Source organism: Pseudomonas sp. Z4-7 (assembly GCF_051131965.1).
In the GTDB taxonomy this organism is placed as follows: Bacteria; Pseudomonadota; Gammaproteobacteria; order Pseudomonadales; family Pseudomonadaceae; genus Aquipseudomonas.
Window position 1 is genome coordinate 1,212,278 of the sequence record NZ_CP071642.1, and the last position, 114,552, is coordinate 1,326,829.

Genomic DNA, 114,552 nt, shown 5'->3' on the forward strand with positions numbered 1-114,552 from the left:
CGCCTTGACTCATCTTTATTTCGATCATCCGCACCTGCGGGTTCTGCGCCTGGATTGCGAAGCGCTCCGGGTCGAAGCGCCCGTCGGAGGTGCGGCAACCGAAGTAACCGCTGCCCAATTCCCAGGTCAGGTCGCCGCCGTGTTCGCGGTGATAAGGACTGATGCTGCCTTCGCCGGTGTCATGGGCGAAATTGCCGAGCTTCGCGCCCTGGTTCAACGCCCGGATGGCGTTGGCACTCAGGGAGCCGAAGCTCATGGCCGAGATGTTGAACACCGACGCCGAGTACGGCTGGGTGCATTGCGGGCCGCCGACCGTGACGCGAAAGCCGCTGGGGTCGCTCAACGGGGCCGGGCGCATGGAGTGGCCGATGAATTCGAAGCCGGTCTGGTAAACGTCGATCAAGGTGCCGAACGGTTTGTCGGCGCTTTCGTTCTTGGCCCGCGAGTACACCAGCGAGCGCTGGGCGCGGGAAAAGGGCAGGGCGTCGCTGTCGGACTCGAGCAGGTATTGGCGGATCTCCGGGCGTATGCCTTCGACCAGGTAGCGGATGTTGCCCAGGATCGGATAGTTGCGCCGTACCGCGTGACGGCTTTGCAGCAGGTCGAACACCCCCAGCAGGCTCAACAGCCCGGTCAACAACGCAATCGGCCAGAGCCAGTCGTGTTGCAGGAACGGCAGGCTGGCGAGGGTGAAGATCACACAGCCGGCGAAGAAGGCGTAGCGGCTCAGCAGCGATAGGCTCATGCGGGTTCCTTGGGGGAGAGCGATTGGCGAGACATTAGCGTGGAATGCAACCCCGTGACGAGGGAGCAAGCTCCCTCGCCACAGGACTTGTTCGTGCTCACCCCGCCAATTTCATCTGCCGTACCGGCAGCTCCACCCGGAAGGTGGTCCCGACGCCGACTTCGCTGCGCACGGTAATCTCGCCGTGGTGTTTTTTCACGATGCCGTAGGACAGTGACAGCCCGAGCCCCGTGCCCTGGCCGATGGGTTTGGTGGTGAAGAACGGGTCGAAGATTTTCTGCAGGGTTTCCGGCGGGATGCCCGAGCCATTGTCGGCGACTTCGATCCAGACGTTGTCGCCCTCGACCCCGTTGCGCAGGGTGATGGTGCCGCGCTCGGGGCCGATGGCTTGGGCGGCGTTGACGATCAGGTTCATGATCACCTGGTTGATCTGCGACGGCAGGCATTCGACTTCCGGCAACGGGCTGTATTGCTTGACCACGTCGGCCTTGTACTTGATCTCGTTGGCGACGATGTTCAACGTCGAATCCATGCCCTGCTGCAAATTGGCCATCTGCCATTCCTGGCTGGAGTCGACGCGGGAGAAGTCCTTGAGGTCCTTGACGATCTGCCCGACGCGAGCGATGCCGTCCTTGGATTCCTTGATCAGTACTGGAATGTCCTCCACCAGGAAGTCGAGTTCTACCTGTTCGCGCAGGCGCTTGAGTTCCGTCAGCAGCTCCGGCGAGGCGATGGCCTGTTCGGCGCTGCCGTAGGCCTGGAGCATTTCCTCGAGTTTGCTGAAGTAACCGCCCAAGGCGCCGAGGTTGGAAGAAATGAAGCCGATCGGGTTGTTGATTTCGTGGGCCACACCAGCCGCCAACTGACCCAGCGAAGCGAGCTTTTCCGACTGCACGAGCTGGCTTTCAAGCATCTTGCGTTCGTCGATTTCCATCTGCAGCAATTCGCTGGCCTGCTTGAACGCCAGGGTGCGTTGCTCCACCAGGTCTTCGAGCTTGTTCATTTTCAAACGGGCACGGGAAGTCATTTCCCATTTGGTGGTCAGGGTATTGGCCATCTGCTGGACTTCGATGTTGTCGAAGGGCTTTTTCAATATGAGCAGGCGGTCGTGGCCGTTCAGGCGATCGAGCAATTCGTCCCAGGAATAATCCGAATACGCGGTGCAGACCACCACTTGCAATTGCGGGTCGACTTTCCACAGCTCTTCGATGGTCTTGGCGCCGTCCCAGCCTTCGGGCATGCGCATGTCGACGAAGGCCAGGGCATAGGGAAGCTCCTTGGCCAACGCCCGTTGCAATTTGGCCAGGCCTTCCTGGCCACCGTAGGCCGAGTCGAGTTCGAACACGGTGGCGGCGGGTTTCGGGGCCTCGCCGAACAGCGCGCTTTCCATGTCCTGCAGGTCGCTGTCGCTTTCGTCCTCCGGGGTCAGGATCTTGCGGAAATCGTCGTGGATGGCGGGCGTGTCATCAATCAAGAGGATGCGCCGGTTGCTCAGGCTGTTCATGGCTCACCTTCTGCGAGTTTCAGGGGCAGCTGCAATACAAACGTCGCCCCGGTACCTGGCCCCTCGCTGTGTGCGGTGAGGCGGCCGTTCATTTCAATCGCCGCCAGTGCGCAACTGTGCAGGCCGAACCCGTGGCCGTCCTTACGGGTGGTAAAACCGTGAGCGAAGATGCGTGTCATGTTCTCTTCCGGGATGCCTTCGCCTTCGTCCTTCACGCTGATCTGCAGGGTCTCATCGTCTACGACGGTGGCCTTGAGCGTCATGTTCCGTGCATGGTTGGAAACCCCGGCCATGGCGTATTTGGCGTTGCTGATCAGGTTGATCAGGATCAGCAGCAAACGGTGCTTGTCGCCCATGATCCGCGGCACTTCGCCGTAGTCCTTGATGACCGTCACATGATGGCGGGTCAGGGCTCCGGAGTTCATGCGCAAGGCGTCCTCGAGTAGTTCGCTGACCACCAGGGGTTCCATCAGGCTGTTGGCGCCGGCGTAGGATTGCTGCGTGGAAACGATGTCCTTGATGTGGTCCACGCTCTTGCTCAGTTGCGCCAGTTCGTCGGTCAGGCCTTGTTGTTCCACCGCGATGGCTTCCACCAACTGGTTGAGGTAGCCGGGCAGCAGCTTGCCTTTTTCATCCTCGGTGAGGAAATGCCCGAGGTCGTGGTTGTGCTCGTTGATCAGGTTCATCGCCTTGCCCAACCCCAGGGCCTTGCTGCTGCGCAGCTTGCGGCTGACCAGGTCGGCGGAGATGTTTACGCTGTTGAGCACGTTGCCGACGTTGTGCAATACGTTGGTTGCGATCTCCGCCATGCCGGCCTGGCGGGCGGTGTCCATCAGTTCGCTCTGGGTGTCCTTGAGCTGGCGGGTGCGCTCTTCGACCCGTTGTTCGAGTTCGTCGTTGGCGGTTTGCAGCGCACTGTTGACCCGCTTGATCTCGCCGAAACTGCGCACCAGCCGAACCGCCAGCCAGATCAGGATCAGCACCAGGAAGGTTGCGAATACCAGCAACAGGATGTGGTTGCGCTGATGTTTGGTGGCGGCTTTTTCCTGGTCCGTTTCCAGCAGACTGGTGATGGTGTCCAGGCGGGCGGCCAGGGGGACGGCCTCGAAATCGCGCAGTAGCTGGTTGACCAGTGGTTGCTCGCGCAGAATCAGCGCAATGTGCCTGCGCAGGATTTCCACGGAGCTGACGAGCCCGTCCGGCAAGCGCTCCTTGTTGATATCCAGCTGGTTGAGGCCCATCAGGATTTCGGCAGCCTGATCCTGCGTGGTGATCTGCGCGAACTCCAGCGTGGCGAGCAGCAGGTCGTAGGTATCGATGGTGGCGCTCTGCAGCCGAAGCTTGTCGTTATCGGACAGCAGGGAGAACTGGCGCTGGATATCGTCTTCGGCGGTGGGCAGGAAAGCCAGGGAGTTGCGCAGCACCGCGTTATGGGACTTGAACTGTTCCACCAGGCGGGTTTTTTCCTTGAGCGCCTTGAGGTACTCGTCGCGCTGGGTCGACCAGAGCTCGGGCGCATGGCGGCCCGGCTCCGCCTCGATGGCGTCGAGGCGCTGCCACAGGCGCGTCATTTCATTGAGCGGCGAGACCAGCGGGTCGTAGTTGTGGCTCAGGGCGATTCGCGACTTGAGCACTTCGTTGTCCCAGATCCCGTCCTGCTGCTTGAGCAGGCGGATCAGGTCGCGCGATTCGATGTGCGAGGCGGCTTGCTGGGCGCCTGATTCGATGTACATGAACAACAGGATCGAAGCCAGCAAGACGCCGATGAAAGCCAGGCCGAGGCGGCGGGAGAGACTGTTCATAGCGGCTTGCCCTCCCATTCGCCAGTGAGGGTCTTGAGGAATTCGACGATCAGTTCGGTATCGTTTTTCAGCGGCTCACGGCCCAGCTGGTACTTGAACATGACTTCCACCGCGCGCTCCAGGGTCGGCGCGGAGCCGCCATGGAAATACGGCGCGGTGACGGCCACGTTGCGCAGGCTCGGCACCTTGAATACCTGGCGGTCGGCTTCGTCGCCGGTGATGTTGAAGCGGCCGTTGTCGGCCCGGGTGGGGTTGCCCCGGTCCTGGATGTAGTCGCCCATCACGCCAAACTTCTGGAACATGTTGCCGCCGATGTTCACGCCCTGATGGCAGGCGATGCAGCCGTATTCCTTGAAGCGCTGGTAACCGAATTTTTCCCGGGGGGTGAGAATGTCGGTGTTGCCTAGCAGGTATTGGTCAAAGCGCGAATTCGGCGTCAGCAGGGTGCGCTCGTAATCGCCGAGAGCGCCCTGGATGTTGGGCTGGGTCACGCCGCCGGGGTAGGCGTCGGCAAAATCCCTGGCGTAGCCCGGATCGTCGGCGATGCGCTTGACCACCGTTTTCCAGTCGCTGCCCATCTCCCCGGGGCTCGTCACGACGATGTGCACCTGTTCTTCCAGGGTATCGACGCGACCGTCCCAGAACTGATGGAAGTTCAGGCTGGCGTTGAACACGGTGGGGGTATTGACCTCCACCGGCTTGCCGTCGAAGCCCAGGGAGAACTGCTTGTCATCGGCGCCGCCCTTGTCCAGGCGATGGCAGCTGGCGCAGGACAGCGTGTTGTTGACCGACAGCCGTGGGTCGTTGAACAGCCGCTGGCCCAACTGGACCCGCTTGGGGTCCAGGGCCGGCGCGGCGGGCAGGGGTTTGAGCGGTTCGTCCAATGGTTCTGCGTGAGTGGTCACGCTGTATCCCAGAAGCAGGCAGAGAGCCAGAATCAGTCCGTGTGACGCCATGGGATGCTTTCCTTGAAACTTCGGTTTATGGACTCAATTGCTCATGAAAACGGATTCGGTTTTTTTTCCCATGCCGCCATCCACTGGGCAAAGGCCTGCGGCTCCACGGCCTTGCTGAAGTAATAGCCCTGGGCTTCCTCGCACTGGTGCGCCTTGAGGAACGCCAGTTGCTCGCGGGTTTCCACACCCTCGGCAATGATGTGCAGGTTCAAGCTCTTGCCCAGGCTGATGATGGTGCTCACCAGTTTCGCGTCGTTGCTGTCGATGCTCAGGTCGCCGACGAACGACTGATCGATCTTCAACACGTCCACCGGAAATTTCTGCAGGTAACTCAGGCTCGAATAGCCGGTGCCGAAGTCATCGATGGCCAGCCGTACCCCCAGCTGCTTGATGGCCTTGAGGGTGGCGACGGTGGTATCGATGTTCTGCATGAGCACGCTTTCGGTGATCTCCAGTTCCAACTGTGTCGGGTCCAGGCCGGTTTCCTTGAGGGTGCGCGCAATGCCTTCGACGAAACCGCGCTGGCGAAAATCGATCGCCGAGACATTCACCGACAGGTACAGCGGCCGCATGCCCTCGGCTTGCCAGCGACAGGCCTGTTGGCAGGCTTCCTGGAGCACCCACTGGCTCAGCGGTACGATCAGCCCGCTGTCTTCGGCCACCGGAATGAAATCCGACGGATAGACGAGCCCCTGGTCGGGCCGGTTCCAGCGCACCAGTGCCTCGACACCGACCACCGCGCCGCTCGTCAGATCGAGCTTGGGTTGGTAATGCAGCACGAATTCCTTGCGTTGCAGCGCCAGGCGCAAACCTGATTCGATGGTCTGCTGCTGCCGTGCCCGGCGGTTCATGTCCTCGGTGAAAAAACGGTAGTCGTTGGGGCCGGTCTCCTTGACGTTGCGCATTGCCGTCTCGGCTTTCTTGATCAGCGCCACGGCGTCGAAACCGTCAGTCGGGTACACGCTGATGCCCAGGCTTGCCGTCACCGTCAGGTCATGGCCGTCGATGGGGTGTGGGGAGTTGATCGCCGCGAGCAGTTTTTCCGCCACGCCCTTGATCAATTGCGGATCGGCGACGTCGCCGAGGATCACCACGAACTCATCGGAGCCGTAGCGAAACACCGAGTCGGATTCACGCACCACGGTGGCCAGGGTGCGTGCCACCCGCTTGAGCATTTCATCGCCCACCGGATGGCCCAGCGCATTGTTGATGCGCTTGAAGCGGTCGAGGCCGATGAACATCACCGCCAGCTGCCGGTCATGCCGGCGGCACTGGGCCAGGGCCTGGGTCAGGCGGTCGCCGAGCAGCATGCTGTTGGGCAGTTCGGTGAGGACGTCGTATTGCAGCAGGTGAGAAACCTTGAGCAGTTCCTGGACCCGCTCTTCGATCGTGCGCTCCAGGCTGCGCATTTTCCGCGCTGCGTCTTGCGCCAGTTGCCATTTCCAGGTCATGGCGCTGGCCATCTGGCGGATTTCCAGAGTGTCGAAAGGTTTCTTGAGAATCAGCAACTGGTCGTCGAATTCGATGCGTTCGGACATGGTTTCCCAGGAATAGTCCGAATACGCGGTGCACAGGGCAATTTGCAGCCGCGGGTCGGCTTTCCACAGCTGTTCGATGGTTTGCAGGCCGTCCCAGCCCGGCGGCATGCGCATGTCGGCGAATACCAGCGCATACGGCTGGCCCTCGGCCTGGGCGCGCTTGACCAGTTCCAGCGCTTCCTCGCCCTGATAGGCCGAGTCGATCTGAAATTGCAACCGATTGACCTGCGGCGTGCCGAACAGCAGGCTCTCGGTGTCGTCCAGCGAATCGTCATTGCCGGCGCTGGGGCTGAGGATCTTGCGAAAATCCTGGTGGATGGCGGGCGTGTCGTCCACCACCAGGATTCGCCGGTTGGCAGGTACCGACATGGGGTTCATGGGTTGCTCTCCGATAGCTGGCCGGCCGGCCGGGTCCAGTGGTCCGCCACCGGCACGATGGTGCCGGCCTTGAGCAGTGCGGCAGCCTGGTCGCTGTCGACCACGGTACTGAAGTAATGCCCCTGGGCCTGCATCGAGCCGCCGCTGGACATCAGGGTGGTGCGTTGTTCCTGGGTCTCGACGCCTTCGGCAATGATGCCGATGCCGACGTCCCGGGCAAAGTTGATGATCGCCCGCAGGGTCGTGGCGTTCTCCGGATCGGCGTTGGCGCTGTCGAGGAATCGCTGGGCGAGCTTGAGATGGTTGACGCGGTAGGTCTTCAGATAATCGAACGAGGAATACTCGGTGCCGAAGTCATCGATGGCGACCTGTACGCCGAGTTCGCACAGCCGTGGCAGCACGTCGTTGTGGGTCCATTTGGTCTGGGCCAGGGTCGCCTCGGTGACATCGAAGCGCAGGTCCCAGGGCGCCAGCTCCCAGCGCGCGGTGGTGCGCAGCACGTCGTAGATCAGTTCCGGGCCGGTCTTGAGCTGGGTCAGGGACAGGTCGATGGCGATCACTGGCGGCGCCATGCCCTGATCGCGCCATTGGCGCATCTGCTGGCACGCCTGGTCCAGGACCCAGTGACCGAGGCCGATGATGATCCCGGTTTTCTCGGCGGCAGGCATGAACGCCGCCGGCTCCAGCCAACCGCGCTCGGGGTGGTTCCAGCGCACCTGCACGCCCATGCCGAGGATCTTGCCGGTGCCGAGGTCGACTTCCGGCAGGTAATGCAAATGCAGTTCGTTGTTCTCGATGGCCTGGCGCAGGTCATTGGCCAGGGCGACCCGGTCGGTGACTTCCTGATTGATCTCTTCGTTGTGGAAGTGATACTGGTTGCGGCCCTTCTCTTTCGAGCGGTACAGGGCCATGTCGGACTGCGCCATCAGGCTGTCGGCACTCAGGCTTTGAGGCGTGTACAGGCTGATGCCGATGCTCACCGAGATGCGCACGTCGTTGCCGTCCAGGGAGTAGGGCGCTACCAACGCGTCACGGATTTTGCCGGCCAGCGCGGCGCAGTGCGTCGCTTCGTGGACATCCAGTTGCAGGATGGCGAATTCATCGCCGCCCAGGCGCGCCACCACGTCGTTTTCCCAGGTACAGCCCTTGAGGCGCGCCGCGACTTCCTGCAACAGCAGGTCACCGATGGGGTGCCCGAGGGTGTCGTTGATGCGCTTGAAATGGTCCAGGTCCAGGTAGAACATCGCAAACGGCGCCGCCCCCCGGCGCGCGGCGGCGAACGCCTGGTGCAGGCGCTCGATCATGGTGGCGCGGTTGGCGAGCGCGGTCAGGCCGTCGGTACGGGCGAGCAGGGCGATCTTTTCCTCGGCCACTTTGCGCTCGGTGATGTCGAGGATGATGCCCTCGACTTCCAGCAGCAGGCCTTGTTCATTGCGCACTGGAATGTAGCGGTTCTCCACCCAGCGAAAGGTGTCGTCTCCGGTGCGCATGCGAAACTCGATGGACGCCCCGGCCGTGTCGCGGTCCAGGACGCGGACCATGGCCTCCTGGACCTTGCCCTGATCGTCGGGGTGGATCAGGGTTTGCGCCCAGTCCGGCGAACGGATCAGTTGCGCCGCGACATGGCCGAACTTGGTGATGTTGTGCGAGATGTACATCAGCGGGAACGGCGGCTCGCCACGCAGGCGATAAAGAATGGTCGGGCTGTTCTGCACGATGATGTTGGCGTCGGCCAGTTCCCGGGTGCGTTCCTCCACCGCCCGTTCGAGCATGTCCATTTTCAGCGCCGCGTCTTCGGTCATCTGCCATTTGACGGTGAGGGTGCTCGCCATCTGGCGGATCTCGATGGCGTCGAAGGGTTTCTTCAAGATCAGCAGGCGATCACCCAACTCCAGGCGATCGGCGATGTCCTCCCAGGAATAATCCGAATAAGCGGTGCACAGCGCCACTTGCAGCTTGGGATCGACGCGCCACAGCCGCTCGATGGTTTCAAGACCGTCCCAGCCTGGCGGCATGCGCATGTCGATAAACGCCATGGCGAAGGGTTTACCCCGGGCCAGGGCCGTTTCTACCTTGCTCAAGGCCTCCATGCCCTGGAATGCCGACTCCAGCTCGAAACTCTGGGCGGCGATCACCACCGGTGCGCCGAACAAGGCTTCTTCGGCGCTGCTCAGGCTGTCTTCGGGGATCACATGGGGGGCGAGGATCTTTCGAAAATCCTCATGAATCGTTGGCGTGTCGTCGACGATCAGGATCCGCCGATTGGATCTATCCATCGGCAGGCTCATGGCCGTGCACCGTTGAGATGCTGACTATGGAACCGTGGGAACATCTGATATCCCTTTCGCTGGCATGAGTATTCGGCCTGTACTTGGCCCTTCATGAGGTACAGCATAGTCGGCTCAAGGAAACCGCGCGGTGCATGGTGGCGAATTGTGTCTAAATGTCCGCTATCTACTAGCCTGTCTTTCAGGGGTAAGGTAGAACGGTGATCGTCAATAGGAGGGGGTGCCAATGGAAGATCAGTCGTCGAACGTTCCTGCTGCGAAGCCGACGGTGTTGCTGGTGGATGACGAAGAGTCGATTCTCAACAGCCTGCGTCGGCTGTTGCGCAGCCAACCGTATGAAATCCTGCTGGCCGACAGCGGTGCGAAGGCCTTGGAAATCCTCAAGGAGCGGCCGGTCGACCTGGTGATGACCGACGCCCGGATGCCGAACATGGACGGCGCCACGCTGCTGGCGGAAATCCGCAAGCTGTATCCATCGACCTTGCGCATCCTGCTCACCGGCTACGCCGACGTGGACATGATGACCAAGGCCATCAACGAGGGGCAGCTCTATCGCTACCTCAGCAAACCCTGGAATGACGAGGAACTGGTGCAGGCCCTGCGCCAGGCCTTGGCCCACCAGCATTCGGAAAGCGAGCGTCAGCGCCTCGAAGCGTTGAACCGCGAGCAGAACCAGCAACTCAAGACCCTCAACGCCACGCTGGAAAAACGCGTGGCGTCGCGCACTGCCGAGCTGCAGCAGACCGCCGACATGCTCGACCTGGCCTACGAAGAGCTCAAGCGCAGCTACGTGACCGGCACTGAAGTGTTCTCGCTGATCGCCAACCTGCGCCTGCCCAAGGCCAAGCAGACCAACCGGCAGATCATCGAGTTGATCCGGGTCTACAGCCGGCTCAACTTTCTCGATGAGTCCACCGACCGCGACCTGACCATGGCCGCCGCCCTCTACAACATCGGCAAGCTGAGCTGGACCGATAACATGATGGTCACGCCCGCCGACATGCTGCACCACAGCGAACTGGAGCTGTACCGCGCCTATCCGAAGCAGAGTGAATCGCTGCTGATGACCCTCGACCCGATGAAGGACGCGGCGCGCATCATTCTCCATCACCAGGAGCGCTGGGATGGCAGCGGTTTCCCCGATCACCTCAAGGGCGAGGCGATTCCGTTCGGTTCGCGACTGTTGAAACTGGCGGTGGATTTCATCGAATTGCAGCGCGGGTTGATCCTGGAGCGGCAGATGAACAGCGATGAAGCACTGGTCTACATCCGCAAATACGCCGGCAAGCTGTACGACCCGGACATGGTCGAGGACTTCATCAAGGCCTGCGCCGAGTACCTGGAAGACGTGACCTTGTCCGACCCGACGGTGAAGGTCGTGACCACCCGCGAGCTGGCGGCCGGCATGGTCCTGGCCCGCAACCTCAATGCCGACAACGGCATGCTGTTGCTCAATGCCGGCAAGGTCATGAGTGCTCCGCTGATCGAAAAACTCATCGCCTTCGAGGCGATGGAAGGGGCGCGGTACAGCGTGTTCGTCAAGATCCCCGAGGAGGAAGCGGATCCTGCGGCGCCGAAGCCGATTTTGGGGTGATGAAAATCTGCCGGACGATGGGTTCCCTGTGGGAGCGAGCTTGCTCGCGATAGCGGAGTGTCAGTCAAATATTTTCAACTGATCCACTGCCATCGCGAGCAAGCTCGCTCCCACAATGGGGCTTTGTCGGGTTGGGGATCTGGGCCAGGCTTTGCTCCCACCGCCTCCCCCTGTAATCTGCCCCGGCATTTTCTGCCCGAGGCCTTTGATCATGACCATTGCTCTCATCCGTATCGCCGCCGCCCTGCTCATCGGCCCTGACGGCCGGACCCTGCTGGTACGCAAGCGCGGCACCCAGGCCTTCATGCAACCGGGTGGCAAGATCGAAGCCCGTGAGCAACCGGTCCAGGCCCTGGCTCGGGAGCTGGAGGAGGAACTCGGCCTGAGGATCGATCCGGCGCAGGCTCGTCACCTTGGACAGTTCAGCGCGCCGGCCGCCAACGAGCCGGGTTTTACCGTGCAGGCCGAAGTGTTTTTGCTGGACATCGACGCCCCGGTTTCTCCCGCCGCCGAGATCGAGGAAGTCTGTTGGATCGATCCGGCCGGCACCGGCGATTTGTTGCTGGCGCCGTTGACAGGCGAGGTGATCCTGCCGTTTTATCGAGCCACTTGTCTCGCGACCTGCTGATTCAAGACTCAAGGACTGACGCCATGATTCCATTGCCGGACCTGCTGATTTTCGCCGCCGCCGCGTTGTTGATGGTGCTCACGCCCGGCCCGAACATGATCTACCTGATTTCCCGTTCGATCTGTCAGGGCCGCAAGGCCGGCGTCACCTCCTTGCTTGGCGTGGTGGCGGGCTTCTTCGTGCACATGTTCGCCGCGGCGGCGGGGCTGACCGCGGTGTTCCTGGCAGTGCCGATGGCTTATGAAATCCTCAAGTGGGCCGGTGCGCTTTATCTGCTCTGGCTGGCCTGGCAAGCGGTGAAGCCGGGGGCTCGCTCGCCTTTTCAGGCCCAGCAGTTGCCGGCAGACTCGACCCGCAAGCTGATCACCATGGGTTTTCTCACCAGTGCCTTGAACCCGAAGATCGCGGTGTTCTACCTGTCGGTGTTTCCGCAGTTCATCAGCCCGGAGCACGGCTCGCTGTTCACCCAGAGCATCATCCTCGGGCTGACTCAGATCAGCGTGAGCTTCAGCGTCAACCTGCTGATCGCGCTGTTCGCCGCCGGCATCGCCTCGTGGTTTGTCCACAACCCGACCTGGCTGGCGGCGCAGCGCTATTTCATGGGGTTTGTTCTCGGTGCGCTGGCGCTGCGACTGATGCTTGAGCAACGGCGTTCGGCGTGAACATCCGACGGCTGAAGGTGGCGGATGCCCAGGGCTATCGGGAGTTGATGCTCCAGGCCTATGAGTTGCACCCAGAGGCTTTCACCTCCAGTGCCAATGAGCGGGCGACGCTGCCCATCAATTGGTGGGAATCGCGCCTGACCAGCCGGCTCGATGTGATCCTCGGGGCGTTCGTGGTGGACGAACTGGTGGGTATCGTCGGCCTGTCCCTGGAGCCTCGGTTGAAGGCCCGGCACAAGGCGACCCTGTTCGGCATGTACGTCGCCGCAGCCCATCGCCAAGGGGGGCTTGGCCAGCAACTGGTCCAGGCGGCCCTCGCCGAAGCCCGTCGTCACGCCTTTCTGCGGCTGGTGCAACTGACCGTCACCGCCGGCAACGACCCGGCCGTCAAACTCTACCAGCGCAGCGGCTTCGTTTTGTACGGGCTCGAACCGATGGCGATTCGCGTGGGCGATGATTATTTCGACAAGATCCACATGTGGCTTGAACTCTGATCTCACCGAAGATTGGAGTGATGGCTTTTGTGGCGAGGGAGCTTGCTCCCGCTGGGCCGGCTGGCGCTCCAGTGCGCAGCAGACCTTTCTTGTGGCCGCTTCGCGCCCAAGCGGGAGCAAGCTCCCTCGCCACAAAAGCGGTCAGCGCACGGCACTGACACCGTCGAGGGTGGAAAACGATGTGTCCTTGGCCGTCAGCAAAAAATCGCGCATGTACGGCGCGTCGAGCATGTCGGTGCGCACCGCCGCGTAGAGGGTGGCGAACAGACCTTTCTCCCCTAGCCGCTTGGCCTTCACGTAGCCCCGTGAGCTGTATTCATGCAGTGCCCAGTGAGGCATGCCGCAGACGCCCCGGCCGCTGGCAACCAGTTGCATCATCATTACCGTCAGCTCGGAGGTGCGAACCTGGGCCGGTTCGATGTCGGCCGGCTCCAGGAAACGGGTGAAGATGTCCAGCCGATCGCGCTCCACCGGGTAGGTGATCAGGGTTTCGCTGACCAGGTCTTCGGGCACGATGTACGGTTTGCCCGCCAGTCGATGCTGGTTCGCCACCGCGAGCATCGCCTCGTAGGTGAACAGCGGCACATAGGTGATGCCCGCCAGCTCCAGCGGGTCGGAAGTGACCACCAGGTCGAGGTCGCCCCGGGCCAGGGCCGGCAGCGGGGCGAAGGCGAAGCCCGAGGCCAGGTCCAGCTCGACTTCCGGCCAGGCATCGCGGAACTGGTCGATGGTCGGCATTAGCCATTGGAAGCAGCTGTGGCACTCGATAGCCATGTGCAGACGCCCGGCGGTGCCGCCGGCCAGCCGCGCGATGTCCCGCTCGGCGCTGCGCAGCAATGGCAGGGCGGCATCCGCCAGTTGCAACAGGCGCAGGCCGGCGCTGGTGAACCGGACCGGTTTGGTCTTGCGCACGAACAGCTGCATGCCCAGGCGCTCCTCCAGTTCCTTGAACTGGTGGGACAGCGCGGACTGGGTCAGGTGCAGCCGCTCGGCGGCCTCCACCAGGCTGTCGGCTTCGCGCAGGGCGTGCAGGGTCTTCAAGTGACGGAGTTCAAGCACCGGGTGGCTCCATGAGTAAATCTTGTGATAAATACGAAAAGGTTGAGTTTGTCTCATGTGGGGCCGGCTGTCGACAATGACCCAAAATCTACCTGTCGTCACGGTGCTTCAGACGGACCCAAAGGGCTGCTACGCACTGGAGCGCCAGCCGGCCAGCGGGAGCAAGCTCCCTCGCCACGGAGAATCGGGGATTCAGATAACCACTCGGCAATCTTCATCAAACTGTCACGCAACTGTGGCAGCGCGCTTGAACAAACTTCATCAGACTTGCGCTCTATTGGGGTTCTGCGTTCTGGTGTTTGTTCATGCGTGTATTCATTTTTCTGGCCGCATTGTTGTGCGGCCTGCCGTCGTTGGCGGCTTCTCGTTGTGATGTCAATGTCGCGACCCAACGGGTCGACCTGGACCAGGTAAGCCTGGCGTACCAGAGCATCGGCCGTGCTTCGGATCCCGCGCTGCTGCTGGTGATGGGGCTGGGCGGTCAGTTGATCCATTGGCCGGACGAAGTGGTGGTGGCGCTGTGCGAACAGGGTTTCCGGGTGATTCGCTACGACAACCGGGATGTGGGTCTGTCCGCCTGGCGCCAGGCCCCCGGCACTGCCAACCTGACCTTCGAAGCCTTGCGCTACAAGCTTGGCTTGCCGGTGGCCGCGCCTTATACCTTGACCGACATGGCCGCCGATGGCCTGGGCTTGATGGATGCCTTGCAGGTGCAAAGCTTCCATGTACTGGGCGTGAGCATGGGCGGGATGATCGCCCAGCATATGGCGGCGATGGCGCCGCAACGGGTCGAGAGCCTGACCCTGATCATGACCAGTTCCGGCGCCGCAGGCTTGCCGGCGCCCAGTGAAACGCTGGTGCAGTTGCTGTCACGGCGCAGCGCGCCGAATCGTGAAGTGGCGCTTGAGCAACAGGCCGACCTGCTCGCCGCGCTGGGCAGCCCGATGGTGGTCGATGACCGGCAGGCCTTGCTGCATCAGGCCGCCGTGGCTTACGACCGGGCCTTCAACCCCGAAGGTGTGAAGCGTCAGATCATGGCAATTCTGGCCGAGCCGAGTCGGGTGGCGCTGCTCAATCAATTGCAGGTGCCGACCCTGGTGGTCCATGGCACCGCCGATCCGTTGCTGCCGGTGATGCATGGTGTGCACCTGGCGGCGCACATCCGTGGCAGTCAATTGAAACTGATCCCAGGCCTCGCCCATCGCTTTCAAGAAGCCTTCAAGGAACCCTTGCTGGGCGCGGTGTTGCCCTACTTGCAGCAGCACCGCGAAGACACCTCGCACTGGGCGCAGGTCGAGCCGGCGCAGGCGCCTAATCTGCTTTGATCTTCAAGACTCGCACGATCCCCTGTGGTGAGGGAGCAAGCTCCCTCACCACAGGGGGGCTACCGTGCGCGAGCCTGCTTCACCAGCCATTCCATCAATTCCTGCAACTGCCCAGACACCTGGGCCTTGCGCGGATGCACCAGGTGATAACCCAGCCCGGTCCTGACCTTCAATTCGAACGGCGCCACCAGCCTGTCGGCGCTGAGGTCGTCGCCGATCAGCGACCAGTCGCCAATCGCCACGCCCGTACCCTGGGACGCCATGGACATCGCCAAGTCCAGGGTTTCGAAATGCTGGCCCTTGCTGACGTTGTTCAGGTGGACGCCGGCCTCGGCGAGCCAGGCGTTCCAGTCGCGCTCGTCGGTGGTGGGGTGCAGCAGCAAGTGCTGTTGCAGGTCGGCGGGCGAGCGCAACGGTGCGGGGCCTTCCAGCAGCGGCGGGGAGCAGACCGGCGTCAGTTGTTCATCGAACAGGTGCAGGCAGGCCAACGAGGCATCGGGCGGCGGGCCGTAGACGACCGCCGCGTCGAAGGTTTCCCGTTGGAAATTCACGCCGTGCCGGATCGTGGTGGTCAGCTCCACCGGCACGTCTGGCCGTTCCTTTTGCCATTGCAACAGGCGCGGCAGCAACCAGCGCATCACGCAGGTCGGCGCCTTGAGTTGCAGGGCCTGGCGTTTCTCGCCGATCTGCTCCAGCGCCTCGCCGATCAGGCCGAACACCTGCTGCACCCGCGGCAGCCACGCCTGGCCTTCGGCGGTCAGGCTCAGGCCACGCGCCTGGCGGTGAAACAGCGGGTAACCCAGGTGCGCTTCCAGTCCGGCAATTTGTCGGCTCACCGCACCTTGAGTGATATGCAGCAGTTCCGCCGCACGCGTGAAGTTGCAACATTGGGCGGTGATCAGGAAGGTGTGCAGCGCCGGCAGCGGAGGAAGTCGTTTCATTGAGGCCGAGCCATGACTTGAAGACATGGCTAGTATGACTTTTTATCGATTGTTGTCGCTATGGCCCGACCGTTCCAATAACGCCATTCCCAAAGAAAAAGGCGATGGCAATGGCGACGTGCGGCGAAGTATTGGTCAAGTTACTCGAAGCTTATGGTGTGGAGCAGGTGTTTGGCATTCCTGGCGTGCACACCGTCGAGTTGTATCGCGGGCTGGCCCGTTCAAGCATCCGTCATGTGACGCCGCGTCACGAGCAAGGCGCCGGGTTCATGGCCGACGGTTATGCGCGGGTCAGCGGCAAGCCGGGGGTGTGTTTCATCATCACCGGGCCGGGCATGACCAACATCGCCACCGCCATGGGCCAGGCTTATGCCGACTCGATCCCGATGCTGGTGATCTCCAGCGTGCAGTCACGCAGCCAGTTGGGCGGCGGGCGCGGCAAGTTGCATGAGCTGCCGAACCAGAGTTCGATGGTGGGCGGCGTGGCGGCGTTTTCCCATACGTTGATGTCGGCTGCCGAGTTGCCCGGCGTATTGGCCCGCGCCTTTGCGGTGTTCCAGGCCGGGCGCCCACGGCCGGTGCACATCGAAATCCCGCTGGACGTGCTGGTTGAGGACGCCGATGCGCTGTTGTGCAGGACACCGGTCCGGGTCAGCCGCGCCGGGGCTGCGCCAGACGCCGTGGAGCAGATGGCGGCATTGCTGGCGACGGCCAGACGGCCACTGATTCTTGCCGGCGGGGGCGCCATCGATGCAGCAGCCGAATTGACCGAACTGGCCGAACGCCTCGGTGCACCGGTGGCGTTGACCATCAATGCCAAGGGCTTGCTGGTGTCCCGGCACCCATTGCTGATCGGCTCTACCCAGAGCCTGGTCGCGACCCGGGCCTTGGTGGCCGAGGCCGATGTTGTGCTGGCCATCGGTACCGAACTGGCCGAGACCGACTATGACGTGACCTTCGCCGGCGGCTTCGAGATTCCCGGTGCGCTGCTGCGCGTCGACATCGACCCCGACCAGACCGTGCGCAATTACCCACCGAAACTGGCGCTGGTGGCCGATGCGCGAAGTGCTGCTCGCGGCTTGCTCGACGCGCCGAGCCTGCAAGCGCCCGATGCACGCCAGGACGACTGGGGAGTGGCGCGTGTAGCGCGGCTGTGGGCTGAAGTCGACCGACTGTGGGATGAACCGACTCGCGCCCAGACCGTGTTCCTCGACAGCGTTTTGCAGACGCTGCCCGAGGCGGTCTTTGTCGGCGATTCCACCCAGCCGGTGTACACCGGCAACCTCACCTTCAATCTCGAACAGCCGCGCCGCTGGTTCAACTCCTCGACCGGCTACGGCACCCTCGGCTACGCATTGCCGGCGGCGATCGGCGCCTGGCTTGGCGGTGTCGATAACGCCCATGGCCGCCCGCCGGTAGTGTGCCTGATCGGCGATGGTGGCCTGCAATTCAGCCTGCCGGAACTGGCCAGCGCCGTGGAAGCGCGGGTACCGGTGATCGTATTGCTGTGGAATAACCAGGGCTACGAAGAGATCAGGAAATACATGGTCAACCGTGCCATCGAACCGGTGGGCGTGGACATCTACACGCCGGATTTCATCGGTGTCGCCAAGGCGTTGGGCTGTGATGCCGAGGCGGTTGAGGATGTGCCGTCATTGCGGGTGGCGTTGCTTGCTGCACGTGAGCGGCGGGGGCCGACGTTGATCGAGATTGATCAGGACCTTTGGGCGGCGAAGTATTGAGGTGCCTTTACTGGCCCCATCGCGAGCAAGCTCGCTCCCACATGGGAATCTCTGTTGGCTATAAATGTTGCGTTCACCGCCGATCCCTGTGGGAGCGAGCTTGCTCGCGATGAGGCCGGCCCAGTCAGCACAAAGTACAGATCAAACGGTCATCCGCAACCGCGCCAGGTCCCTCAGCGGCGGCGCGCCGAACAGCCGGCTGTATTCGCGGCTGAACTGCGACGGGCTTTCATAACCCACGCGATACCCTGCCGCCGAGGCTTCCAGCCCTTCGGCCAGCATCAGGCGACGGGCTTCCTGCAGGCGCAATTGCTTCTGGTACTGCAACGGGCTCATGGCGGTCATTGCCTTGAAACGATGGTGCAGGGTCGAGACGCTGAGGTTGACTTCCCGGGCCAGGTCGTCGATGCGCAGCGGCTGTTCGAAATGGCCGTTGAGCCATTTGATCGCTTGGCTGATGCGATGGCTCTGGCTGTTGGCAATGGCGATTTCATACAGCCGGTAGCCTTGCGGGCTGCGCAGCAGGCGATAGAGGATTTCCCGGCGCACCAGTGGCGCGAGCATGGCGATGTCTTTCGGGCTGTCCAGCAACCGTGCCAGGCGCAGCACCGCATCGAGCATCGGCGTGTCCAGGCGCTCGACATACAGGCCGCGACCGGCGGGGCGGGTCGGTACGCCCAAGGGACCGGCGTCGGCGATCAGCGCGGTGATTTCCGCCGGGTCGATGTCCAGGCGCAGCGCCAGGATCGGGTGTTCGGGCGACACGTCGGCGATGCACCCGCTCAATGGCATCGAGACCGAGACCACCAGGTAGTGCAACGGGTCGTAGTTGAACAGTTCGTCTGCCAGGCGCACTTGCTTGCTGCCCTGGGCCATGATGCACAGCGCCGGTTGGGCCAGCACCGGGGCAAATCTATGCGGCTGGCTGTGGCGCGACAGGTGCAGCGAACCGATGGCCGTGGCGTAGCTGCCGTCCTCGCTGGTATTGCGTTCGATGATCGATGCCAGCTCGGCGCGCTGTTGTTCCAGGTAAGTGTCCAGCGGGACGTGGGCGTGATCGAGTGGCGACATGCCGAAATCCTCGGATGATAGGGATGCGATGGACGCAGCTTAAATTTGTGCAAGGCGCAGCGGTAGCAACATCCTGTTGAAAGCTTGCCTGATCCTGCACGGCCTGTCGGATCGGGACGGTGCAACCTGCTCGAAACTTGCTTGAAACCTTTTGTTTCAAGTTGCGCTATTTGTGTCGGTTCCAAGCCAGGCCGGCGGCATCTGCGGGCAGGATCGTGCAATGTGTCGGCAGGAATCGACTAACGAAGCTGGCGTCAGGGCGCTTAACCTTTGATCCTGTCGCAGCCCGTCCCCGGCTGCACAACGGATCACCTGGGAGGGTTGAACATGACTACACAGATCCCCGTCAGTCACATGGCTTTCGTGCGGGCACGAGCCGGCTGCAGTCAGCAATTGGGTGCGCGCCTGAGTACCTTGATCACCCCGTCGCGGCAAGCTCCCGGTTGCCTGCACTTCGCCTTGCAGCAATCGCAATGCGACGCCGACCTGTGGCTGGTGTCCGGGCTGTGGACTCACCAGCAGGCGATGGAGGCCTACTTCAATTCCCCGGCAATGGCGATCTTCGCCGAGCTGGTACAGGACCTGGTGGTGAGCAGCCTGGATTTCCATACCTTTCGCGAAGTGTCTGCCGCCAAGGCGACCGAAGGGTGTATGGCGAAGGTACACAAACTGGCCGGTTGAAGGTTTAATGACGGTCATTCCAACCGCCAGGATGCGCATTATGGCACGCAAAGCCTTTGAAACTTTTGAAGCTGTTTCCGCTGTTGTTCCCAAGGAGGGTGGCGGCTATTACGCAGCCATCGCCACCAAGGCCATCGGCAGTCCCGACAAGCCTCGCTTCAACAAAGTGCTCGAAGAGCAGACGTTCGAGACTGCTTTCAAAGCCGATGAAGCGGCTGCCCAGCAGTTGACTCACCTGCAGGGTGTCGATGGCGAAGGCGGCCTGATCTGGTAATCGCATTTCTGGGTTGTTTTCGTGGCGAGGGGATTTATCCCCGCTGGGGCGCGTAGCGGCCCTGAGACCAGCCGCCTTGGCGTATCAGATGTTCCGCTTTGGGGGCTGCTACGCAGCCCAGCGGGGATAAATCCCCTCGCCACATTTACTTCGGGCGATGCATCCTGAACAACGCTTCCGGCCCCAGCTGGAAGTAATCCGCCGGCCCGCCGCCACGCAAAATCGGCTCGGCGGCGGCAGTGTCGTATACCCCATCCTTCAACAGCCATTTGGCGATATGCACGGCGACGACTTCGCCGAGGATCAGCCAGCTCGGTACAAGCGCCTTGTCGGCACGTTGCAGCTGAATGATCTGGGTGACCTTGCATTCGAAGGACACCGGGCTCTCCGCCACGCGCGGTACCTGGATTACCCGCGACGGGGCGGCCGTCAGAGCTGCCAGTTCGAACTCATCGACCTCTGGCGCGACCATTGCGCAGCTCTGGTTCATCTGCTCGGCCAGCGGGCGGGTGGCGAGGTTCCAGGCGAACTCCCCGGTCTGCTCGATATTGTTCAGGCTGTCTTTGCGCCCGACACTTGAGAAACCGATGATCGGCGGAACGTAGTTAAAGGCGTTGAAGAAACTGTAAGGCGCCAGGTTCAGGCGACCTTCGCCGTCCTGGGAAGAAATCCAGCCAATGGGCCGTGGACCGACGATCGCGTTGAACGGATCGTGGGGCAGGCCGTGACCGTTTGCGGGTTCGTAGTAATGGATATCGTCGGGCATGAAGATGTGGAGGTCCGGTGCTTAAAAAGGGAATCCGACGATAGTGCAGTGATCAGCCCGTTTTGTCAGCACCCCGAAAACATGTGGGAGCGAGCTTGCTCGCGATGGCGGCGTATCAGATAAAAATTTCTGTCTGACACACTGTCATCGCGAGCAAGCTCGCTCCCACAGGGTTTAGTGATATACCGGAATCAATTGGTGGACGCCGCATCGGCGCGGTCGGAGCCCTGTGTTGCGACGGTCGGCTCGGTGGCGTGATTTTCATCTTGTCTGGCAACAGAGGCCGAGCCGCTGCGGTCATGGGTGCCGGCGATAAAAGCGGCGGTGCCGGTGCGGTCGAAGCCGTCGTCGGCAAAGGCGCTGGTGGCCAATACGGAGAGGGTCAGGGCGAAAATGAGTTGGGTTTTCATGGTCATGCTCCAATCAATGTTTTGATGGAGATGAGAATGAAGTGCGGTCATTAAGTGAGAATTAATCTCGAAAACCTGGAACGAAAAAGGGGCGAACCCGGTGAGGTCAGCCCCTTCTGTTGCTACGCCTTGACTATCAGTCCGTCACGATTCGCGAGTGCTTGCGGGTGTCTTTCATGGTGATGTAGACCAGCAGCGATACCGCGATGCAGCCTGTCACGTACCAGTAGTAGCCGGTTTCCATGCCGATGCTCTTGAACCACAGCGCGATGTATTCGGCGGTGCCGCCGAAGATCGATACGGTCAGGGCGTACGGCAGGCCGACGCCGAGGGCGCGGATCTCGGTAGGGAACAGCTCGGCTTTCACCACCGCGTTGATCGAGGTGTAGCCGCTGACGATGATCAGCGCGGCCATGATCAGGAAGAACGCGCCCCACCAAGTCTGGATGGTGTGCAGGGTGGTGAGGATCGGCACCGTGAACAACGTGCCCAGGATGCCGAAGGCAATCAGGATCGGCCGGCGACCGATCTTGTCCGACAGCCCACCGATGATCGGTTGCAGGCACATGAACAGGAACAGCGTGGCGGCGGAAATGGTGGTGGAGTCGGAGATGCTCATGCCGACGGTGTTCACCAGGTACTTCTGCATGTAGGTGGTGTAGGTGTAGAACGCCAGCGTACCGCCCATGGTCAGGCCGACCACCGTCAGCAGTTCCTTGGGATGACGCATCAAGGTGCGCATCGCGCTTTCCTTGGCTTTTTCCTTCTTGGTGAACGACTCGGTTTCTTCCATGCCGCGACGCAGGTACAGCGCCACGACTGCGCACAGCGCGCCGATGGCGAACGGGATGCGCCAGCCCCAGGCGTAGAGTTGCTCGGTGGTGAGGACCTGCTGCAGCACGATCAGCACGCCGAGGGCGATGAGCTGGCCGGAGATCAGGGTCACGTACTGGAAGCTGGAGAAAAAACCACGTCGTTCCTTGGTCGCCATCTCGCTCAGGTAGGTGGCCGACGTGCCGTATTCGCCACCCACCGACAAGCCTTGGAGCAAGCGGGCGAAGACCAGCAGGATCGGCGCGCCGACGCCGATGGTTTCGTAGCTCGGGCTCAGGGCGATAATCAGCGAGCCGAAGCACATCAGGTACACAGAGGCCATCAACGCGCGTTTACGGCCGGCGCGGTCGGCGTACAGGCCCATCAGCCAGCCGCCGATCGGGCGCATCAGGAAGCCGACGGCGAAGATCGCGGCAGTGTTGAGCAGTTGGGCGGTGGTGTCGCCCTTGGGGAAGAAGGCTTTGGCGAAGTACAACGAGAAAGCGGCATAGACGTACCAGTCGTACCACTCGACCATGTTGCCGACCGAGCCGCTGAAGATCGATTTGATCCGGCTGGCGGTGGTTCTTTCACGGGCGGGCACGGCAGCCGACCCAATGGGCAGGGCGTTGGAGTTATCCATTGAAGGATCCTTCGTTTAATTGTTTTTGTGGAGCGCGTGTGAACGCAGCCTGCCAGGGCTATAGCAGGAGCTGTGCCAGGTGGCGGAGGGCCGGTTTAGAGGGGTTTATGGCGGCATATAAGCGGAAATCCGCTTATTGTGGCTAAGGGGTTGGGCGGAAATCCGCTTATCAAGTGATGTGTCGGGGCCTCTTCGCGAGCAGGCTCGCTCCCACATGGGTTCAGTATTCGCAGGTCCCTGTGGGAGCGAGCCTGCTCGCGAAGAGGGCAGAGCAGGCAGCGGAAAAAATCAGCGCTCCTGCAAAAACATCTCCCGATTTAATCCATGCCGCTGCATCTTTTCATTGAAGGTACGGCGCGGCAGTTGCAGCTCTTCGAGCACGGCTTTCACGTCGCCCTTGTGTCGCGCGAGGGCGGCGCGCAGGCATTGCGCTTCGAAGGCTTCCTGCCGGGCCGCCAGGGATTGGCCGGGCGCCGCATCCTCGACGGGCAGTTGATCCAGGCCCAGCACCTGGCGTTCGGCGACGTTGGCCAGTTCGCGCACGTTGCCCGGCCAGTCATGGCTGAGCAAATGGCTCAGTTGCGGGCCGCTCAGCGGCGTTGCCGGGCGGCCCAGGCGTTCGGCGGCGCTGTGGGCGAAATGCTCGAACAGCAAGGGGATGTCTTCGCGTCGTTCCCGCAGCGGCGGCAGGCGCAGTTCGGCGATATTCAGCCGATAGGCCAGGTCTTCGCGGAACCGCCCGGCACGGGCTTCGTCCAACAGGTCCGGTTTAGTCGCGGCAATGATGCGCAGGTCCACCGGGATGCTCTGGTTGGAGCCCAGGCGCTCGAGTTTCTTTTCCTGCAGAACCCGCAGCAACTTGGCCTGTTGCGCCAGGGGCATGCTTTCGATTTCATCAAGAAACAGCGTGCCGCCATCGGCATATTCGAGCTTGCCGATGCGTTTGCCCTGGGCGCCGGTGAACGCGCCGCTTTCATGGCCGAACAGTTCGGCCTCGAACAGCGGCTCGGGAATGGCCGCACAGTTCAGCGCCACGAAAGGCTTGCTCGCCCTTGGGCCGAAATCATGCAGGCAGCGGGCGACCAGTTCCTTGCCACTGCCGGTTTCGCCGCGAATCAACACGTTGACTGGCAGGGTCGCCAGGTCCAGCACCTGGCGGCGCAGGTTCTGCAAAGGCCGGGAGACGCCCAGCAGCGTGGTGTCCAGCCGGGCCTTGGCGTCGGCCTGCTCGTGCAGTCGCCGGTTCTCCAGCACCAGGAAACGTTTATCGAGGGCGCGACGCAGGCTGCCCAGCAGGGCTTCAGGGCTGAAGGGTTTTTCCAGGAAGTCGTAGGCCCCGTCGCGCATGGCTTCCACCGCCATCGGTACATCGCCGTGACCGGTCAACAGAATCACCGGCAGGTCGGGGTCGCGCTTGCGTACTTCGGCCAACAGTTCCAGGCCGGTGAGCCCAGGCATGCGCACGTCACTCAGGATCACCCCGGCAAAATTCTCCGGCAACTGCACCAGGCAGTCTTCGGCGCGGCTGAACAACTGCACGCGGAATCCGGACAGGCTCAGCCACTGCTCCACGGCACTGCGGATACTGCTCTCGTCATCGACGACTATGACCGAATCAAGCATGCAACGGCGCCTCCGGATCGATGGGCAAGGTGACGCAGAATACCGCGCCGTTTTCGTGATTGCCCGCTATCAGCCGCCCGCCGGATTCATGAATGATCGCAAACGACACCGCCAGGCCCAGGCCCAGGCCATCGCCGACGGCCTTGGTGGTGAAAAAGGGGTCGAACACCTGGGCCAGGTGCTCTTCGGCAATTCCGCCGCCGCTGTCTTTCACCGTCAGGCACCACAACTGCTCATCGGCCTGCAGGCGCACTTCCAGGCGCTTGATCGGTTGGTCGACCATCGCGTCGAGAGCGTTGCGCAGCAGGTTGATCAGCACCTGTTCGAGGCGGATCGCGTCGCCGCGAACCCAGGCCGGGCGGGCCAGGTGCAACACCGTGCTGACGTGTTCATCGCGCAGGCGTGTCTCCAGCAATTGCAGGGCCTGGTCGACCACCGCTGCCAGGTCCAGGCGCTCTCGCAGGCCGCTCGGGCTTTTGCGGGCAAAGGTTTTGAGGTGGCCGGTGAGGGCCGCCATGCGTGTGAGCATGTCATCCACCGGTTTGAGCGCCTTGTAGGCGTCCTCCACCCGACCATGGTCGAGCAACAGGCGCAGGGTCGCCAGCTGCATGCGCTGGGCGGTCAGCGGCTGGTTGATCTCGTGGGCCAGTGCTGCCGACATCTGCCCCAGGGCCGCGAGCTTGGCCGATTGCACCAGGCCGTCCTGGGCAGTGCGCAGTTCACGCGTGCGTTCCTCCACCAGCCGTTCGAGTTCCTCGCGGCTGCGTTGACGCAGTCTTGCCAGGCGCCAGCGCTGGTTGAGAAACAGCAGCAGGAACACCAGCGCCAGCCACAACCCGGCGGCGGCGAGCCCGGCGTTGCGCAGGTCTTCAAAGGCGATCTGCGGCCTGCGCAACAAATGCAAGGTCCAGCCTTCGCCGGTCAACGGCAGGGATTCCCAGAGATAGTCCGCCGCGCCATCGGGCGCTTCGACCCGGGCCAGATGGCTGTTGTCGTCGAAGCGTCGCAGCGGATCGAAGGCCAGGGGCTGCAGCGGTTGCTTGTCGTATTGACGGGTAGCCTTGAGTTCGGCGCGGTCGCTGTCGGCCAGTGGGCGCAGGTGGCGATAACGCCAGCCCGGGCGGTTGGCAATGAAAATGATGCCGCGCGCATCGCTGACCAGCAAGGTGTCGCTGCCCTGGCGCCACTCGCGCTCCAGCTCCGGGAACTCCAGCTTCACGACCATGGCGCCTTGGAACTCGCCGTTGTCGCCGGTTACCGCGCTCGACAGGAAATAGCCGGGGATGCCACTGGTCACGCCCACGGCATAAAACCGCCCGGTGCCTTGGGTGCGGGTCTGGATGAAGTAGGGACGAAAACCATAATTGTGGCCGACATAGCTGCTCGGCAGCCGCCAATTGCTGGCCGCTACGGCCAGGCCGGTATGGTCCAGCAATTCCAGGGTGGAGGACTGCGCGGCGCCGTTGATCTTTTCCAGCTTGCGATTCAGTTCATCCTGTTGCGCCGCACTGACCGGGCCCTTCAGGGCATCGCGCAGTTGTGGGTCCAGCGCCAGCACGGAGGGCAGGGCACGGTAGCGTTCAATCAGGGTATGAAGGGAGTTGGCGTACAGCGCCAGTTGCTGGCTGGCACGGCTGGCGTCCTCTTCCAGGGCCGCGCGTTCGGCGTGACGCACGGCGAGGTTGGCGGCGATGGCAGCGCCAGTGAGGATCAGCAGGGTGTACAGCGACAGGCGCAGGGTACGGGTAGTCGGCATGCTGGCGTAAATCAGTGGAAAGTCGGGCGGGCAAGATAGCATGCTGGATCGGCTTCGGGCCTGCACCACCGCCATCGCGAGCAAGCTCCTACGCTGGGTCTGCGGTGACCCAACCCTTGTGGGAGCGAGCCTGCTCGCGAAAACGGTGGAACACTCTGCATTGATGTCGACTGACAAAGCGCTTTCGCGAGCAGGCTCGCTCCCACAGGTTTTGATTGTCGTATCACAAAAAAAGGCCGGTGAGCTTGTCGCCCCACCGGCCTTTTTCACAACGGCAAAATGCGCGTTACTGCACTTCGACCGCCAGGCTTTCGCTGATCTTCTGCTGCCAGATCGCCGGACCGGTGATGTGCACCGACTCGCCCTTGCTGTCAACCGCAACGGTCACCGGCATGTCCTTGACCTCGAACTCGTAGATCGCTTCCATCCCCAGTTCGGCGAAGGCCAGGACCTTGGATTTCTTGATCGCCTGGGCCACCAGGTAAGCGGCACCGCCGACGGCCATCAGGTAGACCGCCTTGTTGTCCTTGATCGCTTCGATGGCGGTCGGGCCGCGCTCGGATTTGCCGATCATGCCCAACAGGCCGGTCTGCTCGAGGATCTGGCGGGTGAACTTGTCCATCCGCGTGGCGGTGGTCGGGCCGGCCGGGCCAACCACTTCGTCGCCGACCGGGTCGACCGGGCCAACGTAGTAGATGAAGCGGCCCTTGAGGTCCACCGGCAGGGTTTCACCTTTGTTCAGCATCTCGACCATGCGCTTGTGCGCCGCGTCGCGACCGGTGAGCATCTTGCCGTTGAGCAATACCGTTTCGCCCGGCTTCCAGCTCTGCACTTCTTCCGGGGTCAGGGTGTCGAGGTTCACGCGACGCGCCGACGGACCGGCTTCCCAGACGATTTCCGGGTAGGCGTCCAGCGGTGGCGCTTCCAGCGAGGCCGGGCCGCTGCCGTCGAGCACGAAGTGGGCATGACGGGTGGCGGCGCAGTTGGGGATCATGCACACCGGCAGGGAAGCGGCGTGGGTCGGGTAATCCATGATCTTCACGTCGAGCACGGTCGTCAGGCCGCCCAGGCCCTGGGCACCGATGCCGAGTTGGTTGACCTTCTCGAACAGCTCCAGGCGCATCTCTTCGATACGGTTCTGCGGGCCGCGGGCCTTGAGCTCGTGGATGTCGATGGATTCCATCAACACTTCCTTGGCCATCACCGCGGCTTTCTCGGCGGTGCCACCGATGCCGATGCCGAGCATGCCCGGTGGGCACCAGCCGGCGCCCATGGTCGGAACGGTCTTGAGTACCCAGTCGACGATGGAGTCGGACGGGTTGAGCATGGCCATCTTCGACTTGTTCTCGGAGCCGCCGCCCTTGGCCGCCACGTCCACTTCCACGGTGTTGCCCGGGACAATGGAGTAGTGGATGACCGCCGGGGTGTTGTCCTTGGTGTTCCTGCGCGCGCCTGCCGGGTCGGCGAGGATCGATGCGCGCAGGACGTTTTCCGGCAGGTTGTAGGCGCGACGCACGCCCTCGTTGATCATGTCGTCCAGGCCCATGGTCGCGCCATCCCAACGCACGTCCATGCCCACGCGCACGAACACGGTCACGATACCGGTGTCCTGGCAGATCGGCCGATGGCCGGTGGCGCACATGCGCGAGTTGATCAGGATCTGCGCCATGGAATCACGGGCCGCCGGCGATTCTTCGCGCAGGTAGGCCTCGTGCATCGCCTGGATGAAATCCACGGGGTGGTAATAGGAAATGAACTGCAAGGCGTCGGCGACGCTCTGTATCAGGTCATCTTGCTTGATCACGGTCATGAGTCGCGCTCCTCTCTAAAGACGGGAACATTCTATAAGGCAGCTTCGAGCTGCAAGCTTCAAGCGGCAAGCTGAAGCAGTATGCGTACTGCTCTGAACTTGCCGCTTGGAGCTAGCGGCTTGCAGCTGACCTCAGGTCAAGGCACGCCGGGCATGCTGGCGCGACGCTAAAAAGGCGCGGCAGTATATCGCAGACACGCAGCCTGTGGGAGCGAGCTTGCTCGCGATGGCGACCTGCGGGTTGGAGGGCTGGAATGCACCCCGTGGCGAGGTAGCTTGCTCCCGCTCGGTTGCGCAGCGACCGCAAAATCTTGGGGCCGCTACGCAGCCCAGCGGGAGCAAGCTCCCTCGCCACGGGGGGCAGCGTCGGGGTTGGTAGATGCGTCAATCTGGGCCATTGCTTTGACGCCATTTTTCTGCGCCAGAATTGAATGGTCATTTGCCGAACACGCCACTAAAGTGGCGTCTGGCCTGTAGCGTAGGACGCCTCTGTCAGTCTCCTTTCCCATGGTGAGTCACCGATTGACCCATAACGCCATCCAACGTCTTTTGCTTAAACGCTTTGCCCTCGCAGCCACGACTTATGCGCTGGCACTGGTATTGTTGTGGCTGGCGTTTTTCAGTGGTCATTACCTCGACACATTGCGTGGCGTCATTGTTGGTAGCCTGTTGGTCGTGCTGTGCCAGGCCGGTCTGTTCACGCTGTTCATCACCGACCGCAACCTGCGATTCGCCGACCCCAGCCTCACGGAAATACAGGTCTGGATCGGCCTGGGCTGGCAGACCTGGATGATGGCGCACCTGGACCAGGCCCGGGGCGTGTTCCTGGTGTTCTATGTGCTGATCCTGCTGTTCGGGCTGTTTCACCTGTCCCGCCGGGCCTTTGTGCGTTGCGCGACGCTGGTGTTCATCAGCTTCACCGGGATCACGCTCTGGGACGGTTATTTCTTTCGCCTGCCCGATCCGACGCTGGCCGGTCTGCAGGTGTGCGTGCTGTTCATCGTGCTGGTGTGGCTGGTGTTGTACGCCCGCTACGTCCAGACCTCGCGTCAACGCATGCGCCAGCGTCGGTTTGCCTTGCAGGCGCACCAGGACACATTGCGCGGCATGATGCGCCAGCTCGAAGACCTGGTGGCCACCGATGAACTGACCGGCCTGTTCAACCGCCGGCACTTCCTGCGCCTGGCCGGCCGCGAGCTCAATACCCTCAGGCCCGGCGTCGCCCATGGCCTGGCCTTGATCGACCTCGACCATTTCAAACGCATCAACGACCTGCATGGCCATGCCGCGGGCGACCAGGTATTGCAGGCTTTCGCCGCTGTCGCCACGGCGTGCCTGCGCGAGGGCGATGTGCTGGCCCGTTACGGTGGCGAGGAGTTTGTCATGCTGCTCCCCGCTTGCGATCCCACGCGCCTGACGGCCTGTTGCGAGCGATTGCGGCTGGCGTTCACCGAGGTTCGATTGGTCGATCTGCCGGTGGGCAACCTCAGTTTGTCGGTGGGGATGACCATGCTGGAAATCGGCGATGACCTGGACAGCGCCTTGCAGCGCGCCGACCAGGCCTTGTACCGTGCCAAGCGGGACGGCCGCAACCGTTGCGCCGCCGCCTGGGAGAACGTCGATGCCTGAACTGAAAGTCGCCGACCGGCAATGGACGGTGGCGGCTGGCGGCAACCTGCTGGACGCGCTTAACCACGGCGGCGTGCCGGTGCCCTATAGCTGCCGTGCCGGCAGTTGCCATGCCTGCCTGGTGCAATGTGTGAAGGGGGATGTGCGTGACAGCCGTCCCGACGCCCTGAGCCCGGCGCAGCGAGATAACGGCTGGCGCCTGGCATGCCAGTGCCAGGTAATCGAAGACGTGCAGATCCACACCTTTGATCCGCAGCGCGACGGCCAGGCCGCCGCGGTGGACGCGGTGGATTGGCTGGGGGCTGACGTGCTACGCCTGCGCATCAGCCCGCAACGACCACTGCGTTATCGAGCCGGGCAACATCTGGTGTTGTGGGTCGGTGACGTGGCCCGTCCGTACTCCCTGGCGAGCCTGCCCGAAGATGATCGTTTCCTGGAGTTTCACCTCGATTGTCGCGAGCCCGGCCAATTCGTCGACGCGGCGCGACAACTGAGCACCGGAGACCCGATCCGCCTCGGCGAACTGCGCGGCGGCGCGCTGCATTACGACGCCGACTGGCACGATCGGCCGCTCTGGCTGCTGGCCGCTGGCACCGGCCTGGCACCGCTGTTCGGCATCCTCCGTGAAGCCCTGCGCCAGCAACACCAAGGCACGATTCGGCTGATTCACGTGGCCCATGATGAGGCCGGGCATTACCTGGATAAACCTCTGAAGGCACTGGCGGCCAAACACCCCAACCTGAACGTCGAGCTATTGACCGCAGCCGAGGCGCCAGCGGCGCTCGCGCAACTGCACCTGGCTTCGCGCCAGACCCAGGCCCTGGTGTGCGGTCATCCGGACCGGGTCGAGGCGTTTGCCAAGCGTTTGTACCTGGCGGGACTGCCGCGTAATCAGTTGCTGGCGGATGTGTTTCTGACCCGGGAGGATGGCGGCGTCTGACAGATCGCCATCGCGAGCAAGCTCGCTCCCACATTGGATCGGCGGCGTGCACATACCCTGTGGGAGCGAGCTTGCTCGCGATGGCGGTGGATCAGCCACCTACTTTCCCAAAGCCAGAAACCAAAAAGCCCCGCCATTCACATGGCGGGGCTTTTGTTTTCAGCAACCGGTCATCAAACCATCGGGTCGCCGACGTGCAGGATTTTCATCCCGTTGGTGCCGCCGATGGTGTGGTAGCTGTCGCCCTTGGTCAGGATGACCCAGTCGCCGGTCTGCACCACGCCACGCTTGACCAATTCATCCACCGCCGCCTGGCTGACTTCGCCCGGTTGCAGGGCAGCCGGGTCGAACGGCACGGTGTAGACGCCACGGAACATGGCGGCACGGGCCTGGGTTTCGCGGTGCGGGGAGAACGCATAGATCGGCACGGAGGAGCGAATGCGCGACATGATCAACGGCGTGTAGCCACTTTCGGTCAGGGCGATGATCGCCTTTACGCCCGGGAAGTGGTTGGCGGTGTACATGGTCGCCAGGGCAATGCTCTCGTCGCAGCGCTCGAAGGTCTTGCCGATGCGGTGGCTGGAGGTCTTGCCGGTCGGGTGCTTTTCAGCGCCGATGCAGATACGTGCCATGGCCTGCACCGCTTCGAGCGGGTAGAGGCCGGCGGCGCTTTCGGCCGAGAGCATCACGGCGTCGGTGTAGTCGAGCACGGCGTTGGCTACGTCGGACACTTCTGCGCGGGTCGGCATCGGGTTCTGGATCATCGACTCCATCATCTGGGTCGCAACGATCACCGCTTTGTTGTGGCGGCGTGCGTGCAGGATGATCTTCTTCTGGATGCCTACCAGTTCGGCATCGCCGATTTCCACGCCGAGGTCGCCACGGGCCACCATCACGGCGTCGGACGCCTTGATCAGGCCATCGAGGGTTTCATCGTCGGCCACGGCTTCGGCGCGTTCGATCTTGGCTACCAGCCAGGCGGTACCGCCGGCTTCGTCGCGCAGTTGACGGGCGTATTCCATGTCCGCCGCGTCGCGCGGGAAGGACACCGCCAGGTAGTCGACTTCCATTTCCGCGGCCAGCTTGATATCGGCCTTGTCTTTATCGGTCAGGGCCGGAGCGGTCAGGCCGCCGCCGCGACGGTTGATACCCTTGTGGTCCGACAGCGGGCCGCCGATGGTCACGACGCAGTTCAGTTCGGTGGCGGTGGCGGTCTCGACGCGCATCACCACGCGGCCGTCGTCGAGCAGCAGCTCGTCGCCCACGCCGCAGTCCTTGACCAGGTCCGGGTAGTCGATACCGACGACTTGCTGGTTACCCTCGGTCAATGGATGGCTGGTGGAAAAGGTGAACTTGTCACCGATCTTCAGCTCGATGCGCTTGTTGGCGAATTTGGCAATGCGGATTTTCGGGCCTTGCAGGTCACCCAGCAGGGCGACGAAGCGGCCATGCTTGGCGGCCAGGTCGCGCACCAGCTTGGCACGAGCCTTGTGCTCGTCGGGGGTGCCGTGGGAGAAGTTCAGGCGGGCAACGTCCAGGCCAGCCAGAATCAGCTGTTCGAGAACTTCCGGCGAGTTACTGGCCGGGCCAAGGGTAGCGACGATTTTGGTGCGACGGACGGACATGCAGGACTCCTCAAGTTCAAGCGCCAGCGAAGGCTACTATGGTCTTTGGGTGTAGTCATTGTTCATGTGCACTACTTATTCGTTTCTTTTTCGAAATGAACATTCCTGAAAATTTCTGCGCCGTTAATTACTAAAGCCGAACATCGCTTTTGTGGCGAGGGAGCTGGTCCGATTGAAGATTTTTCGCGCCAGGTCGATAAAGAGCTCAAGACAGGAGAACCTCCCCATGCGATTCGTGCTTTTTATTGCCTTGGCCCTGAGCATCACGGGCTGCACCCGTTGGTCGATGAACCACCACATGAACCTGGCCTACAAGGCCTACGAGCGCGGCAATTGCGAGCAAGTGATGCTTGAACTGTCCAAGGTCGACCGCGCCAGCCGTGCCCGCCGTTACATGCAGCCGGAAGTCTCGATGATGCGTGGTCAATGCCTGGAGCGGCAAAAGCTGTTCGTCGATGCGGCGCAGACGTACCAGTTCATCCTTACGCAATACCCCAACAGCGAGTACGCCTATCGTGCCCGCGCCCGGCTCGAAACCTTGCAGAGCCTTGGGCATTACCCGACCCGTAGCACCTCGGCCATCCGCCCGACGGCGTTCTGAGCGACCTTGCATCCCAGCCCTCGGCCAAGCGCCGTCGCGGCATTATGATGGGGACCGCATCCGGACTGGCCGTCACCGGAACCTGCGCTATAGTTGTACACATGGCTATTAGAGCTTGAGCTCTAATAGCTATGTGACGCCTGTAGCCGATGATCCTGGACGCTTGCTGGCGTCTGGCACGGGGATCAGGGAGAGCGGGCTCGCTTGGGTTCGTTCCGAAGTGTTCGATTGGGCCGTGAGCGGCCATTAAAAAAGTGATACAGGACATGTACAAAGAGCGCCGTATTGAACGGCATCAGCTGGCTTGTTTTCTTGAGGTATTCAACGGCCTCAACGACAAACCGATCGGTTTTCTGGGCAACGTTTCTGAAAGTGGCCTGATGTTGATCAGTCAATTGCCGTTGATGATTGGCGCAAGCTTTGATCTGTACCTGAAAATCCCCGCCGACGACGGATCACAGCAAGAGATCCGGTTGAAGGCCAAGTGCCTGTGGTGTCATGAAGACGTGACGCCGCAACATTTCGATGCCGGTTTCAGCCTGCAATGGGCGCCGCCGGAGTACGGGTCGCTGGTCAGCGCGTTGCAGCAGTATTTCTGTTTTTATCCGTTGCCCGCCTCGGCTTGAGTAACCGACTCCTGCGCAGGGCCTATGCGGTTCCGGCCTTTTTCCATGCCAGGTATTGGCTCACCAGATCCGCCCCTAGCTCGCCGGGGCGCGAATCCAGGGTCGGGATGCCATGGGCCGCCAATCGCAGATGGAGTCCGGCGCGGGTGTTCATGTAGTCCACCGTCCCGCAATAGGCCAAGGCTTCGGGCTGGGTTTGTACCGGCGCCTGGCGCAACCGGTCGAGTGCCTCTTCGCGCAGGCTGGCCACCAGCACCCGGTGCTGCTGGCCCAGGCGCTTGACGGCAGCCAGCAGTTCCTCGTCGTCCTCATCCCGCAGGTTGGTCACCAACACCACCAGGGCCCGGCGTTTTTGCCGGGCCAGCAGTTGATTGACCGCGACCTGGTAATCGGCGGGATGCTGGCTGCTGTCCAGGTCATAGACGGCGTTGAGCAAGACGTTGAGCTGGCCGCTGCCTTTGACTGGCGCGAGGTAGCGAGGTCGCTCACTGGCGAAGGTATACAGGCCGACGGCGTCGCCCTGGCGCAACGCGGTATAGCTGAGCAACAGGCAGGCATTGAGAGCGTGATCGAAGTGCGCCAGCTCGTCGTCCTGGCTGCGCATGCGCCGGCCGCAGTCGAGCATGAAGATAATCTGTTGGTCGCGTTCGTCTTCGTACTCACGGGCGATCGGCGTACGGTGGCGGGCGGTGGCCTTCCAGTCGATCTGGCGCAGGCTGTCGCCCTCGCGGAACTCGCGCAACTGATGAAATTCCTGGCCCTGGCCACGGCGCTGCCGCTGGCGTATGCCGAGCTGGCTCAGCCAGTTGTCGACGGCCAATAGCTGGCCGTCATAGAGCCTGGCGAAATCCGGGTAGACGCGAGTGTTGTCGAGCGCCTCCAACAGGCGTTTGCCGGACCACAACCCCAGCGGGCTGGGCAGGCTGATCTCGCAGTGGCTGAAAATGAAATGACCGCGCTTGAGCGGGCGCAAGCGGTAGCCGAGCTGGCTGCGTTGGCCGGGTTGAAGTTCGACCGACAAGGGCAGGTCGTCGAAGTCGAGGCCATCGGGTACGTGATCGAACACCTGGACCGGCATCGGCTGGGCAAAATCATGGCTGATCTGCAGGCGCACTTCGCCCCATCGGCCCAGTGCCAGGCTGCCCGGCATGTGCCGCTGTACGCGGGGCGAAGGCAGGCGCCGCAGCCGCACGGCATCGAGCAGCGCCAAGGCCAGCAAGGCCAGCAGCATCCCCCAGTTGATCGACAGGAGTGTCGACGGCACCGCGATGCCCAGCGCTCGCAATGTGCCTAGCACGATGCCGACAGCCAGCAGGATCGCGAGCCAGATGAGCAACAGGCGCGAGGGTTTCATGGGCGCATCCTTGCCGCGCGATTTTTCACAGCCGCGGCGCCGAGACTTGATCGAGCAACTGCCCCAGCACCTGGTCCACCGAGAGCCCCTCGATGTCCAGCTCCGGCGCCAGCCTTACGCGATGGCGCAGCACGGCCAGGGCGCAGCCCTTGATGTCGTCCGGGACCACGAATTCGCCACCGCGCAGCAGCGCCCGGGCCCTTGCGCAGCGTACCAGCGCGATCGAGGCGCGCGGCCCGGCGCCCAGCGTCAGCCCCGGCCAGCTGCGAGTGGCGCGGGCCAGGCGGACGGCGTAGTCGAGGACCTGATCGTCCATCGGCAGGTCACTGGCGATGCGCTGCAACGCCTGCACATCCTTGGCTTGCAGCACCGTGCGCAACGGTTGCACGTCAAGCATGTCGGCCCGGGTCGAGCGGCTGACCTGGCGGACCATGTCCAGTTCCTGGTCGGCATCGGGATAGTCCATGCGGACCTTGAGCATGAAGCGGTCGAGCTCGGCTTCCGGCAGCGGGTAAGTGCCTTCCTGTTCGATGGGGTTCTGGGTCGCCAGCACCATGAACGGTTGGGCGATCGGCAGGGCGCGGCCTTCCAGGGTGACCTGGCGTTCCTGCATGGCCTCGAGCAGCGCCGCCTGGGTTTTTGCCGGCGCGCGGTTGATCTCGTCGGCCAGCAGGAGGTTGGTGAAAACCGGACCCTTGCGCAACTTGAACTGCTCGGTTTGCAAGTCGTACACCGCATGGCCGGTGACGTCGCTGGGCATCAGGTCGGGCGTGAACTGGATGCGCGCGAACTCGCCACTGAAACAGCGCGCGAGCGCGCGCACCAGCAACGTCTTGCCCAACCCTGGAACCCCTTCGAGCAGCACATGCCCGCCAGCGATCAACGCCGTGAGCACATCGTCGACCACCGCAGCCTGGCCGACCACCGCCTTGTGCAGTTCGGTACGGATCGCCTGGGCCAACTGGCTGGCGCGCTGGCGCTGTTGGGCGGCATGGGCCTGGCCGTCGACAGGTTCGTTCTGTTCAGTCGTCAATTCTGGCGTTCTCTTAACTGTTGAGTTTGATTAGCGCTGGATAACTTGCGCAGGTGAAAACAGTCCGCTTGCATACCACGGCAACTCACCTCCCACCTGACAGCCGAGTCGTCGGCATGACTCAGCCCATCTGGATATGCAGGTTCGGAAAGATCAGTCCGGCGAAGCGTGCGGGCAAGCCCGCTTCCACCGTGCGAGACCTGGGCGTACTACTGACCACTATTCCCGCTTCGATCAAGTGGCTCAGTTCTTCCGTTGCGAGTCGATCCTTCAATCCTGTAAATACCTTGAATTCCGCACGCGGCATCGCACCTTGGGTGAGAAGCGCCAACACAGCACCGGCACTGGCGGGTCTGATCCCCGCACGGCGAAGGCCAGCATCCGTCGAAAACACATGGAAGATCTGCTCGCGTAGCCTGGCTGGGTTGAGTGAGGTTGTCATGTATTCAATCTGGTCGCGACAGACATCGAGCATGAACTCGATGAAGTTAAAGTAATGGCGCTGTGAGAGTTGACCTCGCCCGTCACAGTCGCCTTCTCGAGCTCGATCAGCCAAAGCCAGGAAACGATAGTATTCATCCTGCCTTCGGGCCAAGCCACGCGACAGTGACCAAAGAAACGGTTTTAGCCCGAGGTGGACAAGCTGCAGGTGGGTGAGCATCCGGATCACTCGACCATTGCCATCAAGGAAGGGGTGGACAAGCGCCACACGGTGATGACCCGCCAGGGCGGCGATCAATTGGCGTCGGGGGTCGTTTATACGTCCATAGTGCAGTTGCAGATGCTCAAGCATGGGCAATACCGCAGTAGCAGCTGGGGCGACATGTGCGCCGACCTGGACCTGTTCATTCGCTTCGGCCCGCAGCTTTCCTGGTTCCATCATCCGACCGTCGCTCAGGATCAGCTCCTGCGTTGAGGCGTCTTTGAACAGTCGACGGTGAATGGTCGCGATCAACTGGGGATCGAACAAGGCAGAGAAACTGTCCGCCGGGCGCATGCGAAGCAATCGCTCCATCACCTCCTGCTGTGTCATGTGTTGCACGGCAAGCTCTTTGAGCTCCTTTCGCTGGCGTTTCGGCGTGGTGCGAGCGACCTGGAGATCAGCGATCTCGGTTCGATGCCCCTCGATCAGATTCGAATAGTAGGTATTGGTGATGCGCAACAGGCTCGCCAGTTGCTTCGATGTCTCATCGGCGAGCCGCCCGGCAAGAAACTCTGCTTTGCGCGGCAACTGATCCGCGGCCTGAATGATCGAGGCGGGAAGATTTTCCGACAGTACTGGATCCAGGTACGTTTTCGAGGTAATCATCGTTTTGCTTCCAGCGAACGGAAACGGCTGTTTGTTTGGCAACTTTGCGGAAATTCCTGCGGAAAGTAAAATGGCGATAATGCCCGCAGTTGCTATGGTTAGTGACAGGGTACGATAGGTTATATAGAGCTTTTTTGCGGATTTTTTTCGGAATCTATAAGGCATTCCTGAGAGTTTGCAAAAGGGCAACCTGGCGGCAGAACTCAGTGCTGGACATGCGCTGCGCCGGCCGGGGGCTGAGGGCCTGGCTGATGGTTCGCGTGGGTTGGCGGGTCAGGCGTGCAAGCACTTGCCATTGTTCGGCGACGACCAGCCGTTCGAAACCTGGATGAAGCTGGCGCGCCCGGCGCAACACGTCATGCTGCAAACTCTGCAACAGGTGTTGCCGGCCGTGGTGGCGCAGCTGGAACGCGGCGCTGGCCTGCAGGTGTTCCAGTAACTGCCGTCGCGCCTTGGGGGCGGGTTGTTGCAACGGGCCATGCCGCACCGCCGAGCGCCAGAACCACAGCCCGATCAGGACCAGCAGCGCCACCAGGGCCTGGGGGAAATAGCGCAGCAGCAGGGTCAGCAGGTTGTCGTGCTCGATGTCGAACAGCAGCGTGACATTCGTGTCGGCACTCAGGTACCAGAGCAGCCAGGCGTTGTCGTATTGGTCGATCTGGTCGTTCTTCCACAGCTCGGCGTCAGTGAGCACAGTGATGGTGCCGAGGCCGTGGTTCAGTTGCATCATGTGAGTTGCCTGTGCGCTGTTGGCCCAGGCCTGGGCGAGGTTCTGCGGGTCTTCGAGATGGAAGTCGGTGTCGAAGCCGACATAGGCCGGCGCTTCTTCATCTTCCAGATAAAGCTTGGTCAGTTCGGGATAGCGATCCTTGATGAGTTCGGCGTCGGATTCCTCGAGGTCCTTGCTGAGGAGTTGGCGCAGACCCACGCGGTCCAGCAACAAGTCGCCGCTGCTGCTGGTGCTGTCATCCCACAAGGCCTCGGCGACGAACAGCAGCCGTCCGCCGGCCCGGGTCCAGTTCATCAACTGGTCGGCCTCCCGTGGCGTCATGTCGCTGCGCTCGCCCAGCAACAGCAGGCTGCGCTGGTGGGGTTCGAGGCCGGGCAGGACGTCCAGGCTGTTGGCGTGATCGACTTCTACCCCATGCCGACGCAGGAAATGTTCCGCCGCCAGGTAGGGATTGGCCTGGGCTTCGGGAGATGGGCCGTGATCAATGGTTTCCTGGTAGGGCACGGCTTTCGTGGACAAGTAGAGGCCCACTGCACCAACCAACGCCGCAACCAGCGCCGCGACCAGCCATCCGGCGCGGCGGCTCATCGGGAAACTCCCGGACCGAACAGGCCGCGCCAGCCATCGCACAGCTCCCGTTGCAGATGCGGCGCTGGTGGACGGTGCCCGTAGGCGATGTTTTGCCAGTGCTGGGTCAGGTTTTTGCTGAAGACCAGCAGGTCCCGCTGCTGAAGCTGTTCGACACGTTGCAATACCTGGCCTTCGGTGTCGGCGGGTTTCAGGGGGATGGCGAATTCATGGTGCAACCGGCTGAGCAAGGCTCGATAGAGCAAGCCCAATGCCTCGCGGGGCGCGGTGGACCATAGCTGTTCGGCACGGGTCGCCACATCCTCCGGCAGGCTCTCTTCGCGGATATCCAGGCCGAACATCTGTGTCGGCGCAGGAGGTTTCGAAGGTATGCGCTGTGCTGGTCTACGGTTCGCCAGGGCCTTGAGACTATGGCGGTAATGCCAGGCCAGCCAGGCGATGGCCGTCAATAGGGCCGCCCAGAGCAGCACCTGGATCAGCGCGGCAATACCCTCGAAGCGTTTTTTCGACAGCCATTCGAATAGCGACTTGAGCCAGCCCGGCGCTCCATCGGTTTCAGCTGGCTCGGCTGATTCGGCTGGTTTTTCGGCTTCTTCGCCGAAACGATAGCGGGTGATCGTTTCCGGATTCTTGAATGGCGGCGCTTCGAGAATCGCTTCAATGCTTTCCCGTGAGGCCTCGCTGGTCAGCGGTTGGTTGAGCAAGCGCGGGCTGTCGGGACCGTTGTCGTCCTGCGCGGCCCAGGCAGGTGGCGCCAACGGCAGCAGCGTCATTGCCAGCAGCAACAGCGCCGGGGCCAAGCCGGCCAGGCGCTGGCGCAGGCGCCGGAATACCAGTTCGATGTCCCAGGCCTCGAGAATCGTGCGGCGGTTCAGGTAGAGGCTGAAGCCACAGGCGACGTAAACCGGTTCCCAGAAGATCAGCAGCAGTGGATACAGGAAGTTGACCAGGTGTTCGAGCCACAGCCAGTCGTGCTCGGCCACGGCGATCAGGGTCTGCCAGTCCCATTCCAGCTCGACCTGTTGCGGTATGAACAGATAGAACAGCGCCATCAGGCCGAACCACAGCGCGGTTTCCAGGTGCACGCCGATGATGGTCAGCCACTGCGCCGCGCCGCCGTTGCGCTGCAGCAGGACGCGCAAGCGTTGCTCGCGCGCCTCGCCGGCCAGGCCTTCGAGTTGCACCACCGGCATCAGGAAGCTGCGGTTCAGGCTCAGCCGTCGCCAGGTCAGGCTGGCCAGCAATTGCGGCTTGAGCAGCGCGGGCCATTGGCGCAACGCCTGCTTCAGCGTAGGCGGCTCGCCAAACAGGGCCTTCGATAAAATGAACAGGGGCAGGCGGTCGAAGGCCGGTTTCAGCCACCAGAACACAATGACTACCAGCGACGGCGAGTCCCACAGCAACAGGGTCAGCAGCGCATACACCGGTAGCGTGACGATGGCCCAACTGGTCATCAGCAGCCGTCGGTGCTGCTGGCTCATCAGCACGCCGAGGTCCATGGCTTCCCAGGTGGTACGGGGGCGGATGACAACGCTGGCGTCACTCAGGCGCATGGTGGCCTCGTCCGGCAAACAGCAGATACCCGAGCACCAGCAGCCACAACAAGGCGCCGACGATGTATTTGGTGGTGGGTGTCACCGCGCTGGAGGACCAGTAGGCCTCGACGAACGCGGCGATGAGCAGCAACAGCACCACGCCGCCGATGATCAGCACGCTTTTGCCGGCGGCGAGCCGTAACGCTTCGCCTCGGGTGAGACGCCCCGGCGCGATCAGTGCCCAACCGAGCAACAGGCCCGCCGCGCCGGCCAGGACGATGGCAGTGAGTTCGAAGGCGCCGTGACCGATCACGAATGACCAGAACGTCGATCCCGAACCGATCTGGGTCAGGTGCCCGGCCACCGCGCCAATGGTCAGGCCGTTGAAGAACAGGAAGAATGCGCTGCCCAGGCCAAACAGCAAGCCGCTGGCGAACGTCTGAAAGGCAATACCGATGTTGTGCATGATGTAATAGCCGAACATGACCCAGTCTTCGCTGGCGGCCCGCTCGATCGAGCGCCCCAGGTGGCCGGCGGCAGGGTCGTACATGCCGCGTATCTGGCTGGCTTCTTCGACGCTCAACACGCTGTAGACCAGTTCGGGGAACAGGTAGACCAGCAGCCCGATGCCGACCAGGCTACCAAGGAACATCAAGGCCGCCGCCAGCACGAAACGCCATTGCTCACGAACCAGTCGGGGGAAACCGGCCAGAATGAAGGTCGACAGGCTGGCCGAGAACCGGCCGCGGTCCCGGTAGAGTTGCTGGTGACCACGCAGGGCCAATTGCTGCAACGCGTCTATTAAAAGGCTGCTGTAGCCCCTGGCCTGGGCCAGCGTCAGGTGGTGGCAGAGGCGTCGATAGGCATTGGGGAAATCGCTGCTCTGCCCGACGTTGCGGCTGCGCTCCAATTGGTCGAGCTGTTGGGACAGACGGTCCCATTCCTCTTGATGACGTTTTTCGAAAAGGCTTTGTTTCATGTCGGCCCCAGCAGGCCGCGGGCGATGCCATTGAGTTCGGCCACGGCGCCGGAAGGATGCACCTTCAGCGGCGCGGCCAGGATCGTCGCCAGTTCGGTGACCCTGGCACCGGACAGTTCTGCCTGGCGCTCGGCGAAGCCCAGCACGGCACGCTGCTCGTTGAGGTCGAGGACAAAAGGTGGCCGTATCGGTCGGGCCGATGGCAGGATGGGGCGTTTGATCGCTTGTTCGCGATAAACCACCAGGGTCCCGGCCGCCAGGTCGCCCAGGCGCTTGAACGCTGGATGCTGCAGGCAGGTAATCGCCCCGAACGCATAGCCGAAGGGCAACATGTCGACGAAGCGCAGCAGGTTGCGGATCAGCGAGGCCGACCAGTCGACAGGCCGGCCGTCATCCTGCACCACGCGCAAACCCATGATCTGCTTGCCGGGGGAACGCCCCTGGTTCAGCACCTCGAACAGCACCATGTACCACCAACTGATGACAAACAGCAGGATCGAGCCCAGGCCGACTCCCAGTTCGCCAAAAAACGCCAGGATCAGGAACAGCAGGCCCAAGGCCAGGCCCCGTATGCCGAGGTCGATGGCAAAGGCCAGGGCGCGAGGCATCAACCCCGCCGGGCGCAGCGGCAGGTCGATGCCCTCGGGCGTCTCGACCTGGTAACGCGTGTCCAGTGGCGCGGGCAGCGGCGCGTTCCTTTGCAATGCTGGTGTCTCGAGCATGGGCAACCTGTGAGGGGGCGGTTCGAACGTTCGATCTCGGCCCAGATGCTAGCAGTCTTCGTGCAGGCGCACGATACAACTCTGTGGGTCATTTCACGCTTCCTGTAAACAACAGGGATCTTGCGGGAGGGCGCAGGCTTGCGCCTCCCAGGTATTCAAAAGTTACAGCAGCGCTGGCCGCCGGCCGGTTGCAGCGCCTAGACTTCGCCAGTCCTCAGCACAGGAACCGCCCGTGACCTCCATTTTCTGGTACGACTACGAAACCACCGGCATCAATCCGCGTTGCGACCGCCCCTTGCAGGTGGCCGGGATACGTACCGATTTCGAACTCAATGAAATCGATGAACCGGTGAACCTGTACTGCCGGCCCAGCGATGACATCCTGCCCCATCCGGCCGCATGCGCGATCACCGGGATCACACCGGCATGCCTGGCGGAAAAAGGCTTGAGCGAGGCCGATTTCATGACCCGCGTCCATGCGCAACTGGCCGCGCCCGGGACCTGTGGCGCCGGCTACAACACGCTGCGCTTCGATGACGAGATGACCCGCTACAGCCTTTATCGGAATTTCTTCGACCCGTACGCACGGGAATGGCAGGGGGGCAACAGTCGCTGGGACCTGATTGACCTGGTGCGGGCCGCCTATGCGTTGCGCCCCGATGGGATTGTCTGGCCGCAGGAGGAGGGGCGCGTCACCCTCAAGCTCGAACGCCTGACCGCCGCCAACGGCATCGACCATGGCCAGGCCCATGATGCGCTGTCGGATGTACGTGCAACGATTGCCCTGGCCCGGTTGATTCGTCAGAAACAACCCCGGCTTTACGACTGGCTGTTCCAGTTGCGCACTAAACAGAAAGTCATGGACCAGGTCCGCCTGCTACAGCCCATGGTGCACATCTCCGGGCGCTTCTCGGCGGCGCGAAACTACATCGGCGTGGTCCTGCCGCTGGCCTGGCATCCGAAGAACCGCAACGCCCTGATCGTCTGCGATCTGCATCTGGATCCTCAAGGGCTGCTGGACCATGACGCCGAAATCCTGCGCCAACGCTTGTATACCCGCCGTGAAGAGTTGTTGGAAGGAGAATTGCCCGTACCCCTCAAGCTTATTCATATCAACAAGTGCCCGGTGGTCGCGCCGCTGTCAGTCCTGCGCGACGAGGACCAGCAACGCCTGCAACTGGACATGGAGGGTTATCGCCAGCGGGCGCTGCGGCTAAGTGACGCACAGCAAGTCTGGCACGATAAACTCCAGGCGATTTACGGTCGCGAGGATTTCACTGCGAGCGAGGACCCCGAACAACAGTTGTACGCTGGATTCATGGGTGATCGTGATCGGCGTTTGTGCGAACAAGTGCGCCAGGCAGATCCCGACCAGTTGGCGGGGGAACGTTGGCATTTCGATGATGAGCGCCTGCCGGAATTATTATTCCGATACCGGGCCCGTAACTTCCCCGACACCTTGAGCACTGAAGAGCAGGTACGCTGGAAGCTATTTTGCCAGCAGCGACTGAAATCACCGGAGTGGGGTGCGCCTAATACCCTGGAAAGTTTTGATGAGGCGATGACGCAGTGGCTGGCGCTTTCCAGCCCAATGCAGCAAGAGGTGCTGACTCAATGGCAGGGCTATAGCCAGCAATTGCGCAAACGTTTAAGCCTTTGAGTCGCCGCGCTGCCATGTAAAGAAATAAATCAGAAGTGGACAGGCAACAAAAAACGCCAGCAATCGCTGGCGTTTTTTCTGTGTCGAGAACGCTTCGAACCGCCGGAGCTTAGCCCAGCAGGGTCGCCCAGCCTTCAACCACGTCGCCGCCCCACTTGGCTTTCCACTCTTTCAGAGTCTTGTGGTTGCCACCTTTGGTTTCGATGACTTCACCGTTGTGCGGGTTCTTGTATTGCTTAACTTTGCGAGCGCGCTTGGTGCCGGTAGTTTTCACAGCGCCACGCGGGGCTTTGCTCGACTTGGACTCTGGATCCAACAGGGCAATGATATCGCGCAGGGACTTGGAGTATTCACCCATCAGCGTGCGCAGTTTGCCTTCGAATTCCAGTTCTTTTTGCAGTTTGTCGTCTTTGGACAGGTCGGCCAGACGTTGTTGCAGTTCTTCAATGGCTTGTTTTGTAGCGTTGTATTCGGTGATCAGGGACATGGGGACTACCTTATGTAGGACGCTGGTGACAAGGAGACAGTGGGGTAATAGTAATCAGACAGTTTCATCAAGTAAACATTTAAGCAGTGTTTATTTAATTAATAGTGCGCTAGCACAGAGTGGACACCGTGAAATAAATAATGTGATGCAGTCTTCACATCTGTTCACGATAAAGCTTGCCATGCGGGCATTGGCAGTCCAGGTCAGCCACTGCTGGGCGCGATGTGTGATCGATACTGCAGTTTTGCCGCGCAATGGCTAGAATGGCCGCCTTTGCGAAGTTCTGGAGTTCCCCTAATGCGCACTTTTCGGCTGGTGATCGCTTGCCCGGACCGCGTCGGTATCGTTGCTAAAGTCAGTAACTTTCTGGCGTCCCATAACGGCTGGATCACTGAAGCAAGCCACCATTCGGACAATCAGAGTGGTTGGTTTTTCATGCGTCACGAGATACGCGCCGACTCGCTGCCCTTCGGCATCGAAGCCTTCCGCGAGGCATTCGCCCCGATTGCCGAAGAGTTTTCGATGGACTGGCGCATCACCGATACCGCGCAGAAAAAGCGCGTAGTGCTGATGGCCAGTCGTGAGTCCCACTGCCTGGCTGATCTGTTGCACCGCTGGCACAGCGATGAGCTCGATTGCGACATCGCCTGTGTCATTTCCAACCATGACGACTTACGCAGCATGGTGGAATGGCACGGCATCCCTTATTACCACGTACCGGTCAACCCGCAGGACAAGCACCCGGCGTTCGCCGAGGTCTCGCGGCTGGTCAAGCAGCACGACGCCGAGGTGGTGGTACTGGCCCGCTACATGCAAATCCTGCCGCCGTCACTGTGCAGCGAATACGCGCATAAAGTCATCAACATCCACCACAGTTTCCTGCCGTCGTTCGTTGGTGCCAAACCTTACCACCAGGCCTCGATGCGCGGAGTGAAGCTGATCGGCGCCACGTGCCACTACGTGACCGAAGAGCTGGACGCCGGCCCGATCATCGAGCAGGACGTGGTGCGTGTCAGCCACAGCGACAGCATTGAAGACATGGTGCGCTTCGGCCGCGACGTGGAAAAAATGGTCCTGGCGCGCGGCTTGCGCTATCACTTGGAAGACCGCGTACTGGTGCACGGCAACAAGACCGTGGTCTTCTGATCTATAGTCTTCTGACTCTATGTGGCAAGGGAGCTTTCTCCCTTGCCACCAACCTCGAGGCATGAATTCCATGACCGATCCCTTGGACAAAGCCACCGCCAGAGCGCCGGCGACCGTGGGCGAGGGTTGCCTGAGTCGCTACGATCCCGAAGCGCTGGGCCCGGAAGACGGCACCGAATTTCCCGACGCCGCCCAGTTGTGGGACGAAATGCACAAGCAGCCCCGGGACGACCCCGAGTCCAAGGGCTGACCTCTCAGGCTTGCCGCAGCTTCATGAGCTTCTTGATCAAAGGTCGCCCGACCATCATGAAGAACACCGGTCCTCCGGCCACCAGATAGAAGTAATACGTCACCGCCCGCCAGATCAGGATCGCTGCCGCCGCGGTGGATTTGCCCACCATCGGCGCCAGCAGCGCCGCCGAGGTCAACTCCGCCGCTCCGGCGCCGCCCGGCAACAGGCTGAACTGCCCAGCGCTGAGGGACAGCATCTGGATCAGGAAACTCCAGGCCCATTGCAGATCCGCGCCGAGTCCTTTTAATGCCAGGTACAGCACGCTATAGCGCAGGACCCAGTGCAGGCAGGTCAAGACGAACACCTGGAACAGCGTCTGGCGTGGCAATTTCAGAGTGTCGGTAAATGCCGCGAGGAAATTCAGGATCTTGCGTCCCCAGCGTCGACGGGTCACCGGCTTCACTCGCAAATGCCGCAGCAGCCGCGCGCCCAGGAGAATCAGCCGCCGATGGTAGCGGGCCACCAGCACGCAGCAGCAAAGCCCGCCGAATAATGAAACCGCGCTCAGCGCCAGCATCCATTCCATGCGCTGGCTGAGATTCTGGAAAAGTGCATAAAACAGGATGCCCAACAAGGCGCAGAGAAAAAACAGCAGGTCGCTCAACTGATCCATGGCGAACACCGCGCTGCCATGGGCGGGGCGCACGCCGTTGCGCGCGAGCAGCGCCATCAGCGTCAACGGCCCGCCACTGCCGCCGGGCGTCGCGCACATCGCGAACTCGGTAGACATCACTACGCCAATGCTTTTCAACCCGCCTATGCGCCCACGGTGTTCACCCAGCAGCAAGCGCAGGCGCACCGAGTTGAGGCCCCAGCAGAGTACGATCATGCCAAGCATGACCAGCAGCAAGGACAGCGGAAAGCGCTGCAGCCGCGACCACATTTCCCCGCCGCCCACGAGCATCGGGACCAATACCGCAATCAACAGGGCGGCGCCTAACCAGACCAGCCGTTTCATGCGGCACTGCTGACTGGCTGGCGCAGTGACGCCAGCCAGTCGATCTTGGTCATGGGCACGCGTCCGTCTTCAAGCAGGCGCTCCAGGGTTCGCAGCCAGTAGTCGCGGGAAAATCCGTGGCGCATGTCTACCGGGTGCAGGCCCAGGCGAATGACCGGTGCCTGACGCCAGCGCTGTTCACGCCGGTCGCTGATGACTTTCGACAGGCCTCGGCGCCAGGCACTGCGAGCGCTCCAGACCAGCCCCGGGGCGTCGATCGGCGTGAACTCCGGCAAGCGATAAAGGTGCTGGGTGTCGCTGGTATAACTCAACGGCAACTGGCGCAGGGCCTGGCGTGTGCCTTCGCTCATCAGCCAGGCCGGCGCGACGAAGCCTTCCAGCGGCCACTGGTAGCGCTGAAAGATTTCGATGCCGGCGCGAAGGCGGGCGAGGGCCGCTTCCTCGGACAGACCGAAGAACTCGCCTTCATGGGTGTAGACCCGGCGCATGAACCAGTCCTTGGGATGGAGCGCCGGCGGACCGTCATCACAGTGGTAATAACCGTGCAGCACCAGTTCATCGCCGCGTTCGACCCGGCTGTCGAGCATGCGCCGGAAGCCGGGATGTTTGTCGAGCGCGTTGGCGTGATGGAAGTCCGGCACCACCAGCCAGGTCATCGGCACCTGGCCGAGGGCGTCGACGGCTTCGACGAAGGGCTGGTAGTCGGGCCAGGTTTGCGGTGCGACATCGTGCAGCACCAGCAGCAGGCTGGATTGAGCGGTCATCGACATGGGCCTCGACTCAACCATTGGCCAGCAGGGGCATTTCTGCGCCGAGCACGCTGTAATAGTGGCCCAACAGACTATTGACCACCGAATCCCAGGCGTAATGACGTTCTACATGCCGGCGAGCTTTTGCGCCGCGTTGCTGGCAGCCTTCGGCGAACAGTTGCCGAACGGCATTGGCCATCGCCTGTGGATTGTCGGGCGCGCACAGCAGGCCACAGTCCTCGTGGACGATTTCATTGAAGGCGCCTGCCGCGACCGCTACCACCGGGATGCCGCTGGCCATCGCTTCGAGGATTACCAGCCCGAAGGTTTCCTGGTCGCCTGCGTGCAGCAGGGCGTCGGCGCTGGCCATCAGCCGGGCGACTTGCGGAGCCGGGCAGAATTCGTCGATCACCGTGACGTTGTCCGGCACCACGGCAGGCATCGAAGAGCCCACCAGCAGCAGGTGATAGCGTTCGCCCAGGCGTTTCATGCATTTGAGCAGCACCGGCAGGTTTTTTTCCTTGGAACCGCGACCGGCGAAAATCAGCAGGCGCGCATCCTCGGCGATGCCCAGCTCGGCCCGCAGTTCCGGGTCGCGAGCGGCGGGATTGAAGGTCTGCAGGTCTACCCCCAACGGCTGCACGTAGACATTTTTGACCCCAAGCCCGGTGAGTTTGTCGGCCATGACCTGGCTCGGCGCGAGCACCCGGTCGAAGTTGCCGTACAGTTTGCTGACATAGGCTTCGATATTGGGCGTGAACCAGTTGCCCATGCGGTTGCTTACCAGCAACGGCAGGTCGGAGTGATAAAAGCCGATCACGGGCACGTCCAGCTGTCGTCGGGCATCCAGGGCGGCCCAGGCGGTGAGGTAAGGGTCGCCGACCTCGATCAGGTCGGGCTGCAAGTCGCGCAGGACATTACGCCAAGGGGCCAGGCGCAGCGGGAAGCGGTAGCCCTTGCCAAAGGGCAGCGGAGGGGCCGGGACCTTGTAGATCCCATCCTGCTCGCTCAGATGCGCGCCGGGGATCAGAAGGCTATGGCGAATACCCGGCCGATTGCCCAGGCGCCGGTGCTTGGCATCCAGATAAGTGCGTACACCTCCGCTGGCGGGGGCGTAGAACATGGTTATGTCCGCTATATGCACGATGAACATCCCTCCGGTCTGTGTTCTCCCCTTGTTGACCTTGGGTAAGAATAGATGTTCGGTTGGGGTTGGGTGCAGTAAAGGAATGCGTTGTCGGGCACTCTTCGCGAGCAGGCTCGCTCCCACAGGGTTCTATGCTCAACATAGGCCCAAAGTGTGGGAGCGAGCCTGCTCGCGAATGGGCCAGTGCCGGTTGCAGGCTATTATTCTGCCGCTCGGGCCTTATTGCACCGGGCATGCTTTTATATAAGCGCGCAAAATGGCGTCATACCGCAAACCACAGGTGACCAAATGCCTGATTCATCGCAACTCGTTATCGGGGCCGACCTGGCCGGCCAACCTGTCGCCCAGGCCATGCGCCTGGCCAATCGTCATGGGCTGGTGGCGGGCGCCACCGGCACCGGCAAGACCGTCACCTTGCAGCGCCTGGCCGAGATGTTCAGCGATGCCGGCGTTGCGGTGTTCGCGGCGGACATCAAGGGTGACCTGTGCGGCCTCGGCGCCGCCGGCAATCCTCAAGGCAAGATCGCCGAGCGCATCGCCGGCATGCCCTGGCTCGGCCATGAGCCACAGGCCTATCCGGTGACCTTGTGGGATATCCACGGTCAGTCCGGTCATCCGCTGCGCACCACGTTGAGTGAAATGGGCCCGTTGTTGCTCGGCAGCCTGCTGGAACTGACGGACAGCCAGCAAGCGGCGTTGTACGCGGCCTTCAAGGTCGCCGACCGCGAGGGCCTGTTGCTGCTCGACCTCAAGGACCTGAAAGCGCTGCTCAATCACCTCAAGGACAACCCTGAATTGCTCGGGGACGACGCGGCCCTGATGACCACCGGTTCCAGCCAGGCCTTGATGCGCCGACTGTCCACCCTGGAACAGCAGGGCGCGGATGCCTTGTTCGGCGAACCGGCGTTGCAGCTTGAAGACATCCTGCAACCGGCCAGTGACGGCCGTGGCCGCATTCATCTGCTGGACGCCAGTCGTCTGGTCCATGAAGCGCCGAAAGTCTACGCGACATTCCTGCTGTGGCTGTTGGCCGAGCTGTTCGAGCAACTGCCCGAGCGCGGCGATGCGGACAAACCCTTGCTGGCGTTGTTTTTCGATGAGGCACATTTGTTGTTCGCCGGCACGCCCAAGGCATTGCAAGAGCGCCTGGAACAAGTGGTGCGGCTGATCCGCTCCAAGGGCGTCGGGGTGTATTTTGTCACCCAGTCGCCGGGCGATCTGCCGGACGACGTGCTCGCGCAGCTGGGGTTGCGCATCCAGCATGGCCTACGGGCGTTCACCGCCAAGGAACAGAAATCCCTGCGGGCGGTGGCTGATGGTTTTCGACCGAATCCACAATTCGATGCCCTGGCGGTGCTCACCGAGCTGGGCATCGGTGAAGCGCTGGTGGGCACCTTGCAGGAAAAAGGCACGCCGGAAATGGTCCAGCGTGTGCTGGTGGCGCCGCCGCAGTCGCGCATCGGGCCGTTGACCGCGGCTGAGCGTGCCGGGCTGATCGCCAGCTCACCGTTGCAGGGCCGTTATGACAAACCCATCGACCGCGAGTCGGCCTATGAAGTGCTGATGGGGCGCAAGGGGCTGGAGCCGCAGGCCGAAGCCGTGCCAGGCAAACCGGCCGCCGAGGAGCCGAGCTTCACCGAAAAGGCCGGGGAATTCCTCGGCACTGCCGCCGGCCAGGCGCTGAGATCGGCGATGCGCCAGGCGGCCAATCAGTTGGGCCGGCAGTTGGTGCGTGGGTTGATGGGGTCGTTGCTGGGGGGCAGCAAGCGGCGGTAGGCAGAAACCGAATCGCTCCCTTCGCGAGCAGGCTCGCTCCCACAGGAGATCTCCTGCGCGCGCAAATCTTGTGCCTCATGCAGATCCATTGTGGAAGCGGGCTTGCCCGCGAAGGCGGCCTGGCAGGCGAAAAATAGCCGGCTGACCTGCCGCCATCGCGAGCGAGCTCGCTCCCACAGGAGATTTCTGCCAGGCACAAAATGCCTGCCATCCCCAGATCCATTGTGGGAGCGAGCCTGCTCGCGAAGGCTATTCAAACAGCCGAAAAAATCTCAATCCTTGGGCCGCGCATGCGCCGCCAATCGCTCCAGCGCTGCCCGCAGGTTGGGGTCGCTGATGCCATCGGCCGTGGCCTGGATGGTGGCGGCAGCGTCGGTAGACAGATCCAGCGTATGACCCTTGGCGCCGACTAGCACCGTGGGCGGCTGGACCTTGAACAGGATTCGCGTCAGGTTGGCGAACTCCTCGAATGCCTGCAATTGGCGCAACAGGCGCTTTTGCTGGTAGCGCAGGCGCGTGGCCCAGTGACCGTCGGTGACGATCAGCAACAAACTGCCTTCCCGCCAGGACGCCACGTGACAATGCTCGCGCGCAGCGGGCTGTAGCTGGCTGTCGAGCAGGCGTTGCAAGTGCCCCAGGCGTCTGGCGTGGCCGAAGATGGCTTTCAGCGGCTTGGCTTCGCGCAGCAGAACGGCGGGCGCCTTGGCTGGCAGAGGGCGAAAGGCCATGGTTGATTACCGCAAGTGACAAAGGCGCCATGGTAGCAGAAAGCGCCGGATACGCCCGAGCCCTGCTGCCCGGAGGCTTTTACTCGCATAATCAATGAGTAACTTCTGCGTTTTGTGGGTTGAAGTTCGCGCAAAAGCCCTTATTTTAGGGAGGCCCCGTCACAGCGCTGTGCCAGCATCGTGGAATAACGCCACTTTCCTCTCCATCGTTTCCGGGTAGAATGCTCGTTCGCATGCGGCCATGAGGGCTGCACGGGCGACTCATGGGGCCGCCCTCCATCCCTTTAGTGTGGAAGATCCTGCCGATATGTTTGCGCCTTTGTTAAAGAAACTTTTTGGAAGCAAGAACGAGCGTGAAGTCAAACGCATGCTCAAGACGGTACAGATCGTCAATGCCTTCGAAGAGCAAATGGTGGCCCTTTCGGACGATCAGTTACGCGCCAAGACCGCCGAATTCAAGGACCGCATCGCCAAGGGCGAGACCCTTGACCAGATCCTGCCCGAAGCTTTCGCGGTCTGCCGTGAAGCCGGCAAGCGGGTCATGGGCATGCGCCACTTCGACGTCCAGTTGATCGGCGGCATGACCTTGCATGAAGGCAAGATCGCCGAAATGCGCACCGGTGAGGGCAAGACCCTGGTGGCGACCCTGGCGGTATATCTCAACGCACTGTCCGGCAAGGGCGTGCACGTGGTGACGGTCAACGACTACCTGGCCCGCCGCGACGCCAACTGGATGCGCCCGCTCTATGAATTCCTCGGCCTGACGGTCGGCGTGGTCACGCCGTTCCAGCCGCCGGAAGAGAAGCGCGCCGCCTACGCCTCGGACATCACCTACGGCACCAACAACGAATTCGGTTTCGACTACCTGCGCGACAACATGGCGTTCAGCATGGAAGAAAAATTCCAGCGCGAACTCAACTTTGCCGTGATCGACGAAGTCGACTCCATCCTCATCGACGAAGCCCGTACGCCGCTGATCATTTCCGGCCAGGCCGAAGACAGCTCCAAGCTGTACATCGAGATCAACAAGCTGATCCCGCAGCTTCAGCTGCACGTCGAAGAAGTCGAAGGCGAAGTGACCCAGCCCGGCCACTACACCGTCGACGAGAAGACCCGCCAGGTCGAGCTCAACGAATCCGGCCACCAGTTCATCGAAGAGATGCTGACCCGCGTCGGCCTGCTGGCTGAAGGCGAAAGCCTCTACTCGGCCCATAACCTGGGCCTGCTGACCCACGTCTACGCCGGCCTGCGTGCCCACAAGCTGTTCCATCGCAACGTCGAATACATCGTCCAGGACGGCCAGGTCGTACTGGTCGACGAACACACCGGCCGCACCATGCCGGGCCGTCGCCTGTCCGAAGGCCTGCACCAGGCCATCGAAGCGAAGGAAGGCCTGAACATCCAGGCCGAGAGCCAGACCCTGGCCTCGACCACGTTCCAGAATTACTTCCGCCTGTACAACAAACTGTCCGGCATGACCGGTACCGCCGACACCGAAGCGTTCGAATTCCACCAGATCTACGGCCTGCAAGTGGTGGTGATTCCGCCGAACAAGCCGCTGGCGCGCAAGGACTACAACGACCTGGTGTTCCTGACCGCCGAAGAGAAATACGCGGCGATCATCAACGACATCAAGGAAGGCATGGCCCAGGGCCGTCCGATCCTGGTGGGTACCGCGACCATCGAGACCTCCGAGCACATGTCCGCCTTGCTCGCCAAGGAAGGTATCGAGCACAAGGTCCTCAATGCCAAGTTCCACGAGAAGGAAGCCGAGATTATCGCCCAGGCCGGTCGCCCGGGTGCGTTGACCATCGCCACCAACATGGCCGGCCGTGGTACCGACATCCTGCTGGGCGGTAACTGGGAAGTCGAAGTGGCTTCGCTGGAAAACCCGACCCCCGAGCAGATCGCGCAGATCAAGGCCGACTGGCAGAAGCGTCACCAGCAGGTGCTCGAATCCGGTGGCTTGCAGGTGATCGCGTCCGAGCGTCACGAATCGCGCCGTATCGACAACCAGCTGCGTGGCCGTGCCGGTCGCCAGGGCGACGCCGGCTCCAGCCGCTTCTACCTGTCCCTGGAAGACAGCCTGATGCGCATCTTCGCCTCTGATCGGGTGAAGAATTTCATGAAGGCCCTGGGCATGCAGCCGGGCGAGGCGATCGAGCACCGCATGGTGACCAACGCCATCGAGAAGGCGCAGCGCAAGGTCGAGGGCCGCAACTTCGACATCCGCAAGCAGTTGCTGGAGTTCGACGACGTCAACAACGAGCAGCGCAAAGTGATCTATCACATGCGCAACAGCCTGTTGGCCGCCGACGACATTGGCGAAACCATCGCCGATTTCCGCCGCGAAGTGCTCGACGCCACTGTCAGCGCACACATTCCGCCGCAGTCGCTGCCGGAGCAGTGGGACGTTGCTGGTCTGGAAGCCTCCCTGCGCAGTGATTTCGGCGTGTCGTTGCCGATCCAGCAGTGGCTCGACGAGGACGATCACCTCTACGAAGAAACGCTGCGCGAGAAACTTCTGACCGAACTGATCGCCGCGTACAACGAAAAAGAAGACCAGGCCGGCGCCGAAGCGCTGCGCTCGTTCGAAAAGCAGATCGTGCTGCGGGTGCTGGACGACCTGTGGAAAGACCATCTGTCGACCATGGATCACCTGCGCCACGGTATCCACTTGCGTGGCTACGCGCAGAAGAATCCGAAGCAGGAATACAAGCGCGAGTCCTACACGCTGTTCTCCGAGCTGCTGGATTCGATCAAGCGCGACTCGATCCGGGTCCTGTCCCACGTTCAGGTTCGCCGCGAAGATCCGGTCGAAGAAGAAGCCCGCCTGCGCCAGGAGGCCGAAGCCCTGGCCGCGCGCATGCAGTTCGAGCACGCCGAAGCTCCGGGCCTGGAAGTGGTCCAGGCGATGGAAGAGGGCGTCGATGTGGACGTGGCCCTGGCCACCGCACCGGTACGCAACGAGCAGAAACTGGGCCGAAACGAGCTGTGCTATTGCGGCTCGGGCAAGAAATACAAGCATTGCCACGGGCAGATCCAATAAACCCGTTTCAACGCTGAACGACCTGCGCCGCGACAAGAGTCTCTTGCCGCGGCGTTTTGCCATTTGATTTGCCGTCTTGATGAAGGCGGTGCTGAAATAATTTTATAAGGAGCGCATTCATGGCTGTTGGTCTTGGTCCGTTGCCAACGTTGCACCCGGTTGCCGGTTTTCAACTTGGTATCGCCTCGGCGGGCATCAAGCGTCCCGGGCGCAAGGATGTGGTGGTCATGCGTTGCGCCGAGGGCTCGACGGTGGCCGGCGTGTTTACGCTCAATGCGTTTTGCGCCGCGCCGGTGATCCTGGCCAAGCAACGCGTGCAAGGGCCGGTGCGTTACCTGCTGACCAACACCGGTAACGCCAACGCCGGCACCGGCGCGCCTGGCCTGGCCGCCGCTGAGCGCACCTGCGCCAGGCTGGCTGAACTGACCGGTGTCGACGCCAGCCAGGTGCTGCCGTACTCCACGGGTGTGATCGGCGAACCGCTGCCGGTCGAAAAAATCGAAGGCGCGCTGCAAGCCGCCCTTGATGACCTCTCGGAAAACAACTGGGCCGCGGCCGCCACCGGCATCATGACCACCGACACCCTGCCCAAGGGCGCGAGCCGCCAGTTCCAGCACGACGGTGTGACCGTGACCGTGACCGGCATCAGCAAAGGCGCCGGCATGATCCGCCCGAACATGGCGACCATGCTCGGTTACATCGCCACCGACGCCAAGGTCTCCCGCCAGGTGCTGCAGGACCTGATGCTCGACGGCGCCAACAAGTCCTTCAACCGCATCACCATCGACGGCGACACCTCGACCAACGACTGCTGCATGCTGATCGCCACCGGCAAGGCCAACCTGCCGGAGATCACCGAAGCCAGCGGTCCGCTGTTCGCGGCGCTGAAACAGGCGGTGTTCGAGGTGTGCATGGAAGTGGCCCAGGCCATCGTCCGCGACGGCGAAGGCGCGACCAAGTTCGTTACGGTACAGGTCAACGGTGGTGGCAATCACCAGGAATGCCTGGACGTCGGTTATACCGTGGCGCATTCGCCTCTGATCAAGACCGCACTGTTTGCTTCCGACCCGAACTGGGGTCGTATTCTCGCCGCTGTCGGTCGCGCCGGGGTGCCTGAGCTGGACGTGAGCAAGATCGACGTATTCCTCGGTGAGGTCTGCATCGCCAGCCAGGGCGCCCGGGCGACGACCTACACCGAGGCGCAGGGCGCGGCGGTGATGCAGCAGGAGGAAATCACCATCCGCATCGAGCTGGGGCGTGGCGATTGCAGCGAAACGATCTGGACCACCGATCTGTCCCACGAGTACGTCAAGATCAACGCTGAGTATCGGACTTAAAACCGAGTCGTTCCATTCGCGAGCAGGCTCGCTCCCACAGGGATTCTGTGAACGCCGCAGATTCAGTGTGGGAGCGAGCCTGCTCGCGAAGGCGGCAGTACAAACACCCCCAGACCCACAAGAAAGGAATCCAAATGAGCCTGCACCTGATCATCGGCGATAAACGAGCTTCTTCCTGGTCCCTGCGGGGCGCGTTGGCCCTGTCGTTGACCGGCGCGAACTACACCGAAGAACTGGTCAGGCTCGGCCAGCCCGATACCCGCGAAAAACTGCTGAAGTATTCGGCCACGGCCAAGGTCCCGCTGCTCAAGACCGAGTTCGGGGTGATCGCCGACTCCCTGGCCATTGCCGAGTACCTGGCCGAGCAGTTTCCCGAGGCCGGTCTCTGGCCCAAGGATGTAGCGGCACGGGCCCAGGCTCGTTCGGCCTGTGCGCAGATGCACAGTGGTTTTTTTGCCATCCGCACCCACATGCCGTTCGACCTGGGCCGCGATGCGCCGTTGTCACCGATTCCGGCGGATGTGCAGGCGGAAATCCAGCGGATGCTGGCGTTGTGGGCAGAGTGCCGCGCGGCGGCTACCGAAGCCGGTCCCTACCTGTTTGGTACCCTGAGCCTGGCTGACGTATTTTTTGCGCCGATTGCCGTGCGCTTGCGCACCTACCAGGTGGAACTGCCGGAAGTCGACGCGGCCTACGTTGAAACCCTTTATCAATGGCCGGCCTTCAAAGCATGGCAACAAGATGGCCTGGAGGAAATCGCCCGGTGAAACGCGTACATGTAGCGGCGGCAGTCATTCGCGACGCCGCCGGCAAGATCCTGATTGCCCGCCGGGCCGATTCCCAGCACCAGGGCGGTTTGTGGGAATTCCCGGGGGGCAAGGTCGAGGCCAATGAGTCGGTCGAAGCGGCCCTGGCCCGGGAGCTTCTCGAAGAGTTGGGCATTGTCGTCGGCGCTGCCCGGCCACTGATCAAGGTGCGCCACGATTATCCGGACAAGCAGGTGTTGCTGGATGTCTGGGAAGTCTCGGCGTTCAGCGGCGAGCCCCATGGCGCCGAAGGCCAGCCGCTTGCCTGGGTGACGGCCCGTGAATTGACCAACTATGAGTTTCCAGCGGCCAATCAGCCGATCGTCGCGGCGGCCCGTTTGCCGGGCGAGTACCTGATCACCCCTGAAGGCCTTGAAACGCCCGCCTTGCTGCGTGGCATTCAAAAGGCTGTTGCTGGCGGGATCAAGCTGCTGCAACTGCGCGCGCCCAGCGGTTACGACCCGCAATACCGTGACCTGGCAGTGGACGCGGTGGGGCTGTGTGCCGGCAAGGCGCAATTGATGCTCAAGGGCCCGTTCGAATGGCTGGGTGACTTTCCGTCTGCCGGCTGGCATATCACCGCCGCGCAACTGCGCAAGCATGCGGCGGCGGGTCGGCCGTTCGGCACCGATCGCTGGCTGGCGGCCTCGTGCCACAACGCCGAGGAACTCTCCCTGGCTCAGCAGATGGGCGTGGATTTCGTGACGTTGTCACCCGTGCAACCGACCCAGACCCATCCCGATGCGCAGCCATTGGGGTGGGAAGAGGCTGCGCGACTGATCGAGGGGTTCGACAGGCCGGTGTATCTGTTGGGCGGGGTAGGCCCCGATCAGCGGCAGAAAGCCTGGGAAGCCGGGGCGCAAGGGGTGGCGGGGATTCGGGCGTTCTGGCCTGAAGCCTGATGCTGCGGTGAATTTGCTGGCCTCATCGCGAGCAAGCTCGCTCCCACACTGGATCCTCGGCGTTCATATAACATCTGTGGGAGCGAGCTTGCTCGCGATGGCGGCCTGACAGGCGATACACCTTTTGATCAACTCCCAGGCTTTGCCGCCGCCTCCCAAAGCACTTCCGCCACACCCTGGCGCCGGGCGATGACCCGCGCCGCCACGAACAGCAGGTCCGACAACCGATTGATATACGCCAGCCCCGGCCCGGCCAGTGGTTCCACCGCGTTCAGTTGCTGGCAACGGCGCTCGGCGCTGCGGGCCAGGCTGCGGCACACATGGGCCTGGGCGATCAGGGTCGAGCCGCCGGGCAGGATGAAATTCTCCAGCGGCCCCAACTCTTCATTCCATACATCGATGGCCGCTTCCAGGCGCGCCACTTCTGCATCGTTCAGGGCCTGATAGGTCGGCATCGCCAGCTCGCCGCCCAGGTCGAACAGCCGATGCTGACAAGGCGTCAGGATCTCGGTTACTTCCTTCAACGCCGGGTACCGTTCCGTTTCGACGGCAAGCCCGGCCAGCAACAAGCCCAGTTGGCTGTTCAGCGTATCCACTTCGCCGATGGCCTCGATTCGCGGATGATCCTTCGCCACCCGGCGACCATCCCCCAGTCCGGTTTCACCTTTGTCCCCGGTGCGGGTGTAAATCTTCGACAGACGAAAACCCATGTTCAGCGCTCCACTTGCTTGTGTTCTTGCGCCACCATCGAAGTGCCCGCCAGCGGCAGGCGCAGGGTGAAGCAAGTGCCTTGGCCCGGCGCTGATTGCACTTCCATCTGGCCCTTGTGGTTGTTGGTGATGATGAAATACGACACCGACAATCCGAGCCCGGTGCCCTGGCCGATCTCCTTGGTGGTGAAGAACGGCTCGAAGGTACGCTTGCGCACGTTCTCGCTCATGCCGATGCCGTTGTCCTCGACCTGGATTTCCGCCCACGGCGGATTCAGCCGTGTACGCAGGATGATACGGCCGGGCTCGCTGTCGTCCTGGCGTTGATGGATGGCCTGGGCGGCGTTTTTCAGCAGGTTGAGCAATACCTGCTCCAGTTCGTTGGCGGTACCTGGCACCGGGCCGAGGTTCGGGTCGAACTGGCGGATGATCGCCTGGCCCTTGAAGTCGAAACCGATCGCCAGGTCGAAGTCGTTACCGGCAATTTCCACGGCCTGGTCGATCAGTGCCGGCAGGTCGCAAGGCGCCATCTGCCTTGTGCTGCGGCGGCTGAAGCTGAGCATGTGGGTGACGATTTTCGCTGCCCGGGCGCCGGCCTGCTGGATGCCATCGAGTAACTGCGGGATCTCCCGGCTTTCCAGGTAGCGGTTGACCACCGGTAAATCGATCCCCAACTGCTCGGCCTGCTCAAGGTTCTTCGGCAATTCCGCAGACAGGCGTCGGCGAATATTCTGCACGTTGTGCAGGATCGCCCCCAGCGGATTGTTGATCTCATGGGCCATGCCCGCCGCGAGGCCGCCTACCGAGAGCATTTTTTCCGATTGCACCATCATTTCCTCCAGCGACAGGCGCTGGGTGATGTCATCGATGCGGATCACCACGCCGCGCCCGGCACCGCCCATCAAAGGATAAAAAGTCAGGGCGTAATGCCGGGCTTCATCGTCCTTGGTCCAGGTGACGCGCTCAATCTTGGCCACTGTGTGCTGTTCCACCGTCTGCTTGAGCTGCGGCAGGTACGGCTTGAGCGGCTCGAAGGCGAGGAAGATCGGCTGGTTCAGCGCCTCATCCAGCCGGGTGCCGGAAAGGGCGCTGGCCTCCTGGTTCCATTGCGTGACATAGAGCTGCTCGTCGAGGGCGATCAGCGCCGATGGCATGGAGTCGATGATGCTGTTGAGGTAGTTCTGGAAGCCGGTGAGTTTTTTCTCGATCTTGCTGCGGACCTGGACTTCCAGCTCCAGCTTGCGGTTGGTGTGACGGGTTTCTTCCGCCAGGCCCTGGGCCTGGTCGTAGGCGGCCTGGGAATCGTCCCGCGCGCGCTTGAGCTGCTGTTCCCGGGCTTCGATCCGCGAGAGCATGGTGTTGAACGCTTCGGCCAGGCTGCCGATTTCGTCGTGGTTGCCCCTGGCGGCGCGCAGGGAATAGTTTTCTTCGCGGGTGACCTGGCGCGACAACTCTTCGAGTTGATGGATCGGCTGGGTGATCAGCCGCTTGATCTGCTGGGCAATGACCAGCCACAACAGCACGCTGAAGATCAGGATGCCCAGGCTGGCGGTCAGGGTGCCGGTGTAGAACGCGGTGGGCAGTTCGCTGCTGGCCACCAGCAGGAGATGGCCGGGCGCCGTGCCGGGGCGGGGCAGGGTAATGACCTGGTTGCTGCGAAACTCCCCGGCCTGCCAGGCCTGCATGTTACGGAAATGCTCCGGCAACTTGAGCTTCTCGCCCTGTTGCAACTGGGCCAGGCGTACGCCGTCACCGTCATACAGTGCCGCTGCCCGCAGCGGCGCATAGCTGTTGAGTTCATCGAGCAGACGCTTGGCGCTTTGCGGCGATTGCAATGCGTCGGAGATCAGGCTCGGGTTGGCTACCAGTCGACCGATGGTCTGCAAGGCCTGGGGCGCCATGCTTTCCTGGGAAATGTAATAGGCCGCGCTGATGAAGGTCAGGTTGGCCACCAGCAGAACCGTGGTCAACAGTACCAACAGGGCCGCCAGCAGTTTCTGGCCGACCGGGAGATTTTCAAGGCGCTGGCGCAATGGCATCTGACTCGTCGCTGAAAGGGAACACGAGGGCCAGCGTAGCCGCTGCTCAGTCGCTGGGCAATCCGAGGTTGTCCAAGTGGGCAATCAGGCGCTGGCGCATCTGTTCGAGATGCGGCACCGCCACGTCATGGCGCCGCGCGACGGCGCAGGCATGGCCGAGCAGATAGCCGATTTCGCTACGTCGCCGGTTGGCAACGTCCTGGTACATGGAGGAATAGTTGGCGGCTGTGGCCTGGATCACCCGTTCCACCTCCGACTGTAAATCCTCGGCCGCCGCCGGCTGGCCGCAGCGTTCGAGCAGATCGGCGAGCTCCGCACAGAGGGTCGCCACTTCGCAGTGGTGTTCCTGCAAGCCACCGTTTTTGCATTGATGCAGTACCGTCAGTGGGTTGATTGCGCAGTTGAGCGCCAGTTTGCGCCACAGGCGGGTGAGGATGTCGGCGCTCCATTCGTGGGGAATGCCGGCCATGCCCAAATCATCCAGCCAGACCGGCGCCACCGGCTGGGCGGGGTCGCCCAGCCAGGTGTAGCCGTGGCCGGCGAACACCACGCGCCAGTCACCGTCGCGAAACGCGCCTTCGGTGCTGGAGGCGCTGATACAGCGGGCCTGGGGGACGCGGTTCGCCACGGCGTCCTGGCTGCCGAGGCCGTTCTGCAGCAGGATCAGTTCGCTCTCGCCATCCAGGCGATGGGCGACCGAGGCCACGGCCGCCTCCGCGTCATAGGCCTTGCAGGCCAGCAGCAAGCGTTTTATCGGTTCGAGGCCCTGCGCGGTTTCGCCTGGCACCGGGTAACACTGCGCCTGGCCTTGTTCCACCAGCGTCAGCCCTCCGGCCTCCCGGTAAGCCTGCAGCCGCTGTTCATTGCGCAACACCAGCCGCACCGGCAGGCCGGCCCGGGCCAGGCGCGTCGCCCACAAGGTGCCGAGGCTGCCGGCGCCCAGGACGTGCCAGGTGGTGGACATCAGTTTTTTACTCGGTTTGGCGCAGGCATCTGAGGCGCTCGCGGTAACGACGGGAAAAGACCCGTTATAATGAGCCCGATTTCAACCACAAGCCAAGTGCGCGCCTTTGTCATGAGCGCGCCTTTTTATTTGGAGAACACTACATGCCGTCATTCGACGTGGTATCCGAACTGGACAAGCACGAAGTCACCAACGCCGTTGAAAACGCCGTCAAGGAACTCGACCGTCGGTATGACCTCAAGGGCAAGGGCAGTTTCGAGTTCAAGGAAAAGGACCTGACCGTCAACCTGACCGCCGAGGCCGATTTCCAGCTCGAGGCGATGATCGAGATCCTCAAGCTGGCGCTGGTCAAGCGCAAGATCGACGTGCAATGCCTTGAGGTCAAGGATGCCTACGCCTCCGGCAAGCTGATGAAGCAGGAAGCCGTGCTCAAGGAAGGCATCGACAAGGAACTGGCCAAGAAAATCGTCGCTCATATCAAGGACGCCAAGCTCAAGGTCCAGGCCGCCATCCAGGGCGAGCAGGTGCGTGTCACTGGCAAGAAACGTGACGACCTGCAAGAAGCCATCGCCGCGCTGCGGGGCAAGGAATTCGGCATGCCGCTGCAGTTCAACAACTTCCGCGACTGACCCCTCGGTTATAGGGAACCACTGTGGCGAGGGAGCTTGCTCCCGCTGGGCTGCGTAGCGGCCCCTTTGATGGGTGCTGCGCCCCCAAACGGGAGCAAGCCCCCTCGCCACAAATGCCGCGCACAACAGGAACAAAGGAGAATTAGATGGACTTGAACGCTGAAGTAGACCACCTGGTCAAGGCCTCCCAGGCCTGGATACCGATGATCATGGAGTACGGCAGCCGCGTGTTGCTGGCAATTGTCACCCTGGCCATCGGCTGGTGGCTGATCAACAAGGTGACGCAGAAGCTCGGGGCGCTGCTGGCCCTGCGTAACGCCGACCTCGCGCTGCAAGGGTTTATCAGTACCCTGGCAAACATCATTCTGAAGATCCTGCTGATCGTCAGCGTCGCCTCGATGATTGGTGTGGAAACCACGTCCTTCGTCGCGGCCATCGGTGCGGCAGGCCTGGCGATTGGCCTGGCCTTGCAAGGCAGCCTGGCGAACTTCGCCGGCGGCGTGCTGATCCTGCTGTTTCGTCCGTTTCGCATCGGTGACTGGATCGAGGCCCAAGGCGTAGCCGGAACGGTCGACAGCATCCAGATCTTCCACACAGTCCTGCGTACCGGCGACAACAAGACGGTCATCGTGCCCAACGGCAACCTGTCGAACGGCATCATCACCAATACCAATCGGCAGCCGACCCGCAAAGTGGTGTTCGACGTGGGCGTGGATTACCAGGCTGACCTGCAAAAGGCTCGGGAAGTGTTACTGGAATTGGCCAAGGATGAACGGGTGTTGACCGATCCTGCCCCTGAGGCGGTGATTTCTACCTTGGGCGACAGCTCGATCACTGTTTCGCTGCGCATCTGGGTGAAGACGGCGGACTACTGGAACGTGATGTTCATGCTCAATGAACAGGCGCGCGACCGCTTGAAAGATGCCGGTATCGATATTCCGTTTCCACAGCGTGTGATCCGGGTGGTTCAGGAATCTGCATCGGCCTGATCGATCTGATTTTTGTTCAAGCTTCAGCGCAATAAAAAAGACCCATCCGAAGATGGGTCTTTTTTTGATTACCGCAAACTGACTTTCGGCAATTACAGAACCGAAATCGGGTAGTCGACGATCAGGCGGAACTCTTTAACGTCGCCTTCAGTTTCGTCGGCGTTGGCGTGGTGCCAGGCTTGACGAACGCGGAAGGAAAGATCTTTGGCCGGGCCAGACTGAACAACGTACTTGGCTTCGAAGTTGGTTTCGTTATGTTTGCCATCGTCGCCATAATCCAAAGCGGCGTATGGGCTGCTGGCGTCCACTTTGGAACCGTCGATGTCCCAACCTTTGACGTAACGGGTCATGAAGCTCAGACCAGGAACACCGTACTCAGCCATCTTGATGTCATAACGAATCTGGGCAGATTTCTCGTTAGGCGCGTTGAAGTCGGAGTATTGGATGGAGTTGGCAAGGAAGATCGAGTCGCCACCACGGTTGTTCGTGCCTACACCGATGTAGTCGAACGGGGTATCGCCGTTGACCTTCTGGAAGGCAACAGTAACGGTGTGCGCTTTCAGGAACGAGAACGCCGCTGCCAGGGAGAAGGTGGTGTTGCTGATGTCACCAGCCTTGGCGCTGCCAGTGTCGGTGGTACGGTAGATGTTACCGTCCAGGTTCAGCGACTGATCGCCACCCATCGGGATGGTGTAGTTCAGGTTGCCGTAGTACTGGTTCCAGATGTCTTCCAGCTGGGCGCCGTATACCGATGCGCTCAGGTTTTCGCTGATGGCATATTTGCCGCCTGCGTAGTCGATGGAGTTGGCTTCCACGCCAGCGTAGGTTGCCCACAGGCCGCCATCACGTGCGTTACGGTCCTGGCTGGTACCCGAGTAGAAGTGACCGGCTTCGAGGTCAAGGTCTTTGACTTCGCTGCTCTGCAGTTGGAAACCGCTGGCACTTTGAGGCAGGACACGGGAACCGCCAATCGCGAACACTGGCGCAGTGCTTGGCTGCATGTCACCGATTTTCAGCTCGGTCTTGGAGACGCGGAACTTGATGGCTGCGCCGGCTTTGCCCTGGCTGTCGTTGACATGGCCGTCGGCATCGGCATCGCCGTCGCGGTCGGCGTCGCGGCTCATGTTGCCAGTGCCGCCAGTACCGTCGCCACCATCCAGCTTGACCGCCAAGTAACCGAATGCATCAACGCCGACGCCTACGGTACCTTGGGTGTAGCCGGAGCTGAAGTTGCCCCAGATACCTTGGGTCCAGTCTTTCTGGTCGTTGTTACCGTCTTTGCGGTCACGGTTGAAGTAATAGTTACGCAGCAGCAAATCGAACTTGGCGTCTTCAACAAAGCCTTTGGCTTCAGACTGGTCACTTACGAAAGGTGCGGCCGTAGCCATTTGAGTACTGGCTGCTGCAGCAACGGCCAGTGCGATCATGCTCCACTTCATCACGCGCATCGTGATTTGCTCCTTTGGTTTTAAGAGTACTGCCGTCCCACCTGTTTTTTTATCTGGGCGGCTCTTTCTTTTTGTGTCGGCGCAAACTTATATCACGCCGACATTCTTTGGCGACACTTGCCCATTCAACCTTTCAGCTTCTTTACGACCATGTCGCCAATGGCTCGATCCATGTCGCATTTCAGCTGAACCGAGGCGTCCGAACTGACAACTTCAGAGTTGTTCTATTGGGTTCGCCATCGGTGTAAAGAGTCCCTGATTGCTACGCTTGATGCTCCTGAGGGCAGCCTTGCCACTTTAATTTTCGAGCCTGCAGGTTTCGCTTCCGGCGATACCCTGTAGACGATGTTGGGATGAATGCAACAAGCATGCACAAATCCGGTTTTCTTTTACATTTTTTTCACATTTTAGCTGCGGTTGCGGTGAAACCTCATGAAACCGGGCTCCAAAGGCCTTGTTTTAAATGGGGTTGACTGCTGGACAGCTGCCATGTTTGAAGCGGGTAAACCGCGCCGGACAACCAAAAACGTTACCGGTTCACCCCTTCAGTGGGTAAAACGCGGATGCTTCGTGCACAGAGCGTAGACGCATTGTGCTGTTTTGGTGCAAAAAATCTTCCAGCTGTACGAAAACCGCACAGGGCTTGTGTCTGCTCAGCTCGAGGTGCGCCGTTAAAGTACCGGTGCGCGCTATTGGTGCGCAAAGACGGTGCGCAGTGAACGTTCCGGCATTCACAGGTATGCTGGCCCCCTGTGCTCGGGCGGGCCTGCGGGCTGCCAGCTCGATCGCAATCGATTAATGAGCGAGGAGTACGCGCGGTGTTTGCCCTAGATCCACGACTGCAACAAGACACATTGCCTATCGGCGATTTCCCGCTGTGCCGTTTGCTGTTGTCCAATGATTCCAATTACCCGTGGTTCATCCTCGTGCCGCGCCGGGAAAATATCAGTGAATTGTTTCAATTGGATGACGCCGATCAACAACAGTTGTGGAAAGAAACCACGGCACTGGCTGAAACCCTCAAGGACTCGTTCGACGCCGATAAATTGAATGTTGCAACCTTGGGTAACGTTGTCAGTCAATTGCACATGCATGTGATCGTGCGCAAGCGAGAGGATGCCGCATGGCCTGCGCCGGTGTGGGGCAAGCATCCGGCACAGCCTTATGCTGCCGAGCAGGTCAGCCTCATTCGTGAACGCTTGCGAGCGGTCCTGACCGATGATTTCAAGTTCCTGGAGGGCTGAACCATGAACCTTGAAGAGCGTGTAACCGACCTTGAAAGCCGCCTGGCGTTTCAGGACGACACCATCCAGGCATTAAACGACGTGCTGGTGGAGCAGCAGCGAGTTGTCGAACGTCTGCAGCTGCAGATGGCGGCGTTGCTCAAGCGTCAGGAAGAAATGGCCGGCCAGTTCGAATCCTTTGAAGAAGAAGCGCCGCCACCGCATTACTGACCGGGGCCGAACGGCAGGCAATAAAAAACCGCGAGCAGCCTGGCTGCATCGCGGTTTTTTTAAGCCTGGATCAGCGGCGCGGCAGCGCGGCGATCACATCTTCGGCCTGCAAGCCTTTGTCACGGTGCATGACGGAAAACTCCACGCGCTGGCCTTCGACCAGGACGCGATGGCCTTCGCCACGAATGGCCCGGAAATGCACAAAAATGTCATCGCCAGAGTCGCGGGAGATGAAGCCGAACCCCTTGGAGGTGTTGAACCACTTCACGGTACCGGTATCACGGTTGGACATGTCGTAGTTCTGCGGTGCGGCGGCCGGCGACGACTTCTTGTAGAAGCTGACGGCCAGGTGCAGCAACACAGCGAGCAACGCGGCGGCCAGGCTGGAAAGAATGGCGGGTTGGCCGCCGATTTCCGGCATGGGCGCCAGCAGGGTCAGTGTTTGCAGGGCGACGGCCAGCACCAGCAGGGCGCTGACAAGGTTTTGCAGTTGATGACGTGGACCTTTGTTCCAGTAAGGGATGACGGGTGCCAGGGTCAGGTTGAGCAGGCCGAAAAAGGCCAGGTACAGCGCGTCGGGATGTTGCAGGTAAGGTGTGGCTTCGGAACCCAGGCTAGGGATGAAGGACAGCAGCAGGGCAGCTGCGCCCATTAGCAAGTGGACGATTTTCAACATTTTGATTGGCTCACGGTTAAGACAGATCACAAGGAAGAGCTGGTCGGGGGCGGTTCGCTTCAGAACAATGAGAGGCGTAGGAACACGTACCCGAATCAGCCTATGCGCGACGCCCGGAAAAATAGGCGTAGCGACACACTGCCTATTTAACAGCAAAGCCCCGGCCTTCTCAAACTCGTTACGGGCCCGTGACACGCTGTTCGTCGGCCGAAAAGCGCCGGCGGGGCGCTTGAAGGTTCTCGGCAAAGGAGCTTGAATTTTCCCCTGCGCCGGAACCCTCCGCCATCCCGGCTTGTCGGTTCAGGAGGGCTGGCGATTAGTCGCAGGCTACAGATGGCGACACCCGCTAGAGTGCAATGGCCGCTGTCGAATTCATCACCGTCAGGAGATCAAACACATGGCAATTGATATCGGTATCAGCGAAGAAGATCGCAAGTCCATCGTCGACGGGCTTTCGCGCCTGTTGTCGGACACCTACGTGCTTTACCTCAAGACCCATAATTTCCATTGGAACGTCACCGGGCCGATGTTCCGGACCCTGCACTTGATGTTCGAGGAGCAGTACAACGAGCTGGCGCTGGCGGTGGACCTGATCGCCGAGCGAATCCGTGCCCTGGGCTTTCCGGCACCGGGTGCCTACTCCGTGTATGCGCGCCTGTCTTCCATCAAGGAAGAGGAAGGCGTGCCTGGCGCCGAGGACATGATCCGGCAACTGGTCGAAGGCCAGGAGGCGGTGACACGTACCGCCCGCGGCATCTTTCCTTTATTGGACAAGGTCAGCGACGAGCCGACCGCCGACCTGCTGACCCAGCGCATGCAGGTTCATGAAAAAACCGCCTGGATGCTGCGTTCGCTGCTGGACGAGCGGTAATCCGCAATTGGGTGATGGTGCCGCCATTGGCATCATCGCCTGCGGTCCGGGGTAGGACGGAGTCATTCGTCCTCGGGCTACTGTTGTCATCTCCTACGCTGATGGGCAAAAAGTCATCTGGAGCTTGCGCTCGAGTTGAGCTTCCATAGAGCCACAGGCCGGTTGGCCTGACTGAGGCTCGTATGGCAAAGGAGTGTCAACGGTATGATTCAAGGAAAAGCACCCAGGGGCGGTGCAGGCGGGCGCCTCAAGTCCGTCAGCATCGACCCGTTCGTCAGTGGGTTCGATATGCAACTGGCCCGGCCCCTGGCCCGCTCCATCCGGCTTAACGGGTTCGCCACCTGTTTACGCCTTGAGCAAGTCTATTGGGATATTCTCGGCGATATGGCCCAGCTCAACAGTTGCTCCGTCAGTACCTTGCTCTCCCATGTGGATCGGGAGGTGCAGTTGCGTCATGGCGGCGTGCGCAATTTCAGTGGGCTGGTGCGTGTTGTCTGCGTGGTGCACAGCCTGAAGGATATGGGCACCGATCATCGCGAGGCCTAGCCCTCTCACCGCCTGTGCGGTCTTACGGCTGCACAGGCCGCATTTAATGGATATAATCCCGCTCTTTGCCGCAAAGCCCGGGTTTTGCGTGAATAACCTGATTGCCGAGACAACCCCCATGCCGATGTACGACTATCAATGTGCTTCCTGTGGTCATCAGATGGAAGCCATTCAAAAAATCAGCGCGGCACCGCTGGTCGATTGCCCTGCCTGCCAGGCGCCGGAGCTGAAAAAGATGCTGTCCATGCCAGGTTTCCGCCTCGGCGGCACCGGCTGGTATGAAACCGACTTCAAGACCGGTGCCAAGAAGAACCTGGCCGGTGGCGACAAGGCTGACTGAGTTGAACACGCGCGGGTTCTTGCACGGGCAGGGCCTCCAACCGAATTTCGAATTACGAGAAGTGAAACCACTACCATGATGCGCAGCCATTATTGCGGCCAACTGAACGAAAGCCTGGAAGGTCAGGAAGTTACTCTTTGCGGATGGGTTCATCGTCGCCGTGACCATGGCGGGGTGATTTTCCTCGATATCCGTGATCGTGAAGGCCTGGCCCAGGTAGTGTTCGACCCCGACCGCGCGGAAACCTTCGCCACCGCCGACCGCGTGCGCAGCGAATACGTGGTCAAGATCACCGGCAAGGTGCGCCTGCGTCCGGCCGGCGCCGGCAACGCCAACATGGCGTCCGGCATGATCGAAGTGCTCGGCTACGAGCTGGAAGTTCTGAACGAAGCGGAAACCCCGCCGTTCCCACTCAACGAATATTCCGACGTAGGCGAGGAAACCCGCCTGCGCTATCGTTTCATCGACCTGCGTCGCCCGGAAATGGCCGAGAAGCTGCGCCTGCGTTCGCGCATGACCACCAGCATCCGTCGTTACCTGGACGAGAACGGCTTCCTCGACGTCGAGACGCCGATCCTGACCCGTGCCACGCCGGAAGGCGCCCGCGACTACCTGGTGCCGAGCCGTACCCACCCCGGCAGTTTTTTCGCCTTGCCGCAATCGCCACAATTGTTCAAGCAGTTGCTGATGGTGGCCGGGTTCGACCGCTACTACCAGATCGCCAAGTGCTTCCGCGATGAAGACCTGCGTGCCGACCGGCAGCCTGAGTTCACCCAGATCGACATCGAGACCAGCTTTCTCGACGAAAAAGACATCATGGGCCTGACCGAGGGCATGATCCGCAACCTGTTCCGGGAAGTGCTGGGTCTTGAGTTCGGCGAGTTCCCGCACATGACCTTCGAAGAGGCCATGCGTCGCTACGGTTCCGACAAGCCTGACCTGCGCAACCCGCTGGAACTGGTGGACGTCGCGGACCAGCTCAAGGAAGTCGAATTCAAGGTCTTCAGTGGTCCGGCCAACGATCCGAAATGCCGTATCGCCGCCCTGCGTGTTCCAGGCGGCGCCAGCATGCCGCGCAAGCAGATCGACGATTACACCAAGTTCGTCGGCATCTACGGTGCCAAGGGCCTGGCATACATCAAGGTCAACGAGCGCGCCGCCGGTATCGACGGCCTGCAGTCGCCGATCGTCAAGAACATCCCGGAAGCCAACCTCAACGTGATCCTCGATCGCGTGGGCGCGGTCGATGGCGACATTGTGTTCTTTGGCGCCGACAAGGCCAAGATTGTCAGCGAAGCCCTGGGCGCGCTGCGCATCAAGCTGGGTCACGACCTGAAACTGCTGACTTGCGAGTGGGCGCCGATGTGGGTCGTCGACTTCCCGATGTTCGAGGAAAACGACGACGGCAGCTTCTCTGCTTTGCACCACCCGTTCACCGCGCCGAAGTGCTCGCCTGAAGAGTTGGAGGCCAACCCGGCCGGCGCATTGTCCCGTGCCTACGACATGGTCCTCAACGGTACCGAGCTGGGCGGCGGTTCGATCCGTATCCATCGCAAGGAAATGCAACAGGCAGTGTTCCGTCTGCTGGGTATCAGCGAAGCCGAGCAGGAAGAGAAGTTCGGCTTCCTGCTGGACGCTTTGAAGTACGGTGCGCCGCCCCACGGTGGCCTGGCCTTCGGCCTGGATCGCCTGGTGATGCTGATGACCGGCGCCCAGTCGATCCGCGAAGTGATCGCATTCCCGAAAACCCAGAGCGCGGCCGATGTCATGACCCAGGCTCCGGGCGTGGTGGATGCCAAGGCGCTGCGCGAGTTGCATATCCGTTTGCGCGAACAGCCAAAGGCTGAGTAAGGCCGGCACCTGAGGGCGCATCTTCGGATGCGCCTTTTCATTGGGGTCGATATTTCCGATTGCTGGCTGCCGCGCAAGCGGGGCGGGCAATGTTTCAAAGAAAAACCGGAGCGAGTTATGGCAGGTCATTCCAAGTGGGCGAACATCAAGCACCGCAAAGAACGTCAGGATGCCAAGAGGGGCAAGATCTTTACCAAGTGGATCCGTGAGCTGACGGTCGCGGCCCGCCAGGGTGGTGGCGATCCGGGTTCCAATCCGCGCTTGCGCCTCGCCTTGGACAAGGCGCTGGGCGCGAACATGAGCCGCGACATCATCGACCGGGCCATTGCCCGTGGCGCGGGTGCTACCGAGGCCGACAACGTCGAGGAGCTGACCTATGAAGGCTACGGCCCGGGCGGCGTGGCGGTCATGGTCGAGTGCATGACCGACAACCGCAACCGCACCGCTGCGGCCGTGCGCCATGCGTTCAGCAAATGCGGTGGCAACCTGGGGACCGACGGTTCGGTGGCTTATCTATTCGAGCGCAAGGGGCAGATCAGCTTCGCGCCAGGCATCGATGAAGATGCGCTGACCGAAGCGGCGCTGGAAGCCGATGCCGATGACGTGGTCAGCCACGAAGACGGTTCGTTCGACGTGTTCACCTCGTTCGCCAGCTTTTATGCCGTGCGTAATGCCCTTGAAGCTGCCGGTTTCAAACCGGTCGACGCGGAAATCGTCATGCAGCCGACCACCAGTGCCGAACTCGACCTGGAAGGCGCCGAGAAGGTGCTCAAGCTGATCGACATGCTTGAAGACCTGGACGATGTGCAGAACGTTTATTCCAACGCCGATATTCCGGAGTCGGTGGCTGAGCAACTGGGCTGATGGTCTTTATCGAATAGCATGAGTGCCAGGGTGGGAGCGAGCCTGCTCGCGAATGCGGTGTGTCGGCCGACCTTGATGTCGGATGTGACGGCCTCTTCGCGAGCAGGCTCGCTCCCACAGGTCCAGTTAGCCCCCTTCAAACCGCAGGCGTTATGACTTTAATCCTTGGTATCGACCCCGGTTCGCGCATCACCGGCTACGGCGTGGTTCGCGATACCGGGCGTGGCTGCGTGTACGTTGCTTCCGGCTGTATCCGCACCGGTGCGGGCGAGTTGCACGAGCGCTTGCAGATCGTTTATCGCGGCGTGCGCGAAGTCATCCAGACCTACGGCCCGGTGACCATGGGCATCGAAAAGGTCTTCATGGCCCGCAACGCCGATTCCGCCCTGAAGCTGGGGCAGGCCCGCGGCGCGGCCATTGTGGCCGGCGCCGAGGAAAACCTGGAGATCGCCGAATACACCGCGACCCAGGTCAAGCAGGCCGTGGTAGGCACCGGCGCGGCAAACAAGGAACAGGTGCAGATGATGGTGATGCACCTGTTGAAACTGGTCAGCAAGCCGCAGATCGACGCCTCCGACGCCCTGGCCATCGCCATTTGCCATGCGCATACCCGTTCCAGCCTGCTGCCTCATGGTCTGGGAAGCGCACGCAGTCGTGGCGGGCGCCTGCGTCTCTGATAGCATCAGCGCATTCATTCATCAGCCCATGCAAGTTGCGCCTGTGTCGTCGGCCTTCCTGCCTGGGCTGTTATTCGCCAGCCAGCGGGCTGGCCAACGCCCAAGGACCTGAAACGTGATTGGACGCTTGCGCGGCACCCTGGCTGAAAAACAGCCGCCGCACCTGATTCTGGATGTAAACGGCCTCGGTTATGAGCTGGAAGTGCCCATGACCACCCTGTATCGCTTGCCGTCGGTCGGTGAGCCACTGACGCTTCACACTCATCTGGTCGTGCGTGAAGATGCCCAGTTACTCTATGGTTTCTTCGCCAAGCGCGAGCGGGATTTCTTTCGCGAGCTGATCCGGCTCAATGGCGTCGGCCCGAAGCTGGCGCTGGCCTTGATGTCCAGCCTGGAAGTCGATGAGCTGATTCGTTGCGTGCAGTCCCAGGACACCTCGGCCCTGACCAAGGTGCCGGGGGTCGGCAAGAAAACCGCCGAGCGCCTGTTGGTCGAGCTCAAGGATCGCTTCAAGGCCTGGGAAACGGTGCCAGCAATGTTCGCCCTGGTGCCGAACCAGCCGGATGCGCCGATGCCGGCGGTCAGCGCTGAAAACGATGCGGTCACCGCGCTGATTTCCTTGGGCTACAAGCCGCAGGAAGCCAGCAAGGCGATCTCCGCGATCAAGGAAAAAGGCTTGAGTACCGAAGACATGATTCGCCGCGCCCTGAAGGGAATGATTTAAGTGATTGAAGCCGATCGTCTGATCGCCGCCACGGGCGCGCCCCGTGACCGCGAGGAAATCCAGGACCGTGCGATTCGTCCCGTCAGCCTCGCCGATTACATTGGCCAGCCGACCGTGCGCGAGCAGATGGAGCTGTTCATCCAGGCGGCCCGCGGGCGCAGCGAGTCGCTGGACCACACACTGATCTTCGGCCCGCCGGGCCTGGGCAAGACCACCCTGGCCAATATCATTGCCCAGGAAATGGGCGTGTCGATCAAGAGCACGTCCGGCCCGGTTCTCGAACGGCCGGGTGACCTGGCGGCGCTGCTGACCAATCTTGAGCCTCATGATGTGCTGTTCATCGACGAAATCCACCGGCTGTCGCCGATCGTCGAGGAAGTGTTGTACCCGGCCATGGAGGATTTCCAGCTCGACATCATGATCGGCGAAGGGCCGGCGGCGCGCTCCATCAAGCTGGACCTGCCGCCCTTTACCCTGGTGGGCGCCACCACCCGCGCCGGGATGCTGACCAACCCGCTGCGCGACCGGTTCGGTATCGTCCAGCGGCTGGAGTTCTACAACAACGCCGACCTGGCGACGATTGTCAGCCGTTCGGCGGGCATCCTCGGGCTGCCGCTGGACCCTGACGGCGCCTATGAGATCGCTCGTCGGGCGCGGGGGACGCCGCGGATCGCCAACCGCCTCCTGCGTCGGGTCCGCGACTTTGCCGAAGTGCGGGCCAAGGGCCACATCACCAAGCCGATCGCCGGCCTGGCCTTGAACTTGCTGGACATCGACGAGCGCGGCTTCGACCACCAGGACCGGCGCCTGCTGCTGACCATGATCGAGAAATTCGACGGTGGCCCGGTGGGCGTGGACAGCCTGGCGGCCGCCATCAGCGAAGAGCGCCACACCATCGAGGACGTGCTGGAACCGTACCTGATCCAGCAGGGCTATATCATGCGCACGCCCCGCGGACGCGTGGTGACCCGTCATGCTTATCTGCACTTCGGCTTAAACATCCCGACACGAATGGGTGAGATGCCGGTGGTAGACGAATTTCTCGATGCGGTGGACGATTGAGCCCGCTCTGTATCCCGACTTTTTTCCGCTTCGTGCTGTCCCAGACCACGCCTGGAGCGTCAATGCGTTCAAGAATGAAAAAACAGTTGCCTGGCCGGATTGGCAACCCGAGGAGTAAGCACTAGAGTATGCGCGCGCAAAACGGGCTTGAGTCGTTCGCACATCGCTGTCGCGTTTATTACGAGGACACCGATGCCGGCGGCATCGTTTACTACGTCAATTACCTCAAGTTTATGGAACGGGCTCGAACCGAACGGCTGCGGGAACTGGGTTTTGCCCAATCCGCGCTGGCAGGGGAGGACCTGTTATTCGTCGTGCATTCCAGCGAAGCGCGCTACCACGCGCCGGCGCGACTGGACGACGAGCTGGTGGTGACTGCCGATGTCATCGAATTGAACCGCGTCAGCCTGCGCTTCAAGCAGCAGGTCAGGCGGGCTGCGGATAATGTGCTGCTCTGCGAAGGGCAGTTTTTGGTGGCCTGTGTGCGCACCCATAGTTTGAAACCCCGGGCCATTCCCGAAGCTCTACGCGCGGCCTTTGCCGGCGTGAGCGGCGCGGGTACACACTCAGAGCAGGAGATAAAGCGTGGAAGCTAACGTCGTCGACCATTCCTCCATGTGGAGCCTGGTCAGCAATGCCAGCGTCGTGGTGCAACTGGTAATGCTGATCCTGGTAGCCGCATCGGTGACCTCATGGATCATGATTTTTCAGCGCAGCAACATGCTGCGTGCCGGTCGCCGTGCCCTGGAGAGCTTCGAAGAGCGCTTCTGGTCCGGCATCGACCTGTCCAAACTCTATCGCCAGGCCGGCAGCAATCCGGACCCGGATTCCGGCGTCGAGCAGATCTTCCGTGCAGGCTTCAAGGAATTCTCCCGTCTGCGCCAGCAGCCGGGCGTAGACCCTGAAGCGGTGATGGAAGGTGTGGCCCGCGCCATGCGCGTCGCCATATCCCGCGAGGAAGAAAAACTCGAACAGGGCCTGCCGTACCTGGCTACCGTCGGTTCGGTCAGCCCGTACATCGGCCTGTTCGGCACCGTGTGGGGGATCATGAACTCGTTCCGTGGCCTGGCTTCCGCCCAGCAGGCGACGCTGGCTACCGTCGCCCCGGGTATCGCCGAGGCGCTGATCGCCACCGCCATCGGCCTGTTCGCGGCGATACCGGCCGTGATCGCCTACAACCGTTTCGCGGCTCGCAGCGAAACGCTGACCAGCCGTTACTACACCTTCGCCGATGAATTCCAGGCGATCCTGCACCGCAAAGTGCACACCAGCGAAGAATAAGCAGGTATTTCCCGATGGCTTTAATCGCTCGAGCCCGAAACAAGCGCAAGCCGGTTGCCGAGATGAACGTGGTGCCTTACATCGACGTGATGCTGGTGCTGCTGGTCATCTTCATGGTGACCGCGCCGATGCTCAATCAGGGCGTGAAGGTCGATCTGCCCAAGGTTTCCAGCGAAGCCTTGCCGCAGGACAACAACACCCAGGTCCTGACCATTTCGATCAAGGCCGACAAGACTTATTACTGGAACCTTGGCAGCGAAGTCGACACCGAGAAGCAGCAGGACCGGGCCATGACCCTGCCGCAGATGACCGATGCGGTGACCAAGATCATCAATGCCGGCAACAGCAACGGCAAGCGCACCCAGGTCTTCATTCGCGGCGACAAGACCGTCGACTACGGTGCCGTGATGGGCGCCATGGGCGGCCTGCAGAAAGCCGGGGTCGGTAATGTTGGCTTGATCACCGAGGCGCCCTGATGCAGCAACAGCGAGAGCCGTCCGCCTCGGAAAGCTACTTCTGGCCTAGTGTCCTGGCAATCGGCCTGCATGTGCTGGTATTCGGCATGCTGTTCGTCAGTTTTGCCATGACACCGGAGCTGCCGCCGGCCAAGCCGATCGTGCAGGCGACCCTGTACCAGCTCAAATCGAAAAGCCAGGCCACCACGCAGACCAACCAGAAGCTTGCCGGCGAGGCGAAGAAATCCGCCGCGCGCCAGACCGAAGTCGAGCAGATGGAGCAGAAGAAGGTCGAGCAGGAAGCGGTGAGAGCAGCGGAACAAAAGAAAGAGGAAGCTGCTCAAAAGGCCGAAGAAGCCAAGAAGGCCGATGAGGCGAAAAAAGCGGACGAGGCCAAAAAGGCCGACGAAGCCAAGAAAGCCGACGAGGCGAAGAAAACCGCCGAAGCGAAAAAGGCAGAAGAGAAACAATTGGCTGATATAGCCAAGAAGAAAGCCGAAGAAGAAGCCAAGAAAGCCGCTGAAGAAGAGGCCAAGAAAGCGGCCGCTGAAGAAGCGAAGAAAAAGATTGTCGAGGACGCGAAGAAAAAAGCGGCCGAAGACGCCAAGAAGAAAGCTGAAGCTGAAGAGGCGAAAAAGAAAGTCGCCGAAGACGCGAAGAAGAAAGCCGCCGCCGACGCCGCCAAGAAGAAGGCCCAGGACGCAGCGCGTAAATCCGCCGAAGAGAAAAAGGCCCAGGCCCTGGCAGATTTGCTTTCCGACACGCCGGAGCGTCAGCAGGCCTTGGCCGACGAGCAGGGCGATGAAGTCGCCGGCAGCTTCGACGATCTGATTCGCGCCCGGGCGGCGGAAGGCTGGGCTCGTCCTCCTTCGGCGCGCAAAGGCATGACGGTAGTATTACAAATCGGCATGTTGCCCGACGGTACGGTTACCTCGGTCAGCGTGGCCAAGTCCAGTGGCGATGGTCCGTTCGACGCTTCGGCGGTCGCGGCGGTCAAGAACATTGGGCGATTGACGGAAATGCAAGGAATGAAGCCGAGCGATTTTGCTCCCTATCGTTCGTTCAAGATGACATTCACACCTGAGGATCTAGCCTTGTGAGAAACCTTCTTCGATCAATGCTTGTCGTTATCTGCTGCCTGGCAGGGATAGCGGTAGCAGAGGAAAAGAACATCCTGGTCACCAGCGGCAGCGACCGTGCGACCCCGATCGCCGTCGTTCCGTTCGGTTGGCAGGGCGGCAGCGTCCTGCCGGACGACATGGCGGAAATCATCGGCAACGACCTGCGCAACTCGGGCTACTACGCGCCGATTCCCAAGCAGAACATGATCAGCCTGCCAACCCAGGCCAGCGAAGTCATCTACCGCGACTGGAAGGCTCTTGGCGCCCAGTACATCATGGTCGGCAGCATCGTTCCGGCCGGTGGCCGCCTGCAGGTGCAGTACGCCTTGTTCAACGTCGCCACCGAGCAGCAAGTGCTGACCGGCAGCGTGTCGGGCAGCGTTGACCAGTTGCGTGACATGTCCCACTACATCGCCGACCAGTCGTTCGAGAAACTTACCGGCATCAAGGGCGCGTTCTCGACCCGCATGCTCTACGTGACCGCCGAACGCTTCTCCGAGAAAAATACCCGCTACACCCTGCAGCGCTCCGACTATGACGGCGCCCGCGCGGTGACCCTGCTGCAATCGCGCGAGCCGATCCTGTCGCCGCGTTTCGCCCCCGATGGCAAGCGCATCGCCTATGTGTCGTTCGAACAGAAGCGCCCGCGCATCTTCGTCCAGCACATCGACACCGGTCGCCGCGAGCAGATCACCAACTTCGAAGGCCTGAACGGCGCGCCTGCCTGGTCGCCCGACGGTACGCGGCTGGCGTTCGTGCTGTCCAAGGACGGTAATCCGGACATCTACGTGATGAACCTGGCTTCACGCTCGATCTCCCGCGTGACCAACGGCCCGGGCATCAACACCGAACCGTTCTGGGGCAAGGATGGCTCGACCATCTACTTCACCTCGGACCGTGGCGGCAAGCCGCAGATCTACAAGACCAGCGCCGGTGGCGGTGGTGCCGAGCGCGTGACGTTCGTCGGTAACTACAACGCCAACCCTAAGCTTTCGGCGGACGAAAAGACTCTGGTGATGATCCATCGCCAGGACGGTTTCACCAATTTCAAGGTGGCGGCCCAGGATTTGCAGCGCGGTAGCGTAAAAATCCTCACTGATAGCACTCTGGACGAGTCACCTACTGTTGCGCCCAACGGCACCATGGTAATCTACGCCACCCGCCAGCAGGGCCGGGGAGTCTTGATGCTCGTGTCCATTAATGGACGCGTGAGGCTCCCGCTTCCTACCGCTCAAGGCGAAGTCAGAGAACCGTCCTGGTCCCCTTACCTGAACTGACGCGGCGCAATACGTTTTACTTAACACACTGGGGTTCATTAGGAGTTTCACGATGGAAATGCTGAAGTTTGGTAAATTTGCTGCGCTGGCTCTGGCCATGGCTGTAGCTGTAGGTTGCTCGTCCAAAGGCGGCGACAACGCCGGTGAAGGCGCTGTTGATCCAAACGCTGGTTACGGCGCTAACACTGGTGCAGTTGATGGCTCCCTGAGCGAAGAAGCTGCTCTGCGCGCAATCACCACCTTCTACTTCGAATACGACAGCTCGGACCTGAAGCCAGAAGCCATGCGCGCTCTGGACGTTCACGCCAAAGACCTGAAAGCAAACGGCGCTCGCGTTGTTCTGGAAGGCAACACCGACGAACGTGGTACTCGTGAGTACAACATGGCACTGGGCGAGCGTCGTGCGAAAGCCGTTCAGCGCTACCTGGTACTGCAAGGTGTTTCCCCAGCTCAGCTGGAACTGGTTTCCTACGGCGAAGAGCGTCCAGTTGCTACCGGCAACGACGAGCAGTCCTGGGCTCAAAACCGTCGCGTCGAACTGCGTAAGTAATTCGTCATGCGAACGTGCCGTCGTGCTGTAACTGTTCTGGCTCTCAGCCTCGCGCCGCTTGCGGCGTGGGCTGCGGTTCCTGTGGTCGATAACGATGCCGGCTATAACAATAGCGGGAGCAGTTATCCGCCTGCAGGTTACGGTACGAACGGCGCCTATGCCGGGGGAGGGGTTTCGGCCCCTGTCTCGGCACAGGGCGAGCTGTTCAACCAACTGCAGCAAATGCAGGATCAACTGTCACGCCAGCAAGGCGCGATTGAAGTTCTGCAAAACGAAGTATCGCGCATGAAGCAGGAAAACCTGGAGCGATACCAGGATCTTGATCGGCGCATAGGAACCGGCGTTGCACCTGCCGCGACTCCTGAGAATTCTCCAGCCGGTGGCGACTTGAACGCCCCCGGTGCAGCCGCAGGCGCCGGGGCAAGTGCCCCAGCAGCACCTGCCGCTGGTGGCGAGCCGGCTGACCCGGCGAAGGAAAAGCTCTATTACGATGCTGCCTTCGACCTGATCAAAGCCAAGGATTTCGACAAGGCCAGCCAGGCCTTCGGCGCTTTCCTGCGTAAATACCCCAATAGTCAGTATTCGGGTAATGCCCAATACTGGCTGGGCGAAGTGAACCTGGCCAAGGGCGACCTGCAAGGCGCAGGCCAGGCGTTCGCCAAGGTCTCGCAGCTGTATCCCAAGCATGCCAAAGTGCCGGATTCGCTGTACAAGCTCGCTGATGTCGAGCGCCGCCTCGGTCATACCGACAAGGTAAAAGGCATTCTGCAGCAGGTGGTGGCCCAATATCCGGGTACCTCCGCCGCTCAGTTGGCCCAGCGCGATCTGCAACGCATGTAAGGCCGTTTGACCCGTTTTGAAGAAACCCGCGCCTGTCGCGGGTTTTTTCGTTAGAATTCACGCCCTTTTTCTGAAACACGCTTCCTGGGATCTACGCGTTGGCGGGGTTGCTTGAAGTGCCTGACGGAGGCGGACAGCCTGTTTAGCTGTTACGCCCGTGGCGACTATGCAAGACACATTGAGAATTACCGAAGTTTTTTACTCGTTGCAGGGTGAAACGCGGACGGCCGGGCTGCCCACTGTTTTTGTGCGCCTCACCGGTTGCCCGCTGCGTTGCCAATACTGCGACAGCGCCTACGCCTTCAGCGGCGGTACCTTGCGCACCCTCGATGACCTCGTTGAACAAGTCGCAGGTTTTCGTCCGCGCTATGTTTGCGTCACTGGCGGTGAGCCATTGGCACAACCCAATGCCATTCCTTTACTCAAGCGACTGTGCGATGCCGGCTATGAGGTCTCGCTGGAGACCAGCGGCGCCTTGGATATCTCGGCTGTCGATCCGCGCGTCAGTCGTGTCGTGGACCTGAAGACCCCTGGTTCGAAGGAGGCGCATCGTAACCGCTACGAGAACATGGAGCTGTTGACGTCCAACGACCAGGTCAAATTTGTTATCTGTTCGCGGGAAGATTACGACTGGGCGGTATCCAAGCTGATCCAGTACGGACTCGATCAGCGCGCCGGCGAGGTATTGTTCTCGCCGAGTCACCACGACCTGAACGCCCGAGATCTGGCCGACTGGGTGGTAGCGGACAACTTGCCGGTGCGCCTGCAATTGCAGCTGCATAAATATCTTTGGAACGACGAGCCGGGGCGCTGACATGACTGAACAATCAACCACTTCTGAAAAACGTGCCGTCATCCTGCTGTCCGGTGGCCTGGACTCGGCGACTGTCGTGGCGATGGCCCGTGCCGAAGGTTATCGCTGCTACACCATGAGCTTCGATTATGGCCAGCGCCACCGTGCCGAACTGCATGCTGCCGAGCGAGTGGCACGAGACCTGGGTGTGATCGAACACAAGGTGATCGGCCTGAACCTCAACGGCATCGGCGGTTCGGCGTTGACCGACAGTTCCATCGACGTACCCGAAGCACCGAGCGAGGGGATTCCGGTGACCTACGTGCCGGCGCGCAATACCGTGTTCCTGTCCCTGGCGTTGGGCTGGGCCGAAGTACTGGGGGCGCGTGACATTTTCATTGGTGTCAATGCGGTGGATTATTCCGGTTATCCGGATTGCCGCCCGGAGTTCGTCGAAGCCTTCGAGCGTATGGCCAACCTGGCGACCAAGGCCGGTGTAGAAGGGCAAGGCTTTCGTATCCAGGCGCCGCTGCAAAACCTCAGCAAGGCTGACATCGTCAAGGCGGGGGTGAGGCTGGGTGTCGACTACGGCCTTACCGTCTCGTGCTATCAGGCCGATGATCAAGGGCGTGCTTGTGGCAAGTGCGACAGCTGCCGTCTGCGTGCTGAAGGCTTCGCGGCAGCCGGCGTGAGCGATCCAACCCCTTATTTTTGATTTATTTCAAATTAAGTGTTGAATAGTCCTTAGAAATCAGTATTATACGCGCCACCACACAGAGGGTCGTTAGCTCAGTTGGTAGAGCAGTTGGCTTTTAACCAATTGGTCGTAGGTTCGAATCCCACACGACCCACCATTTTCTGTAGTTTTAAAAGTCTGGAAGGCCCACGTAAGTGAGGATTTCCGGATTTTTTTTTGCCTGGAATAAAGTACCCCCCCGCGCAGAAGCGAGGAGTCAGGTGCTGCGGCTGGACGGTCGCAGAGCGGACGCATGCCAGCTCTGCGACGAATAGCGCGAGCGATACGCTATGACCTGACCTGGTCTGGCGCTTTCTTCTCGCCCCAAGCGGAGCGATGGATACCTGGAACCAGCACTTCCCAACCTAGCCAACGTCCTGCGTGGATTTGCCATGATGGTACCCGGCAGGACCATTCATTTGGCGCCTTCCTGGCGAATGCCGGCAACAGAGGTTTTCGTACGACTTTGCTGTTGAGCGTGCTGACACAGAACTTCGAGTAGTTTTTCAGCTCCTTGAGTTCAAGCGACAGCATGTCTTTGGGGCACAGCAGCAGTACGTCCCCAAAGGAATACAACTGGAACGCCTCGACTTCTATTTTTTTCGCGGCAACCTCACGTGTTTTCCACAGGGTGGCGCTCAGGTCCTGCAGCTCCATGTCTTCTGGCAACGCATATCGTTCTGCCGTTTTTTGCCGGACTGACAAGCCTTCTGCCGCGATATAGGTAATGTGGCTCAAACTGCCTGGTGAAAGCATTGTAAAGGCGCAGAATGCGAGGATCATTGCCATCAGGCCATTGAAGGTACGCCTGTAGATGTCCCCCTTGAAACAATAAAAGATGATGACTGGCAGCAGGGTGAAGATGAGTGTCAACCAAGACAGACCCGCCACGTAGGGGACGGTGTCCGGCGTTTCCCTCTCCATATACGAACGTATCGTCAACAGGATTGGAAAAGCGGCGAAGATCACAGTGACAAATATGGAGAGCGAGAGCAGGGAGACGAGCCAGAATCCTTTGCGAGCCCATACCCATGACCATAGCCGCTGGCATTCTCCTGTCATCCGTAGCCACGTCGGCGTCGTCCTGTTTTTGAGTGCCTGCCACGAATCAGTAAGCCGTTTTGGCAGCCGGACCTTCGGGGCGCGGGCTGCCTTCTGCGGCTTTTGTTTTTTTTGCTTTATCTGCTGATGGTGCGCCAGGCGTTTCAGGCGGGCTCGATCCAGCCTGGCTTGGACAAGGATGCTTTTCCTGATGATTTTTTTGAACGGCGTGAAGGCGTACATGAGAAAGCACGCAACGAAGACGACCACCAGTAACGCCGAGAATGTCGCCCATGCGTTTAATGCGGGCAGGAAGAAAGTGGTCAGGATGAATGCGCTAAATCCAACGACAGTGGGGAACGCCAGATAAAAAACGATCCTCGGCTGGTTATCCTTCAGGTTTGAAAACAGCGAAACCGAGCAGCCGAACATCCAGGTTGTTGCTCCGAGGATGAACAGGTACGAAAGCATCAGCAGTAAAACCAGTACGACCCAGACCAACAGTGCGGACTTCACATCGATGGACGGCATGAACAGATCGATTCGTCCAATCGTGCGGGTATAGAGATACAGTGTGATGAACCCTAGCCCTGTTGCGAGCAGGCCTAAGGTGACTGTGATCTGGGTCCAATAGGAAAGAATGCGTCTGACGGTGTGCTTGAGTACTTCAGCGAAGGTTCTGTCAGGTCTGACGGACAAGGCGTAGCTCCCTTACAAGGTAAAATTCCTGGCAGGTATAGTAGCGCCAGGAAGCGAGAGCTAAAGCTTCAACCTGTAAATCTCCTACCTGAAATCGTTAGCGGATGTGCTTTGCGTAATGTTTCGGGTCCAGGCGCAATACCATTACCATCATCAGCGCGATGACCACCACGAGCGACCACCAGGCCCATTCGAAACTCCCCAGCCGGTCGCGGATCATCCCGGCAATCAGCGGTGACAGCCCGGCGATGAGGTAGCCGATGCCCTGCACGAATGCAGTGAGCCCCCCGGCGCGGCGTGGGTTGTCCAGGTGATCGAGGGAGACGATCAGGCTCATGGGGAACAGCCCGCCGATACCCAGTCCCAACAGGCTCGGCCATAACAGGCTGAGGCGCTCCGGATTGAGAATCAGGCCGCAGAAGCCGGCCATGATCATGACCAGCAGAACGATCAGGATTTTACGTTTGTCCTGACTGCGGTTGGCGATCGCCGGAGTGATGAGGCCGGACAACACCTCCATCGTCGTGAGAAATCCCAGCAGCAGGCCGGCGTGCTGTTCGCTCCAGCCTTTTTCCACGTAATACGGTGCCAGCCAGGCCAGTACGCAGGTATAGGAGGCGGTGCCCAAGCCAAAAAAAATCGCCAGCAGCCAGGCCCGGGCGTTGCCGAAAAACGCTTGGTGGCGCTGGGATGCGGCTTGGGGCAGGGGCGTGACGCTCCAGCGTTGGACCCACCAGCAGCCCAAGGCGACCAGCGCCAGCAAGGCCCAGATCGCCAGGCCGATGCGCCAACTGCCGGTCTGCGCCAGGACAAAGGGTGAAAACGAGGCGGCAAGCGCCGCGCCGCCCATGATTGAGGTGACATACAAGCCCATCAGCAGCGAGACGCTGTCGGCGAAGCGCGCCTTGATCAGTGCGGGCATCACGGCCTGGATCAAGGCGATTCCGAGCCCGGCCACCACCGCGCTGGTGACCAACCCGGCGGCGCTGTCCAGATACAAGCGCGATGCCGTGGCGATACCAATGATCAGCAGCGACAGGACGACGGTACGGTGTTCACCGATGCGCAGGGCGATGCGCATGCCCAGGAACATGGCCACGCCCATCGCCATGACAGGCAGCATGGTCAGCAGTGAAGCGCTGCTGAAACTCAGGGGCACCTCGCCGCGAATGGCTGACAGCAGCGGCCCGACCGCGGCCATCGAGGGGCGCAGGTTCAGCGCTACCAGCACGATACTGACCATCAGCCAGACGGCGCGGGTGCTGGTGGTTTGGACGTTTTCCATGATGGGGCCTTGCTAAGACAAAGCACATTTAGGCTACGGCGGCCTGCATTGGGCAAACTGAAAAACGGCGGGGCTTATCGAATAATCAAATGCCGCACCCAGTCGCCCTTCGTGGCGAGGGAGCTTGCTCCCGCTGGGCTGCGAAGCAGACCTGAAAAAGAATGGGCGCGATGCATGTGGGGGGACCGAGTGCGGCGGTTTTGGGGCGGCTTCGCCCCCCAGCGGGAGCGAGCTCCCTCGCCACGGGTTCGGTGAGTGCCGTGAGAGGGGCTTTATTCCATCCCTGGGCTTAGCGTCCCCAGCCACGCCACCAATCCAAGGATAACCACCGCTACACAAAGCTCCAGCAGCATGCTGCGCCGCAGGGCCCTCACCGCGGCTCGGTGCTCGCCGGTCTGCCGGGCCTGTTCCAGCAGCGGGCCCAGGTGAAAACGGTTCAGCGCGGCGAACCCCAGCATGGCCAGGAACAGGCCGAGTTTCAGCATCAGCAGCTGACCATAGGTGCTATCGAATAACCCCGCGAAGTTCGGGCCGACGATGAACAGATAATTGGCGACTCCTGTCACCGCGATGACTGCCACGATCACAGCACCGGCCGTGGCAAATCCGCTCAAGGTCCGGGCCAGTACCGCCAGCTGAGGTTCGGCTTGCCGAAGCAGCAGGGCAAACGCGGCCAAGGCTCCGACCCAGCCACCCGCTGCCCACAGGTGCAGGAAGTCGCTGATGAAATGCCAGCTCCGGCGTGCGCCTTCGTCCATGGCGCCGTGCCCTGCCCAGGCCAGCGTCGCCAGAGCCACGGCTCCGCCCAGCATGGCCAGGACCAGGCTGACGGTTGGCGAGCGGCTATCAAGCGTCACGGCGAAACCGGCCAGCAACAACGCCGCCATGCGCAGCGTCCAGCTCAAACCGACATCGGTTTCCAGCACCATCATTTCGAAGTGCGGCCACAGCTCCGCCCACTCCGAAGCTCCGCTCATGGCCCAGGTCATGCACGCCATGGCACCCAGGGAGAGCAGCATCCCAAGCATGGCCGTAGTCGCCAGCAACGACGCGAAAGGCAACACCGCGCCTGACGCCCGCTCCCGACCTCGCAGGCTGTAAAGGCCAAACGCAGCCAGGCCGAACAGCAACATCAGATCCAGGTAGAGGGCAAAGCGCAGCGCGATGTTGATCGAGTCGCTCGTCAACTCACTTCACCTTGAACGTGATATTGCCGGTGATCGGGTGCGTGTCTGACGATACCGCGCGCCACTGCGCCTGGTAGGTGCCGGCGGTGAGAGGCGCATGGGGAGTAATGACCATGGTTTTCGGATCATCGCTGCCGGATACCTTGGCTGGCACGGGCATTGGTGCGTGCGCCGACATGCCGGGCATCCCGGTCATCATCAGCTTGGCGCCGGAGAATTGGGTCACGAGATTTTCGGAAAAGTGCAGCTCGATCTTCGCTGGCGATGCCTCCTCAGCGCCTTCGGCGGGGCTGGAGGAGAGCAGTTTCGGATGGGCCTGGGCCAGGCCACTGGCCAACAGGCCGGTGGACAGCGCGGCGGCCATGACAGCGGTTTTGATGAATGACATGCAAGGACTCCTACAGCTTGTTTTTCAGTGATTGATGGAACAGGGCCAATGCCTCAGAACCACAGGCGCACGCCCACTACCAGGCGTGCCTCGTTGCGGTCTTCGCCTTCGTCCCGGGCGTAGTCGGCGGTGTTGCCGTAGACGCGGTTCCAGGTCACGCCAACGTACGGGGCGAACTCACGGCGGATTTCGTAGCGCAGCCGCAGCCCCACTTCGGTGTCGGACAACCCCGAGCCGACGCCCCGATCAGGGTCATTCTTGCCGTAGAAGTTGGCTTCGGCGGTGGGCTGCAGAATCAGCCGATTGGTCAGCAGAATGTCGTAGTCGCCCTCCAGGCGCGCCGCGCTCCGGCCATCTTCACCGATGAAGGCGGTGGCCTCGGCTTCGAAGTTGTACAGCGCCATGCCTTGTAGGCCGAATGCTGCCCAGGTCTGTGAGTCACCTGGCTTGAAGTCCTGGCGCACGCCGGCCACCACATCCCACCAAGGGCTGATGGCATGGCCCCAGAGGGCCTGGAGTTCGGCTTCTTCGGTCTTGCCATGGGTGCGTTCGCCTTCGGAGCGCAGCCACAAGCGGTCGATGTCGCCGCCGATCCAGCCGGAGGCATCCCAGCTAAGGGCGTTGCCGTCATCGGCGTCTTGCCACTCCAGCTGGTCGATCAGGAAGAACGAGTTGATGGCGCTGTCGTGCACCGCGTGGCCACCGTGGTCTTCATAGACGGCGGCGCGGTCAGCGGCGGTCAGTTCGGGGATCGGTGTGCGGCTGCTGGTGGGCGCGGCTTGCATGGAATCCATGCCCTGCATCGAGTCCATGCCTTGCATCTGGCTGTGGTCCATCGCCGGCATCTGGCTGTGATCCATGCCTTGCATCGTGTCGCTTGCTGCCCAGGCTGACAGGCTGGTGCCGAGGGCAAGCGCGGCCATGGGCAGGGTGGGGGATTTAAACAAACTGATCATGGTCGGCTCCTCATTCCTGCACCCGGACTTCGCGGAACATGCCCATTTCCATATGAAACAGCAGGTGGCAGTGATAGGCCCAGCGGCCAAGCGCGTCGGCGGTCACTCGATAGCTGCGCCTGGAACCGGGCGGTACGTCGATGGTGTGCTTGCGCACCATGAACTGGCCGTTTTCGTCTTCCAGGTCGCTCCACATGCCGTGCAGGTGGATGGGGTGGGTCATCATGGTGTCGTTGATCAACACGATGCGCAGGCGCTCGCCGTACTTGAGCAGCAGCGGCGCGGCGTCGCTGAACTTCACGCCGTTGAACGACCAGACGAATTTTTCCATGTGCCCGGTCAGGTGCAGCTCGATCGTGCGGCCCGGCTCGCGGCCGTCGGGGTCGCCAAAGGTGCTGCGCAGGTCCGCGTAGGTCAGCACTTTGCGGCCATTGTTGCGCAGGCCCATGCCTGGGTCGTCGAGCTTGGGTTTGACGCTCATGGCCTGCATGTCCACCAACGGATTGTCGTTCTCCGTTTCGGGATGGGTTTGCATCCCGCCCATACCTGGCAGGGTGCCGTGGTCCATGCCGGTCATGTCATCCATGCCCTGCATCTGGCTATGGTCCATGCCCTGCATTGATCCGTGATCCATGCCGGCCATGCCCATGTCGTCCATGGTCACCAGTGGCCGAGGGTCCAGGGGTGGTACCGGCGCCGCCAGTCCGGCCCGGGTCGTGAGGGTGCCGCGGGCGTAGCCGGTGCGGTCCATGGACTGGGTGAACAGGGTGTAGGCTTGCTGCGTCGGCTCGATGATGACGTCGTAGGTTTCCGCCACGGCGATTCGGAACTCATCGACGCTCACCGGTTTGACGTACTGGCCATCAGAGGCCACGACGGTCATTTTCAGGCCGGGTATGCGCACATCGAAATAGGTCATCGACGAGCCATTGATGAAACGCAAGCGGATGCGTTCACCCGGCTTGAACAGGCCGGTCCAGTTCATGTCCGGTGCCTGGCCGTTCATGAGATAGGTGTAGGTGGCGCCACTGACGTCGGCAAGGTCGGTGGGATTCATCTTCATCTCGGCCCACATCTTGCGATCGGCCACGGTGGCGGCCCAGCCGTTCTTGCCGACATCGTCGATGAAGTCGCCGACCGTGCGTTTGTTGTAGTTGTAGTAGTCCGATTGTTTCTTCAGCTTGCGGATGATTTGGGTGGGGTCCTCATCGCTCCAGTCGGTGAGCATGACCACGTAGTCCCGCTCATACTGGAAAGGCTCGGGTTCCCTGGCGTCTATGACCAGCGGGCCATAGACCCCGGATTGCTCCTGGAAGCCGGAATGGCTGTGGTACCAGTAGGTGCCGTTCTGCCGGACCTTGAACTGGTAGACATACAGGCCGCCGGGCTCGATGCCTTTGAAGCTCAGCCCGGGGACGCCGTCCATGTTGGCCGGCAGGAGGATGCCGTGCCAATGGATCGAAGTGCTGTCTTGCAGGCGATTGCGTACGCGCAAGGTCACGGTGTCGCCCTCACGCCAGCGCAGCAACGGCCCGGGAATGCCGCCGTTGATGGTCTGGGCTGTGCGCAGGTTGCCGGTGAAATTGACCGGGCTTTCGCCGATGAACAGGTCGAACTCGGTGCCGCTCAGTACGTTGGGCTGGCCCGGGCTGGTAAGGGCCCAGACGGGCGAGCGCCACAAGCCCAGGCCACCAAGGATGCCGCCGGCAGTCAGGCCCTTGACGAAGGTTCGCCGGGAAGTTTTCGATTGCATGACGTTTGAAAATCCATCGCTCGATTCAAAGCAGGCACAGGAGCTGGCCCCTGTGCGGGTTGAAAAGAAGATGACACAGCCGGACGCGGCGGGTGATTACATTTCAGTCAGCTTGGCACCACGAGGGAACGGGTGCGTTGCAGTGGCCGGGCACAGGTCAGAATGATCTTTTGCAACGGCGGGATATTCTGTAGCCTTGCCGGCTTCATGCTGTCCCGTGCCTGATTGATACCCACTTTCCCGGCGGTACCCGAGTGGTCCGGAGCCGGGTGTATACTCGACTTTCGCGCAAAACGCGCCCATAGGTCTTGCGAACATGACGCAGATTTCCGAACGCCTTCTGGTCCAGGCCCACCTCGATGCCAAGCAGCCCAAGCCGCTGACGGCCGAGCAAGAAGCCTGGTACCGCGCCGCCATCGCCGCCGAGCTCAAGGCTCAGGACGCGGTGCTGGTTGCGCATTTCTACTGTGACCCGATCATCCAGGCCCTGGCCGAGGAGACCGGGGGCTGTGTTTCCGACTCCCTGGAAATGGCCCGCTTCGGCAACGCCCATCCGGCCAAGACCGTGGTGGTGGCCGGGGTCAAGTTCATGGGCGAGACCGCGAAGATCCTCAACCCTGAAAAACGCGTGCTGATGCCGACCCTGGAAGCCACCTGCTCCCTGGACCTGGGCTGCCCGGTGGATGAGTTCTCGGCGTTCTGCGACCAGCATCCGGAGCGCACCGTGGTCGTCTACGCCAACACTTCGGCGGCGGTAAAGGCCCGGGCCGACTGGGTTGTGACGTCCAGCTGCGCACTGGAGATCGTCGAGAGCCTGATGGACAACGGCGAGACGATCATCTGGGGCCCGGACAAGCACCTGGGGACCTACATCCAGCGCAAGACCGGCGCCGATATGCTGCTCTGGGACGGTGCCTGCATCGTCCACGAGGAGTTCAAGTCCAAGCAATTGGAAGACATGAAGGCGCTGTACCCGGACGCCGCGATCCTGGTGCACCCGGAGTCGCCGACCTCGGTGATCGAGCTGGCGGATGCCGTGGGCTCCACCAGTCAGTTGATCGCTGCGGCGCAAAGCTTGCCGAACAAGACGCTGATCGTCGCCACCGACCGCGGCATCTTCTACAAGATGCAGCAGCTGTGCCCCGACAAAGTTTTCATCGAAGCTCCCACGGCCGGCAACGGCGCGGCGTGCCGCAGTTGCGCGCATTGCCCGTGGATGGCGATGAACACCCTGGAGCGCACCCTCCAGGCGTTGAAGGACGGGAGCAACGAGATCTTCGTCGATCCGGCCTTGATCCCCCAGGCGATCCGCCCGCTCAAGCGCATGCTGGACTTCACCCAGGCGGCGCGGATGAAGTTGGCGGGGAATGCCTGATTCCGGGAGTCTTGAGACCTCTGAAGGGCTTGAAGCTTTGAGAGGTCTTGATACCTGGGGAATTCTTGTGGCGAGGGAGCTTGCTCCCGCTGGGCTGCGAAGCAGCCCCCTCCTGCCAGCACCGCATATCTTCAGATAAACCAAACAGGCCTTTTACGACTGCTGCGCAGCCGAGCGGGAGCAAGCTCCCTCGCCACGAGACCAGTGGTTGTTCCTTTACTTGGTCTTCTTGGGAATCCGCACCAGTTGCGTATCCGAGTAGATGTCATGCCAGCCGCGCTTGCGCTTGTCGAACAGCGCCCAGATAAAGCCCAGCCCCAGCAACAGCAACGACGCAATCGACACCACGAACCGCAACAGCGCCTGCCACAGGCTGATGGCCGTGCCATCGGCGTTCTGCACGCGAATACACCAGACCTGCATGCCCAGGGTCTGGCCGTTGTGGGTCCAGAACTTGGCGAAGAAACCGAACAGCACGAAGAGCAATACGGTGGACAGCAGCGGGTCACCGTCCAGTGCTCCGGCGTCGGTGAGGGCGCGCATCTTTTCTTCGCCGATGATCGCCATCTGGATCATCTTGTAGACGCCACCGGTCACGATCAGCAGTGCCGTGCACAGCAGGAAGTCATAAAACATCGCTGCCAGGCGACGGCCCAGGCCGACGGGTGCAAAATCGCCCTGGGGAGTGAGCAGGTGTTTCGGCATGACGGCCTCGGCTGAAAAAAGAAGCCATTTTACGGATTTGCGCCCATAAAAAAGCCCCTGATATCAATCAGGGGCTTTTTAGTTTGCGAAAGCCTCAGGCCTCGGCTTGAACCTCGTCAGCCTGCATGCCTTTCTGGCCCTGCACAGCGACGAAAGTGACTTTCTGGCCTTCTTTCAGGCTCTTGAAGCCGTTGCCCTGGATGGCGCGGAAGTGCACGAACAGGTCCGGACCGCTTTCAGGGGTGATGAAACCAAAACCTTTTTCGTCGTTGAACCACTTGACGGTACCGCTCTGACGAGTAGACATTTTCTTAATTTCCTTGACGCTAAATTAATGACAGCCTCTTTCAACGCGAAAGAGTACTGGGGCTGGGTTGCAGGAAAGTAAGATGACGTCGAACGGGATGTAGCTAACTTCGTAGGCTACTGCCCAGGTCACGATCCAAGCGACCCATGCAAACACAGTGACGAAACTCTACGCCAACTTCCAATGAAAAAACAACCCCCCTCAAGGGCCCGGATTTGCTCAGCTTGCTGGCGATTTAGATGTTTCGCTGGGGAAGGCTTATTCGAAAGGCTAGTCCAATAGTTCCCCGACGTTATAAGCCGGTTGAATATCAAACATGCACCTTTTTATGGCGGTTGCGTTACACATTAGTGCACGTTTAACGCAACCGCGTTACTTATAGAAACAGCCAATCAACCACGGTAGTAGCGCTGTGCAACAAATGGCATTTTGCTTACGAGCATGGGCACCTTTTTCCCACGCACAATGGCCCAGACCAGTGTATCCATTGCCACGTAGGCACTGTCCAGATAGCCCATGGCCAACGGACCGCCCAGCGTCGGGCCGAAACCGCCGCTGCATACGGTGCCGATGGTCTCGCCAGCTTCGTTGACGATCTCCGCGCCTTCGCGCACCGGTGTGCGTTCCTGGGGCAGAAGGCCGACGCGTTTGCGGCTGACGCCGCTCTGTTGTTGGGCGAAGATGGTCTCAGCCCCGGGGAACCCACCGGCGCGGGCACCGTCGGCACGGCGTACTTTGGAAATGGCCCAGAGCAGGCTGGCTTCGATCGGCGTGGTCGCGGTGTTCATGTCGTGGCCGTAAAGGCACAGGCCGGCCTCCAGGCGCAGGGAGTCGCGGGCACCGAGGCCAATGGCCGCGACTTCCGGTTCGGCCAGCAAGGCACGGGCGAGTTTTTCCGCGTCGGCGGCCGGCACGGAAATCTCGAAACCGTCTTCGCCGGTGTAGCCCGAACGGCTGACAAAACAATCCACGCCCAGCAGCATGACGCGCTGGAACTGCATGAAGGTCATTTTCGCCACGTCCGGCGCCAGGCGCGCGAGTACGCTGACGGCGGCCGGGCCTTGCAGGGCGAGCAGGGCGCGGGCTTCGAACAGCGGTTCGATGCTGCACCGGTCGCCGATTTTCGCTTGCAGGTGGGCCAGGTCCTGATGCTTGCAGGCGGCGTTGACCACCAGGATCAGTTCGCCATTGCCCAGGTTGGCGACCATCAGGTCGTCAAGGATGCCGCCGTTATCGTTGGTGAACATGGCGTAGCGCTGCATGCCCACCGGCAGGTCGATGATGTCCACCGGCACCAGTGTCTCCAGGGCTTTGGCGGCATCGGCGCCGGTCAGGCGGATCTGGCCCATGTGGGACACATCGAACAGCCCGGCCTGATCACGGGTGTGCTGGTGTTCTTTCATGACGCCCAGCGGGTATTGCACGGGCATGTCGTAGCCGGCAAATGGCACCATGCGCGCGCCCAGCTCAAGGTGCAGAGCGTGCAGCGGGGTTTTCATCAATTGTTCGGTGGGCATATCAGCTCCTGGAAAATGAAAGTGGCGCGTATCAGCATTCGATGATGTTGACCGCCAGACCGCCGCGGGCGGTCTCCTTGTATTTGCTTTTCATGTCGGCGCCGGTCTGGCGCATGGTGCGGATGACTTTGTCGAGGGAGACGAAGTGATGCCCGTCGCCGCGCATGGCCATGCGCACCGCGTTGATGGCTTTCACCGAGCCCATGGCGTTGCGCTCGATGCAGGGCACCTGGACGAGGCCACCGATGGGGTCGCAGGTCAGGCCGAGGTTGTGTTCCATGCCGATTTCGGCGGCGTTTTCCACTTGTTGCACGGTGCCGCCCAAGACTTCGCACAGTGCGCCGGCCGCCATGGAACAGGCCACGCCGACTTCGCCCTGGCAGCCGACTTCGGCGCCGGAGATGGAAGCGTTTTCCTTGTAGAGGATGCCGATGGCGGCGGCGGTCAGCAGGAACCGCACCACGCCATCTTCGTTGGCCCCGGGAATGAAGCGCATGTAGTAATGCAGTACGGCCGGAACGATGCCTGCCGCGCCGTTGGTCGGCGCGGTGACAACGCGACCGCCATAGGCGTTTTCTTCGTTGACGGCCAAGGCATACAGGTTGACCCAGTCGAGCACGGACAACGGATCACGCAATGCCGCTTCGGGATTCTTGCACAGCTGGCGATGCAGCGCGGCGGCCCGTCGCTTGACCTTCAGCCCGCCCGGCAGGATCCCTTCATTACGACAGCCGGCCGCCACGCAATCCTGCATGACCTGCCAGATCTTCAGCAGGCCGGCGCGGGTTTCGGCTTCGGGGCGCCAGGCACTTTCGTTGGTCAGCATCACCTGGCTGATGGACAGGCCGTAAGTGGTGCAATGGGCGAGCAGGTCCTTGGCGCTCTTGAACGGGAAGGTCAGGGGCGTTGCATCCTCGACGATACGGTCGGCACCGGCGGCGCCTTCGTCCACCACAAAACCGCCGCCTACCGAGTAGTACTCGCGGCTGCGCACCTGCAGCCCGGCGGCGTCGAAGGCGCGGAAGATCATGCCGTTGGGGTGGAAGGCCAACGGTTTGCGAATCATCGCCAGGTGCAGCTTTTCGTTGAATTCGATGGGGTGTTCGCCGAGCAGGTTCAGGCGACCGCTGCTGCGAATCTCCTGGAGCCGGGTTGATACCGTTTCGGTGTCCACGGTATCCGGGTGCTCGCCTTCCAGGCCCAGCAGCACGGCCTTGTCACTGCCATGGCCCTTGCCGGTGGCACCGAGCGAACCATACAGCTCGACTTTGACGCTGGCAGTGGTCTTGAGCAGGTCATCACGGCGCAGCCCTTCGGCGAACCGGGCCGCGGCACGCATCGGGCCAACCGTGTGGGAGCTGGAAGGGCCGATGCCGATCTTGAACAGGTCGAACACGCTTAACGACATGGTGTTTCTCCGGTTTCTTTTTATGGGATCGACGGTTTACAAGGGTTGAAAACAGATTCCCTGTGGGAGCGAGCCTGCTCGCGAAGGCGGCGTGTCAGTTGACATCTGATTGGCTGACATATCGCCTTCGCGAGCAGGCTCGCTCCCACAAGGGAAGTTCGGAGGACGGATGGACCGTCCCCCTTCACAGATCAAGCGTAGCTTTCGATCGACGGGCAGGCGCAGACCAGGTTGCGGTCGCCGAACACGTTGTCGACCCGGCCCACGGGCGGCCAGTACTTGCCTTCGATCAACGACGCCAGCGGGTACACGGCCTGTTCGCGGCTGTAGGGGTGAGTCCACTCGCCGACGAGTTCCGCCGCGGTGTGCGGGGCGTTTTTCAGTGGGTTGTCGTCCTTGTCGAGGCTGCCGTTCTCCACCGCGCGGATTTCTTCGCGGATGCAGATCATGGCGTCGCAGAAGCGGTCCAGTTCTTCCTTGGATTCGCTTTCGGTCGGCTCGATCATCAATGTGCCGGCTACCGGGAACGACATGGTCGGGGCGTGGAAGCCGAAGTCGATCAGGCGCTTGGCGACGTCATCGACGCTGATGCCGCTGCTGTCCTTGAGCGGACGCAAATCGAGGATGCATTCGTGGGCCACCAGGCCGTTGCTGCCGGAGTAGAGCACCGGGTAGTGCTCTTCCAGGCGACGGGCGATGTAGTTGGCGTTGAGGATCGCCAGTTGCGAGGCGCGCTTGAGGCCGGCGCCGCCCATCATGCGGATGTACATCCAGGTGATCGGCAAAATGCTCGCACTGCCGAACGGCGCCGCGCACACCGCGCCTTCCTTGCGCTCCATGTTCGCATGGCCGGGCAGGAACGGTGCCAGGTGCGACTTGACGCCGATCGGGCCGACGCCCGGGCCGCCACCGCCGTGAGGGATGCAGAAGGTCTTGTGCAGGTTCAGGTGCGACACGTCGCCGCCGAACTTGCCTGGAGCGCAGAGGCCGACCATGGCGTTCATGTTGGCGCCGTCGATGTACACCTGGCCGCCGTTGTCATGAATGATGCCGCAGATTTCGCGGATGCCTTCCTCGAACACGCCGTGGGTGGACGGGTAGGTAATCATCAGCGCGGCGAGGTGTTCGCGGTGCTCGATGGCCTTGGCGCGCAGGTCTTCGATGTCGACGTTGCCACGGGCATCGCACGCGGTCACGACCACGCGCATGCCGGCCATGTTGGCGGTGGCCGGGTTGGTGCCGTGGGCGGAGGACGGGATCAGGCAGATGTCGCGACGGTCTTCGCCACGGCTCTGGTGGTAGGCGCGGATTGCCAGCAGGCCAGCGTATTCACCTTGGGAACCGGCGTTGGGTTGCAGCGACACCGCGTCATAGCCGGTGGCGGCGCAGAGCATCGCTTCCAGCTCGTCGGTCAATTGCTGGTAGCCGGCGCTCTGCTCGGCCGGGGCGAACGGGTGCAGGGCACCGAATTCGGCCCAGGTCACCGGGATCATTTCGCTGGCGGCGTTGAGTTTCATCGTGCAGGAACCCAGCGGGATCATGGTGCGATCCAGGGCCAGGTCCTTGTCGGCGAGCTTGCGCAGGTAACGCATCAGCTCGGTTTCGGAATGGTAGCGGTTGAACACCGGGTGGCTGAGGATCGCCGATTGGCGCACCAGTTCGGCCGGGATGCGGCTTTGCACGCTGGCGGCGAGGGCGGCAAAGTCCGGCAGAGCCTTGCCGTCGGCCAACAGGCTCCACAATGCCTCGATATCAGCCTGGCTGGTGGTCTCGTCCAGGGACAGGCCCAGGCGCTCTGCATCCACCACGCGCAGGTTGATGCCTTGAGCGTGCGCCTTGTCGTGCAGGGCGGCAGTCTGTGCGCCGGTGTGCAGGGTCAGGGTGTCGAAGAAGCTCTCTTGCTCGACGCTCAGGCCCAGCGCGCCCAGGCCCTTGGCGAGGATCGCGGTCAGGTGGTGGATGCGGTTGGCAATCTGCACCAGGCCTTTGGGGCCGTGATACACCGCGTACATGCTGGCGATGTTGGCGAGCAGTACCTGGGCGGTGCAGATGTTGCTGGTGGCTTTCTCGCGGCGGATGTGTTGCTCGCGGGTCTGCATCGCCAGGCGCAGGGCCGGCTTGCCGAAACGGTCTACGGAAACGCCGACCAGACGGCCCGGCATGTCGCGCTTGAACGCATCCTTGGTGGAAAAGTACGCCGCGTGCGGGCCGCCGAAACCCAGTGGCACGCCAAAGCGCTGGGCGCTGCCGATGGCCACGTCTGCACCGAATTCACCGGGGGCGGTCAGCAGCGTCAGGGCCAGCAGGTCAGCCGCGACGGCCACCAGGGCATTGGCGGCGTGGAAGCGTTCGGTCAGCTCGCTATAGTCGAACAGATCACCGTTGCTGGCCGGGTATTGCAACAGTGCGCCAAAAAAGCCGCTGACGTCCCTCAGTTCGCGTTCATCACCGACCACCACGTCGATACCCAGGGGTTCGGCACGGGTGCGCAGCACGTCGAGGGTCTGCGGGTGGCAATGGCGAGAGGCGAAGAAGGCATTGCTGCCCTTGTTCTTGCTCAGGCGTTTGCAGAAGGTCATGGCTTCGGCAGCGGCGGTGGCTTCGTCGAGCAGCGAGGCGTTGGCGATCGGCAGGCCGGTGAGGTCGCTGATCAGGGTCTGGAAATTCAGCAGCGCTTCGAGACGGCCCTGGGAAATTTCCGGCTGGTACGGCGTGTAGGCGGTGTACCAGGCCGGGTTCTCCAGCAGGTTGCGCAGGATCGGCGCTGGGGTGTGGCAGTTGTAGTAACCCTGGCCGATGTAGGTCTTGAATAGCTGGTTCTTGCCGGCGATGGCCTTGATCGAGGCCAGTGCATCGGCTTCGCTCTGGCCGTCGCCCATGTCCAGCACGCTGGTGCCCTTGATGCTTTCCGGGATGACGCTGGCGCTCAGGGCTTCCAGGGAGTCGAAACCCAGGCGCTCGAGCATGGCTTGCTCGTCGCTGGCCCGAGGGCCGATATGGCGGGCGATGAATTCGTTGGCGGTGCCGAGATTTACGGTCATGTCGTGGCTCCTCAGGCTTCGGCGTTGGCTTTGATCAGGCGATCGTAGGCGTCTTGATCCAACAGCTTAGCCACTGCGTCGGCGTCGGTCGGTTTAAAGCGGAAGAACCAGCCGTCGCCCAGCGGATCTTCGTTGACCAGTTCCGGGCTGTCGCCGAGCTTGTCGTTCACTTCAAGTACTTCCCCATCGAGGGGCATGTACACACCGCTGGCGGCTTTCACCGATTCAACCGTGGAGGCTTCGTCGCCCTTGGCGTAGGACTGCAATTCAGGCAGTTGCACAAAAACCACGTCGCCCAATGCGTTCTGCGCGAAGGCGGTAATGCCTACGGTGACGCTGCCGTCTGCTTCGGTGCGCAGCCATTCGTGATCTTCAGTAAAACGCAACTCGCTCATGGAAACTCCTGGGGCCAGATTTCGTCTGGTGGACGCGAAGAAAGGCGCGGGGCTTGGCCCGGCCGAATGGCTAAAGCCTTAGCAAGAACGTGGCCAATATGCAAAATTAGTTATTTATCAATAAGTTGAAGGATTTTCGCGCGGCGATAGTCTTCAGCGCTGTAGCGAAATCGCTACAGCGCCTGGGCCAGATAAAATCGTTATGGGATCAGAGCCTTACGATGCGCAGGTTGACGGCGGCTGTAGCGATATCGTTCCACTGTAGCGCTTTCAGTACAGTGGAGGTCGTTTTTGGATGCGATTTTTTCGACCGCACCCATAACCCCTGTGGGAGCGAGCTTGCTCGCGATGACGGTAGCTCTGTCAGCGATAGGTTGACTGACACACCGCTATCGCGAGCAAGCTCGCTCCCACAGGGGAACTGCGGCGGGTCTATGGCTTCCCGGAAATACCGTACTTGCGCAACCGATGGGCAATCGCGGTATGGGAGGTCTGCAGGCGGCTGGCCAACTGGCGAGTAGAGGGGTAGTTGGCATACAGCGATTCGAGCAATTGTTTCTCGAACGCTTCGACGGCTTGCTCCAGGCTTTCGACTTCCACATCGCCTTGGCGCGCCACGGAGGTGCCGGCGATGTCGAGGTCGCCGATGTCCACCAGGCTGCTTTCGCAGATGGCGGCGGCGCGGAAGATCACGTTCTGCAGTTGCCGCACATTGCCCGGCCAGCGATTGCCCAGCAATGCCGGATACGTGCCGGGGGCCAGCCGGCAGACCGGGCGCTGGATCTGCGCGCAGGCCTGCTGCATGAAATAACGCGCCAGCAGCAGGATGTCCTGGCCGCGCTCACGCAGCGGCGGGACTTCGACGTTGAGCACGTTCAGGCGGTAGAACAAGTCTTCGCGGAACGAGCCTTCGCTGACCATTTTCTCCAGGTTGCGGTGGGTGGCGCTGAGGATTCGCACATTGACCTTGATCTCCCGATCGCCACCCACACGGCGAAAGCTGCCGTCATTGAGGAAACGCAGCAGCTTGGCTTGCAGGTACGGCGACATCTCGCCGATTTCATCGAGAAACACCGTGCCCTGGTTCGCCAGTTCCATCAGCCCCGGCTTGCCGCCGCGCTGGGCGCCGGTGAAGGCGCCGGGGGCATAGCCGAACAGTTCGCTTTCGGCGAGGTTCTCCGGCAGCGCGGCGCAGTTCAGGGCCAGGAATGGCGCGCCGTGGCGGGCGCTGATGGCGTGGCAGGCGCGGGCCACCAGTTCCTTGCCGGTACCGGTCTCGCCCTGGATCAGCAGCGGCGCATCCAGGGCCGCGACGCGCTGGGCCCGGGCCTTGAGCGTGCGGATCGCCGGGGATTCGCCCAGCAGCGCGTCGAAACCCTCGGCGTGGTCGTGATGCAGCGCCGACAGGCGTTCGCCGATGCGGTTTGGCTGATAAAGCGTCAGCAGCGCCCCGGCATCGGTGATGGGCGTGGCGTCCAGCAACAAGGTCTGGCCGTTGAGGGTGATTTCCCGCAGCGGCAGGCGAAAACCGTTTTCCAGCAGGGCGTCGAGCAGCGCCGCGTCGCCGAACAGCTCGGCCACGCTTTCCCCGGCCGGTTCCCGACCGTACAAGGCGATCAGCGCGGGGTTGGCGAGCAGCACCTTGCCGGCGCTGTCGAGGGCCAGCACCGGGTCAGTCATGGCGGCGAGCAAGGCATCGAGCTGCAAGTGTCGGCGTTGCCCCGGGAGAATGTCCACCACGGTGACCGCCTGCACGCCGCGCACACTGAACAGCGCCTCGCGCAGTTCGTCGAGCACCTGCGGGCTGAGGGTCGGGGCATCGATGTAGACGTTGGGCGGCACCATCTCCACCGCATCCAGGTTCAAATTGCGCCCACCGAGCAAAGCCAGGACTTCTTGGGTGATGCCGACGCGGTCGATGAAACTGACGTGGATGCGCATGGGGCGGTTTCGGGTTCTGGATTACGAAGGGTGGCAAGTATGCCTTGGGCCGGGGTTTTGGTGAAATCCCGGTCATGTGTCGATTTCCATTGTGGGAGCGAGCCCGCTCGCGAAAGCAGTATGTCAGCCAGCATTAATGTTGGCTGAGACACCGCTTTCGCGAGCAGGCTCGCTCCCACAGGCTCCCCACAGGGCTTATAGCCCGTCATCCCACTCAGGCGTCTCGGGAAACTTCAGCACCAGAAAATCCACCAGGCAACGCAGCGCCGAGGGCATGTGCTTGCGCGATGCATACACTGCGTACATGTTCATCAGCCGCGGTTCGGCGTGGGCCAGCAGGCGCACCAGTTCACCGCTGCGCAGATAAGGGCCGGCCTGGTAGCTGGGCAGCATCGCCACGCCAGCGCCGGCGATCGTTGCCTGGAGCAGCGTGCTGGCTTCGTTGGCGCTGATGTTGCCCTGCACCGGCACCGCGATCTGTTCGCCGTCCTGCTCGAAATGCCACAAGCTCTTGCCGACGTAGGAATGGGTCAGGCAGTTGTGTCGGCTCAAGTCCTCCACCTGTTGCGGTGTCGGCTGCTCGCGCAGGTAACGGGGCGAGGCGCAGATCACCGAGCGGCACACCGTGAGGCGCCGGGCGATCAGGTTGGGATCGAGATCGTTGCTCATGCGGATCGCCAGGTCGATGCGCTCATCTACCAGGTTCACCGTGCGATCGAGCATCTGCAGGTCGACGCTTACCCCCGGGTAGCGCTTGACGAACTCGGCCATGGCCGACGCCAGCTGGGACTGGCCGAATGAGGGGCTGGCGGTGATGCGCAGCATGCCCCGGGGCGCGTCTTCCGGCGTGCTGACGGCGGCTTGAATGTCGCCGGACAGCTCGAGCATCTGTCGGCAGCGCGGCAGGATCTCCGAGCCGGCGGCCGTCAGGCTCAGTTTGCGCGTGGTGCGGTGCATCAGCCGGGCGCCGACCCAGTCCTCCAGCTCCGCCAGGTAGCGCGACACCACCGGTCGCGACAGGTCCAGGTGCTCGGCCGCCGCCGATTGGCTGCCCAGGTCCACCACGGTTACGAACACCCGCATAGCTTGTAGACGATCCATGATTTGCCCGCTTTCAGAAACAAACTATGTCCCAGCATCGCATTTTTTGTAACGAGTCAGGCAACTAAGCTCTGTCCATTCCCTTGCGGACCCTTGGACGACGGAGCACAACATGACCGGATTCACCCCAATCAAACGCCTGCTGCTGGCGACCGCCGCCTTGGCCTTCACCGCCCAGGCCTGGGCGGGCGACTTGACGCTCGATGTCTATAACCCCGGCGCCGCGGCGATTTTCCCGGTGACTTCGGTTCTGGTCAGCGGCGACAAGGAGGCAATCCTGGTGGACGCCCAGTTTGGCAAGGCCCAGGCCGAGCAGGTCGTGGAGAAAATCCGCGCCAGCGGCAAACGGCTGACCACGATTTACATCAGCCACGGCGACCCGGACTACTATTTCGGCCTCGAAACCCTGACCTCAGCGTTCCCTGAAGCCAAGGTGCTCGCGTCGGCAGCGACCGTCGAGCACATCCAGCACACCGCCGACGGCAAGTTGAAATACTGGGGGCCGATCCTGAAGGCCGATGCACCGGCCAAGACGCTCGTGCCCCAGGTACTCAAGGGCGACAGCCTGACGCTGGAGGGCAAGCGCTTGCAGATCATCGGCCTCGACGGCCCGCAACCGGACCGCAGCTTTGTCTGGATTCCATCGATCAAGGCAGTGGTTGGCGGCGTGGTGGTGGCGGAAAACATTCACGTCTGGATGGCCGATACCCAGACGCCGCAATCCCACAAGGACTGGCTGGCGACGCTGGCGGGCATTGAAAAACTGCAACCGGCCACGGTGATCCCCGGCCACTACCTGGGTGAAAGTGCCCGCTCCCTGGCGCCGGTGCGCTTCACCGCCGACTACATCAAGGCCTTCGACGAGGAGACCGCCAAGGCCAAGGATTCCGCCGCGCTGATCGCCGCGATGAAACTACGCTATCCCAACCTGGGGGAGGACAGTTCGCTGGAACTCAGCGCCAAGGTCGCGAAGGGCGAGATGAAGTGGTGACCCTCAACCTTTGATCGGGGCTTTTGTGGCGAGGGAGCTTGCTCCCGCTGGGCTGCGCAGCAGCCCCAATAGCAACAAATGAGAAGTACCTGACACACCGCATGAGCCGTTTTTGCGACTGCTTCGCAGCCGAGCGGGAGCAAGCTCCCTCGCCACGAATGTGTTCATGGCTCCAAGACGCGTTGAAGTAATCCCTACGAATAACCATAGGAGAACACCATGAGCAAAATCGCAATCATTGGCGCCACCGGCCGGGCCGGCAGCCAGCTGTTGGAAGAGGCCCTGCGACGCGGCCACAGCGTGACGGCCATCGCCCGCAATACGACCAAGATCGGCGAGCGGGCCGGCGTGGTCAGCAAGCAACTGGACGTACTGGACAGCGAGGCGTTGACCGCAGCAGTCGCCGGCCATGACGTGGTAATCAGCGCCGCGCACTTTGCCACCGTGCCGGCCGATAAGGTCATCGCTCCGGTGAAAGCTGCCGGGGTCAAGCGTCTGCTGGTGGTGGGCGGTGCCGGTTCGTTGTTGCTGCCGGATGACAGCCGTGTGATCGACAGCGAGGGCTTCCCGGAGGAATACCTGGCCGAAGCCAGCGCCGGTGCGTTGTTCCTCGACGTGTTGCGCAAGGAACAGGACCTGGATTGGATCTTCCTCTCGCCCTCGGCGGAGTTCGTCGAAACCGAGCGCACCGGGCAGTTCCGTGTCGGCAAGGATCACTTGTTGTTCGACCAGGCCGGACGCAGTTGGATCAGCTTTGCCGACTACGCCATTGCGATGATCGATGAAGTCGAAACGCCGCAGTTCTCACGGACGCGGTTTACCGTCGGCTATTGATCGCGGGGATCAGCCGTGAAGCCGCACCCAGACGCTGACCAGCACCGTCGCCGCCATCAGCCAGGCGACGGCTGCTACGGCCAATGAGGCTTCGAGGCGCATGCGGTCGACCATCACGTACAGCGTCGCAAGATAGACGAAGTACGGAATGATCGACCACATGCCGAACACGATGGTGGTCTTCAGGTCGTCCACCGAGCGGCCCTTGCCGACGATGTAGTGGGCGATCAGGGCGAAAGTGGGAAACAGCGGCACCAGCCCGGCAATGTAATAATTCCTGGTCTTGGCGAGCATCGCCAGGATGACCACTACGGCTGCGCCAAGCGCCGCCTTGAAAATCAGATCCACAGGTTCGCGTCCTCGGTCAGTGGCTCAAGCCATATTTTTTGACTTTGTCGAACAGCGTGGTCTTGGCCATGCCCAGCTCCTGGCTGGCCTGGGTCAGGTTGCCGCCGCTGCGTTGCAATGCGTCCACCAGCAGGTTGCGCTCGAAGGCTTCCACCGCTTCGGCGAAAGCCAGGCCCTGGCTGCCCGCGCTGGCGCCGGACTTCTTGAAAGCCGGCAGACCGAGGGCATAACGCTCGGCGACGTTGCGCAGTTCACGTACGTTGCCCGGCCAGTCGTGGCTCATCAGGTTCGACAGGGTCTGGTTGTCCAGCTCCGGCACCGTGCGGTCGAAGCGCAGGGACGATTGCTGGAGGAAATGCTCGAACAGTTGCAGGATGTCCTCGCGCCGTTCGCGCAGGGGCGGCAGTTCCAGGGTGACCACGTTGAGGCGGTAATACAGGTCGCTGCGGAACTGCCCGGCCCGGCCCATTTCGTCGAGGTCGGACTTGGTGGCGGCGATCACGCGACAATCCACGGCCACGCTCTGGTTCGAGCCCAGGCGCTCCAGGGTGCGTTCCTGCAACACCCGCAGCAGCTTGATCTGCAAGGGCAGGGGCATGCTTTCCACTTCATCGAGAAACAGCGTGCCGCCATCGGCGTGCTCGATCTTGCCGATCCGGCGTTTGCCCGCACCGGTGAAAGCGTTGGCCTCGTGACCGAAAATCTCGCTTTCGAACAGGTTTTCCGGCAGCCCCCCGCAGTTCAGCGCGACGAACTGTTTGTCGTGGCGTCGGCTGAAATCATGCAGGCAGCGGGCGACCAGTTCCTTGCCGGTGCCGGTTTCGCCCTCGATCAATACGTTGGCCGAGGTGTCGGCGACGTTGGCGATCAGCGCTCGCAAATGCTGCATGGCCGGCGAGCGGCCAATGATCCGGCCTTCCAGCGAATCGCGTTCGGCCAGTTTCCTGCGCAGCGTTGAAACTTCCCGGGCCAGGCTGCGTTGCTCCAGGGCGCGGCGGGCAACGTCCACCAGGCGTTCGGGAGAGAAGGGTTTTTCCATGAAGTCATAGGCGCCTTTCTGCATGGCGCCGACGGCCATGGAGATATCGCCGTGGCCGGTGATCAACACCACTGGCAGGCTGCGGTCGCGGGCCTTGAGCCGGGTCAGCAGTTCCAGCCCATCGATGCCCGGCAGCCGGATGTCACTGATGACGATGCCGGCAAAATCATCGCCAACCCGTTCCAGGGCCTCTTCGGCGCTGCCCACGCCCACGCAGGGAATGTCTTCCAGGGTCAGGGCCTGTTGGCAGCCCAACAGGACATGGGGGTCGTCTTCGACGATCAGAACGCTCAGGTCGTTGTTCATAGCGGCTCGGCAGGTGAAAGGCTTACCAACGGTAAACTGAGGACAAACGTGGTGCCACCATCGTCCGGGTGCTCGACGCCCAGGTGCCCGCCCGCGGCGGCGCACAGGCTCGCCGAAAGCGTCAGGCCGAGGCCCAGGCCTTGTTCGCCGGGCTTGGTGGTGAAAAAAGGTTCGAACAGATGCTTGCGTGCCTGCGGATCGATGCCGTGGCCGTTATCGCGCACCCGCAGGCGGTATTTGCCATCGCTGATCTCACCGGCGAGCCACAGTTTTGGCTCGGGTTGGACTTGCATCGCGTCCAGGGCGTTGCCAATCAGGTTCACCAGGATCTGCTCCAGGCGTGTCTGGTCGATTTGCAGCTGGACGTCTTCGAAAGCTGTCTGTGTCTGGACGCCAAGTTTTTCCAGACGCGCCCCGAGCAATTGCAGCGCGGCCTCGACGGCCTTGCCCAGGCTGGCCCGGCCCTTGTCGTCACCGCGTCGGGCAAAGGCACGCAGGCTGGCGGTGATCCGGCCCATGCGGTCGATCAGGTCGTTGATGGTCCTGAGGTTGGCGCTGGCAATGTCCAGCTGGCCGCGCTCCAGGAAGCGCACCGTGTTGCCGGACAACGTACGCAACGCAGCCAGCGGCTGGTTGAGTTCATGGGCGATGCTGGTGGACATCTGGCCGATGGCCGCCAGCTTGCCGGCCTGTACCAGTTCGTCCTGGGCGCGGCGCAGGGTCTCTTCCGCTTGCCGACGTTCGCGGATCTGGCCTTTGAGCCGCTCGTTGCTGGCCCGCAGGTCGGTGGTGCGTTCGGTAATCCGACGTTCGAGCTGGTTGTTGGCTTGCTGCAACGCTTCCCGAGCGGCGAGGCGGGTGGCAATCACCTTGCGCCGCTCGTTCCAGGCGATCAGCAGGAAGGCCACCAGGGCAAACGCCACGGCCACCAGGATGCCCTGGTTGATCGCTTGGCGGCGCAGGTCTTCAAGTGGGGTGAGCAAGGTGAAATTCCACGGCGTGTCGCTCAACGGCCGGGTCTGCGAGAGGTAGCTGGTGGCCTGCTGGTCGGCGGCGATTTCGGTATTGGCGGGGAAGGTCAGCTTCTCCATGCCTTCGGCCAGTTGCTCGCGGGCCAGGGGGATCAGCTCGTTCAGCGGGAACCAGTAGTATTGCAGGCTGCGGGCCAGGCGTTCCTTGGTTTCGTCGCTCAGCGGCCGTACGGACTTGAGCCGTCGCGCTGGATCACTGGAGAGGATGATGATGCCGTTCTCGTCGCTGACGAAGGCTTCCAGGCGTGCTCGCTGCCAGCGTTCCTCCATGGCTTCGAGACGCACCTTGACCACGGCCACGCCGATGATCTTGCCTCTTTCTTCCAGCCCATGGGCCAGGTAGTAGCCCGGCTCGCCGTTGGTGCTGCCGATGCCGTAGAAGCGTCCCGGCTGGCCGCGAACGGCGTTCTGGAAGTAGGCGCGGAATGACAGGTCTTCGCCCAGGTAACTGTCGACGTCGCGCCAGTTGCTGGTGGCCATCACCCGGCCGGTAGTGTCCATGACATAGATGGCCCGGCTACGGCTGCGCCGATTCAGGCCCTCGAGGTACTCGTTGACGGTCTTGCGGTGCTCGGGTGTCGGGTCGTCGAGCAGTTTCGAGACGCTGGATTCAAGCTCCAGCAGGCTGGGCAGATAGGTGTATTTGCTGATCTCGCTTTCCACCGCCCGGGCATGCAGTTCCAGCTGGCGCTCGCCATTTTCGGCCAGGCCGCGAATGCCGTAGTGCTCGCTGATCCAGAAGCCGAGGTAACCCAGGCCGATCATCAGGGCAATGACCAGCGGCGGCAGGAACAGGTGGCGGATCAGGCGGGGTTTCACGGCGAGTGATGGCGGCGCGGCGCGATAGAGGGTGGGGTCGCATTTCATCACAGAAGCCTTGGGTCAACCAGTGAGGCGGCGATTGCCCTTCAAACGCGGTCCCGTGGCGAGGGAGCTTGCTCCCGCTCGGCTGCGAAGCAGTCGCAAAACGGCTAATGCGGTATGCCTGATACATCGCATTTGCCGGATTTGGGGCCGCTACGCGACCCAGCGGGAGCAAGCTCCCTCGCCACAAGGGCAAGCGCGTCTAAAGAAGGCGACGCTTAGTGCTGCAGGATTTTCTCAAGGAAATGCTGCGCACGTTCGGAGCGGGCGCTGATGTCGCCGAAGAACTCTTCCTTCTCGCAATCCTCGATGATCTGGCCCTGGTCCATGAAGATCACCCGGTTCGCCACTTTGCGGGCGAAGCCCATTTCGTGGGTCACGCACATCATGGTCATGCCTTCGTGGGCCAGTTGCACCATCACGTCCAGCACTTCGTTGACCATTTCCGGGTCGAGGGCCGAGGTCGGTTCGTCGAACAGCATCACCACCGGGTCCATCGCCAGCGCACGGGCAATCGCCACGCGCTGTTGCTGGCCGCCGGAAAGCTGGCCCGGGTGCTTGTGGGCATGGGCGGACAGGCCGACGCGCTCAAGCAGTTGCAGGCCTTTTTTGGTGGCTTCTTCCTTGCTGCGGCCCAGCACCTTGATCTGCGCGATGGTCAGGTTTTCGGTGATGGTCAGGTGCGGGAACAATTCGAAGTGCTGGAACACCATGCCCACCCGCGAACGCAGTTTCGGCAGATTGGTCTTCGGGTCGGCGATGGAGGTGCCATCGACCACGATGTCGCCTTTCTGGAACGGCTCCAGCGCGTTGACGCACTTGATCAGCGTGGACTTGCCCGAACCCGACGGCCCGCACACCACCACAACCTCACCCTTGCTGACCTCGGTGCTGCAATTGGTCAGTACCTGGAAGTCCCCATACCACTTGTTGATGTTCTTGATAGAGATCATACGGCGAACCTTTTTTGCAGACGCTTGACCAGCAGCGAGGCGGCAAAGCTGATTGTGAAGTACACGAGACCTGCGATGATCAGGAACTCATTGGAGCGGCCGATGATGTCGCCATTGGCCCGCGAAGCATTGAGGAAGTCCACCAGGCCGACGGTGTAGACCAGCGAGGTGTCCTGAAACAGGATGATGCTCTGTTGCAGCAACAGCGGGGTCATCTTGCGAAACGCCTGGGGCAGGATGATCAGGCGCATGACCTGGCCATAGTTCATGCCCAGTGCCTGTGCCGCGCCCATCTGGCCCTTGGGGATCGACTGCACGCCGGCCCGGACGATTTCGCAGAAGTAAGCCGCCTCGAACATCATGAACGCCACGACGCAAGAGCCGAACGCGCCGATCGGCGTGTCTTCACCGGTGATCCAGCGCAGCACGAACGGCACCGCCAGGTAGAACCAGGTGATGACCAGCAGCAACGGGATCGAGCGGAAATAGTTGACGTAGGCGCCAGCGATGTTGGAGACCAGCTTGTTGTGGGACAGGCGCATCAGCGCCAGGATCGTCCCCAGGATGATCCCGCCAACGACGCCCAGGGCCATCAGCTTGAGGGTCATCACCATGCCGTTCCACAAACCGGGAATGGCCGGGATGATGCCTGTGAAGTCGAATTCCATTATTTACCCCCCACGGAGATCAGGCCGGGCACCGCGACTTTCTTCTCGACCATGCGCATGAGCAGCATCAGGCTCATGTTCAGGGTGAAGTAGATCAGCGTCGCCAGGGTAAAGGCTTCGAACAGGTTGGCCGAGAACTCGGCGGTCTGCTTGGTCTGCGCGAGCAGCTCCATCAGGCCGATCAGCGAGGCCACGGAGGAGTTCTTGAAGACGTTGAGAAATTCCGAGGTAAGCGGCGGAATGATGATCCGGTAGGCCTGTGGCAGCAGCACGTTCCAGTAGATCTGGGGCAGCTTGAAGCCCATGGCGCGGGCGGCGGCTTCCTGGCCGCGTGGCAGCGCCTGGATGCCGGTGCGCACCTGCTCGCAAACCCGTGCGGCAGTGAACAGGCCCAGGCAGACGACGACGCTGAGGTAGGCCGAGGTGGTCGGGTTGAGGTCCTGCTTGTACCATTCCTGCATGTCGGCGGGCAGCAGGTCCGGCACCAGGAAGTACCAGATGAACAGCTGCACCAGCAGCGGCACATTACGAAAGAGTTCCACGTAGCAAGTCGCGATGCCCGACACCAGCCGGTTCGGCACGGTGCGCATCACACCCAGGATCGAGCCCAGCAGCAGGGCAATGATCCAGGCGACGACGGCGATGGCAATGGTCCAGCCCAGGCCGGCCACGTACCAGTCGAGATAGATCTCGCTGCCCACGCCGGTGGACTTGAAGAACACGCCCCAGTCCCAGTTGTAATTCATCAGGGTCTCCCCTCAGATCGATCGATGTACAAATATCTGCAGGGGGAAGTCCTTTCCCGCCCAATCTTGAGGATCGGGCACACACTCTCGGCTCGACTCGCCGTTTCGAGTGTTTCCTTTGATTCCAGCAGGGAATGACACACTCCTGGAAGGGCCGGGCCCTTCCAGGAGGTAAGGTTAGTCAGAAATCAGGATTTCTTTTCGTCAGCCGCTTTGTCGGTCGGTTCTGCGATCAGTTTCTTGAGTTCGTCGCTCATCGGGAAATTGAGGTTCAGGCCTTTTGGCGGGATAGGTTGCATGAACCATTTTTCGTAGATCTTGTTGATCTCGCCCGACGCGTAGGTGGCCTTGATAGCGTCATCGACAACCTTTTTGAACGGCTCGTCGCCCTTGCGCACCATGCAGCCGTAGATTTCGTAGGATTGCGGAGTACCGGTGACGGCCCAGTCATCGGCCTTCTTGGCCTTGGCGGCTTCGCCGGCCAGCAGCGCGTCGTCCATCATGAACGCGACGGCACGACCCGATTCCAGCATCTGGAAGGACTCGCCGTGGTCCTTGGCCGAGATGACGTTCATGCCCATTTGCTTGTCGGCATTCATGGCCTTGAGCAGGCGCTCGGACGTGGTGCCGGCGGTGGTCACGACGTTCTTGCCCTTGAGGTCGTCGAAATCCTTGTACTTGGAGTCTTTCTTGGACAGCAGCTTGGTGCCGATCTCAAAGATGCCAACGGAGAAGGCGACTTGTTGCTGGCGCTCGACGTTGTTGGTGGTGGAGCCGCACTCCAGGTCCACGGTGCCGTTCTGTACCAGCGGGATACGGGTTTGCGAGGTGACCAGGTTGTACTTGACCTGCAGGTTCGGCACATCCAGCTCTTTTTTCAGGGCTTCGACGACTTTCAGCTGGATGTCGTGGGAGTAGCCGACCGGTTTGCCGGAAGCGTCCGCGATGTAGGAAAACGGAATGGAGGCGTCGCGGTGGCCGAGCGTAACGACGCCGGACTCTTTGATCTTTTTCAGTGTGCCGGTCAGTTCGGCGGCGAAGACCGGAGTGCTGATCAGAGCGGCAGCAACGGCTGCGCCCAGGAGATGGGGAACGATGCGCATCGATGTTTCCTCGACATTGTTTTTTTTGTATTCGGCCGGTTCACCGGCCCTGAGTGCTTCGAATGCCTGGAAGCTCCTGTTGTGTTGGCGTACAGGCGTTCGTCTCCACGAGTGTAGAGCATGACTCGTGCCAGGCCAGTGGCGATTGGTTAACACTATGTTTTTAAAAGAAATTAATGTTTTGTTTCAGGTTTTTGGCCGATTCTTTATCCGGTTTGCCGAACCGACCGTCGGGTCGTGTTCGGAAAACCGAATGGCTTGAGAACCCATCGACCCCTGTGGGAGCGAGCCTGCTCGCGAAGGCGGTCTCTCAGTTGCATCAGTTGTGAAGCGGATGGCCTCTTCGCGAGCAGGCTCGCTCCCACAGGGGAGTTGCGGTGCATTCCAGGCAATAAAAAGCCCCTGAATCGCAGGATTCAGGGGCTTTCTGGTTTCGCGGGTCGCACTCAGGCCGCTTCGATCTTGCGCCGGTTGTGCTCGACCTTGTCCAGATACGTGCGAAGCTTTTCCTGTTCAGCGGCGGTTGTGAACAAGCCCAGCTTGCTGCGACGCCAGAGAATATCCTCGGCGTCGATGGCCCACTCGTCGCTGCACAGATAGTCGACTTCCCGGGTATAAAGGCCCGCGCCGATGTGCTCGCCCAGGTCGGCAAGGCTGTGGACGCCTTCGAGCATGCGCCAGGTGCGGCTGCCATAGGTAGTGGCCCAGCGGCGGGCGATATCGGTGGGCAGCCAGTCGAACTTGTCGCGGATTGCCGAGCACAGAGCCTGTGGCGTGGTCATGTTTTCGCCGCCGGGCAAGGTCTCCAGGGCCGTCCAGCTCGGGCGCATCTGGGTGAAGTACGGAGCCAGCTGGGCCATCGCCGACTCGGCAAGCTTGCGGTACGTGGTCAGTTTGCCGCCGAACACCGATAACAACGGAGCTTCCTGGCCACCGCCCGACAGCGCCAGGGTGTAGTCCCGGGTCACGGCGGAAGGGTTGTCGGATTCGTCGTTGCACAAAGGCCGGACACCGGAATAGCTGTGCAGAATGTCGTCGCGGCTGATCTGTTTCTTGAAGTGCGCATTGACGACCTTCAGCAGGTAGTCGGTTTCGCCCTCGGTAATTGCCACCTTGGCCGGATCGCCGGTGTATTCGCGGTCGGTCGTGCCTATCAGGGTGAATTGATTCAGATACGGGATGGTGAAGACGATGCGCTGGTCTTCGTTTTGAAGAATGTGCGCATGCTCGCCTTCGTAGAGTTTTGGCACGATCAGGTGGCTGCCCTGGATCAGACGGATGCCGTAGGGCGATTCCATCTTCAGGTCATCACGAATGAACTTGGCGACCCATGGGCCGGCGGCGTTCACCAGCGATTTGGCCAGGATTGAAAACAGGCTGCCGTCGGCACGTTCCAGGTTCAATTGCCACAGGCCTTTACTGCGCCGAGCGCTGACGCAACGGGTGCGGGTGTGGATATGCGCACCTTTTTCTCGCGCCGCCATGGCATTGAGCACCACCAGCCGGGCGTCATCGACCCAGCAATCGGAGTATTCGAAGCCTTTGGTGATCTCGCTTTTTAATGCGCTGTCGGCGCCGAATTTCAGACTCCGGGAGCCGGCGAGCTGCTCGCGCTTGCCCAGGTGATCATAAAGGAACAGGCCGGCGCGGATCATCCAGGCCGGACGCAGGTGCGGGCGATGGGGCAACACGAAGCGCATCTGCTTGACGATGTGCGGAGCCTTGGTCAGCAGCACTTCGCGTTCGGCGAGTGCTTCACGTACCAGGCGGAATTCGTAATGTTCGAGATAACGCAGGCCGCCATGGATCAGCTTGCTGCTGGCAGAAGAGGTGTGGCTGGCCAAATCGTCCTTTTCGCAAAGGAACACCGAAAGACCGCGACCGGCAGCATCCGCGGCGATCCCTACACCATTGATACCGCCACCGATGACGGCGACGTCATAGACTTCAGCGAGAGGGGGCATAGGCAAGGTGGAATTGGGCATCGGCTGGCCTCGGGTTCTTTTTTCGAAATATTTGAATTCGAACATAAATGTTCATTTGCGAAAATACTAGCCCATAAGCACAGCAACAGCCAGTCGAATCCGATTGAAAATACTGATCGAAGTACGCTGAAAGGAAAATTTTCGAACAAAAAGGAGTTGAGGAGGGTTTTTGTGGCGAGGGAGCTTGCTCCCGCTGGATGGCGAAGCCGTCCCAAGCAGGCCGGCGTTTTTCTTCAGGCTAGCCCCATCAGGCCGATTTACGACGGCTACGCCGCCGAGCGGGAGCAAGCTCCCTCGCCACAGGGGATGGGGGGTGAAGTCAGACCACTTCCAGGCGAATCTTGTGCTGGCTCAACAACTGCGCCAGGGCCGGCACCGGTTGTTGGTCGGTCACCAGGCAATCGATCAGGCTGATCGGGCCCAGGCGGACCATGGCGTTGCGGCCGAACTTGCTGGAATCCGCCGCAAGCAATACCTGCCGGGCGTTGGCGATGATGGCTTGGGAGACCCGGACCTCCTGGTAGTCAAAATCCAGCAGGCTGCCGTCCTCGTCGATCCCGCTGATGCCCACCAGGGCGAAGTCGACTTTGAACTGACTGATGAAATCGACGCTGGCCTGACCGACCACGCCGCCGTCACGGCGCACGTTGCCGCCGGCGATCAGGACTTCGAAATCATCCTTGGCACTGAGGATCGATGCCACGTGCAGGTTGTTGGTGATGACTTTCAAATGGTTGTGATTGAGCAGCGCCCGGGCGATGGATTCGGTGGTGGTACCGATATTGATGAACAGCGAGGCGTGGTCAGGAATCTGCGCAGCGATCGCTTCGGCGATGCGTTGCTTCTCATCGCGCATCTGATCGGCGCGCATGGCGTAGGCGGTGTTTTCCACGCTGGAATCGTAAGCGGCGCCGCCATGGTAGCGGCGCAGCAGGTTCACTTCCGCCAGTTGATTGATGTCGCGGCGGATGGTCTGCGGGGTGACGACAAATAGCTGCGCCATTTCCTCGATGCTGACATAGCCGCGTTCGCGGACCAGTTCAAGGATTTGCTGCTGGCGGGGAGGCAGATTCATGGGGCTTCCTTTGGGCTGCCGTACAAAATTTGCCCATGATGCCGCAGGAATCCTTTCCCGACCAGTTTCAGATCCTCATCATCCTCGGCTCAGCTGTCATTCAGCGTCTTCGTGGGGCTCCCAATCGCGCGTGCGGCTGACGGCTTTTTTCCATCCTGCGTAGAGTTTTTCCTTGGCTTGCTCATCCAGCTGCGGTTCGAACTCGCGCTCGATGACCGCTTTGCCACGCAACTCTTCCAGGCTGCCCCAGAAACCGCATGCCAGGCCAGCCAGGTATGCCGCGCCGAGCGCAGTGGTTTCGCGCATTTTCGGGCGTTCGACCTGCGTGCCAAGAATGTCGGCCTGAAATTGCATGAGGAAATTGTTGGCCACGGCGCCACCGTCCACGCGCAAGGACTTGAGGCGTTCGCCGGCATCCTGTTGCATGGCGTCGAGTACGTCGCGGGTCTGGTAGGCGATGGATTCCAGCGCGGCCCGGATGATGTGATCGACACGCACGCCACGGGTCAGGCCGAACAGCGCGCCACGGGCGTAGGGGTCCCAGTACGGTGCGCCGAGGCCGGTGAAGGCTGGCACCAGGTAAACGCCGTTGCTGTCCTTGACCTTGTTGGCGAAGTATTCGGTGTCGAGGGCGTCGTTGATGATTTTCAGTTCATCGCGCAGCCACTGGACGGTAGAGCCACCGTTGAACACGGCGCCTTCCAGGGCGTAGGCCACTTCGCCGCGAGGACCGCAGGCGATGGTGGTCAGCATGCCGTGGTTGGATTTGACGGCTTTGTTACCGGTGTTCATCAGCAGGAAGCAGCCGGTGCCATAGGTATTTTTCGCCTGGCCCGGTTCCACGCACATCTGGCCGAAGAGGGCGGCCTGCTGGTCGCCGGCGATGCCGCCAATAGCGATGCCGCTTTTGGTCCGGCCGTAGATTTCCGAGGATGATTTGACTTCCGGCAGCATCTCGCGAGGGATGTTGAGGATGTCGAGCATCTTCGCGTCCCACTCCAGCGTGTGGATGTTGAAGAGCATGGTGCGAGAGGCGTTGGTGTAGTCGGTGACGTGGACCTTGCCGCCGGTAAATTTCCAGATCAGCCAGCTGTCCACGGTGCCGAACAGCAATTCACCGTTGCGCGCGCGCTCGCGGCTGCCTTCGACGTTGTCGAGGATCCACTTGAGCTTGGTGCCGGAAAAGTAGGGGTCGGTCACCAGGCCAGTGGCTTCACTGATGTACTGCTCGTGGCCGTCGCGCTTGAGTTGCTGGCAGATTTCGGTGCTGCGTCGACATTGCCAGACTACCGCGTTGTAAATGGGGCGGCCGGTGGACTTGTCCCAGACCACGGTGGTTTCGCGCTGGTTGGTGATGCCGATTGCGGCGACCTGGTCGTGATGCAAACCCGCTTGAGCCAAGGCTTCCACCATCACCGCGCTTTGCGTGGCAAAGATTTCCATGGGGTCATGCTCGACCCAGCCCGGTTGCGGATAGTGCTGGACGAATTCCCGTTGGGCGGTGCAGACCACGTTGGCGTCACGGTCGAAAATAATGGCGCGTGAGCTGGTCGTACCCTGGTCGAGGGCAATGATGTAGTTTTTGTTCTCTGAGTCAGTCATGTCGATTGCCTTGGGACGTGTGTTTGGGATGAAGCCATGGCGCATGCTTGAAGGGCAGTGGCATGCGCCCATTGTTTCAGGAAGTTCTTGGCTTGCCGTCAATGGCCGGTTCTGCATCCTTTGTAGCAGCCTTGGCACCCGGCAGGTGTCGGGCAATCAATCCGCGATACGCGGCAGCGCCCAGGCACGCACCCACTATCGGCGCGAAAATCGGAACCAGGAAGTAAGGGATGTCACGCCCGCCCGTGAGGGAAATTTCACCCCAGCCAGCGAAGAAAGTCATCAATTTTGGACCGAAGTCCCGCGCCGGGTTCATCGCGAAGCCTGTCAGCGGTCCCATCGAGCTGCCGATCACGGCGATCAGGAGACCGATCAGCAGCGGCGCAAGCGCACCACGAGGCAGGCCATTGTTGTCGTCGGTCAGGGACATGATCACGCCCATCAGGATTGCAGTGATGATCACCTCCACCAGAAAGGCTTGGCCGGTGGAGAGCGCCGGGTGCGGGTAGGTGGAGAATACCGAAGCCAGTTCGAGGCTGGCTTGGGTGCCACGAATCATTTGCCGGGACTGTTCGAAATCGAAGAAAAGATTGCTGTACAGCGTGTAGACCAAGAGCGCGCCACAGAATGCCCCCGCCACCTGGCAGACAATATAGAAGGGCAATTTGCGTTTTTCGAAATCGGTAAAAATACACAGGGCGATGCTGACGGCGGGGTTGAGGTGGGCGCCGGAAATACCCGCGCTGAGGTAGATGGCCATGCTGACCCCGACACCCCAGATGATGCTGATTTCCCACAACCCGAAACTCGCGCCCGCGACCTTGAGCGCCGCGACGCAACCGGTACCGAAAAAAATCAGCAGGGCGGTACCGAGGAATTCGGCCAGGCATTGGCTGGAAAGGGTGGGCTGTTGTAAAGCGGTAGTCATGCAAACCTCGGTGTTTTTGTTCTTGTCTGGTGCCTTCGATAAACCTTGAAGACACATTCTTCGCCGAGACCAGGATCCCCATCCGGGTCTCGGGTGCTGCTTGAGACAGGTAAATCGGCTTTCAGTTTCGAAAAAATATAGACAAGAAACGCTGGTGTCAAAGGTCGAAAGTGAACCGTCGGTCATATTTGGATTATTCGTCACGTGAATGTTTCGCTGTGCTCCCTGCAGGGAGATCATCCCAGTAGGCTCACGACGCCTTTTCATTGCCGATCGCTTAGAATCCGCGCCACTCTTTTGCTTTTTCCTTGTCAGGAGCCGTCATGACCCCCGCATTGGACCTGCTTAAAAAAGTGCGCGCCGAACATCGCATCCACAGTTACGAACATGATCCGAAGGCTGCCTCCTATGGGCTGGAGGCGGCTGAAAAACTCGGTCTGGATCCGGCGCAGGTGTTCAAGACCCTGTTGGCGGCCAGCGAAAAAGGCGAATTGCTGGTGGCCGTGGTGCCGGTGGCCGGGAGCCTGGATCTGAAAGGCCTGGCTCATGCGGCCGGAGTGAAAAAAGTCGAGATGGCCGATCCGGCCGCGGCGCAGCGTTCGACCGGCTATCTGCTGGGCGGGATCAGCCCGCTGGGTCAGAAAAAGCGTCTTCGCACGTTTATCGACAATTCTGCGCAGCCGCTGGCCAGCATGTTCGTCAGCGCGGGGAGGCGCGGGCTGGAAGTGGAACTGGCGCCTGCGGTACTGGCGGAGCATACCGGAGCGATCTTTGCTGATATCGGGCGTGCCTGAGCCTGTTGGTGGCCGCTGCGCGCCCAAGCGGGAGCAAGCTCCCTCGCCACAATGATTTGAATCTTCAAGATCGATCGGGCGTCAGATTTCATGTGCGCTGTAGGGTGAAAATTCTGCTGATCTGTCACTGGCTAAACGATGTCCGGGCAGCTCATGCTCGCGCATCAATAAAAAAGGAGAAGTGCCATGCAGCTCGCGTTTCATCAAGTCGATGCGTTCAGTGACCGGCCGTTTGGCGGTAACCCGGCGATGGTCTATCGGCTCGATGCCTGGCTTGCCGATGAACTGATGCAGAAAATTGCCGCCGAACACAACCTGGCCGAGACCGCTTTTCTGGTACGTGAGAACCAGCGTTGGCACATTCGCTGGTTCACGCCCACCACCGAAGTGCCGCTGTGTGGGCACGCGACGTTAGCCAGCGCTCATGTGCTGTTCGAGGTCTACCGCGAACCGGCCGAGCGACTCGACTTCATCTGCAAGTCCGGAGCGTTGAGTGTCTCTCGTGAAGGCGATCGGTTGTGGTTGGATTTCCCGGCCATCGTGCCGACTGAGTTGGGCGCCTCCCTGGCGGTCCAGAGCGCCTTGGGTGTCGAGGCGGTGGATGTGCTCAGTTGCAACGAATTGTTCGTGGTGCTGGAGTCGGAGCAGGCAGTGCTCGATTGCAAGCCGGACATGGCGGCCCTGGCGAAGCTGCCGTGGCCGGGCGCGATCGTTACCGCACCGGGAAGCAAGCACGATTTTGTCTCGCGCTATTTTGCCCCGGCGATCGGCATCAACGAGGATCCGGTAACCGGATCGACTCATTGCAGCTTGATTCCATACTGGTCCAAACGCCTGAACAAACATGGCCTGACGGCCTATCAATGCTCGGCGAGGGGCGGGGCATTGTTTTGCCGATTGGAAGGTGAGCGGGTGAAGATTGGCGGGGATGCGACGTTGGTGGCTAGCGGTACGCTGACACTCGGCTAAGCCAGCTGAATCCAATGATATAAATTGTGGGAGCGAGCTTGCTCGCGATAGCGATTCTTCAGCTTGCATCAATGCTGACTGTGCCTCCGCTATCGCGAGCAAGCTCGCT

At 61.4% G+C, this 114,552-nt stretch carries 104 protein-coding genes and 1 tRNA gene (1 of these 105 running past the window's edge); 47 read left to right on the forward strand and 58 right to left on the reverse strand.

The features are described 5' to 3' along the window. The 6 genes from J3P91_RS05225 to J3P91_RS05250 form a co-directional block, all read right to left on the reverse strand. Positions 1-745 carry the beginning of an FMN-binding glutamate synthase family protein gene (locus J3P91_RS05225; RefSeq protein WP_434602919.1) on the reverse strand. Its footprint begins 875 nt before the window's first position, so only the first 745 of its 1,620 coding nucleotides appear in the window; it begins with the start codon at positions 743-745; the stop codon falls past the left edge of the window. Positions 746-842: 97 nt separating this feature from the next. Continuing rightward, positions 843-2,249 carry an ATP-binding protein gene (locus J3P91_RS05230; protein ID WP_434602920.1) on the reverse strand — a complete coding sequence of 469 codons (1,407 nt, stop codon included), beginning with the start codon at positions 2,247-2,249 and terminating at the stop codon, positions 843-845. Further along, the gene (locus J3P91_RS05235) at positions 2,246-4,051 is read right to left on the reverse strand and encodes a DAHL domain-containing protein (RefSeq protein ID WP_434602921.1); all 1,806 of its coding nucleotides are present in this window, start codon (positions 4,049-4,051) and stop codon (positions 2,246-2,248) included. Before J3P91_RS05235 ends, J3P91_RS05230 begins: the two co-directional genes overlap by 4 nt. After that, positions 4,048-5,007 (reverse strand): cytochrome-c peroxidase, encoded by a 960-nt coding sequence (locus tag J3P91_RS05240; protein WP_434602922.1) that lies wholly within the window; start codon positions 5,005-5,007, stop codon positions 4,048-4,050. The genes J3P91_RS05235 and J3P91_RS05240 overlap by 4 nt, the downstream gene beginning before the upstream one ends. Before the next feature lie 41 nt (positions 5,008-5,048). Then, complete coding sequence (locus tag J3P91_RS05245; RefSeq protein ID WP_434602923.1) at positions 5,049-6,923, reverse strand: EAL domain-containing protein; 1,875 nt, start codon at positions 6,921-6,923, stop codon at positions 5,049-5,051. Further along, positions 6,920-9,211: a GGDEF/EAL domain-containing response regulator gene (locus J3P91_RS05250; protein ID WP_434602924.1), complete on the reverse strand. Its 2,292-nt coding sequence runs from the start codon at positions 9,209-9,211 to the stop codon at positions 6,920-6,922. The genes J3P91_RS05245 and J3P91_RS05250 overlap by 4 nt, the downstream gene beginning before the upstream one ends. A gap of 226 nt (positions 9,212-9,437) precedes the next feature. Between J3P91_RS05250 and J3P91_RS05255 the strand changes: the two genes are divergently transcribed. The 4 genes from J3P91_RS05255 (at position 9,438) to J3P91_RS05270 (ending at position 12,589) form a co-directional block, all read left to right on the forward strand. Further along, positions 9,438-10,805, forward strand: coding sequence for an HD domain-containing phosphohydrolase (locus J3P91_RS05255; protein ID WP_434569665.1), 1,368 nt, complete (start codon positions 9,438-9,440; stop codon positions 10,803-10,805). A 211-nt stretch (positions 10,806-11,016) separates the two neighbouring features. Continuing rightward, a complete protein-coding gene (locus tag J3P91_RS05260) occupies positions 11,017-11,433 on the forward strand; it encodes an NUDIX hydrolase (RefSeq protein ID WP_434602925.1) in 417 nt (138 codons plus the stop codon). A gap of 23 nt (positions 11,434-11,456) precedes the next feature. After that, positions 11,457-12,095 carry a LysE family translocator gene (locus J3P91_RS05265; RefSeq protein ID WP_434602926.1) on the forward strand — a complete coding sequence of 213 codons (639 nt, stop codon included), beginning with the start codon at positions 11,457-11,459 and terminating at the stop codon, positions 12,093-12,095. Continuing rightward, positions 12,092-12,589, forward strand: coding sequence for a GNAT family N-acetyltransferase (locus J3P91_RS05270; RefSeq protein WP_434602927.1), 498 nt, complete (start codon positions 12,092-12,094; stop codon positions 12,587-12,589). Before J3P91_RS05265 ends, J3P91_RS05270 begins: the two co-directional genes overlap by 4 nt. A gap of 141 nt (positions 12,590-12,730) precedes the next feature. On the opposite strand, the gene metR is transcribed toward J3P91_RS05270, so the two are convergent. Next, entirely contained in the window at positions 12,731-13,648 is a 918-nt protein-coding gene (gene metR / locus J3P91_RS05275; RefSeq protein WP_053124730.1) for a transcriptional regulator MetR, read from the reverse strand. Between the two features lie 305 nt (positions 13,649-13,953). On the opposite strand from metR, the gene J3P91_RS05280 reads away from it, so the two are divergent. Next, positions 13,954-14,973 (forward strand): alpha/beta fold hydrolase, encoded by a 1,020-nt coding sequence (locus J3P91_RS05280; RefSeq protein ID WP_305496480.1) that lies wholly within the window; start codon positions 13,954-13,956, stop codon positions 14,971-14,973. A gap of 59 nt (positions 14,974-15,032) precedes the next feature. Here the strand turns inward: J3P91_RS05280 and J3P91_RS05285 are convergent, their stop codons facing one another. Next, entirely contained in the window at positions 15,033-15,914 is an 882-nt protein-coding gene (locus tag J3P91_RS05285) for a LysR substrate-binding domain-containing protein (protein WP_434602928.1), read from the reverse strand. A 110-nt stretch (positions 15,915-16,024) separates the two neighbouring features. On the opposite strand from J3P91_RS05285, the gene J3P91_RS05290 reads away from it, so the two are divergent. Then, entirely contained in the window at positions 16,025-17,656 is a 1,632-nt protein-coding gene (locus J3P91_RS05290) for a 5-guanidino-2-oxopentanoate decarboxylase (protein ID WP_434605002.1), read from the forward strand. Positions 17,657-17,797: 141 nt separating this feature from the next. Here the strand turns inward: J3P91_RS05290 and J3P91_RS05295 are convergent, their stop codons facing one another. Beyond that, the gene (locus tag J3P91_RS05295; RefSeq protein ID WP_434602929.1) at positions 17,798-18,727 is read right to left on the reverse strand and encodes an AraC family transcriptional regulator; all 930 of its coding nucleotides are present in this window, start codon (positions 18,725-18,727) and stop codon (positions 17,798-17,800) included. A gap of 327 nt (positions 18,728-19,054) precedes the next feature. On the opposite strand from J3P91_RS05295, the gene J3P91_RS05300 reads away from it, so the two are divergent. After that, positions 19,055-19,408, forward strand: coding sequence for a putative quinol monooxygenase (locus J3P91_RS05300; protein WP_305496474.1), 354 nt, complete (start codon positions 19,055-19,057; stop codon positions 19,406-19,408). 40 nt (positions 19,409-19,448) lie between these two features. Continuing rightward, a complete protein-coding gene (locus J3P91_RS05305) occupies positions 19,449-19,682 on the forward strand; it encodes a hypothetical protein (RefSeq protein WP_434569659.1) in 234 nt (77 codons plus the stop codon). Between the two features lie 145 nt (positions 19,683-19,827). Here the strand turns inward: J3P91_RS05305 and J3P91_RS05310 are convergent, their stop codons facing one another. The 6 genes from J3P91_RS05310 to J3P91_RS05335 form a co-directional block, all read right to left on the reverse strand. Further along, the gene (locus tag J3P91_RS05310; protein ID WP_434602930.1) at positions 19,828-20,448 is read right to left on the reverse strand and encodes a flavin reductase family protein; all 621 of its coding nucleotides are present in this window, start codon (positions 20,446-20,448) and stop codon (positions 19,828-19,830) included. Between the two features lie 191 nt (positions 20,449-20,639). Next, positions 20,640-20,858, reverse strand: a complete 219-nt coding sequence (locus tag J3P91_RS05315) for a hypothetical protein (RefSeq protein WP_434602931.1) — start codon at positions 20,856-20,858, stop codon at positions 20,640-20,642. A gap of 136 nt (positions 20,859-20,994) precedes the next feature. Further along, on the reverse strand, positions 20,995-22,314 hold the full coding sequence (locus J3P91_RS05320; protein WP_305496467.1) for an MFS transporter: 1,320 nt from the start codon (positions 22,312-22,314) through the stop codon (positions 20,995-20,997). A 288-nt stretch (positions 22,315-22,602) separates the two neighbouring features. Then, positions 22,603-23,937, reverse strand: coding sequence for a sigma-54-dependent transcriptional regulator (locus J3P91_RS05325; protein ID WP_434602932.1), 1,335 nt, complete (start codon positions 23,935-23,937; stop codon positions 22,603-22,605). Further along, complete coding sequence (locus tag J3P91_RS05330) at positions 23,930-25,693, reverse strand: sensor histidine kinase (protein WP_434602933.1); 1,764 nt, start codon at positions 25,691-25,693, stop codon at positions 23,930-23,932. Before J3P91_RS05330 ends, J3P91_RS05325 begins: the two co-directional genes overlap by 8 nt. Positions 25,694-25,979: 286 nt before the next feature. Beyond that, the gene (locus J3P91_RS05335) at positions 25,980-27,503 is read right to left on the reverse strand and encodes a fumarate hydratase (protein WP_305496463.1); all 1,524 of its coding nucleotides are present in this window, start codon (positions 27,501-27,503) and stop codon (positions 25,980-25,982) included. 522 nt (positions 27,504-28,025) lie between these two features. On the opposite strand from J3P91_RS05335, the gene J3P91_RS05340 reads away from it, so the two are divergent. Together J3P91_RS05340 and J3P91_RS05345 are read left to right on the forward strand one after the other, a co-directional pair. Continuing rightward, on the forward strand, positions 28,026-29,132 hold the full coding sequence (locus J3P91_RS05340; RefSeq protein WP_434602934.1) for a diguanylate cyclase domain-containing protein: 1,107 nt from the start codon (positions 28,026-28,028) through the stop codon (positions 29,130-29,132). Next, positions 29,125-30,072 (forward strand): iron-sulfur-binding ferredoxin reductase, encoded by a 948-nt coding sequence (locus tag J3P91_RS05345; RefSeq protein WP_434602935.1) that lies wholly within the window; start codon positions 29,125-29,127, stop codon positions 30,070-30,072. Before J3P91_RS05340 ends, J3P91_RS05345 begins: the two co-directional genes overlap by 8 nt. A 173-nt stretch (positions 30,073-30,245) precedes the next feature. On the opposite strand, the gene pyk is transcribed toward J3P91_RS05345, so the two are convergent. Next, positions 30,246-31,697 (reverse strand): pyruvate kinase, encoded by a 1,452-nt coding sequence (gene pyk, locus J3P91_RS05350; RefSeq protein ID WP_305496457.1) that lies wholly within the window; start codon positions 31,695-31,697, stop codon positions 30,246-30,248. Positions 31,698-31,923: 226 nt separating this feature from the next. Between pyk and J3P91_RS05355 the strand changes: the two genes are divergently transcribed. Continuing rightward, a complete protein-coding gene (locus J3P91_RS05355) occupies positions 31,924-32,298 on the forward strand; it encodes a tetratricopeptide repeat protein (protein WP_305496455.1) in 375 nt (124 codons plus the stop codon). 266 nt (positions 32,299-32,564) lie between these two features. Next, complete coding sequence (locus J3P91_RS05360; protein ID WP_434569652.1) at positions 32,565-32,924, forward strand: PilZ domain-containing protein; 360 nt, start codon at positions 32,565-32,567, stop codon at positions 32,922-32,924. Between the two features lie 22 nt (positions 32,925-32,946). Here J3P91_RS05360 and J3P91_RS05365 read toward each other — a convergent pair whose 3' ends face one another. The 7 genes from J3P91_RS05365 to J3P91_RS05395 form a co-directional block, all read right to left on the reverse strand. Next, complete coding sequence (locus tag J3P91_RS05365) at positions 32,947-34,278, reverse strand: DUF58 domain-containing protein (RefSeq protein ID WP_434602936.1); 1,332 nt, start codon at positions 34,276-34,278, stop codon at positions 32,947-32,949. 25 nt (positions 34,279-34,303) lie between these two features. Beyond that, entirely contained in the window at positions 34,304-35,311 is a 1,008-nt protein-coding gene (locus tag J3P91_RS05370) for an AAA family ATPase (protein ID WP_305496452.1), read from the reverse strand. Positions 35,312-35,432: 121 nt separating this feature from the next. Next, positions 35,433-36,620, reverse strand: coding sequence for a Fic family protein (locus tag J3P91_RS05375; protein WP_434602937.1), 1,188 nt, complete (start codon positions 36,618-36,620; stop codon positions 35,433-35,435). Between the two features lie 154 nt (positions 36,621-36,774). Then, the gene (locus J3P91_RS05380; RefSeq protein WP_434602938.1) at positions 36,775-37,938 is read right to left on the reverse strand and encodes a DUF4350 domain-containing protein; all 1,164 of its coding nucleotides are present in this window, start codon (positions 37,936-37,938) and stop codon (positions 36,775-36,777) included. Further along, positions 37,935-39,491 (reverse strand): DUF4129 domain-containing protein, encoded by a 1,557-nt coding sequence (locus J3P91_RS05385; RefSeq protein ID WP_434602939.1) that lies wholly within the window; start codon positions 39,489-39,491, stop codon positions 37,935-37,937. The genes J3P91_RS05380 and J3P91_RS05385 overlap by 4 nt, the downstream gene beginning before the upstream one ends. Continuing rightward, positions 39,478-40,452, reverse strand: coding sequence for a stage II sporulation protein M (locus tag J3P91_RS05390; RefSeq protein ID WP_434569647.1), 975 nt, complete (start codon positions 40,450-40,452; stop codon positions 39,478-39,480). The genes J3P91_RS05385 and J3P91_RS05390 overlap by 14 nt, the downstream gene beginning before the upstream one ends. Then, positions 40,449-41,174 carry an RDD family protein gene (locus tag J3P91_RS05395; RefSeq protein ID WP_434569646.1) on the reverse strand — a complete coding sequence of 242 codons (726 nt, stop codon included), beginning with the start codon at positions 41,172-41,174 and terminating at the stop codon, positions 40,449-40,451. Before J3P91_RS05395 ends, J3P91_RS05390 begins: the two co-directional genes overlap by 4 nt. 232 nt (positions 41,175-41,406) lie before the next feature. Here J3P91_RS05395 and sbcB point away from each other — a divergent pair, with 232 nt between their 5' ends. Beyond that, a complete protein-coding gene (gene sbcB, locus J3P91_RS05400; protein ID WP_434602940.1) occupies positions 41,407-42,834 on the forward strand; it encodes an exodeoxyribonuclease I in 1,428 nt (475 codons plus the stop codon). A 109-nt stretch (positions 42,835-42,943) separates the two neighbouring features. Here the strand turns inward: sbcB and mvaT are convergent, their stop codons facing one another. Continuing rightward, complete coding sequence (gene mvaT / locus J3P91_RS05405; RefSeq protein ID WP_305496444.1) at positions 42,944-43,321, reverse strand: histone-like nucleoid-structuring protein MvaT; 378 nt, start codon at positions 43,319-43,321, stop codon at positions 42,944-42,946. 297 nt (positions 43,322-43,618) lie between these two features. Between mvaT and purU the strand changes: the two genes are divergently transcribed. Both purU and J3P91_RS05415 read left to right on the forward strand, forming a co-directional pair. Then, a complete protein-coding gene (gene purU, locus J3P91_RS05410; protein ID WP_305496443.1) occupies positions 43,619-44,467 on the forward strand; it encodes a formyltetrahydrofolate deformylase in 849 nt (282 codons plus the stop codon). A gap of 70 nt (positions 44,468-44,537) precedes the next feature. Then, the gene (locus J3P91_RS05415) at positions 44,538-44,717 is read left to right on the forward strand and encodes a hypothetical protein (protein ID WP_434602941.1); all 180 of its coding nucleotides are present in this window, start codon (positions 44,538-44,540) and stop codon (positions 44,715-44,717) included. A 4-nt stretch (positions 44,718-44,721) separates the two neighbouring features. Here the strand turns inward: J3P91_RS05415 and J3P91_RS05420 are convergent, their stop codons facing one another. The 3 genes from J3P91_RS05420 to J3P91_RS05430 are packed head-to-tail and all read right to left on the reverse strand — an operon-like array spanning position 44,722 to position 47,619. Continuing rightward, positions 44,722-45,717, reverse strand: a complete 996-nt coding sequence (locus J3P91_RS05420) for a lysylphosphatidylglycerol synthase transmembrane domain-containing protein (RefSeq protein ID WP_434602942.1) — start codon at positions 45,715-45,717, stop codon at positions 44,722-44,724. Next, positions 45,714-46,487 carry a DUF2334 domain-containing protein gene (locus tag J3P91_RS05425; protein WP_434602943.1) on the reverse strand — a complete coding sequence of 258 codons (774 nt, stop codon included), beginning with the start codon at positions 46,485-46,487 and terminating at the stop codon, positions 45,714-45,716. The genes J3P91_RS05420 and J3P91_RS05425 overlap by 4 nt, the downstream gene beginning before the upstream one ends. A 10-nt stretch (positions 46,488-46,497) precedes the next feature. Continuing rightward, positions 46,498-47,619, reverse strand: a complete 1,122-nt coding sequence (locus J3P91_RS05430) for a glycosyltransferase family 4 protein (RefSeq protein ID WP_434569641.1) — start codon at positions 47,617-47,619, stop codon at positions 46,498-46,500. A gap of 282 nt (positions 47,620-47,901) precedes the next feature. Here J3P91_RS05430 and J3P91_RS05435 point away from each other — a divergent pair, with 282 nt between their 5' ends. Next, complete coding sequence (locus J3P91_RS05435) at positions 47,902-49,389, forward strand: helicase HerA-like domain-containing protein (RefSeq protein WP_434602944.1); 1,488 nt, start codon at positions 47,902-47,904, stop codon at positions 49,387-49,389. 272 nt (positions 49,390-49,661) lie between these two features. Here J3P91_RS05435 and J3P91_RS05440 read toward each other — a convergent pair whose 3' ends face one another. Beyond that, positions 49,662-50,117: a DUF721 domain-containing protein gene (locus J3P91_RS05440; protein ID WP_434602945.1), complete on the reverse strand. Its 456-nt coding sequence runs from the start codon at positions 50,115-50,117 to the stop codon at positions 49,662-49,664. Positions 50,118-50,424: 307 nt separating this feature from the next. Between J3P91_RS05440 and secA the strand changes: the two genes are divergently transcribed. The 4 genes from secA to J3P91_RS05460 all read left to right on the forward strand — a co-directional run bounded on the left by secA (position 50,425) and on the right by J3P91_RS05460 (position 56,211). Next, positions 50,425-53,166, forward strand: coding sequence for a preprotein translocase subunit SecA (gene secA, locus J3P91_RS05445; protein ID WP_305496429.1), 2,742 nt, complete (start codon positions 50,425-50,427; stop codon positions 53,164-53,166). Between the two features lie 119 nt (positions 53,167-53,285). After that, the gene (gene argJ, locus J3P91_RS05450) at positions 53,286-54,503 is read left to right on the forward strand and encodes a bifunctional glutamate N-acetyltransferase/amino-acid acetyltransferase ArgJ (RefSeq protein WP_434602946.1); all 1,218 of its coding nucleotides are present in this window, start codon (positions 53,286-53,288) and stop codon (positions 54,501-54,503) included. Positions 54,504-54,637: 134 nt separating this feature from the next. Beyond that, positions 54,638-55,270 carry a glutathione S-transferase family protein gene (locus J3P91_RS05455; RefSeq protein ID WP_434602947.1) on the forward strand — a complete coding sequence of 211 codons (633 nt, stop codon included), beginning with the start codon at positions 54,638-54,640 and terminating at the stop codon, positions 55,268-55,270. Next, the gene (locus J3P91_RS05460; RefSeq protein ID WP_434602948.1) at positions 55,267-56,211 is read left to right on the forward strand and encodes a Nudix family hydrolase; all 945 of its coding nucleotides are present in this window, start codon (positions 55,267-55,269) and stop codon (positions 56,209-56,211) included. The genes J3P91_RS05455 and J3P91_RS05460 overlap by 4 nt, the downstream gene beginning before the upstream one ends. A 128-nt stretch (positions 56,212-56,339) precedes the next feature. Here the strand turns inward: J3P91_RS05460 and J3P91_RS05465 are convergent, their stop codons facing one another. The 3 genes from J3P91_RS05465 to J3P91_RS05475 are packed head-to-tail and all read right to left on the reverse strand — an operon-like array spanning position 56,340 to position 59,924. After that, entirely contained in the window at positions 56,340-56,921 is a 582-nt protein-coding gene (locus J3P91_RS05465) for a cob(I)yrinic acid a,c-diamide adenosyltransferase (RefSeq protein WP_434602949.1), read from the reverse strand. A 2-nt stretch (positions 56,922-56,923) separates the two neighbouring features. Then, positions 56,924-58,960, reverse strand: a complete 2,037-nt coding sequence (locus tag J3P91_RS05470; protein WP_434602950.1) for a sensor histidine kinase — start codon at positions 58,958-58,960, stop codon at positions 56,924-56,926. Positions 58,961-59,006: 46 nt separating this feature from the next. Next, entirely contained in the window at positions 59,007-59,924 is a 918-nt protein-coding gene (locus J3P91_RS05475) for a putative 2-dehydropantoate 2-reductase (protein WP_434602951.1), read from the reverse strand. Between the two features lie 143 nt (positions 59,925-60,067). On the opposite strand from J3P91_RS05475, the gene J3P91_RS05480 reads away from it, so the two are divergent. Continuing rightward, positions 60,068-60,553, forward strand: a complete 486-nt coding sequence (locus J3P91_RS05480; RefSeq protein ID WP_003205057.1) for a YajQ family cyclic di-GMP-binding protein — start codon at positions 60,068-60,070, stop codon at positions 60,551-60,553. Between the two features lie 146 nt (positions 60,554-60,699). Further along, positions 60,700-61,542 (forward strand): mechanosensitive ion channel family protein, encoded by an 843-nt coding sequence (locus J3P91_RS05485; protein WP_305496415.1) that lies wholly within the window; start codon positions 60,700-60,702, stop codon positions 61,540-61,542. Positions 61,543-61,634: 92 nt separating this feature from the next. Here the strand turns inward: J3P91_RS05485 and J3P91_RS05490 are convergent, their stop codons facing one another. Beyond that, positions 61,635-62,990 (reverse strand): OprD family porin, encoded by a 1,356-nt coding sequence (locus J3P91_RS05490; RefSeq protein ID WP_434602952.1) that lies wholly within the window; start codon positions 62,988-62,990, stop codon positions 61,635-61,637. A gap of 818 nt (positions 62,991-63,808) precedes the next feature. Between J3P91_RS05490 and J3P91_RS05495 the strand changes: the two genes are divergently transcribed. Together J3P91_RS05495 and J3P91_RS05500 are read left to right on the forward strand one after the other, a co-directional pair. Next, entirely contained in the window at positions 63,809-64,234 is a 426-nt protein-coding gene (locus tag J3P91_RS05495; protein ID WP_434602953.1) for an HIT family protein, read from the forward strand. A gap of 3 nt (positions 64,235-64,237) precedes the next feature. Then, positions 64,238-64,444 carry a SlyX family protein gene (locus J3P91_RS05500; protein WP_217861372.1) on the forward strand — a complete coding sequence of 69 codons (207 nt, stop codon included), beginning with the start codon at positions 64,238-64,240 and terminating at the stop codon, positions 64,442-64,444. A gap of 70 nt (positions 64,445-64,514) precedes the next feature. Here J3P91_RS05500 and J3P91_RS05505 read toward each other — a convergent pair whose 3' ends face one another. Next, the gene (locus tag J3P91_RS05505) at positions 64,515-65,120 is read right to left on the reverse strand and encodes a cold-shock protein (RefSeq protein WP_186611670.1); all 606 of its coding nucleotides are present in this window, start codon (positions 65,118-65,120) and stop codon (positions 64,515-64,517) included. 397 nt (positions 65,121-65,517) lie between these two features. Between J3P91_RS05505 and J3P91_RS05510 the strand changes: the two genes are divergently transcribed. The 18 genes from J3P91_RS05510 to J3P91_RS05595 all read left to right on the forward strand — a co-directional run bounded on the left by J3P91_RS05510 (position 65,518) and on the right by J3P91_RS05595 (position 79,226). Further along, a complete protein-coding gene (locus tag J3P91_RS05510; RefSeq protein WP_305496408.1) occupies positions 65,518-65,991 on the forward strand; it encodes a Dps family protein in 474 nt (157 codons plus the stop codon). A 204-nt stretch (positions 65,992-66,195) separates the two neighbouring features. After that, entirely contained in the window at positions 66,196-66,537 is a 342-nt protein-coding gene (locus tag J3P91_RS05515) for a ribbon-helix-helix domain-containing protein (protein ID WP_434602954.1), read from the forward strand. 118 nt (positions 66,538-66,655) lie between these two features. Continuing rightward, entirely contained in the window at positions 66,656-66,877 is a 222-nt protein-coding gene (locus J3P91_RS05520; protein ID WP_003178589.1) for an FmdB family zinc ribbon protein, read from the forward strand. A 75-nt stretch (positions 66,878-66,952) separates the two neighbouring features. Continuing rightward, positions 66,953-68,728 carry an aspartate--tRNA ligase gene (aspS, locus tag J3P91_RS05525; RefSeq protein WP_305496406.1) on the forward strand — a complete coding sequence of 592 codons (1,776 nt, stop codon included), beginning with the start codon at positions 66,953-66,955 and terminating at the stop codon, positions 68,726-68,728. A 117-nt stretch (positions 68,729-68,845) separates the two neighbouring features. Next, the gene (locus tag J3P91_RS05530; protein WP_305496404.1) at positions 68,846-69,592 is read left to right on the forward strand and encodes a YebC/PmpR family DNA-binding transcriptional regulator; all 747 of its coding nucleotides are present in this window, start codon (positions 68,846-68,848) and stop codon (positions 69,590-69,592) included. Between the two features lie 152 nt (positions 69,593-69,744). Beyond that, a complete protein-coding gene (gene ruvC, locus J3P91_RS05535) occupies positions 69,745-70,269 on the forward strand; it encodes a crossover junction endodeoxyribonuclease RuvC (protein ID WP_305496403.1) in 525 nt (174 codons plus the stop codon). A gap of 115 nt (positions 70,270-70,384) precedes the next feature. Continuing rightward, positions 70,385-70,993: a Holliday junction branch migration protein RuvA gene (gene ruvA / locus J3P91_RS05540; RefSeq protein ID WP_434569629.1), complete on the forward strand. Its 609-nt coding sequence runs from the start codon at positions 70,385-70,387 to the stop codon at positions 70,991-70,993. Continuing rightward, a complete protein-coding gene (gene ruvB / locus J3P91_RS05545; protein WP_434602955.1) occupies positions 70,994-72,055 on the forward strand; it encodes a Holliday junction branch migration DNA helicase RuvB in 1,062 nt (353 codons plus the stop codon). A gap of 128 nt (positions 72,056-72,183) precedes the next feature. Beyond that, positions 72,184-72,651 (forward strand): tol-pal system-associated acyl-CoA thioesterase, encoded by a 468-nt coding sequence (gene ybgC, locus J3P91_RS05550; RefSeq protein ID WP_030140799.1) that lies wholly within the window; start codon positions 72,184-72,186, stop codon positions 72,649-72,651. Next, the gene (tolQ, locus tag J3P91_RS05555; RefSeq protein WP_305496399.1) at positions 72,641-73,336 is read left to right on the forward strand and encodes a protein TolQ; all 696 of its coding nucleotides are present in this window, start codon (positions 72,641-72,643) and stop codon (positions 73,334-73,336) included. Before ybgC ends, tolQ begins: the two co-directional genes overlap by 11 nt. A gap of 23 nt (positions 73,337-73,359) precedes the next feature. After that, positions 73,360-73,812, forward strand: a complete 453-nt coding sequence (gene tolR / locus J3P91_RS05560; protein WP_162254906.1) for a protein TolR — start codon at positions 73,360-73,362, stop codon at positions 73,810-73,812. Continuing rightward, positions 73,812-74,891, forward strand: coding sequence for a cell envelope integrity protein TolA (gene tolA / locus J3P91_RS05565; protein ID WP_186611664.1), 1,080 nt, complete (start codon positions 73,812-73,814; stop codon positions 74,889-74,891). Before tolR ends, tolA begins: the two co-directional genes overlap by 1 nt. Beyond that, entirely contained in the window at positions 74,888-76,189 is a 1,302-nt protein-coding gene (tolB, locus tag J3P91_RS05570; RefSeq protein WP_370870988.1) for a Tol-Pal system beta propeller repeat protein TolB, read from the forward strand. The genes tolA and tolB overlap by 4 nt, the downstream gene beginning before the upstream one ends. A 52-nt stretch (positions 76,190-76,241) precedes the next feature. Continuing rightward, positions 76,242-76,739 (forward strand): peptidoglycan-associated lipoprotein Pal, encoded by a 498-nt coding sequence (gene pal, locus J3P91_RS05575; protein ID WP_003178634.1) that lies wholly within the window; start codon positions 76,242-76,244, stop codon positions 76,737-76,739. Between the two features lie 6 nt (positions 76,740-76,745). Then, entirely contained in the window at positions 76,746-77,579 is an 834-nt protein-coding gene (gene ybgF, locus J3P91_RS05580; protein ID WP_434569627.1) for a tol-pal system protein YbgF, read from the forward strand. 166 nt (positions 77,580-77,745) lie between these two features. Then, positions 77,746-78,393: a 7-carboxy-7-deazaguanine synthase QueE gene (gene queE / locus J3P91_RS05585; protein WP_434602956.1), complete on the forward strand. Its 648-nt coding sequence runs from the start codon at positions 77,746-77,748 to the stop codon at positions 78,391-78,393. A 1-nt stretch (position 78,394) separates the two neighbouring features. Then, positions 78,395-79,087: a 7-cyano-7-deazaguanine synthase QueC gene (gene queC, locus J3P91_RS05590; protein WP_434602957.1), complete on the forward strand. Its 693-nt coding sequence runs from the start codon at positions 78,395-78,397 to the stop codon at positions 79,085-79,087. Positions 79,088-79,150: 63 nt separating this feature from the next. Then, a tRNA-Lys gene (locus J3P91_RS05595) sits at positions 79,151-79,226 on the forward strand. Positions 79,227-79,396: 170 nt separating this feature from the next. Here J3P91_RS05595 and J3P91_RS05600 read toward each other — a convergent pair. The 6 genes from J3P91_RS05600 to J3P91_RS05625 all read right to left on the reverse strand — a co-directional run bounded on the left by J3P91_RS05600 (position 79,397) and on the right by J3P91_RS05625 (position 86,417). Continuing rightward, complete coding sequence (locus J3P91_RS05600) at positions 79,397-80,848, reverse strand: hypothetical protein (RefSeq protein ID WP_434602958.1); 1,452 nt, start codon at positions 80,846-80,848, stop codon at positions 79,397-79,399. Between the two features lie 97 nt (positions 80,849-80,945). After that, positions 80,946-82,133 (reverse strand): cyanate transporter, encoded by a 1,188-nt coding sequence (locus J3P91_RS05605; protein ID WP_434569623.1) that lies wholly within the window; start codon positions 82,131-82,133, stop codon positions 80,946-80,948. A gap of 272 nt (positions 82,134-82,405) precedes the next feature. Continuing rightward, on the reverse strand, positions 82,406-83,266 hold the full coding sequence (gene copD, locus J3P91_RS05610; RefSeq protein ID WP_434605004.1) for a copper homeostasis membrane protein CopD: 861 nt from the start codon (positions 83,264-83,266) through the stop codon (positions 82,406-82,408). 55 nt (positions 83,267-83,321) lie between these two features. After that, positions 83,322-83,708 carry a copper homeostasis periplasmic binding protein CopC gene (gene copC, locus J3P91_RS05615; RefSeq protein ID WP_434602959.1) on the reverse strand — a complete coding sequence of 129 codons (387 nt, stop codon included), beginning with the start codon at positions 83,706-83,708 and terminating at the stop codon, positions 83,322-83,324. 53 nt (positions 83,709-83,761) lie between these two features. Continuing rightward, positions 83,762-84,631, reverse strand: a complete 870-nt coding sequence (locus J3P91_RS05620) for a copper resistance protein B (RefSeq protein ID WP_434605006.1) — start codon at positions 84,629-84,631, stop codon at positions 83,762-83,764. A 43-nt stretch (positions 84,632-84,674) separates the two neighbouring features. Further along, the gene (locus tag J3P91_RS05625; protein ID WP_434602960.1) at positions 84,675-86,417 is read right to left on the reverse strand and encodes a copper resistance system multicopper oxidase; all 1,743 of its coding nucleotides are present in this window, start codon (positions 86,415-86,417) and stop codon (positions 84,675-84,677) included. Between the two features lie 316 nt (positions 86,418-86,733). On the opposite strand from J3P91_RS05625, the gene nadA reads away from it, so the two are divergent. Beyond that, complete coding sequence (nadA, locus tag J3P91_RS05630) at positions 86,734-87,792, forward strand: quinolinate synthase NadA (RefSeq protein WP_305496382.1); 1,059 nt, start codon at positions 86,734-86,736, stop codon at positions 87,790-87,792. Between the two features lie 216 nt (positions 87,793-88,008). Here the strand turns inward: nadA and J3P91_RS05635 are convergent, their stop codons facing one another. From J3P91_RS05635 to J3P91_RS05670, 8 genes are all read right to left on the reverse strand, one after another. Next, entirely contained in the window at positions 88,009-88,497 is a 489-nt protein-coding gene (locus J3P91_RS05635; RefSeq protein ID WP_434602961.1) for an RDD family protein, read from the reverse strand. 94 nt (positions 88,498-88,591) lie between these two features. Further along, positions 88,592-88,804: a cold-shock protein gene (locus tag J3P91_RS05640; protein WP_003227496.1), complete on the reverse strand. Its 213-nt coding sequence runs from the start codon at positions 88,802-88,804 to the stop codon at positions 88,592-88,594. 392 nt (positions 88,805-89,196) lie between these two features. Continuing rightward, a complete protein-coding gene (gcvT, locus tag J3P91_RS05645; RefSeq protein ID WP_434602962.1) occupies positions 89,197-90,321 on the reverse strand; it encodes a glycine cleavage system aminomethyltransferase GcvT in 1,125 nt (374 codons plus the stop codon). A 31-nt stretch (positions 90,322-90,352) separates the two neighbouring features. Further along, positions 90,353-91,729 (reverse strand): L-serine ammonia-lyase, encoded by a 1,377-nt coding sequence (locus J3P91_RS05650; protein WP_434569617.1) that lies wholly within the window; start codon positions 91,727-91,729, stop codon positions 90,353-90,355. Between the two features lie 191 nt (positions 91,730-91,920). Beyond that, a complete protein-coding gene (gene gcvP / locus J3P91_RS05655) occupies positions 91,921-94,770 on the reverse strand; it encodes an aminomethyl-transferring glycine dehydrogenase (RefSeq protein WP_434602963.1) in 2,850 nt (949 codons plus the stop codon). A gap of 11 nt (positions 94,771-94,781) precedes the next feature. Continuing rightward, complete coding sequence (gcvH, locus tag J3P91_RS05660; protein ID WP_434561638.1) at positions 94,782-95,165, reverse strand: glycine cleavage system protein GcvH; 384 nt, start codon at positions 95,163-95,165, stop codon at positions 94,782-94,784. A 432-nt stretch (positions 95,166-95,597) separates the two neighbouring features. Then, the gene (locus tag J3P91_RS05665; protein ID WP_434602964.1) at positions 95,598-97,106 is read right to left on the reverse strand and encodes a sigma-54-dependent transcriptional regulator; all 1,509 of its coding nucleotides are present in this window, start codon (positions 97,104-97,106) and stop codon (positions 95,598-95,600) included. A 195-nt stretch (positions 97,107-97,301) separates the two neighbouring features. Then, complete coding sequence (locus J3P91_RS05670; protein ID WP_434602965.1) at positions 97,302-98,207, reverse strand: LysR family transcriptional regulator; 906 nt, start codon at positions 98,205-98,207, stop codon at positions 97,302-97,304. 112 nt (positions 98,208-98,319) lie between these two features. Between J3P91_RS05670 and J3P91_RS05675 the strand changes: the two genes are divergently transcribed. Both J3P91_RS05675 and J3P91_RS05680 read left to right on the forward strand, forming a co-directional pair. After that, complete coding sequence (locus J3P91_RS05675) at positions 98,320-99,198, forward strand: MBL fold metallo-hydrolase (RefSeq protein ID WP_434569613.1); 879 nt, start codon at positions 98,320-98,322, stop codon at positions 99,196-99,198. 219 nt (positions 99,199-99,417) lie between these two features. Then, positions 99,418-100,032 (forward strand): NAD(P)-dependent oxidoreductase, encoded by a 615-nt coding sequence (locus J3P91_RS05680; RefSeq protein WP_434602966.1) that lies wholly within the window; start codon positions 99,418-99,420, stop codon positions 100,030-100,032. A gap of 9 nt (positions 100,033-100,041) precedes the next feature. Here the strand turns inward: J3P91_RS05680 and J3P91_RS05685 are convergent, their stop codons facing one another. The 11 genes from J3P91_RS05685 to J3P91_RS05735 all read right to left on the reverse strand — a co-directional run bounded on the left by J3P91_RS05685 (position 100,042) and on the right by J3P91_RS05735 (position 112,680). Next, the gene (locus J3P91_RS05685; RefSeq protein WP_187293334.1) at positions 100,042-100,371 is read right to left on the reverse strand and encodes a GlpM family protein; all 330 of its coding nucleotides are present in this window, start codon (positions 100,369-100,371) and stop codon (positions 100,042-100,044) included. A 25-nt stretch (positions 100,372-100,396) separates the two neighbouring features. Continuing rightward, complete coding sequence (locus J3P91_RS05690) at positions 100,397-101,677, reverse strand: sigma-54-dependent transcriptional regulator (RefSeq protein WP_305501337.1); 1,281 nt, start codon at positions 101,675-101,677, stop codon at positions 100,397-100,399. Between the two features lie 44 nt (positions 101,678-101,721). Beyond that, positions 101,722-103,623: a sensor histidine kinase gene (locus J3P91_RS05695; protein WP_434602967.1), complete on the reverse strand. Its 1,902-nt coding sequence runs from the start codon at positions 103,621-103,623 to the stop codon at positions 101,722-101,724. A 215-nt stretch (positions 103,624-103,838) separates the two neighbouring features. Then, complete coding sequence (locus J3P91_RS05700) at positions 103,839-104,573, reverse strand: amino acid ABC transporter ATP-binding protein (RefSeq protein WP_014339893.1); 735 nt, start codon at positions 104,571-104,573, stop codon at positions 103,839-103,841. Next, positions 104,570-105,241, reverse strand: coding sequence for an amino acid ABC transporter permease (locus tag J3P91_RS05705; protein WP_014339892.1), 672 nt, complete (start codon positions 105,239-105,241; stop codon positions 104,570-104,572). Before J3P91_RS05705 ends, J3P91_RS05700 begins: the two co-directional genes overlap by 4 nt. After that, positions 105,241-105,987, reverse strand: a complete 747-nt coding sequence (locus J3P91_RS05710) for an amino acid ABC transporter permease (RefSeq protein ID WP_434569610.1) — start codon at positions 105,985-105,987, stop codon at positions 105,241-105,243. Before J3P91_RS05710 ends, J3P91_RS05705 begins: the two co-directional genes overlap by 1 nt. Before the next feature lie 188 nt (positions 105,988-106,175). After that, positions 106,176-107,090 (reverse strand): glutamate/aspartate ABC transporter substrate-binding protein, encoded by a 915-nt coding sequence (locus J3P91_RS05715; protein WP_434569609.1) that lies wholly within the window; start codon positions 107,088-107,090, stop codon positions 106,176-106,178. Between the two features lie 446 nt (positions 107,091-107,536). Then, positions 107,537-109,075: a glycerol-3-phosphate dehydrogenase gene (glpD, locus tag J3P91_RS05720; protein ID WP_434605008.1), complete on the reverse strand. Its 1,539-nt coding sequence runs from the start codon at positions 109,073-109,075 to the stop codon at positions 107,537-107,539. Between the two features lie 319 nt (positions 109,076-109,394). Continuing rightward, positions 109,395-110,150: a DeoR/GlpR family transcriptional regulator gene (locus J3P91_RS05725; RefSeq protein ID WP_434569608.1), complete on the reverse strand. Its 756-nt coding sequence runs from the start codon at positions 110,148-110,150 to the stop codon at positions 109,395-109,397. Positions 110,151-110,246: 96 nt separating this feature from the next. After that, positions 110,247-111,752 carry a glycerol kinase GlpK gene (gene glpK, locus J3P91_RS05730; RefSeq protein ID WP_305496365.1) on the reverse strand — a complete coding sequence of 502 codons (1,506 nt, stop codon included), beginning with the start codon at positions 111,750-111,752 and terminating at the stop codon, positions 110,247-110,249. Positions 111,753-111,828: 76 nt separating this feature from the next. Continuing rightward, positions 111,829-112,680, reverse strand: a complete 852-nt coding sequence (locus J3P91_RS05735; protein ID WP_434602968.1) for an MIP/aquaporin family protein — start codon at positions 112,678-112,680, stop codon at positions 111,829-111,831. Between the two features lie 323 nt (positions 112,681-113,003). Between J3P91_RS05735 and ybaK the strand changes: the two genes are divergently transcribed. Both ybaK and J3P91_RS05745 read left to right on the forward strand, forming a co-directional pair. Further along, positions 113,004-113,474, forward strand: coding sequence for a Cys-tRNA(Pro) deacylase (gene ybaK / locus J3P91_RS05740; RefSeq protein ID WP_305496364.1), 471 nt, complete (start codon positions 113,004-113,006; stop codon positions 113,472-113,474). A 186-nt stretch (positions 113,475-113,660) separates the two neighbouring features. Next, on the forward strand, positions 113,661-114,443 hold the full coding sequence (locus J3P91_RS05745; protein ID WP_434602969.1) for a PhzF family phenazine biosynthesis protein: 783 nt from the start codon (positions 113,661-113,663) through the stop codon (positions 114,441-114,443). Positions 114,444-114,552: the final 109 nt, after the last annotated feature.

Bases quoted from the DNA above. Each gene is read 5' to 3' on its own strand.
- J3P91_RS05230 (WP_434602920.1), bottom strand. From the start codon at position 2,249: ATGAACAGCCTGAGCAACCGGCGCATCCTCTTGATTGATGACACGCCC.
- J3P91_RS05235 (WP_434602921.1), bottom strand. From the start codon at position 4,051: ATGAACAGTCTCTCCCGCCGCCTCGGCCTGGCTTTCATCGGCGTCTTG.
- J3P91_RS05240 (WP_434602922.1), bottom strand. From the start codon at position 5,007: ATGGCGTCACACGGACTGATTCTGGCTCTCTGCCTGCTTCTGGGATAC.
- J3P91_RS05245 (WP_434602923.1), bottom strand. From the start codon at position 6,923: ATGAACCCCATGTCGGTACCTGCCAACCGGCGAATCCTGGTGGTGGAC.
- J3P91_RS05250 (WP_434602924.1), bottom strand. From the start codon at position 9,211: ATGAGCCTGCCGATGGATAGATCCAATCGGCGGATCCTGATCGTCGAC.
- J3P91_RS05255 (WP_434569665.1), top strand. From the start codon at position 9,438: ATGGAAGATCAGTCGTCGAACGTTCCTGCTGCGAAGCCGACGGTGTTG.
- J3P91_RS05260 (WP_434602925.1), top strand. From the start codon at position 11,017: ATGACCATTGCTCTCATCCGTATCGCCGCCGCCCTGCTCATCGGCCCT.
- J3P91_RS05265 (WP_434602926.1), top strand. From the start codon at position 11,457: ATGATTCCATTGCCGGACCTGCTGATTTTCGCCGCCGCCGCGTTGTTG.
- J3P91_RS05280 (WP_305496480.1), top strand. From the start codon at position 13,954: ATGCGTGTATTCATTTTTCTGGCCGCATTGTTGTGCGGCCTGCCGTCG.
- J3P91_RS05285 (WP_434602928.1), bottom strand. From the start codon at position 15,914: ATGAAACGACTTCCTCCGCTGCCGGCGCTGCACACCTTCCTGATCACC.
- J3P91_RS05290 (WP_434605002.1), top strand. From the start codon at position 16,025: ATGGCGACGTGCGGCGAAGTATTGGTCAAGTTACTCGAAGCTTATGGT.
- J3P91_RS05295 (WP_434602929.1), bottom strand. From the start codon at position 18,727: ATGTCGCCACTCGATCACGCCCACGTCCCGCTGGACACTTACCTGGAA.
- J3P91_RS05300 (WP_305496474.1), top strand. From the start codon at position 19,055: ATGACTACACAGATCCCCGTCAGTCACATGGCTTTCGTGCGGGCACGA.
- J3P91_RS05305 (WP_434569659.1), top strand. From the start codon at position 19,449: ATGGCACGCAAAGCCTTTGAAACTTTTGAAGCTGTTTCCGCTGTTGTT.
- J3P91_RS05310 (WP_434602930.1), bottom strand. From the start codon at position 20,448: ATGCCCGACGATATCCATTACTACGAACCCGCAAACGGTCACGGCCTG.
- J3P91_RS05315 (WP_434602931.1), bottom strand. From the start codon at position 20,858: ATGAAAACCCAACTCATTTTCGCCCTGACCCTCTCCGTATTGGCCACC.
- J3P91_RS05320 (WP_305496467.1), bottom strand. From the start codon at position 22,314: ATGGATAACTCCAACGCCCTGCCCATTGGGTCGGCTGCCGTGCCCGCC.
- J3P91_RS05325 (WP_434602932.1), bottom strand. From the start codon at position 23,937: ATGCTTGATTCGGTCATAGTCGTCGATGACGAGAGCAGTATCCGCAGT.
- J3P91_RS05330 (WP_434602933.1), bottom strand. From the start codon at position 25,693: ATGCCGACTACCCGTACCCTGCGCCTGTCGCTGTACACCCTGCTGATC.
- J3P91_RS05335 (WP_305496463.1), bottom strand. From the start codon at position 27,503: ATGACCGTGATCAAGCAAGATGACCTGATACAGAGCGTCGCCGACGCC.
- J3P91_RS05345 (WP_434602935.1), top strand. From the start codon at position 29,125: ATGCCTGAACTGAAAGTCGCCGACCGGCAATGGACGGTGGCGGCTGGC.
- pyk (WP_305496457.1), bottom strand. From the start codon at position 31,697: ATGTCCGTCCGTCGCACCAAAATCGTCGCTACCCTTGGCCCGGCCAGT.
- J3P91_RS05355 (WP_305496455.1), top strand. From the start codon at position 31,924: ATGCGATTCGTGCTTTTTATTGCCTTGGCCCTGAGCATCACGGGCTGC.
- J3P91_RS05360 (WP_434569652.1), top strand. From the start codon at position 32,565: ATGTACAAAGAGCGCCGTATTGAACGGCATCAGCTGGCTTGTTTTCTT.
- J3P91_RS05365 (WP_434602936.1), bottom strand. From the start codon at position 34,278: ATGAAACCCTCGCGCCTGTTGCTCATCTGGCTCGCGATCCTGCTGGCT.
- J3P91_RS05375 (WP_434602937.1), bottom strand. From the start codon at position 36,620: ATGATTACCTCGAAAACGTACCTGGATCCAGTACTGTCGGAAAATCTT.
- J3P91_RS05380 (WP_434602938.1), bottom strand. From the start codon at position 37,938: ATGAGCCGCCGCGCCGGATGGCTGGTCGCGGCGCTGGTTGCGGCGTTG.
- J3P91_RS05385 (WP_434602939.1), bottom strand. From the start codon at position 39,491: ATGCGCCTGAGTGACGCCAGCGTTGTCATCCGCCCCCGTACCACCTGG.
- J3P91_RS05390 (WP_434569647.1), bottom strand. From the start codon at position 40,452: ATGAAACAAAGCCTTTTCGAAAAACGTCATCAAGAGGAATGGGACCGT.
- J3P91_RS05395 (WP_434569646.1), bottom strand. From the start codon at position 41,174: ATGCTCGAGACACCAGCATTGCAAAGGAACGCGCCGCTGCCCGCGCCA.
- mvaT (WP_305496444.1), bottom strand. From the start codon at position 43,321: ATGTCCCTGATCACCGAATACAACGCTACAAAACAAGCCATTGAAGAA.
- purU (WP_305496443.1), top strand. From the start codon at position 43,619: ATGCGCACTTTTCGGCTGGTGATCGCTTGCCCGGACCGCGTCGGTATC.
- J3P91_RS05415 (WP_434602941.1), top strand. From the start codon at position 44,538: ATGACCGATCCCTTGGACAAAGCCACCGCCAGAGCGCCGGCGACCGTG.
- J3P91_RS05420 (WP_434602942.1), bottom strand. From the start codon at position 45,717: ATGAAACGGCTGGTCTGGTTAGGCGCCGCCCTGTTGATTGCGGTATTG.
- J3P91_RS05425 (WP_434602943.1), bottom strand. From the start codon at position 46,487: ATGTCGATGACCGCTCAATCCAGCCTGCTGCTGGTGCTGCACGATGTC.
- J3P91_RS05430 (WP_434569641.1), bottom strand. From the start codon at position 47,619: ATGTTCATCGTGCATATAGCGGACATAACCATGTTCTACGCCCCCGCC.
- J3P91_RS05435 (WP_434602944.1), top strand. From the start codon at position 47,902: ATGCCTGATTCATCGCAACTCGTTATCGGGGCCGACCTGGCCGGCCAA.
- J3P91_RS05440 (WP_434602945.1), bottom strand. From the start codon at position 50,117: ATGGCCTTTCGCCCTCTGCCAGCCAAGGCGCCCGCCGTTCTGCTGCGC.
- secA (WP_305496429.1), top strand. From the start codon at position 50,425: ATGTTTGCGCCTTTGTTAAAGAAACTTTTTGGAAGCAAGAACGAGCGT.
- argJ (WP_434602946.1), top strand. From the start codon at position 53,286: ATGGCTGTTGGTCTTGGTCCGTTGCCAACGTTGCACCCGGTTGCCGGT.
- J3P91_RS05455 (WP_434602947.1), top strand. From the start codon at position 54,638: ATGAGCCTGCACCTGATCATCGGCGATAAACGAGCTTCTTCCTGGTCC.
- J3P91_RS05465 (WP_434602949.1), bottom strand. From the start codon at position 56,921: ATGGGTTTTCGTCTGTCGAAGATTTACACCCGCACCGGGGACAAAGGT.
- J3P91_RS05470 (WP_434602950.1), bottom strand. From the start codon at position 58,960: ATGCCATTGCGCCAGCGCCTTGAAAATCTCCCGGTCGGCCAGAAACTG.
- J3P91_RS05475 (WP_434602951.1), bottom strand. From the start codon at position 59,924: ATGTCCACCACCTGGCACGTCCTGGGCGCCGGCAGCCTCGGCACCTTG.
- J3P91_RS05480 (WP_003205057.1), top strand. From the start codon at position 60,068: ATGCCGTCATTCGACGTGGTATCCGAACTGGACAAGCACGAAGTCACC.
- J3P91_RS05485 (WP_305496415.1), top strand. From the start codon at position 60,700: ATGGACTTGAACGCTGAAGTAGACCACCTGGTCAAGGCCTCCCAGGCC.
- J3P91_RS05490 (WP_434602952.1), bottom strand. From the start codon at position 62,990: ATGCGCGTGATGAAGTGGAGCATGATCGCACTGGCCGTTGCTGCAGCA.
- J3P91_RS05500 (WP_217861372.1), top strand. From the start codon at position 64,238: ATGAACCTTGAAGAGCGTGTAACCGACCTTGAAAGCCGCCTGGCGTTT.
- J3P91_RS05505 (WP_186611670.1), bottom strand. From the start codon at position 65,120: ATGTTGAAAATCGTCCACTTGCTAATGGGCGCAGCTGCCCTGCTGCTG.
- J3P91_RS05510 (WP_305496408.1), top strand. From the start codon at position 65,518: ATGGCAATTGATATCGGTATCAGCGAAGAAGATCGCAAGTCCATCGTC.
- J3P91_RS05515 (WP_434602954.1), top strand. From the start codon at position 66,196: ATGATTCAAGGAAAAGCACCCAGGGGCGGTGCAGGCGGGCGCCTCAAG.
- J3P91_RS05520 (WP_003178589.1), top strand. From the start codon at position 66,656: ATGCCGATGTACGACTATCAATGTGCTTCCTGTGGTCATCAGATGGAA.
- aspS (WP_305496406.1), top strand. From the start codon at position 66,953: ATGATGCGCAGCCATTATTGCGGCCAACTGAACGAAAGCCTGGAAGGT.
- J3P91_RS05530 (WP_305496404.1), top strand. From the start codon at position 68,846: ATGGCAGGTCATTCCAAGTGGGCGAACATCAAGCACCGCAAAGAACGT.
- ruvC (WP_305496403.1), top strand. From the start codon at position 69,745: ATGACTTTAATCCTTGGTATCGACCCCGGTTCGCGCATCACCGGCTAC.
- ybgC (WP_030140799.1), top strand. From the start codon at position 72,184: ATGCGCGCGCAAAACGGGCTTGAGTCGTTCGCACATCGCTGTCGCGTT.
- tolA (WP_186611664.1), top strand. From the start codon at position 73,812: ATGCAGCAACAGCGAGAGCCGTCCGCCTCGGAAAGCTACTTCTGGCCT.
- pal (WP_003178634.1), top strand. From the start codon at position 76,242: ATGGAAATGCTGAAGTTTGGTAAATTTGCTGCGCTGGCTCTGGCCATG.
- ybgF (WP_434569627.1), top strand. From the start codon at position 76,746: ATGCGAACGTGCCGTCGTGCTGTAACTGTTCTGGCTCTCAGCCTCGCG.
- queE (WP_434602956.1), top strand. From the start codon at position 77,746: ATGCAAGACACATTGAGAATTACCGAAGTTTTTTACTCGTTGCAGGGT.
- queC (WP_434602957.1), top strand. From the start codon at position 78,395: ATGACTGAACAATCAACCACTTCTGAAAAACGTGCCGTCATCCTGCTG.
- J3P91_RS05605 (WP_434569623.1), bottom strand. From the start codon at position 82,133: ATGGAAAACGTCCAAACCACCAGCACCCGCGCCGTCTGGCTGATGGTC.
- copD (WP_434605004.1), bottom strand. From the start codon at position 83,266: ATGTTGCTGTTCGGCCTGGCTGCGTTTGGCCTTTACAGCCTGCGAGGT.
- copC (WP_434602959.1), bottom strand. From the start codon at position 83,708: ATGTCATTCATCAAAACCGCTGTCATGGCCGCCGCGCTGTCCACCGGC.
- J3P91_RS05620 (WP_434605006.1), bottom strand. From the start codon at position 84,631: ATGGCCGCGCTTGCCCTCGGCACCAGCCTGTCAGCCTGGGCAGCAAGC.
- J3P91_RS05625 (WP_434602960.1), bottom strand. From the start codon at position 86,417: ATGCAATCGAAAACTTCCCGGCGAACCTTCGTCAAGGGCCTGACTGCC.
- nadA (WP_305496382.1), top strand. From the start codon at position 86,734: ATGACGCAGATTTCCGAACGCCTTCTGGTCCAGGCCCACCTCGATGCC.
- J3P91_RS05635 (WP_434602961.1), bottom strand. From the start codon at position 88,497: ATGCCGAAACACCTGCTCACTCCCCAGGGCGATTTTGCACCCGTCGGC.
- J3P91_RS05640 (WP_003227496.1), bottom strand. From the start codon at position 88,804: ATGTCTACTCGTCAGAGCGGTACCGTCAAGTGGTTCAACGACGAAAAA.
- gcvT (WP_434602962.1), bottom strand. From the start codon at position 90,321: ATGCCCACCGAACAATTGATGAAAACCCCGCTGCACGCTCTGCACCTT.
- J3P91_RS05650 (WP_434569617.1), bottom strand. From the start codon at position 91,729: ATGTCGTTAAGCGTGTTCGACCTGTTCAAGATCGGCATCGGCCCTTCC.
- gcvP (WP_434602963.1), bottom strand. From the start codon at position 94,770: ATGACCGTAAATCTCGGCACCGCCAACGAATTCATCGCCCGCCATATC.
- gcvH (WP_434561638.1), bottom strand. From the start codon at position 95,165: ATGAGCGAGTTGCGTTTTACTGAAGATCACGAATGGCTGCGCACCGAA.
- J3P91_RS05665 (WP_434602964.1), bottom strand. From the start codon at position 97,106: ATGCGCATCCACGTCAGTTTCATCGACCGCGTCGGCATCACCCAAGAA.
- J3P91_RS05670 (WP_434602965.1), bottom strand. From the start codon at position 98,207: ATGGATCGTCTACAAGCTATGCGGGTGTTCGTAACCGTGGTGGACCTG.
- J3P91_RS05675 (WP_434569613.1), top strand. From the start codon at position 98,320: ATGACCGGATTCACCCCAATCAAACGCCTGCTGCTGGCGACCGCCGCC.
- J3P91_RS05680 (WP_434602966.1), top strand. From the start codon at position 99,418: ATGAGCAAAATCGCAATCATTGGCGCCACCGGCCGGGCCGGCAGCCAG.
- J3P91_RS05695 (WP_434602967.1), bottom strand. From the start codon at position 103,623: ATGAAATGCGACCCCACCCTCTATCGCGCCGCGCCGCCATCACTCGCC.
- J3P91_RS05700 (WP_014339893.1), bottom strand. From the start codon at position 104,573: ATGATCTCTATCAAGAACATCAACAAGTGGTATGGGGACTTCCAGGTA.
- J3P91_RS05705 (WP_014339892.1), bottom strand. From the start codon at position 105,241: ATGGAATTCGACTTCACAGGCATCATCCCGGCCATTCCCGGTTTGTGG.
- J3P91_RS05710 (WP_434569610.1), bottom strand. From the start codon at position 105,987: ATGAATTACAACTGGGACTGGGGCGTGTTCTTCAAGTCCACCGGCGTG.
- J3P91_RS05715 (WP_434569609.1), bottom strand. From the start codon at position 107,090: ATGCGCATCGTTCCCCATCTCCTGGGCGCAGCCGTTGCTGCCGCTCTG.
- glpD (WP_434605008.1), bottom strand. From the start codon at position 109,075: ATGCCCAATTCCACCTTGCCTATGCCCCCTCTCGCTGAAGTCTATGAC.
- J3P91_RS05725 (WP_434569608.1), bottom strand. From the start codon at position 110,150: ATGAATCTGCCTCCCCGCCAGCAGCAAATCCTTGAACTGGTCCGCGAA.
- glpK (WP_305496365.1), bottom strand. From the start codon at position 111,752: ATGACTGACTCAGAGAACAAAAACTACATCATTGCCCTCGACCAGGGT.
- J3P91_RS05735 (WP_434602968.1), bottom strand. From the start codon at position 112,680: ATGACTACCGCTTTACAACAGCCCACCCTTTCCAGCCAATGCCTGGCC.
- ybaK (WP_305496364.1), top strand. From the start codon at position 113,004: ATGACCCCCGCATTGGACCTGCTTAAAAAAGTGCGCGCCGAACATCGC.
- J3P91_RS05745 (WP_434602969.1), top strand. From the start codon at position 113,661: ATGCAGCTCGCGTTTCATCAAGTCGATGCGTTCAGTGACCGGCCGTTT.